This is a genomic window from Halopseudomonas sabulinigri (assembly GCF_900105255.1).
GTDB classification, from domain to species: domain Bacteria; phylum Pseudomonadota; class Gammaproteobacteria; order Pseudomonadales; family Pseudomonadaceae; genus Halopseudomonas; species Halopseudomonas sabulinigri.
In genome coordinates, this window is record NZ_LT629763.1 from 1,150,211 (window position 1) to 1,265,553 (window position 115,343).

The following is a 115,343-nucleotide window of genomic DNA, read 5'->3' on the forward strand; positions in this document are numbered from 1 at the left end:
ATTACCTGGACCACCAGAGCCTGGGCATGCTGGTGCGCGTCAGCCGCTGACCTTGGATTGCCGCCGCGCTGTCAGGATGACGACGGCGCTGCCGCAATCAACTCGCTCAATACCTGCTTGACCTGCTGCATACCCTGCGCAATGACCGCCTCTATGCTGGCCATGGTAATCACCTCGGATGACTTGCCAGCGGCGGGATTCACCACCAGCGCCAGGCAAGCATAGGGCAACGCCAGTTCGCGAGCGAGCGCCGCCTCGGGCATCCCGGTCATGCCCACCAGATCCGCGCCATCACGCTCCAGCCGCACAATCTCCGCCGCCGACTCAAGCCGCGGCCCCTGCGTCGCCGCATAGACACCGCCCTGCAGATAGCTGAGGTCGCGTGCCTGCAACAACGCCCCCAGCCGCGCAGAGAGCTGCGCATCATAGGGCCAGGAGAAGTCGACATGCACCACGTGCTCCAGATCATCCTCAAAAAAACTGGAGGCACGCCCCCAGGTGTAATCGATGATCTGGTCGGGCACACAGAAGCTGCCCGTGGTCAGCCGCGGATGAATCCCGCCCACCGCATTGACTGCCACAATCTGCTGTACACCCGCCGCTTGCAGTGCCCAGAGGTTGGCGCGGTAATTGACCCGGTGCGGTGGAATACGGTGCGGCTTGCCATGGCGCGCCAGAAAAACCACTTCCTCGCTTCCCATGCGCCCGTGCACCAGCGGCGCAGACGGCCTGCCGAAAGGTGTTTCGGGCCAGTCCTCGCCAAGTAGCTCAATGCCATCCAGCTCGGTCAGGCCCGTGCCGCCAATAATCCCCCAGGTGCTCATGCGTTGCTGCCCTCTGGTGCGTGCCTCGGCTCTTTGGATGATTCAGGTCCGCCCTGGCGCTCACTTGGCTGCGCCTCAGCACGCAAGGCCAACGGATCAGGCAGATGCAGGGTAGAAGTCGGGAAGGCCACCTGCGCTTCGTGCTCTTCAATAATTGCCAGAATCTTCAGCAGCACATCTTCTTTGACGCGGTGATATTCCGCCCATACCGGCGTGGTAAAGCAGTAAATGAAGAAGTCTACCGAGGATGGCGCGCAACGGTCGAAGAACACCATCTGGGTTTGATCCTGCGCGATATCTTCATGCTCCTTGAGCATCTCGCGGACCTTGTGCACGATCGGCTCCATATGGCCGATATCCGCGTAGCGGATGCCGATGTGCTCATAAATACGCCGATGCGTCATGCGCGACGGGTTCTGCACCACGATGTTGTTGAAAATCGCGTTGGGGACATAAATCGGCCGCTTGTCAAAGGTGCGAATCCGCGACAGACGCCAGCCGATGTGCTCGACGGTGCCCTCGATATCGCGATCGGGCGAGCGCACCCAGTCACCGACAGCAAAGGGCCGGTCGAGGTAAATCATCAACCCACCGAAGAAATTGGCCAACAGATCCTTGGCCGCAAAGCCAACCGCGATGCCGCCGATGCCACCAAACGCCAGCACACCGGACACGCTATAGCCAAGGGTCTGCAGAATAACCAAGGCAGCGGTGATGATGACCGAAGCACGCAGCAATTTGCCAATCGCGCTGACCGTGGTCTGATCTACCGGTTTTTCGCGATAACGCGGATCAACCAGGCGTTTTTCAATCTGTTTCATCAGCCGCAGAATGAACCAGCACAGTAGAACAATAAGCAGAATGCGCTGAATCTGGTCCAGTACATCTGCCAGACCCTCATCCATCTGGTTGGCGGTAATCCGCGCCGCCCACATCAATCCCATCGACCAGATCAGCACCCACGCCGGGCGCCGAGCCGCGTAAACCAGGGCGTCGTCCCACATGTTATGGGTGCGCTCGGCACGGCGCTCAAGGTGATCAAGAACGCGCTTGACGACGTAAGCCGCCACCAGCGCGGACAGTACCACCGCGAACACCTGATACACCCAGGCTTCTCCGATCAGCGGTATTTGTTCCAGATTCAGCTCTGCAGTCAGATCATTAATGGTGTCAATCAAACCAGGTCCAGCTCCCTGAGAAGTGAGTAATGCGTGCGCCATTCGGGGCGCGCCTTGTAGTCCGCCGCCACCGTGCTGCGCGCCAGCATGCGCGACAGCCCTGCAGGCGGCTGCAGTTGCCGCGTCTGTGCGTGTATCAACCCCTGCTCTGCTGTTGCTCTGTCATTGCAAATCAACAGCATGTCGCAGCCGGCATTCACCGCGGCATCGATGCGCTCGGCAATGCCACCCACCACATGAGCGCCCGCCATGCTCAAATCATCGCTGAAAATGACGCCGGTAAACTGCAGCTCCTCACGTAGTACCTGCTGCAACCAGTACCGTGAGAAACCGGCAGGCATGGCATCCACCTGCGAATACACCACATGGGCTGGCATGATGCCCCCCAACTGCCCGGCCAACAGCGCAAAGGGCTTCATATCCACCGCCCGAATCTGCTCCTCGCTGCGCTCATCGATCGGCAGCGCAAAGTGCGAATCGGCCTCGGCCCAACCATGCCCCGGGAAGTGCTTACCCGTCGCCGCCATGCCCGCCTGGGTCAATCCATCGATGTAAGCGCTGGCAAGAAAGCTCACACATTCGGGGTCACTACCCAGTGAACGGTTACCGATGACCCCGCTGCGCCCGTGATCCAGATCCAGCACCGGCGCAAAGCTGATGTCCACGCCGCAAGCTAGCATTTCCGTCGCCATCAGCCAGCCGGCGGCGCGCGCGGCAGCGCCAGCCTGCTCGCCGCCCTTACGGGCGATATCTGCCAGCGCCGGTAAACGCTGCACGCCACGGCGCAACCGCTGCACTCGCCCGCCCTCCTGGTCTATTGCGATCAACATATCGGGGCGTACTGCCCGGATAGAGCGCACCAGCTGGCGCACCTGCTCAGGCGATTCAGTGTTACGCGCGAACAGGATCATGCCACCGACTTCCGGCTGACGCAGCAAATCGCGGTCTTGTGGCTCAAGCCAGAGGCCTGGCAGATCCAGCATCAATGAAGCGTGTTTCAAACAAAGGTCTCCTGACTTGGAAAGCGACGCCCAGGCTTAGTTAATCGGCGTCAATCTGAACAGTGCAACCGACCGGCGTCCGCTCGAACAGTTCCAGCATGTCGGTGTTGCGCAAGCGAATACAGCCATGCGACAGCGGCACCCCCATGGGCTGGTCATCGCCCGTGCCATGCAAATAGATATAGCGGCGCTGGGAGTCGACCTGACCACCGCGATTGACGCCGGGCTGGTTGCCGCATAACCAGAGTATGCGGGTCAGTATCCAGTCCCGCTGCGGGTTCGCCGCAGCCAGAGCGGGCGTCCACACCTCGCCCGTCGGACGACGACCGCGATATACCGCGTTAAGCGGCTCACCGTCGCCAATGCGCGCGCGCACACGATGCGCGCCACGTGGCGTGCAACCCGAGCCGTTCTGTTCGCCTGGGCCATTGAGGGCTGAAGAAATGGGATAGCGGCACACAGCCGCGCCACCACTGAAACCGGTGAGCTGCTGATTGCCTATCGAGATGTGAATATGGTCCAGCGGCATGACTGTCTCCGTTATCTGCGCACACGATAACGGATCAGCTGCATACAGGTAAGGGTAAAACGCTAAACCGCCGCGCTTTCCGGCTGCGTCACTCTGGCGGGCAAGTTGTCTGCGCGCATACCGGCCGCCAGAAAAGGCACCATCAGACGCAGCACTTCATCCACTGCACGATGCTCGGCAAACTCGGCCTCCGCGATAGCGCGCAGCGCTTTCATACTCGACATGGTGAAGGCTGCGCTGCCCAGCATGAAATGCACGCGCCAGAACAGCTCCTGCGGCGGAATGGTCGGCACAGCCCCGTAAACCAGCGCCATATAGCGCTGAAATACCTTGCCGTACACTTCGGCCAAATATTTGCGCAAGTGGCCCTGGCTTTGACTGAAGGCCAAGCCCAGCAAACGCATGAAGGTAGACAAATCATTGCCGCTACGTGGCTTGACCGCCAGTGCCTGGTCAACCAGCATCTCCAGCAACTGCTCAAGACCAAGCTGGCGCAGGTCTCCACGCTGCTCGTGCTGATCCAGCTCACGCTCCAGGCTACTGACGAACGGATCAAGAAAGCGTACGAAGACAGCTTGGATCAGCGCCTTTTTGGAGCCGAAGTGGTAATTGACCGCCGCCAGATTGACCCCAGCCTTGCTGGTAATCAGACGCAGGGACGTTTCAGCAAACCCCTTCTCGGCAAAGAGTTGTTCTGCTGCATCCAATATGCGTTTAACGGTATCAGACTGCGCCATGTGGACTCCCAGGCTACAAACAATTGTTTCAAACATACGTTTAAAACAGACAAACTGTCAACCCTGTATGGAGCACCGAAACTGTCTCATTAATCGACGCAGACGCCAAGCCTGAAATGCGCTTGAGAAAAACAGGGGTTGCCGAGCAAGAACAACTGTATATAATCACAGCTACTGGATAAACAAACAGGCGCACTTCCATGCAGAAGCTTACCGCAAGACAACAGCAGGTATTGGCCTTCATCAAGGAGTACATGGACGGCAACGGCTACCCGCCGACGCGCGTCGACATCGCCAAGACCTTGGGCTTCAAATCGCCCAACGCTGCCGAGGATCACCTGCGCGCCCTTGCCCGCAAGGGCGCTATCGAAATGATTCCAGGCGCTTCCCGCGGCATCCGTCTGCCCGAGGCCGAGCAGGAAACCAGCGACGACCAGCTTCCGGTTATTGGCCGCGTTGCCGCTGGTGCGCCCGTTTTGGCACTGGAGAACATCGAAGACCATTGCCGCATTGACCCCGGCTTCTTTCACCCGCGCGCCGACTATCTACTGCGTGTGCAAGGTGAAAGCATGAAGGATATCGGCATCATGGATGGCGACTTGCTCGCAGTTCACCGTACCAGCGAAGCGCGCAACGGCCAGATTGTCGTCGCCCGGATTGGCGATGAAGTCACCGTTAAGCGCTTTCAGAAGCAGGGGCGCAAGGTTTCCCTGATTGCGGAAAACCCCGAATTCAAGCCGATTGAAGTCAATCTGGCAGAACAGGAACTTACCATTGAAGGTTTGAGCGTCGGTGTAATCCGCCGCTGAGGAGCTGAGAATGCAGTACGCCCGCCCTGACCAACAGACACTGACCCAGGCCGACCTGTTTCACAATGCGCTGATGGCAACGCGCATGGAACACAGCCGGTTTTCTCGCGCCATACCACAGCAGCCGGCAACCGCGCCGGCCGATGAGCCGGAGTACGGTTACAGCGAAATAAGCCTGCAGGGCGCGGCGCGCCAATGCTTGCAATGGCTGGCACCGGTGCTGCGCGACCTCAGCAATAGCGCTGCACCGCGCTGGCTCACTTTGATAGACCCGCCGGCCAGTCTCAGCAACCAGTGGCTACGCAGCGCCGATCTGGACCCCTCACGGATCATGATCGTTCGCTCCAAGCCCGGCATGGATGCCACCAAACTCTGTTGTGACCTGCTCAAACTGGGCTGCAGCCATACCGTCGTCAGCTGGCTATCACCTGACAGCAGCACTGCGCCGCGCCTTGAGCGTGCAGCTCAGAGCGGTCAGTGCCGCAGCCTCAACATCCGCCTGCAGGCTGCCTGAACGGCAGCCACAAAAAAGCCGCAGAATCAGCTGCGGCTCATACTCTAATCTGGCTCACCTTGCCGGCCCGATGCCTAGTGAAGAACGCGATCCTCTGGAACGTGATCGTCCTCGTCTTCATCCATCATCTGCCCGGCCATCTGCATGCCGGCACTAATCATGGCCTTAGCCACTTCGATGTAATTGCCCTGCAGGTAGTCCTTTGCATCCACCGAAAACTCGATCACCAGCAACGGCTCGCCCTCCTCATCGGAGCGACGCAAGGCCACCTTGCCGTTATCCAGCTCTACGATTTCAAGAAAGGGTGAAGGCATCTGATCTAATCTCCTGTGGTGCAGGCGCGCAGTTTACCACACCCGCCTCGGCACCGCAGCCCTGCTACCACTCGACCATGCCTTCACGGTAACTGCGTACTCGCTCGGACAGGGCAGCCCAGGCTTCCTGAGCCTCAGCCAGCCCCCACTCACCTCCCTTGACCGCACTACTGGCAATCAGGCTGTTTGCCGAGGCTTCGGGTAAGGGTGGCGCTTGCAGCTGCTGCCAGGCTGCCAGCAGTCGCGCCAACCAGGTTTCGCGGTTGTCCGCCAGCTCGGTCAGCTCCGCCAACTCGGGGCCCGGAAAACGTGCCACCACCGAGGGCAACAAAGCCGCCTCAACCTGACGCAGCTCTACCAATGGCCAGCGGTAGCGGTCTGCCACCTCGTGCACCACAGCGAGTACGCCGCGATACAGGTGGAATAGCGCGTGCTCGCGGTGGTACTGCACCAGGCTGAGCGCATCCAGGGCATCAGAAGCCTCGGCTTCTGCCCAGGCATCCAGCGCCCTGCGCGTAAAGAACAGGGCCTGATTGGTACGGGTATAGACTTCGTTAGCCATCGAGGCTTACCTCAACGCTTGGCTTTCTTGCGGCCGTCATCCACCGACCACTTCTTGCCGTCATGAAAAGCGCGCCATCCGCTGGGCTTGCCGTCAATTTCGCTCTGTACGTACTGTTCCTTGGTTTTGCGACTGTAACGCACAACCGTGGGATTGCCATCCGGATCTTCAACCGGCGCGTCCATGAGGAAATGGTATTTGGGGTCGATTTCGCTCTTATGCGGCAGCAACTCCTTCACCAACGGCGCACGCGTCTCCCGGTTCTTCGGGAACTGGCTGGCAGCCAGAAACAGCCCGGAAGCGCCATCACGCAGAATGTAGACATCGTCCACCTTCTCGCACTTCAGCTCCGGCATTTTGACCGGGTCCATCTTCGGCGGAGCGGCTTCGCCGCTCTTGAGCAGCTTACGGGTATTTTTGCATTCGCTGTTGGTACAGCCGAAGTACTTGCCGAAACGACCGGTTTTCAGCTGCATTTCGCTGCCGCACTTATCGCATTCCAGCACCGGGCCGTCATAGCCCTTGATCTTGAACTGACCGGTTTCGATCTCAAAGCCGTTGCAGTCCGGGTTGTTGCCACATACATGCAACTTACGCGTCTCGTCGACCAGATAGCTGTCCATCGCCGTGCTGCAAATCGGGCAACGGTGCTTGGCGCGCAGCACTCGAGACTCACCTTCATCGTCATCGGCAGCCACTTCGTTGCCGGGCACCAGGTTGATGGTTTCCTTACAACGCTCTTTCGGCGGTAACGCATAGCCAGAACAGCCGAGGAAAACACCGGTCGAGGCAGTGCGGATCATCATCGGGCGACCGCACGCCTTGCAGGCGATATCGGTTGGTGTGGGCTGATTAGCGCGCATGCTGCGCTCATCATCCGATGAGGAAGCTGCCTTCAGCTTGGTACTGAAATCAGCGTAAAAGTCATCCAGCACCTGTTTCCAGATGACCTCGCCCTGGGCGACGTCATCAAGCGATTCTTCCATACGTGCAGTGAAGCCGTAGTCCATCAGATTGGGGAAGCTTTCACCCAAACGCTCGGTCACGATGTCACCCATCTTCTCGGCGTAGAAACGGCGGTTATTCAGCGTTACATAACCGCGATCCTGAATGGTCGAGATGATGGATGCGTAGGTAGACGGGCGGCCAATGCCGCGTTTCTCCAGCTCCTTCACCAGACTCGCCTCGGCATAACGTGCCGGTGGTTTGGTGAAGTGCTGCTTGGGCTCCAGCTGCTGCAATGCCAACAGGTCCTCTACATTGATATCGGGCAGCACCTCGTCCTCGCCCCCCTTGCCCTGCGGCGGCAGCACCTTGGTGTAACCGTCAAACTTGAGGATGCGGCCCTTGGCGCGCAGCTCGAAGTCACCAGCAGCAACCTGAATGCTGGTAGACAGGTATTTGGCCGGTGTCATCTGACACGCCACAAACTGACGCCAGATCAGCTCGTAGAGACGCTCGGCATCGCGCTCCATGCCTTTCAGGTCAGCCTGCTTGAGCTTGACGTCAGAAGGCCGGATAGCTTCGTGCGCTTCCTGTGCGCCTTCCTTGCTGCTATAGGAATTGGGCTTCTCGGGCAGGTAATCCTTGCCGAAGGTTTTCTCGATATAACCACGCGCCATGCTGACGGCATCGGCCGATAGATTGGTCGAGTCGGTACGCATGTAGGTGATGTAACCTGCTTCGTACAAGCGTTGGGCCATCATCATGGTCTTTTTCACGCTGAAACTCAGGCGCGTGCTGGCAGCCTGCTGCAGCGTGGAGGTAATAAAAGGTGCGTTAGGGCGCGAGCTCGTCGGCTTGTCTTCGCGCTTGAGAACGCGATACTCGGCTTTTTCCAGCAAGGCCAGCGCAGCATCAGCTTGCGCCTTGTCCGTTGGCCTGAATGCCTCTCCGGCCTGTTTTACCACCTCAAAACGTACAGCCTCAGCTTTGGGCGTGTGCAGTTGCGCGTGAATCTCCCAGAACTCTTCTGGAATAAAGGCGCGAATCTCGCGCTCGCGGTCCACGATCAGCTTTACTGCGACCGACTGCACGCGACCGGCAGACAGGCCACGGGCAATTTTCTGCCACAGCAGTGGCGATACCATGTAACCAACTACGCGATCCAGAAAACGGCGCGCCTGCTGCGCGTTAACCCGGTTCAGATCCAATTCGCCCGGTTTGGAGAAGGCGTCCTGAATGGCTTTCTTGGTGATTTCGTTAAAGACTACACGCTTATAACGGCTATCGTCGCCGCCAATACTTTCCCGCAGGTGCCAGGCAATCGCCTCCCCCTCGCGGTCCAAATCCGTTGCGAGATAGACGGTGTCGGCGTCCTTGGCCAGGCGGCGCAGTTCGTCGACCACCTTTTCCTTGCCGGGCAAAATCTCGTAGTGCGCTGCCCAGCCGTTGTCCGGGTCCACGCCCATACGCTTGACCAGTTGCGCGCGCGCCTTGGCCTGCTTTTCCTGCTCGCTGGCTGGTGCCGCCTTGCGACCACCTTTGGGTTTGCTCTCGGTCTTGGCGCTGCCGCTGGTGGGCAGATCGCGAATATGACCGATACTCGACTTCACGATGAAATCGTGACCAAGATACTTGTTGATCGTCTTGGCCTTGGCCGGTGATTCCACAATGACCAGTGCTTTTCCCATAGGTAATCGTTTTCCTGACTCAAGCTGGTTGAATGGCCTACAAATTTTTGCAGCGCTGCCGTAACGGGTACCGCCGGCCGCCGGAGTGGCCAGAGCCTACACGTCTTCGCTGATAAAGGTAAAGCGCGGATATCTTTTGCCGTCAACCTCTACACATTCTTCGAACATGGCCTGCGGCCGTACCCAAAGATCGAAATTGCCGTAGAGCGTGCGATAAACCACCAGCGTCTCTTCAGTCTCTGAATGGGTCGCCAGGCCAATCACCTCGTAGTCCTTTCCTTTATAGTGCCGATAACGTCCGGGACGCATTACTAACCCTCCTCTATTGATGGCAGCCCTTGCCAAGCATCTGTCACACATAAAAAAGCCGAGGCCCAAGGCCTCGGCTTTAGTCACATCAGGACCGAGTTAAACGCGCTCAAACACGGTAGTGATGCCCTGGCCCAGACCAATACACATGGTCGAGATGCCGATGGTGCCCTGATTTTGCTTCATCACGTTCAGCAGCGTGCCGGAGATACGCGCACCGGAACAGCCGAACGGGTGACCCAGAGCGATAGCGCCGCCGTGCAGGTTCACCTTTTGCTCCATCTGATCAAGCAGTTTCAGGTCCTTCAGAACTGGCAGTGCCTGGGCGGCGAAGGCTTCGTTCAGCTCGACAAAGTCAACGTCGTCCATGCTCAGGCCAGCACGCTTCAGCGCTTTCTTGGTCGCGGGAACCGGACCATAACCCATGATCGCCGGATCAACACCAGCCACCGCCATGGAACGGATTACCGCCAGCGGCTCCAGACCCAGGGCCTGTGCGCGCTCAGCGGACATCACGATCATGCAGGACGCGCCGTCAGTGATCTGCGAAGAAGTACCGGCAGTCACGGTACCGCCCTTGGGATTGAACGCCGGGCGCAGTGCGGCCAGGCTTTCCAGGGTGGTTTCCGGGCGAATGGTTTCGTCAGTGGTGAACAGCTTCAGGAAGCCGTTCTCGTCGTGACCTTCCATCGGAATGATCTCGTCCTTGAAGTTGCCTTCAACGGTCGCCTTGTGAGCCAGACGGTGAGAGCGCTCACCGAAGGCGTCTTGCTGCTCGCGGGTGATGCCATGCATCTTGCCCAGCATTTCAGCGGTCAGGCCCATCATGCCGGATGCCTTGGCAGCATACAGCGACATGGCCGGGTTCGGATCAACCCCGTGCATCATGCTGACGTGACCCATGTGCTCAACACCACCGACCACAAACACATCACCGTTACCGGTCATGATGGCTTGGGCGGCGGTGTGCAGCGCGCTCATGGAAGAACCGCACAGACGGCTGACCGTCTGCGCTGCGCTGGTGTGCGGGATCGGCGTCATCAGCGAAGCCATGCGGGCGATGTTCCAGCCCTGCTCCAGGGTCTGGTTTACACAGCCCCAGATCACATCTTCCACCTCTGCCGGATCGATCTTCGGGTTACGCGCCAGCACGCCGGTGATTAGGTTGGCTGACAGGGTTTCGGCACGTACGTTGCGGTACATACCACCCTTGGAGCGACCCATCGGGGTGCGGCCGAAGTCGACAATAACAACGTCTCTCGGATTCAGGCTCATAGATTTACTCTCGCTGTTAACCGAAGAATTTCTGGCCGGTCTTCGCCATTTCACGCAACTTTTCAGTCGGTGCATACATGGCGCCGAACTCGGCGTATTTGTCTGCCATGGCCACAAACTCGGCCACACCAATGGTATCGATATAGCGCAGTGCGCCACCGCGGAAGGGCGGGAAGCCAATACCGTAGATCAGGCCCATGTCTGCGTCGGCAGCCGACTCGACGATGCCGTCTTCCAGGCAGCGCACGGTTTCCAGACACAGCGGAACCATCATGATCTCGAGGATTTCCTCGTCGGTGAACTCGCGCTGCTCCAGTACCACGGGCTTGAGCAGTTCGTAGGTTTCGGGGTCGACTACCTTCTTCGGCTTACCCTTCTTGTCCATCTCGTACGCGTAGAAGCCCTTGCCGGTCTTCTGACCCAGACGGTTGGCTTCGTACATGACATCAACCGCGGTCTTGGTCTTGTCAGCCATACGGTCGGGATAACCCTCAGCCATCACATCACGACCGTGGTGACCGGTATCCATGCCAACGACATCCATCAGGTACGCCGGGCCCATCGGCCAGCCGAATTTCTCCATGACCTTGTCGACGCGCTGGAAGTCTGCACCCATATTGATCAGACGGGCAAAACCGCCGAAGTAAGGGAACAGAATGCGGTTGACCAGGAAGCCAGGGCAGTCGTTGACCACAACCGGCGTCTTGCCCATCTTCTTGGCGTAGGCCACGGTGGTAGCAATTGCCTTCTCGCTGGACTTCTCGCCGCGAATCACCTCAACCAGCGGCATCATGTGCACGGGGTTGAAGAAATGCATGCCGCAGAAGTTCTCGGGACGCTTGAGCGCCTGAGCCAGATAGGTAATGGAGATGGTCGAGGTATTGGAGGCGATGATCGCATCGTCACGCACCTGACCTTCAACCTCAGCCAGTACAGCGTGCTTGACCTTGGGGTTCTCAACCACTGCCTCAACCACCACGTCGACTTCCTTGAAATCACCGTAGGACATGGTTGGGCGAATGGCGTTGAGCGCCTTGGCCATTTGCTCAGGCTTCATGCGGCCTTTGGCCACGCGCTTGCCGAGCAGCTTGGACGCTTCGTCCAGACCCAGCTGGATGCCTTCCTCACGGATATCCTTCATCAGGATAGGCGTACCCTTCACAGCAGACTGGTAAGCAATACCGCCGCCCATGATACCGGCACCCAGAACAGCACCCAGTTTCACGTCGCCAGCTTGCTTGTCGTACTGTTTGGCCTTGTGCTTGAGCGCCTGATCGTTCAGGAACAGACCTACCAGGCTCGCCGCCACAGTGGTCTTGGCCAGCTTGGCAAAACCGGCAGCTTCAATTTCCAGCGCTTTCTCACGGCCATGGTTGGCCGCTTTCTGGATAGTCTTGATGGCTTCAACCGGCGCCGGATAGTTCGGGCCAGCCTGACCGGCAACAAAACCCTTGGAGGTTTCGAAGGCCATCATCTGCTCGATGGTGTTGAGCTTGATCTTTTCCAGCTTGGGCTGACGCTTGGCCTTGTAGTCCAGCTCGCCGGACAGCGCACGCTTGATAATATCCAGCGCGCCTTCTTTCAGTTTGTCGTCGGCAACAACGGCATCAACGGCACCCATTTTCAGCGCCTTGTCTGCACGCTGCTCGGTGCCGCCGCAAATCCATTCAATGGCGTTATCAACACCAATCAGGCGCGGCAGACGAACAGTACCGCCAAAGCCCGGATAGATACCCAGCTTCACTTCCGGCAGGCCGATCTTGGCGCTGGCAGCCATGACCCGGAAATCCGCCGCCAGACACATTTCCAGACCACCACCCAGCGCAATGCCATTGATTGCAGCAACGGTGGGTACATTCAAATCTTCAAAGGCATTGAAGATCTTGTTCGCCTCCAGATTGCCGGCTACCAGGTCTTCTTCCGGCAGCTTGAAGGTGTTGACGAACTCGGTGATGTCGGCGCCGACGATGAACACGTCCTTGCCACTGGTGACGATAACGCCCTTCACATCACTGTTGTTTTGAATGGCCTCGACTGCCGCTTGCAACTCGGACAGTGTGGCGCTGTTGAACTTGTTGACTGACTCGCCCTGCAGATCAAATCTGAGCTCGACAATGCCGTCTTCAAGACCTTGAACCGTGATGGCTTTACCTTCGTAAATCATCAACTGATCTCCACGCTATGAAAGCACATGAGAAACACCAGTCCCGCTCCCGGCAAATAAAGCCGGTGGAACACTGATGTCATGAACGATCCCGATACCTGGGAAACAATGAACTGAAAATTCATACAACCGTTTGATTCGGGTGCGCACACCTTCTGCCAAAAGCACGCAGTTGTCAATCGGGCCACTGGCAAGCGCTACGTATGCGCGCCTGAAAAACCGCAAAAAAATCAGAAATTATTTTTTTAAAACACAAGCTTACGGGGAATTCTTGAGACTAAAACTGCGGGCAATACAAAAGTGCCACTATAAGACTCAAACACCCACTTTAGCAGCTCGAAAGCGCGCAGCAAGGGCATGATGCGCGCCAGCGGCACCCCGCATCACCAGCGCGCTATACCCTGCCCAGCAACGGCGTTATGCTGAACGGCACACGGCAGCAAAACAGGCTGCACGCAGCACAGCAACACTGCTAGTATCCGCAAAAAAAGGAGAAATGCCGATGCTGTACTCACACGTGCTGGTGGCGGTGGACTTGATCGAAGAATGCCGCGCCGTTGCCGACCACGCCATGAAGCTGGCCAAGGCGCTGGATGCCAAGCTATCGCTGTTGCACGTCGTAGAACCGCTGGCGATGGCCTATGGTGGCGATGTCCCCATGGACCTTTCGATGCTGCAACAGCAGCAATTCGAGCAGGCCAAGGAGCGTATGCAACTCTTTGCGGCAGACTACGATCTCCCTGAGGATTGCCTGCAAATTGCCTTTGGGCATCCGCGTCAGGAAATCCACCGGGTCACCGAAGAACAGGGTTGCGATCTGATTGTCGTCGGCAGCCACGGTCGCCACGGCCTGGCCCTGTTACTCGGCTCCACGGCCAACGATGTCTTGCACGGCGCGCCGTGCGATGTGATCGCCGTGCGTCTGGGCAAAAAAAGCTGAGGCTTTCCTTGCCCGCGGCACACTTCAAGCCAAAAGCTTAGATCCTAAACCCGCATGCCCCGCTTGTAGCTTGTAGCCGAGGAGCGGGGCCGGCAGCTCAGCCGCCCGCCTGCTCCTCCAACTCCGCCCAGCGCTCCATCGCCGCGTCCAGCTCCTGCTGCTTGTGCTCTGCCTGTGCCAGCACCTTGGCCGTCATATCGTGGGACTGCTGATAGAAACCAGGATCGGCAATCTGTTGCTGCAGCGCTGCCAATTCGTTTTCGAGTTTTTCCAGCGTGGCTGGCAAGGCATCCAGCTCGCGTTGCAGCTTGTAGCTGAGTTTGGCCTTGGGCGCAGCAGTAGCGGCAGCCGCCGGTGCAGCAACTGGCGCTGCCGGCGTCTCGGGCTGCGCTGGAGTTTTACTGTCTTCACCCCATTCGGCCAGGCTTTCAATACGTCCGCCCTGGCGCAGCCAGTCGGCGTAACCGCCAACGTACTCACGCACCTTGCCGTTACCCTCGAATACCAGGCTGCTGGTTACCACGTTATCCAGAAAGGCCCGGTCGTGACTGACAATCAAGACGGTGCCGTCAAAGCCGGCCAGTACTTCTTCCAGCAACTCCAGAGTTTCCACGTCCAGGTCGTTGGTCGGCTCATCCAGCACCAGCATATTCGCCGGCTTGCTGAACAGACGCGCCAACAACAGCCGCGCGCGCTCGCCACCTGACAGCGCCTTGACCGGGGTACGCGCGCGCTCTGGCGAGAACAGGAAGTCGCCCAGATAACTGATCACGTGGCGGCGGTCGCCATTGATCTCGATGAAGTCACGCCCTTCGGAAATGTTGTCGATAACGGTTTTTTCCGGCTCCAATTGGTCGCGCAACTGATCAAAGTACGCAACCTCCAGCTTGGTGCCGCTGTGAATCTTGCCGCTGTCGGGCTGTAACTTGCCCAGCAGCAGTTTGAGCAGCGTACTTTTACCGCAGCCGTTGTTGCCTATCAGGCCGATGCGGTCCCCGCGGATAATATTCATCGACAGGTCCCGCACCAGCGGCGTACGCCCAGGCCAGGCAAAGTTGATGTGCTCCACTTCAATAACGCGCTTGCCTGAGGCATCGGCGGTTTCCAGCTGAAAGCTGGCCTTGCCCTGACGCTCGATACGCTGGGCGCGCTCGTCACGCATGGCCTTCAGAGCCCTTACACGACCTTCATTGCGGGTGCGTCGTGCCTTGATGCCCTGACGAATCCACACTTCTTCCTGCGCCAGCTTCTTGTCGAACAATGCATTGGCGGTGGCTTCAGCGGCCAGCTGCTGCTCCTTGTGCTCAAGAAAGCTGTGGTAGTCCCCTACCCAGTCGATCAACTGACCGCGATCCAGCTCCAGGATACGGGTGGCCAGGGCCTGTAAAAACTGGCGGTCGTGGGTAATAAAGAGGACGGCACCCCGGAAATCGAGCAACACCTGTTCCAGCCAGGCAATGGTATGAATATCCAGGTGGTTGGTCGGCTCATCCAGCAGCAGCACATCAGGCTCGGCCACCAGCGCTTGAGCCAGCAGCACCCGCCGTCGCCAACCGCCGGACAACTCAGACATCTGCTTGTCTTCCGGCAACCCAAGCCGCGTCAGTGTGGTTTGCACCAATTGGTCCAGCCGCCAGCCGTCTTTGGCTTCCAGGCGCTCCTGCACCTTCTCCAGTCGCGCCAACTCAGCGTCACCCATATCACCGGTGATCAGATGATGGTACTCAGCCAGCAGCTCGCCGACCCCAGCGAGACCTGCGGCGACAACGTCGTAGACAGTTTTGTCGTCCGCCTTGGGCAGCTCCTGCGGCAACTGACCGATTTTTAGCCCAGGGGCAAACCAGATTTCACCTTCGTCCGCCGGTTGGTCGCCATCGATCAGGCGAAACAGACTGGACTTGCCCGCGCCATTGCGCCCGATCAGACACACCCGCTCACCCCGGTCGAGCTGAAAGCTGACCTTCTCGAGTAGCGGATTGAGGCCGAAGGCCAGCGAGACATCGGTAAAAGAGAGAAGAGCCATAACGCACCTGTGATTGAATCAGACGCGCATTCTACCCGTAGCTAGGCCAGTCTGTAACAAATGCCCACGAATTCGCCCCGCTGCCCCTTTTTTGCCGTGGGGCAAAAAGCTAAGCTGTGAACACAGGTTCGTCGTCCGTAGCCTCTGTCTGCGAGCACCTGACATTCACCCGGCCCTCGGTTGCCTTCCCGGCAGGATTACTATGCACAGCAACATCCGTTTATACCCAGCCATTCTGCGTTACCTGCTGACAGCCAGCCTGTTGCTCGCCAGCTGCCTTGCCCAAGCCGGCAAGCTGGAAACCCAGCGTGTACTCTACGACCAGGCGATGGCAGCCATCGAAAAAGGCGACATGAGCCGCTATCGCCAGCTTGAGGGCGGGCTGCGCGATTACCCACTGTACGGTTACCTGGTGCAAGCAGATCTGAATCGCAACTTCAGCAGCGCCTCGGATGAGCAAATCAGTGTATTTCTGCGCACCTACGGCGACCTGCCTTTTGCCAACCGCCTGAAAGCGCGTTGGTTGGAACGGCTCGCCAAGCAGGCCAAATGGACTACCTTCGAGCAAAATTACACTGCCGCAAACAAGAGCGCGGCACTCGATTGCCAGGCTGCCATGTACCGCTGGCACAATGGTGATCGCGTGGGCGCCATGCAGCAGGCACAGGCACTCTGGACCGTTGGTCGATCACAACCGAACGCCTGCGACCCGCTATTTGAGCGCTGGCAACAAGCCGGCGGCCGCACCGAAGATGTAGTCTGGCAACGTATTCGCCTCGCCCTGCTCTATCGCCAGGATGGGCTGGCACGCTATCTGACCAAGCTGATGCCTGGCCAGCAAGCGCTGGCCGAGCGCTTCGTAGACACCGCTACCAAACCAACGCTGCTGCGCCAAAGCGCCAATTATCGGGTAAATGCCAACCAGCCAGCAGACAAGCTCACCGACATCGTCACCGTCTCGCTGCGCCGCCTGGGCCGTGACGACAGCCAGGCAGCACTGGAAATCTGGCCGCTTTACAAGGACCTGCCCTACACCGAGGACGATCGCCTGGCGATCACCCGCGACATTGGCGTACGCCGCGCGCGCAAAATTGACCCGGCCGCGCTCACCTTCATGGCCACCAACGACCCGTTGATGAAGGACGATGAAATCAGCGAGTGGCGCATCCGCCTGGCCCTGCGCACACGCAACTGGGACATAGCCCGCTCACTGACCCAGCAGATGCCCGCTTCAATGGCCAGCCAGAGCCGCTGGCGCTATTGGAAACTGCGCAGCGCGCAACTGGCTTCCAGCGACGCAGGCGAGCTGATCAATGAATACAAGGCTCTGGCCCAGGAGCGCGACTTTTATGGCTTTCTGGCGGCTGAGCGCAGTGGTCAGCCCTACGCCCTTAACCACGTCAGCGCACCGGTATCCGATCAGCAACTGGCCGACCTGAAAGCCCTGCCCAGCACCCAGCGCGCCTACGAGTTCCTCGGCCGCGGCGAAGTAGTCAACGCCCGCCGCGAGTGGTACCACGCCGGTGATAACTTCAGCCGTGAGCAGCTGATGGCCCAGGCCAAGTTGGCCCGTGAGATGGCTTGGTACTTCCCCGCGATTCGCGGCATCAGTATTGCCGAATATTGGGACGATCTGGATATTCGCTTTCCGATGGCGTACCAGGAGCCGATCATGCAGCAGGCGCGGGCACGTCAGATCAACTCCACCTGGGTCTACGCGATTACCCGCCAGGAAAGCGCCTTCATGGCCGACGCCCGCTCGCACGCCGGCGCCATGGGGCTGATGCAACTGATGCCTGCCACGGCGCGCGAGACCGCACGCCAATATGATATTCCCTACAGCAGCACCAACGACGCCCTGATACCCGAACGCAACATTGCCCTCGGCACGGCCTATCTGTCTCGCCTCAACGGCCAGTTCAGGGGTAACCGGGTGTTAGCCTCAGCCGCGTACAACGCCGGGCCCGGGCGCGTGCGTCAATGGACCAACGGTATGGGCAGCCTGCCGGCGGATGTCTGGGTAGAGGCCATCCCGTTCGATGAGACGCGCAAGTATGTGCAGAGTGTGCTGAGTTACGCGGTCATTTATGGGCAGAAGCTGGGCATCAAGCAGAGCGTGATGGAGCAGCACGAGCGTTATCTGGAGTTCTGAGTACTGGAGTCCTAGACCTAGGACTCCAGTAACTGCAAGCGGGCGCGCACGGTTTCCACCAGTTGATCTGGCTGGAATTTGGAGAGGAAGCCGTCGCAGCCCACTTTTTCGACCATCGCCTTGTTGAAGTTGCCCGACAGCGAGGTATGCAGCACTACGAAGAGGTCTTTCAAGCGGGGGTCTTTGCGAATTTCTGCGGTCAGCCGGTAACCGTCCATCTCGGGCATTTCAGCATCGGTAATCACCATCAACAAGCGCTGGTTCATATCTTCGCCCGTGTCTGCCCAGGCTTGCAGCATACGCAACGCCTTGAGGCCGTCGGTCGCCACGTGCATGGTTAGCTGCAGTTGCGCCAGAGTGTCGCGCAACTGGTTGATACCCGTCGGCGAGTCATCCACCAGTAACACTTCGCGGCCATGCGCCTTGCTCAGTAGCGGGTCTTCCAGCAGCTCTTCACTCACGCGGGTGTTGAACGGCACGATCTCGGCCAACACCTTCTCGACATCGATGATCTCCACCAGACGCATGTTCTCAAGGCGGGTGATAGCGGTGAGGTAATGCGCCCGCCCTGCCCCTTTGGGCGGCGGCTGCACGGTATCCCAGTTGAGATTCATGATGCGATCGACACTGCCGACCAAGAAGGCCTGCACGGAAAGATTGTATTCGGTAACGATAATGGTGCTGTCACGTTTGGCTTCAATTGGCTGCAAGCCAATAGCGCCAGAGAGGTCAATCACCGGAATGGTTTGACCGCGCAGGTGAATCACCCCGGCCACATGGGGATGTCGCTGCGGCATCTGCGTAAGCGCGGGCAGCGTCAGTACTTCGCGAATCTTGAAAACATTGAGCGCAAACAGCTGGGGACCGGAAAGTTGAAACAACAAGATCTCAAGTCGGTTCTCGCCAACCAGCCGAGTGCGCGAATTGACCGTATCCAGAACCCCTGCCATAACCTATGCCTCGCAACGAGCAGCAGATAGCAAGATGCCATCCGTTTTGCCCAGTATAGCCACAGTTAGCCGGGTCTGGACAGATGCCGCAAAGTCGCGACCCAATTAGTAGTAGGCGTTTTCCGTTACGCTGTGATCGGTAGAGTCTCGCACGCCGGTCAGCTCGGGGATTCGCGCTACCAGGGTCTTCTCGATACCTTCCTTGAGCGTCACATCGACCATACCGCAGCCCTGACAACCACCGCCAAATTGCAGAATGGCGATACCGCCCTCCACCACGTCAATCAGTTTTACATCGCCACCGTGACTGGCCAGGCCCGGGTTGATTTCGGTCTGCAGCAGGTAGTTGATCCGCTCGTTTAGCGGACTGTCTTCGTTGACCATCGGCACCTTGGCGTTCGGCGCCTTGATGGTCAATTGACCACCCATGCGGTCGGTGGCGTAGTCGACCAGCGCCTCTTCCAGAAACGGCTCGCTGACCGCGTCGACCCAGACATTGAACGCCTCCAACGCGATCATGCGATCTTCCGGCTTCTCTTCGCCCGGCTTGCAGTAGGCGATACAGGTCTCGGCGTAGGGCGTCCCTGGCTGGGTAATGAACACCCGAATACCCACGCCGTCCGTATCCTGTTTGGATAGCAGATCAGCCAGGTAGTCCTGCGCGGATGGGGTGAGAATAATGCCTGCCATGAAATGCCTCGTGCTCTATGACTTGAGCGCCTAGTGTAAGGGAAGCCCGGCCACGAATAAAGTCCCACCTTTTTACTTGGTTATTATTTAACCCCCATCAATGACCCAATCGGGCCGCCGGCTGGGCAATTCAGAGTTTGCGCTGCGCGTGCTATCATTGCCGGCTTTTCGGCGTGTAACCTTGGAGTACCCATGTCTGACCGCACCACTCGCTTGACCGCACTCAATGAGGCTCTGCAGCAACGCATTTTGATCCTCGACGGCGGCATGGGCACCATGATTCAGGCCTACAAGCTCGAGGAAGAGGACTTTCGTGGTGAGCGCTTTGCCGATTGGCCGAGCGATCTCAAGGGCAACAACGACCTGCTGGTATTGACCCGCCCCGACGCCATCGGCGCCATGGAAAAGGCCTATCTTGACGCCGGCGCCGACATTATCGAGACCAACACCTTCAACTCGACGCGGGTGTCGCAAGCCGACTACGGCATGCAGGAACTGTCTTACGAGCTGAATCTGGAAGGCGCCCGCCTGGCGCGCAAGGTCTGTGACGAAAAGACCCTGGAAACACCTGACCGCCCACGCTTTGTGGCCGGCGTACTGGGGCCAACCAGCCGCACCTGCTCGATCTCACCGGATGTAAACAACCCGGGGTTTCGCAACATCACTTTCGATCAACTGGTCGAGAACTACGTCGAGTCCACCCGCGGCCTGATCGAAGGCGGGGCTGATCTGATTCTGATCGAGACCATCTTCGATACCCTGAATGCCAAGGCAGCGATCTTCGCCGTGCAGCAGGTTTTCGAGGACATGGGCGTCGAATTGCCGATCATGATCTCCGGCACCATTACCGACGCTTCTGGCCGCACCCTGTCCGGCCAGACCACCGAAGCCTTCTGGAATTCGGTGCGCCACGCCAAGCCGATCTCTGTGGGCCTGAACTGCGCGCTTGGCGCCAAGGATCTGCGCCCCTACCTGGAAGAGTTGTCAAACAAGGCTGAGACCTACACCTCGGCGCACCCCAACGCTGGCCTGCCCAACGAATTTGGCGAATACGACGAAACGCCGGAAGAAATGGCCGTCGTGGTAGAAGAATTTGCCGCTGCGGGCTTCCTGAACATCGTTGGCGGCTGCTGCGGCACCACGCCTGCGCACATCAAGGCGATTGCCGAGGCAGTAGCCAAGCACCCACCGCGCGCTATCCCCGAGATTCCCAAGGCCTGCCGCCTGTCGGGTCTGGAGCCCTTCACCATTGACCGCAGCTCGCTGTTCGTCAACGTGGGTGAGCGCACCAATATCACCGGCTCCGCCCGCTTTGCCCGGCTGATTCGCGAAGACAATTACACCGAAGCACTGGAAGTTGCGCTGCAGCAGGTCGAGGCCGGCGCGCAGATCATCGACATCAACATGGACGAGGGCATGCTCGACTCCAAGGCGGCGATGGTCACCTTCCTCAACCTGATTGCTGGCGAGCCGGACATCTCGCGCGTGCCAATCATGATTGACTCCTCCAAGTGGGATGTCATTGAGGCCGGCCTGAAGTGCATTCAAGGCAAGGGCATCGTCAACTCGATTTCCATGAAGGAAGGCATCGAGCAGTTCAAACAACACGCCCGTCTATGCAAGCGCTATGGCGCCGCCGTCGTGGTCATGGCCTTTGATGAGCAGGGCCAGGCGGATACGGCCGCGCGCAAGCAGGAAATCTGCCAGCGCTCCTACGACATCCTGGTCAACGAGGTGGGCTTTCCACCGGAAGACATTATCTTCGACCCCAACATCTTTGCCATCGCCACCGGGATCGAAGAGCACAACAACTACGCGGTCGATTTTATCGACGCCTGCGCCTACATCCGCGATAACCTGCCCTATGCACTGACCTCCGGCGGTGTATCGAACGTATCCTTCTCGTTCCGTGGCAACAATCCGGTGCGTGAAGCCATCCACTCGGTATTCCTGTTCCACGCCATCAAGAACGGCCTGACCATGGGCATCGTCAACGCCGGCCAGCTGGAAATTTACGACGAAATTCCGGCCGAGCTGCGCGACTGCGTGGAGGATGTGGTACTCAACCGCACCGCAAACGGCACCGAAGCCCTGCTGGACATCGCCGACAAGTACAAGGGCGATGGCAGCGTCAAGGAAGCAGAAACCGAAGAATGGCGCAGCTGGGAGGTCAACGCCAGGCTGTCGCATTCGCTGGTTAAAGGCATCACCGCCTGGATTGTGGAAGACACTGAAGAAGCACGCCAGCAGGCCAGCCGCCCGATCGAAGTCATCGAGGGCCCATTGATGGCCGGGATGAACGTGGTGGGCGATCTGTTCGGTTCGGGCAAGATGTTCCTGCCGCAGGTAGTGAAGTCTGCCCGCGTGATGAAGCAGGCGGTGGCGCATCTGATCCCCTTTATCGAAGCCGAGAAGGGCGACACGCCCGAGGCCAAGGGCAAGATTCTGATGGCCACGGTCAAGGGCGACGTGCACGACATCGGCAAGAATATCGTCGGTGTCGTGCTCGGCTGTAACGGCTACGACATAGTCGACCTGGGTGTAATGGTGCCGGCCGACAAGATCCTGCAGACCGCCATCGACGAGAAGTGCGACATCATCGGCTTGTCTGGCCTGATCACGCCGTCACTGGACGAGATGGTGCATGTAGCCCGCGAGATGCAACGCCGCGACTTCCATCTGCCATTGATGATTGGCGGCGCGACCACTTCCAAGGCGCACACTGCGGTCAAGATCGACCCCAAATATCAGAATGACGCCGTCATCTATGTGACCGATGCCTCGCGCGCAGTAGGGGTAGCTACCACCCTGTTGTCCAAGGAGCTCAAGCCGGACTACGTACGCCAGGTCCGCGAAGACTACGCCGTGGTCCGCGAGCGCACTGCCAACCGCAGCGCACGCACCGAATATCTGAGCTACCAGCAGGCCATTGAAAACGGTCTGCAGCTGGATTGGCAGAACTATCAGCCCCCGGCGCCGCAGGTAAAAGGGGTGCAGGTACTCGACAATATCGACCTCAGCGTGCTGGCCGAATACATCGACTGGACTCCTTTCTTTATTTCCTGGGATCTGGCCGGCAAGTATCCGCGCATTCTGGATGATGAAGTGGTCGGCGAAGCCGCCCGCTCACTGTTCAGCGATGCCCAGGCAATGCTGAACAAGCTGATCGATGAAAAACTGATTACCGCCCGCGCGGTATTCGGCTTCTGGCCGGCCAATCAGGTCGACCATGACGACATCGAACTCTACGACGACGCCGGACGACCCATCGCCAAGCTGCATCATCTCCGCCAGCAGACGATCAAGCCCGACGGCAAGCCAAGCTTCTCGCTGGCTGACTTTGTCGCGCCAAGGGATAGCGGCAAGACCGACTATGTGGGTGGCTTCATCACCACCGCCGGTATTGGTGCCGAGGAGGTAGCCAAGGCCTATCAGGACAAGGGCGACGACTACAACTCCATCATGGTCAAAGCGCTGGCAGATCGTTTGGCCGAGGCTTGTGCCGAGTGGCTGCACGAGCAGGTCCGGCGCAGCCATTGGGGCTATGCACCGGATGAGGCGCTGGAAAACAACGATTTAATCCGTGAGAAGTACCAAGGTATTCGCCCTGCTCCGGGCTACCCGGCCTGCCCGGACCATACCGAGAAAGCCACGCTGTTCAGCCTACTGGACCCACAGGGCGCCTCGGGTGTCACCCTGACCGAGCATTACGCGATGTTCCCGGCAGCGGCGGTCAGCGGCTGGTACTTTGCGCATCCACAGAGCCAGTATTTTGCCGTGGGCAAGATCACCAAGGATCAGGTCGAGTCCTACACTGCCCGCAAGGGCGATACCCAGGAGTCCGTTGAGCGCTGGCTGGCGCCCAACCTAAGCTACGACAACTGATTCGGGTGGCGCTTCTACCCAATCGCGGGCGACTGCAACGCATTGCCACCCTCGGTTTACCCATCATGGTTGGCATGCTGAGCCAGAGTCTGCTCAACCTGATTGATGCCGCCATGGTCGGCAGCCTCGGCAGCCAGGCGCTCGCCGGCGTAGGCCTGGGCAGCTACGCCAATTTCATGGCCGTGGCGCTAGTGATGGGATTGGGCGCCGGAGTGCAGGCGATGGTGGCCCGCCGCCAGGGAGAAGGCAATACCGCGCAAGCGGCGGCTCCGCTGAATGAGGGGCTGCTGATTGCGATGCTGATCGCCCTGCCCCTCACCTTGCTGTGCTGGACGCAAGCCGACACCATTATCCACTTGCTAGCCGACGACCCGGCCGTGGTGAGCATCGGCGCCAGCTACTTCCAGTGGCGTATCCTCGCCATTGCCGCAGTAGGCTGCAATTTTGCCTTTCGCGGTTACTGGAACGGCATTCACCGTGCCGGCATGTACCTGCAAATACTGATTATCATGCACCTGGCCAATGTACTGATCAGCTATGGCTTGATATTCGGCCGCTTCGGATTACCAGAACTGGGGGCGGAAGGCTCAGGCCTGGGCACCGCGATTGCGATGCTACTGGGCTCTGCACTGTATTTCATTATTACCTGGCAGGCCGGACGCGAGCACGGCTTCCTGCGTGCCAGGCCACATTGGCAGGGCATTCGCGCCATGCTGCGGCTGGCAACGCCCAACTCGCTGCAACAGTTCTTTTTTGCCTCGGGCATTACCATGCTGTTCTGGATCATCGCGCAGATCGGCACGGATGAGCTGGCCATCGCACATGTACTGGTAAACCTCGCGCTATTTTTGATACTGCCCGGCGTAGGCCTGGGCATGGCCGCCACCACACTGGTCAGCCATAGCCTGGGCGCGGGCAAACCCGACGAAGCTTACCGCTGGGGCTGGGATGTAGCGCGGATCGCCGTGCTGTCATTATTTGTCATGGGAATACCCTTCTGGCTCGCGCCGCATCTGGTGCTGGGCGTTTTTACTCAGGATGCTCAACTGATTGCGCTTGGCGAATGGCCCTTGCGCATTACCGGTATCGGCATGGGCCTGGACGCCACGGCCCTGGTCTTGACCCAGGCCCTGCTCGGCGCTGGCGCCAGCCGCACGGTGATGGGCGTGAACCTCGGCAGCCAATGGCTGATTTTCCTGCCGTGCGCCTACCTGGTGGGGCCTGTGCTGGGGGGTGGCTTGCTGGCGGTCTGGCTGTTGCAGTCAATTTACCGCTGTCTGACGTCGGTCATCTTTGCCGTCATGTGGCGTCGTCGCAGCTGGATCAACATCAAGCTCTGAGCCTCGCAGCCCTGCATGGACTGAAAGCGCCCTGGCAACTACGCTGTAGCCAGTAGCAACAGCTCGGAGTAACACCTGATGAACAAGCCGATGCAGGATCCGCCACCTCAGCAGCCCATGCGCTTTCGGGACACCTTGATGAGCGTGCTGGCCGCCGCGCTGGGCGTGCAGAGCAACCGGGCGCGCGAGCGCGACTTCAGCCAAGGTAAGCCCAGCCACTTCATCCTGCTGGGCGTTGCCTTTACCGGGCTATTCGTGTTGATCGTGCTGGGCGTGGTGAAGCTGGTGCTGCACCTATCAGGCGTCAGCTAAAGCGCCCGCCAATCTACCGGACACTTACTGCCCACTCACCCAAAAAACTGCCGTGGAAACGGCCAGCAGGATGAGTACGACGGCGGCAAAAGCATCCAGCCGACTGTCCTGTTGCGGGTTGTTCTGCAGGTCATGGTCGTTCATGGGATGGATATCCTCTATTATTGTTCTGGCAGTCCAAAAGCAGGGACTTCACTCAGTTAAGACCATTACCGCAAGGGGCACAAGAAGTGCCTGATATGTGCAAAAACAATCTAAAGATATAGATAAACATTCCTTTTGTGCATATTCAAAAACTGCTATTGTCTGCCCCGCCCGAGCCTGAAGGGACATAACTAGTTAAGGAGCCAACAGCGCTCCAAGCACAGGTTTCTGTATGTATATCTACGACGAATATGATCAGCAGATCGTTGAGGACCGCGTCAAGCAGTTCCGCGATCAGACCCGCCGTTATCTCGCCGGCGAATTGAGCGAAAGCGAATTCCTGCCACTGCGCCTGCAGAACGGTCTTTACGTGCAGCGCTATGCGCCCATGTTGCGGGTTGCCATTCCCTATGGCCTGGTTTCCGCCAAGCAGATGCGCAAACTGGCTCTTATCGCCCGTCAGTATGACAAGGGCTATGCGCATTTCAGCACCCGCCAGAACGTACAGTTCAACTGGCCGGCACTGGAAAACGTGCCGGAGATTCTCGCGCACCTGGCAGAAGTGCAGATGCACGCCATTCAAACCAGCGGCAACTGCATTCGCAACACCACGACCGATCAATTTGCCGGCGTTGCCGCCGACGAACTGGTCGACCCACGCCCCTGGTGTGAAATCATTCGTCAGTGGTCGACTTTCCACCCCGAGTTTGCCTTCCTGCCGCGCAAGTTCAAGATCGCCGTGAACGGCGCAGAACAGGATCGTGCAGCCATCGGCGTGCACGACATTGGCCTGAACGTAATCCAGAACGAAGCCGGCGAGATCGGTTTCCGCGTACTGGTTGGCGGCGGCCTGGGCCGTACGCCTATCGTCGGCTCGCAGATCTGCGATTTCCTGCCCTGGCAGCACCTGTTGACCTATCTCGACGCCATCTTGCGTGTGTACAACCGCTACGGCCGTCGCGACAACAAGTACAAGGCGCGCATCAAGATTCTGGTCAAGGCACTGACGCCGGCGGTATTTGCCGAGAAGGTCAACGCCGAATGGGCGCACACCAAAGACGGTGACACTACCCTGACCGAGCAGGAAGTGGCGCGCGTCGCTGCCCACTTCACCGCGCCCGAGTACGAAAGCTTTGCTGGCGACGATGCCGATTACCTGGCCAAACGCGACAGCGAGAAAGGTTTCAACAACTGGGCCATGCGTAATCTGCAAGCGCACAAGGTTCCGGGCTACGCCGCGGTCACCCTGTCACTCAAGCCCACCGCGGTTGCCCCTGGCGACGCCACCGACAAACAGATGGAAGCTGCCGCAGATCTGGCCGAGCGCTACAGCTTTAGCGAGCTGCGGGTAACCCATCAGCAGAATCTGGTGCTGGCCGACGTTCGTCAGAGCGATCTTTATGCCCTCTGGCAGGAATGCAAGGAGCTCGGGTTCGCTACACCCAACGTAGGTCTATTGACCGACATCATCTGCTGCCCCGGTGGCGACTTCTGCGCCCTGGCCAACGCCAAATCGATCCCGATTGCCGAAGCCATTCAGCGCACCTTCGATGATCTTGACTATCTGCACGACATCGGTGACCTCGACTTGAACATCTCAGGCTGCATGAACGCCTGCGGTCACCACCACGTGGGTCACATCGGTGTACTGGGTGTCGACAAGAAGGGCCAGGAGTTCTATCAGGTTTCGCTGGGCGGTAACAGCGGCCGCGATGCTTCGATTGGCCAGATTCTCGGCCCTTCTTTTGCCGCGGAAGAAATGCCCACGGTAGTGAGCAAGGTCATCGACGTTTACGTCCAGAACCGTACCCCCGAAGAACTGTTCCTCGATACCTTCCAGCGTATCGGCATGGCACCTTTCAAGGAGCGCGTTTATGCAGCGGCTAATTAAGAACGGCGAGATCATCGACGAGACCTGGCACCTGCTGCCCAAGGATGCCACGCTCGACGGCCTCTCCAACAGTGACGACCTTATCGTGCCCCTGGGTCTGTGGCTGGACCACGCGCACGCCCTCAAGGCGCGCGACGGCGGCCTGGGTGTCTGGCTGGACAGCGATGAAGAAGTGGAAGCCATTGCCGACGACCTGTCGCATTTTCAGGTAGTCGCGCTCAACTTCCCGGTATTCAGCGATGGTCGCAACTACTCCAATGCGCGCCTGCTGCGTGACCGCTACAGCTATCAGGGTGAAGTGCGCGCCATTGGCGATGTACTGCGTGACCAGTTGTTCTTCATGCGTCGCTGCGGCTTTGATGCCTTCGCATTGCGCGCAGACCGTGATCCGGTCGAGGCACTGGAGAGCTTCAAGGACTTCTCTGACACCTATCAGAGTGCCAGCGATCAGCCGTTACCGCTGTTTCGCCGTCGCCAGGCCTGAACAGCCAGGCATTAAAAAACCCGCCTCGGCGGGTTTTTTAATGCCTGAATCAAATATCAGCCGAGATTGACCAGGGTTCGGCCTACCATCTTGCCACCCAGAATGCGTTCGATTTCGGCGGGCAGATCAGCCAATGTGATTTCCTGTACCAACTCGCCCAAATCCAGCTTCCACTGCACCGACAGACGGTCCCACATGGACGCCTTGACCACCAGCGGCTGCTCGACCGAATCAATGCCCATCAGGTTGACGTTGCGCAGAATGAAGGGGAATACACTGCCCTGGAACTGTCCGCCGGCGGTCAAACCGCAACAAGCAACACTGCCGCCATAGCGCAGGGACTTGACCACGTTGAACAGGATCTCGCCGCCCACGGTGTCTACCGCGCCAGCCCACTGCTCCTTCAGCATCGGTTTGTCCTTACCGGCCTCCAGCGCCGTTCGATCGACAATCTGCTTAGCGCCCAAGCGGGTCAGAAAGTCCGCCTGCAGCGCTTTGCCCGTTGCCGCCGCCACCTCGTACCCAAGGCTCGAAAGCAGGGCAACAGCGATGCTGCCTACGCCCCCCGTGGCGCCGGTCACCAGCACCGGCCCCTGCTCCGGCGTCAGTCCGGCCTGCTCCAGCTTGTCGACACAGAGTGCGGCGGTTAGCCCCGCCGTACCCAGCACCATACTCTCGCGCAGCGAAAGCCCCTCGGGACGCTTCAGCACCCAGGCTGCCGGCACGCGGATGTACTGCCCAAAGCCGCCTGCGGTGTTCATGCCCAAGTCGTAACCGGTCACAATCACCTCATCGCCGACACTCAGCTCGCCTACCGAACTGGCCTCGACCACGCCTGCCGCATCGATACCTGGCGTGTGCGGAAAATTGCGGGTTACGCCCTTGTTGCCAGAGGCCGAGAGCGCATCCTTGAAGTTGAGCGATGAGTACTGCACACGAATGAGCACATCACCTGCCGGTAAGTCATCAATATGGCGGTTGCTTACAGCGGCGGTGTAGTTACCCTCCTCTTCGCTGACAACCAAAGCCTTGAACTCGGACATAACGCACTCCTACCAGAATCGTTGATTGTTGAAACGTGAGGCCCAGGTGAGCAGCAGGCGATCTGCCGCGTTGGCCATACCACCGGCCAGACGATCCTGCAGGCGCTTGCGCTGCTCGTAGTTGAGCTCAAACACATCAGCCTGACGTACCCGCTCGCTCAGGTACTGATCGCTGGTTTTCACTTCGTCAGCCAGGTGTTTGTCGAGCGCCTCGCTGCCAAACCAGACTTCGCCGGTAGCCACAGCCTCAATATCCAGGGCGGGTCGATAACGCGATACAAACCGCTTGAACAGCTGATGGATATTTTCGAGGTCTTCCTGAAACTTCTCCCGCGCCTTGTCGCTGTTTTCGCCAAACACGGTCAGCGTGCGCTTGTACTCGCCGGCGGTGAGCATCTCAAAGTCGACATCATGCTTTTTCAGTAGCCGGTTGAAGTTGGGCAACTGCGCCACTACGCCAATCGAGCCAAGCATGGCGAAGGGCGCAACCAGGATACGGTCGGCGATGCAGGCCATCATGTAACCACCGCTGGCAGCCACCTTGTCGACGGCAATAGTCAACGGGATGCCCGCCTCACGGATACGCACCAACTGCGAGGCTGCCAACCCGTAGGCATGCACCATGCCTCCACCGCTCTCAAGCCGGACCAGAATCTCATCCTGCGGCCGGGCCAGATCCAGCACGGCGGTTACTTCATGGCGCAGGTTCTCCAGCGCACTGGCTTTGATGTCACCGTGAAAGTTAAGCACATACAGCCGCCCCTTGGCGTCGCTAGCGGCGTCCTTGGCTTTGGCTTTGGCCTCCTGCTTGCGCTGTTTTTCCTGCGCCTTGCGAGCGCTCTTGCTGAGTACAGCGTGGCTGAGGCGCTCACTCATACGGCTGAACCTGTCGTTCACGCGCACTACGCTCAGACTACCTTCACTGCGCCGGGTACGGTCCTTGCTGGCGGCGATCACCAGCACGATCAACAGCACCACAACCAGCACTGTTACTGCCTTGGCCAAAAAGAAGAAGTACTGATCAAACCATTCCACAGGCATCTCCACACGGGTGTCTTTACTTTGCGTTCGAGCCCTAGCATACAGGATGCCGTCGGGGGACGAACATCAGCGACAGCGCAAAATTCAAACGCTTGTATGATTTTATGTTGACAGCCTTGTCGCTCTCCCCCTAACCTCAGTGCAGATTCAAAACAAGGCAGAATAACGTGGGCAGTATCTACCTGATCAGACATGGCCAGGCGTCGCTTGGCGCCGCCAACTACGACGTACTGTCGCCACTGGGCGTGCAGCAATCACGTTTGTGCGGTGAGTTCTATCAGCAGCAGGGCCTGCGATTTGACCGCACATACGCCGGCGAAATGCAGCGCCAGATCGATACTGGCCGCCATGCCCTGGCGGCGATGCAGCAGGCCGATACGCCCATCGCCATTGACGCCGCCTTCAATGAATACCACTCAGATCAGGTCGTCAGCACCTACCTGCCCAAGGTGATCGAGCGCATCCCGGAAGCCGAGTATTTCATCCAGAACGCCGGCGAGCACCGCAAGGAATTTCAGCGCGTGTTCAGCAGTGCGATCACCCTGTGGATTACCGATGACAGCGGCAGCACCGATTGCCCACCCTGGTCGGCCTTTGTCGAGCAGGTCGCCGCCGGCCTGCGAAGGGTAATGGCCGAGAACGCCGGTAGCGGACAAAACATCGCCATCTTTACCTCGGGCGGCACCATCACTGCCGCCCTGCAACTGATCACGCAGATGCCGGCTACCAGCGCATTCGAGCTGAACTGGCAAATCGTGAATACCTCTGTAAGCCGTCTACAATACCGTAAGGACAAGTTGAGCCTGGCTGCTTTCAATAGCCAGGCGCACCTGGATGTCCACCAGCGGTCCGAATGGGTGAGCTACAGATAACCCGGTCGGCACACTTATCTACGATTAAGTACCGTCCACCCAAGCCAGTAAAGGAACGACAGATGACTAGCGTTGCAGAAATCACCAGCAAGATGGAAACCAAGTTCAACTCAGCCGCTGCCGCCGGTCTGGATCTGGTTTTCCAGTTCAATATCGAAGACGACGAGAACTTCAACGTAACAGTCAAGGACGGCACCTGCGCCGTGGCCCAGGGCAACGCTGAAGACCCCAACGTGACCCTGATCATGGACAAGGACACCCTGGTCGGCGTGATGACCGGCGAAACCGACGGCATGCAGGCATTCATGTCTGGCAAGCTGCGCGCCGAAGGCGACATGATGCTGGCGCTGAAGCTGGGCGAGCTGTTCCCGGCCTGATCCGCAGAGCACGCATAACCGGAGACATGTCTCCGGTTTTTTTTGTCTGCGCATAGCGTCATAGGCCACACCCATTTAGCTGCAACACGCAATCTGATTAAACGCCCACATCCTTGTTCCGGGCATGGTGGTGGATTAGATTAGCCGATTGCATCAGCACCTCTCCGGCTAGTACCGGGTAGGGCTGGACCCGCTCTGACGGCCCAGCAGGCCCACACACAACAAGGATCCCCCCATGCAGAAGACCCAGCTTTTTGATCTCGACGGCAAGGTAGCCCTGGTCACCGGCGCCAGCCGTGGTATCGGCGAAGCCATTGCCAAGCTGCTTGCCCAGCAAGGTGCCCATGTCATCGTTTCCAGCCGCAAGATCGATGGCTGCCAGGCGGTAGCCGATGCCATCACCGCGGCTGGCGGCAAAGCCAGTGCGATCGCCTGCCACATCGGCGAAATGGAGCAGATCGTCAACACGGTAGCGAGCATCCGCGAGCAGTTCGGCAAGCTCGATATCCTGGTCAACAATGCAGCCACCAACCCGTACTTCGGCAACGTGCTGGATACCGACCTGTCTGCCTTTCAGAAGACCGTCGACGTCAATATTCGCGGCTACTTCTTCATGTCAGTCGAAGCGGGCAAGCTGATGCGCGAAAATGGTGGTGGCGCCATCCTCAACGTCGCCTCCGTCAACGGCATGGTGCCGGGCGATATGCAAGGCATCTACTCCATTACCAAAGCCGCAGTGATCAACCAGACCAAGGTATTTGCCAAGGAGTGCGCTCAGTTCGGCATTCGCTGCAATGCGCTGCTGCCAGGCCTGACCGACACCAAGTTCGCCTCGGCCCTGACCACCAACGATGCCATTCTGAAAACCGCATTGCAGCGCATTCCGCTGCGCCGCGCGGCCGATCCGTCTGAAATGGCAGGTACTGTGCTGTATCTGGTCAGCGATGCGTCCAGCTACACCACCGGTACGGCGATCAACGTCGATGGCGGCATGCTGGCCTGATCAGCTGGTAGTGCAGGAAGTGACTGCTGCCGGCGCAAGGCCGGCAGCAGGTATCAGTTGAAGCGTTTTAGCGCAGCCTTGGCCGCATGGTTCAGCGGAACTGGCGTCAGCCCAGTCGGGCCCAGTTCAAGAGAAAAGCGCGCGCCATCCACGAGCGGAATGAAACGAATTTCAAAGGCATCAGCTTCCAGCAGTCGATGCGCCTCCACTTGGTCAACCCAAACCCACAGGTCACGCCATGCGGGTGTACTGTGCAGATTCGGCAACAGGGTGCTACTGATGGCAGTGCTGTCGCGCTCCTGCTCCAGCGCCAGATAACGCCCAAGCAGCCGATGCAGACGATACCCATCTTGTAGTCCCAGGGCACTGCCCAAGCCGTGCCAGCGCAGCACTTGCGCCTCAAGCTCCCACAGATCACCGGCTATCCGTACCTTGTTACTGCCCTGCGCGCCCTCGAGCACAGCTTCAAACTGCTGATTGCCGATCTTGCTAAAGCTCAGCGTACCGACAGTGGCCGCCTTCGGCTCGATCTCGGCAAAGTGTTGCAGATCCCAGGCAGCGAGCCCTACTGCGACCGAAAGCGCCAACAGCGCCAACAGCAAATTCCCCTTCAGCCAGCTGAGCAACCATTGCAGACGCCAGCCGAAGCGCAGCGCCAGCAGGGCCAGTAACGCCCCTACACAGCCCAGCAGTATTGCCAACCCTAGATATTGCATCGCCGCTCCCCAGCCAGATCAGGCGGGCACGGGAGGCGCCTCACGACCCTCCCGTTGCGCCAGATAACAGTCAATAAGCCAGCGTGAGATGGTACCGCGTGGCGGAATGCTCGGCAGCTCATCTACCGACCACCAATGTGCTTCCTCTATTTCACCCGGCTGCGGCACAATTTCGCCACCGGCGTACTCAGCATGAAAACCAAGCATCAAAGAATTGGGGAACGGCCAGTTCTGGCTACCCAGGTACCGCAAATTGGTGACCTCAAGATTGACCTCTTCCATCACCTCACGGTGCAGACAGTGCTCCACCGACTCGCCCGGCTCGATGAAGCCCGCCAGGGTGCTGAAGAAGCCTGGAGGAAAGTGCGGAGAACGCGCCAGCAGCACCTGGTCACCCCGGGTGATCAGGACAATGATGCAGGGGGCGATCTTGGGGTATTCGCGGCGCTCGCAGGCAAGGCACTCCATGGCACGCTCGTCGCGGCGCAGCTGCATGGCCTGCCCGCAGCTGCCACAAAACCGATGCGTCTGATACCAGGCGTTAAGTTGTTGGGAAAACCCCAGCAAGCGGAAAAGCGAATCATCGATCTGGCCGATCAGGCTGCGCAGTCCATGCCACGACAGCCCTGGCATACCCAGGGTGTCCTGCAGGTAAAGCAGTTCGCAGGGGCGACCATCTACCAGCCCCAAGGCCAGCCGGTGGCCGGTATCACCAAAGTAGATTGCCTGATCGCGGTCATGCAGCAAGCGCCCGTCATACATGGCGAACTGATTTTGATGGATAACCACGACCAGTGTTTCCGCAGAGCCGCTATCCTCAAGACTGACTGCCGGCTCAAACTGACGAAAAGACCTCATTACGACTTGGACTCCGATACCGCGTATCCCAACTCTGCCAGGCTTTCCTCGGCCAGCGTCAACACATCCCCCGTCGCAACGGCGGCGCGCTCGGCCGACTCCAGGTAAAACTCGATACTGGTCAGCGCATCCGCCAGCACTTCAAGCTGCTGATCCTGTGGGACCTGCTTGCGCTCAAGCATGGTCTCGCGGATGAAACTGGCGGCCATATGAATGATGTTCGCCGCGCGGCTCATGCCCAGGAACACCAGCCCACCGCGCACGGTTTCCAGCGACGGCGGTACGTTCAACAGGTGCATGGCGTCGTTACCGGACTCCATGTACGCGGTGATGGCACGCTTGGCCAGCGCCAGGCCGGCCTGCGACTCCTCGATCAGCACGATCCGCGCTTCCTTCAACTCCAGCGGCTCGCTGAAGCCATCGGGCCCGGTCTTGCTGCCCTCACCTTCCTCACCGTGGGCATCCAGGTGGTTCACCGCGGTTTCGGCGCGCAGTACCGCATCAGCCACATGCTCGAGCGTTTCCAGCGACTGCGGCGCGTCACTGCTCCAACCGGCAACCTGCCCACAAACGGCTTGGATCGCCTTGGACTCGGCTTTCAGGTCCAGCATGCTGAGTGTTTTCCACAGGCGCTCAAGGCCGCTAGACAGCGTCTCCAGCGACTGCTCGGCGTCACCCGCGTTGCGCGCCAGCAGGTCGAGCAAATCCTTGATGGCGGTGATCTCTTCGCGCAGCGCTTCAGCCACGGAGTGCATCACATCAACCCCTGGACCGCGCAGACGGCCGAAGGCGTTTTGAATTTCCAGTTCAGTGAAGCCAGGGTCCGGCAACTGATACGCGTTGCGCACGTCCTCGCAGCGCGCGCAATTGCCATCGGCCAGCGCCACCAGATACAGCAGCTCGTGCAACAACAGCGCATTGACGCTGCCGCCAACGCCCTGAGCGCCGCGTTTGATTTCGCGATCAAGCATGGAAAACAGCCGCTTGCGTGGCGCAGTCAGCGCCAGTGGCGTCTGTTCAATGGCTTCCAGCGCCGCGCCAGCCACCCAGCACAGGGTAGCGATCTGCGAATCCAGGCAGCTCTCGAAGCGCTGCAACGCACGCTGCATCAGCGGTGTCGCCGCCGCCAGACCATCTTCCCGGATCAGGCCCAGCAGACCCAGCTGGTACATCTGCCGCAAGCGATTAAACACCTTGACGTCGATCGGCTCGTGACTACCCGCACGGAAGTTTGCAGGCAGACCAGCGACCGGCAACGGGTAGAAATGACTTTGCGGCAGCGCGGGCGCACCCGGACGGTGAGCACGCAGTTGATTGATCGTCGGCAGCAACAACTCCGGCCGTTCGCGGCCGCTTTGGCGCGCCTGATCAAGATAGCGCTCAAGCAAAAACAGGGCGTCGCACAGCGCCGACAGCGGCTCGTTGCGCTCATCACCATCGTGCGTGGGAATATCGGTCGCCAGTGCAACCATTTCATCCAGCAGCTCGGCGGCGCCCTTGAGCTCGATCAGCGCCAGCGTGCCACGCAGCTGCTGCAGACCTTCGATCGACTGCTGCAACAGGTGGCCGTTTTGTCGATCATCAAGAAACTGCTGCAGCAGATCCTCGACTTCGCCCATGCTGGTGAAGAGCTCATCCCTGACAAGATCTAGTGACGTGGTACCGGTTAACATAGCATTCAGTCTCCCACCATCCCTGCGTACGTCCGAAGCTGCTTAATCGGCAAACTCGGGGGTTTGCTTGCTCATATGCGCGGCCATCGCAATCTTCATGTCTTCGGATTGCAGCATCGCTGCATTCCAGGTCGCGATGTAGTTGAGTCCATCCTCAACGCTGTGGTCACGGCTGAAGCGAATCATTTCCTTGGTGCCACGAATGGCAACCGGTGACTTGGCTGCAATGCTCTGGGCAATCTCCATGACGCCGGCAAGCAGGGCGTCATGGTCTTTGTAGGTACGATTGGCCAGGCCGATGCGAGCCGCCTCGGCACCGTATACCGGGCGACCGGTATAGGCCATCTCCCGCATCATGCCATCGCCGATAACCCGCGGCAATCGTTGCAAAGTACCCACATCGGCCGCCATACCCATGTCGATTTCCTTGATGGAAAAGTGGGCATCCTCGGTACAGTAACGCATGTCGCAGGCGGTGATCAGGTCGATCGCACCGCCGATGCAATAGCCGTGCACCGCAGCAATTACCGGTTTGCGGCACTGATCTATGACGTTGAAGGAGTGCTGCAGGTGCAGCACGTGACGGCGAATGTGTTCTGCCTTGCGGGCGATGTCCATATTGAGCTGACCTGCAGCCTCGCCCAGCATGGTCAGATCGATACCGGCGGAAAAGTGTTTCCCCTCGCCGGAAATGATCGCGCAACGAATACTGTCGGTCTGATCGACCCAACCGAATACGTCTATCATTTCAGCCCAGAAGTCGCGGTTCATCGCGTTGATCTTTTCCGGGCGATTGATACGGATATGGGCCACTTTGCCGATCTGCTCGACCAGCAACGTCTTGAATTCAGGCATACTCGACCTTCTTCTTATGTCAGCAAAATCATCAGGCTGTCGGCAACTGTGCCGTACGACCGACCTTGTCATTTGCATGACTATATCAAGCTAAAAGCAGAACACCATAACCAATCACTGAAGAATATGATCCAAGGTACTGAAAATGCGCATAGGTTGTACCTTGGACTACTTTATTCCTGAGGGCATTCCGGTACTATCGCCAAGCCCGAAAGACGAGCCAGACGGCTACCAGGGAAGGCAACAACAGCAGACGCAGGACCGCGTGCCTGTATATTTTCATTATCAAAGACAGGAACTTCATCATGTCTGACGCCATGCTACCCGCACTGGGGCATAACTTCCTTGGCCAGGCGCCCGGTTGGTACAAGCGCACCATTGTCGCCTTTCTGTTACTCAATCCGTTGCTGCTCTGGCTGTTCGGTCCATACGTCACCGGCTGGATTCTGGTGCTTGAGTTCATCTTCACGCTGGCGATGGCGCTAAAGTGCTACCCGTTGCTACCCGGCGGCCTGCTGGCACTGGAAGCCCTGCTGATCGGCATGACCTCGCCGGATGCGCTGTATAAGGAGGTGCTGGGTAACTTCCCGGTCATCCTGCTGTTGATGTTCATGGTCGCAGGCATCTATTTCATGAAGGATCTGTTGCTGCTGACCTTCACCAAGCTGATTCTCGGCGTACGCTCCAAGTCACTGCTCGGCTTGCTCTTCAGCCTGGTTGCCGCCGTGCTTTCTGCCTTCCTTGACGCTCTGACCGTGACCGCGGTGATCATCAGCGTGGCCGTGGGGTTTTACGGCGTTTATCACAAGGTTGCCTCCACCGGCGGCGGCACCGACATTCAGGACGGCACCCCGGTTGAGGACCCCTTGCACCGCGAGCACCTGGAAGAGTTTCGCGCGTTTCTGCGCAGCCTGCTGATGCATGGCGCCGTCGGCACGGCGCTGGGCGGGGTGTGTACCCTGGTGGGCGAACCACAGAACCTGCTGATAGCCGGCGTGGCCGGCTGGGACTTTATCGAGTTCTTCCTGCTGATGGCGCCCGTCAGCATGCCCGTATTGGCCGCCGGCCTGCTGACCTGCCTGGTACTCGAGAAAACCGGCTGGTTTGGCTACGGTGCACGCCTGCCACGCCCCGTGCGCCATGTGTTGGAGGAATTTGCCGCCGTCGAGCAGGCCAAGCGCAAGGCGCCGCAGAAAGCGGCCCTGCTGGTGCAGGCCCTGGCGGCGTTGCTGCTGGTGCTGGGCCTGGCCTTTCACCTGGCCGAAGTAGGCTTTATCGGCCTGATGGTGATCATTCTGATCACCTCGTTCAATGGCATCATCGACGAGCATCAGATCGGCAAATCCTTCCAGGAGGCCTTGCCCTTTACCTCGCTGCTGGTGGTGTTTTTTGCCATTGTCGCGGTCATCCACGAGCAGCACCTGTTCAGCCCGATCATCCACGCGGTGCTGGCACTGCCAGCGGAAAGCCAGCCGAGCATGTTCTTCCTCGCCAACGGTATTCTGTCGATGATCAGCGACAACGTGTTCGTCGCCACCGTGTACATTTCCGAGGTCAAGGAAAGCCTCGACAGCGGCGCCATCAGCCGCGAGCAGTTCGACCGCTTGGCCATCGCCATCAACACCGGCACCAACCTGCCCAGCGTGGCCACGCCCAATGGTCAAGCGGCCTTCCTGTTCCTGCTGACCTCCGCCGTTGCCCCTCTGGTGCGGCTCTCCTATGGCCGCATGGTGGTTATGGCCCTGCCCTACACCCTGGTGCTCGGCGGCGTTGGTCTGTTGGCCGTGACCCTCTGGATATAACGCGCCAGGCATAAAAAAGGCCGGTGAAGTGCGCTTCACCGGCCTTTTTCTTGCTCAGGCGCCACCTACTCTGCGGCAGGCGCTCCCTTCCACAGTGCGAACCCCGCAGCCTTTTCGATCGCGGCCAAGCGCTCCTCATGGCCGGCCAGTTCTTCTTCGCTAGCGCGCAACACTTGCAAACCGGCACGCATGGCCGGATCAAGACGACGGATACTGCTCGCCGAATCACTGCCGTCATCGTTGCCCTTACCGTTGGCAGCCAGCGACAAAGCCGTCTGCCCACCGGTCATCAGCAGATAAACGTCAGCCAGAATCTCCGCATCGAGCAAGGCGCCGTGCAGATCACGCTGCGAGTTATCGACGCCATAGCGCTTGCACAGGGCGTCCAGGCTGTTGCGCTGACCCGGGTGCTTCTCGCGGGCCATCAGCAGGGTATCGAGCACGCTGCAGTGCTCGGCCACCACGCCATGGCCCTTGCCCAGCCGGTCCAGCTCGCTGTCGATAAAGCCGACGTCGAACGCCGCGTTGTGAATAACCAGGCGCGCACCGGTGATGAAGTTCATGAAGTCATCGGCGATGTCGGCGAACAGCGGCTTGTCGGCAAGAAACTCGCTGGATATGCCGTGCACCGCTTGGGCGCCTTCGTCGATATCGCGTTGCGGATTGATATAAACGTGGTAATGACGGCCGGTCAGGCGGCGATCGATGACCTCGACACAGCCGATTTCAATGATCCGGTGGCCTTCCTTGTGTTCAATACCTGTGGTTTCGGTATCCAGCACCACTTCACGCATGCATCATCCCCTCTTCTTCTCGCTGAGCACGTGCTGCACGCCCAGATTGGCCAGCTCATCGGCGATCTCGTTTTCACGGTGCCCGGTATGACCGCGCACCCAGCGCCACTCGACCTGATGCTGGCACACCAATTCATCCAGCTGCTGCCAGAGATCGGCGTTCTTGACCGGTTGCTTGCTGGCGGTTTTCCAGCCGCGCTTCTTCCAGTTCGGCATCCATTCACAGATGCCCTTCATCACATATTGCGAGTCGGTAGTCAGCACCACACTGGCTGGCCGTTTTAGCGCCTCCAGCCCGCGAATGGCCGCTAGCAGCTCCATACGGTTGTTGGTGGTGTTGAGTTCGCCGCCATACAGGCTCTTTTCATTCTCGCCCAGACGCAGCAGCGCGCCCCAGCCACCAGGGCCCGGATTTCCCTTGCAGGCGCCGTCGGTAAAAATCTCTATGGGTTGGGTCATTGCCTATCTCGTTTATGCGTACGCCGCGTGCCCGCTGCCAGCGGTGGCAAGGTCAACGTCGGAAAGGACATGCCACGCTGGCGTTGCGGCAGCGCGCCAAACATCTGCCGGCGTGCCAGCAGACAATAAAATCCGCCACCGGGCAGCAGTCGCTGCTGCCCCAGGCTTTCGATAAAGGTGAGGCGCTGCAACCAGGCGGGCGAGTTGAGCGGCGGACGATAGCACCCATCCAGCCGTTTCTCCACTGCAAAGCCGAGCAATTCCAGCCAGTCGATCAAACGTCCGGGACGCACGAAACCTGCCTGCCCCAACCAGCTCTGGCCAAAGTAATGCGGCATACCCCAGGCACTCAGCGGATTGAAACCAAAGATCAACAGATGCCCGCCTGCCCGCACCGCCTGGCTGGCCTCGCGTAACAGCGTTTGCGGTGACAAGCTGAAGTCCAGCCCATGATGCAGCACTACCGCATCCAACGATTGCGCGGCGAAGGGCCAGCGCGCCTCCTCGACCGCCAGGGCGCCAGCACGGCACTCCATGTCCAGATGCCAGTGATGCCGCATGACTTTTTCATCGGGGTCCAGCATTTCCGGCGCCAGCCCGTACTGCACCAGATGCTGGCCGAAGCACTGCGGCAGCGCCAGACGCTGGGCGTTGCGCTCGGCATCCAGCAGCATCTGCCCGGCCGCAGAATCCAGCCAGCCACGCGCCTCGTGCAGCAGACGCAGCAGGTCGGCCTGACTAATGGAGCGGGAGGGTTGCTGGCGAGCCATGGATTCTCCACAAAGGGGTTGGCGCAGACGCTGAGTTGGTTAAGATGACTCTACAGATTAAGGAATAGACCCGTCATGTCCACATTTATTGCGCTACCGGCATTCAACGACAACTACATCTGGCTGCTGCTGGCAGAGGACGGTGAACGCGTTGCGGTGGTCGACCCAGGCGATGCCAAACCGGTTATCAATTGGCTGGGCAAACATCCCGAATACCGGTTGAGCGATATCCTCATCACTCACCATCACCCTGACCACGTGGGTGGCGTGGCTGCGCTCAAGGCCGGCACCGGTTGCCGCGTCTGGGGGCCGGCCGCCGAGACCATTCCGGCGCGCGACCGAGCGCTCAATGACGGCGATGCGGTCAAGCTGTTTGGCCTCACCCTGCAGGTGATCGCGGTACCCGGCCACACCCTGGGGCACATTGCCTATTACTGCGAAAACGCGGGCGACCCTTGGCTTCTCAGTGGCGACACCCTGTTTGCCGGCGGCTGCGGTCGTCTGTTTGAAGGTACCCCCGAACAGATGCATGCCTCGCTCAGCAAACTGGCAGCACTGCCCGCCGAGACGCGCGTTTACTGCGCCCACGAATACACCCAGGCCAACCTGCAGTTCGCCCACGCCGTCGAGCCGGAGAATAACGACATCAAGGTGCGCCTCGAAGTCGTGCAGGAATTGCGCGCCGCCGGGCGTATGACACTGCCCAGCGACCTGGCCCTGGAACGGCGCACCAACCCCTTTCTCAGAGCCGATTGCGACGCCGTCGCCCACGCCGCCAGTGTCCAGACAGGCAAGGCGCTGAGCCCCGGCGTAGAGACCTTCGCGGCGGTTCGCGCATGGAAGGACAGTTTCTGAACCACACGCGTCTTGACCCCACCAGGGTGACTCCATAAAATCACCCTCATTTTGTGGGGGCGTACATGCGTTATTCGGTAGTTGCCATCTTGCCCAGATCACTGGTGCTGGGCACCCTGGCAGGGGTACTCGCACTGACCGGCTGTCAGACCACTGAGCAGTCAGATTACCGCGCCCTGGGCCAGACCCCGGAGCGACAATGGCAGCAAAAGTTGCCAGTGCAACAACCGATCCGCCCAGTCAACTCCGTTCTTAGCGTCGAGCCCCAAACACCTGCCACCCTCTGGGGTAGAATCCGCGATGGATTCATGCTTGATCCTGCATTGATCGACAACCCCCGCATTGACCAGCAACGCCTTTCCTTCGCCAGCCAGACCCGCTACTTCGAACTCGCCACCCCCCGCGCGCAGCGCTACATCTACTACGTGGTACAGCAACTTGAAGAGCGCGGCATGCCGCAGGAACTTGCCCTGCTGCCGTTCATCGAAAGCGCCTACAACCCCCAGGCGCTATCCAGCGCCAAGGCCGCCGGCCTGTGGCAGTTTATTCCCTCCACGGGGCGCAACTTTTCACTGCGCCAGGACTGGTGGTACGACGGTCGGCGGGATGTGACCGCCTCGACCCAGGCGGCGCTTGACTACCTGAACCTGCTGCACGACTACTTCGACGGCGACTGGCTGTTGGCCCTCGCGGCTTACAACTGCGGCGAAGGCTGTGTTGGCCGCGCGGTAAAGCGTAACGAGTCGCTTGGCCTGCCCACCGACTACTGGAACCTGCAGCTACCGCGCGAGACCATGAACTATGTGCCCAAGCTGTTGGCACTGGCGCAGATTATCGACAGCCCAACCAGCTACGGCACGCACCTGCCGGAACTGGCCAACGAACCCTACTTTGCCGAAGTCACCGTGGATCAGCAGATCGATTTGTACAAGGTCGCTGAACTGGCAGACATACCTACCGAAGAACTGCTCAGCCTCAACCCGGCATTCAACCAGCGCGTCACCGCCCCCCAGGGCGAGTACCAATTGCTGATTCCGATCGAGCAGGCAGACCAGTTCGCCCAGGCGCTGGCTGAGCTACCGGATGACCAGCGCGTCAACTACCAGCGCTACCAGGTCCGCCGCGGTGACACCCTGTCACAGATTGCGCGCCGCTATCAGCTCTCGGTCGGTGTTATCCGTGACACTAACGATATCAACGGCAACCTGCTGCGCGTTGGCCAGACACTGATGCTGCCGCAGTTTGGTGATCAACCAATCACCCTGCCAACGCCGGCACAGACTTTGGCCACCAATACAGCCCTGAGCTATCGCATCAAGCCGGGTGACAGCCTGTGGAGCATCGCTCGCGCACACGGCACCACGGTCAATCACATCAAGCGCTACAACGAACTGAGCGGCAACGCCCTGAACGTGGGCTCGACCCTGATGCTGCCCGGCAACAGCGCGCCAGATAACCGCATGACCTACACCGTACGCTCCGGCGACTCGTTGTCGACCATTGCTGCGCGCTTCAATGTGCAGGTATCCAAGATACGCAGCTGGAACAAACTGGAGCGTTATCTGCAGCCAGGACAGCAGCTGACCCTGTTCGTACCCTGATTGCGACTCAGGCCCTTCCGTCCATTCGGCGGGAATGATAGCGTTGGCAGCAATTGACGACGTACGGTGACTTCACCGTACGTTCGCCCGCTGGCCTATTCCGCGCAGGTGTTCATGACGCTGCAGTTTCGCCCCACCACCCTAGTTGCATTGCTGCTCTGCTGGCTACTCTCGCTGCCCGCCGCGGCCGCTGTTCACACCCAGCACGGCTACGCGCTCTATGGTCTGCCCAAGTACCCTGAGAACTTCAAGCACCTGGATTACGTCAATCCGGACGCGCCCAAGGGCGGCACCCTGCGGGTCATGGGCTCCGGCACCTTCGATACCCTCAACCCCTATACCCTCAAGGGCACCAGCCCGATCAATACCGGCGACTTTGCACAGTTCGGCATCAGCGAGCTGAACGAGCCATTGATGGCCGGCAGCGGCATCTACGACCCCTCAGGAGACGAACCCTACTCGGCCTACGGGCTGATCGCGGAAACCCTGGAGTTCGCCGACAATCGTAGCTGGGTCGTCTTCAATCTGCGCCCGGAGGCGCGTTTCCACGACGGCACCCCGATTACCGCGGAGGACGTCGCCTTCAGCTATCGCCTGCTCAAGGAAAAGGGACACCCCAACTACCGCTCGATGCTGCAAGACATCGAGCGCATCGACATTCTGGGTGAACGCCGCATCCGCTTCATCTTTTCCAGACCCAACAACAGCCTGCTGATTCTGCGATTGGGCGAGATGCCGGTACTGCCGGAGCACTACTGGGCCAACCGCGAATTCACTGAAACCACTTTCCAGCCTGGCCTCAACAGCGGCCCGTATCGCATCACCAAGGTCGATCCCGGACGCAGCCTGGTGTACGAACGGGTGAAGGACTACTGGGGTGCCGACCTGCCGATCAACAAGGGCAAGTACAACCTCGATCGCATGGAGGTTGAGTTCTACCGGGACAACAGCGTCGCCTTTGAAGCCTTCAAGGCTGGCGAATTCGATATCTACATCGACCACAAAGCCAGTAACTGGGCCAATGCCTACGACTTTCCGGCGGTGAACAGCGGCGAGGTGCTCAAGCGCGCGATCTCGCATGAAATCCCCAGCTCTACCCAGGCGTTGTTCTTCAACACCCGCCGCCGCCCGTTCGATAACCTGCAACTGCGCAAGGCGTTGGGCATGCTGTTCGATTTCGAGTGGTCCAACCGAGTGCTCTTTTATGGAGCATACGAGCGTTCTCTGAGCTTCTATCCCAACAGCCCCTTCAGTGCCACTGGCGTGCCCGGTGGCCAGGAATTCCTCTACCTTTCGCCGCACCGCGCGGAGCTACCGCCGGAACTCTTTCTGCAGCCCTTCAGTCTACCTGTCACCGATGGCCGGGGCATTCCGCGTGAAACCCTGCGCGAAGCGGTAGAGCTGTTTGAGCAGGCTGGTTGGCAGCTGCGTGGCGGCCGCCTGGAGAACGCCGACGGCAAGCCGCTGAGCTTTGAAGTATTACTGGTGAACTCCAGCCTGGAACGTATCCTGCAACCCTATCGAGCCAACCTGGCGCGGCTGGGCATCGACATGCAGATTCGCACCGTTGACCGCGCCCAGTACAAGGCGCGACTGGACCAGTTCGACTACGACATGATTCTGGCCACGCTGCCGCAAGGCCTGTCGCCGGGTCTGGAGCAGTTTGGGTATTTCCATTCCAGTCAGCGCAACGTCAAGGGTAGCCGCAACTACGCAGGAATAGACAATCCGGTCGTGGACGACCTGATCAACAAATTGAGCGGCGCGACCAATCGCAGCCAGCAGGTGGCAGCGACGCGCGCCCTGGACAGGGTACTGCTGTGGAATCACTATACAATTCCGAACTGGTATATAAACTACCACCGCATCGCCTACCGCAATTGGCTGCAGACGCCCGATATCCCGCCGTATTCGCTGCTGATCCGCAGCTGGTGGAAGGGACCTGCAACACACTAGAACAACAAGGTCGCTGAATGCATCTCTCGCTGAAATCCGCCTGTCTGGCGCTGCTCACCTGCTACACCGCTGCGGCCATGGCCGACCCGACAGAATCGCACCACGCCCTGACCCTGTACGACGAAGCGCCTAAATACGCAGCCGACTTTCAGCACTTCGACTACGTCAATCCCGATGCCCCCAAGGGCGGCACCCTGCGCCTGGCCGGCTTCGGCGGCTTTGACTCGCTCAACCCCTACATCAGCCGTGGCACCGCGGCAGAAAATCTCGGGCTGATCTACGACACCCTGACCTTTCACGCGCTGGATGAGCCCTTTACCGAATACGGGCTGATCGCGCAAAGCATGCAGAAAGCCGAAGACGGCACCTGGGTACGCTTTCATCTACGCCCGGAAGCGCGCTTCCATGATGGCGAGCAGATCACCGCGGATGACGTGGTGTTCACTTTCAATACTCTGGTCAGCGATGGTGCGCCCTTCTACCGCGCCTATTACGGCGACGTCAAAGAAGTAGTGGCGGAAGATCCGCAGACAGTCATATTTCGCTTTCATCATGGCAACAATCGGGAGTTGCCGCTGGTGCTAGGACAGCTACCGGTACTGCCGCAACACTACTGGGAAGGCCGCGACTTCACCAAGGGCTCACTGGAGATTCCGCTGGGCAGCGGCCCCTACCGGATAGATCAGGTGCGACCCGGCCGCAGCATCACCTTCAAGCGCGACCCCGACTACTGGGCCGCCGATTTGCCGGTACAGCGCGGGTTCAACAATTTCGACCGCGTAGTGACCGATTACTACCGCGACGGCAGCGTCACCCTGGAGGCCTTCAAGGCCGGACAGTTCGATTTCAACCAGGAAATGGCCGCCAAGAATTGGGCCATTGGTTACGAAAGCCCCGCACTGAGCGCCGGCCGAATCATCAAGGAAGAAATCCCCAACAACAACACCCAAGGCATGCAGGGCTTTGTGTTCAACCTGCGCAAGCCCTACTTCGCGGATGAGCGTGTCCGTCAGGCCATCAGCCTGCTGTTCGATTTCGAGTGGGCCAACACCAAGCTGTTTCACAATGCCTACACGCGCACTGCCAGTTACTTTGACAACTCCGAGTTGGCCGCCACCGGCGAGCCCGACGCCGCCGAACTGGAGCTGCTGATCCCGCTACGCGAACAACTGCCCAAAGCCACCTTCGGCCCTGCCTATGTCCCGCCCAAGACAGACGGCAGCGGTAGCGTGCGCGAGCAGATGCGCGAGGCCTACGCTCTGCTGCAGGAAGCCGGCTGGAAGATCGTCGATGACCAGCTGGTCAACGCCGAGGGTGAGGCCCTGACCTTTGAGTTTCTGCTGGTGCAGGCCGAATTTGAACGCGTGCTGCTGCCCTTCAAGCGCAATCTGGCCTCGCTGGGCATCAACATGACCCTGCGTCGGGTGGATGTGTCCCAGTACATCAACCGCCTGCGTTCGCGCGATTTCGACATGATCGTCAGCGGCTTTGGGCAATCCAACTCACCGGGTAACGAGCAACGCGAGTACTGGCACTCCTCCAGCGCCGACAATCCCGGCAGCCGTAACCTGATGGGTCTGAAGGACCCGGCTATCGACACCCTGGTCGAGGGGCTGATCGAAGCCGACACCCGTGACTCGCTGATTACCCACACCCGCGCGCTGGACCGGGCACTGCGCGCCAAACACCTGGTGGTACCCAACTGGTACACCAGCGTCTACCGGGTGGCCTACTGGGACAAGTTTGCCCACCCCGCCGTATCGCCCAAGTACGACATTGGCCTGTTCACCTGGTGGGTCGATCCAGCCAAGGCCAACGACCCGGCACCCAGCGACGCAATTCCGGCTGTTACCACCCCCGTCAGTGAGGACGAATAAGCATGCTGGCCTATATTGTTCGCCGCCTGCTGCTGATCATCCCCACCCTGTTCGGCATCCTGTTGATCAACTTTCTGATCATTCAGGCGGCACCCGGCGGCCCGGTCGAGCAGATGATCGCCAACCTCGAAGGCTTCGAAGGCAGCGCTACCAGCCGTGTTTCCGGCGGCGGTGGCGAGGTAGCGAGCGGCGGCAACTATCGCGGCGCGCAGGGTCTGGACCCAGACATCATCAAGGAAATCGAAAAAATGTACGGCTTTGACAAGCCGGCGCATGAGCGTTTCTGGTTGATGATCAAGGGCTATCTGCAGTTTGACTTCGGCGACAGTTTCTTCCGCGACGCCAAGGTCACCGACCTGATTCTGGAGAAAATGCCGGTTTCTATCTCGCTGGGGTTATGGACAACGCTGATTACCTACCTGATATCCATCCCGCTGGGCATTCGCAAGGCGATCAAACATGGCTCGGCATTCGATATCTGGACCAGCTCGCTGATCATCGTAGGCTACGCGATTCCCGGCTTCCTGCTGGCGATTCTGCTGATTGTGGTGTTTGCCGGCGGCAGCTATCTCGACTGGTTCCCGCTGCGCGGCCTGACCTCCAACAACTTCGATCAGATGAGTACCTGGGAGCAGATCGGCGATTACTTCTGGCATCTTGTACTGCCGATTTTCGCCATGGTAGTGGGCAGTTTCGCCACCCTCACCATGCTGACCAAGAACTGCTTTCTGGATGAAATCGGCAAGCAGTACGTGACCACCGCGCGCGCCAAGGGGCTGTCGGAAAGTCGCGTGCTGTACGGGCACGTCTTTCGCAACGCCATGCTGCTGATCATCGCCGGCTTCCCTTCCGCGCTGATCAGTATCTTCTTCACCGGCTCATTGCTGATCGAGGTGATCTTCTCGCTCGATGGCCTCGGCTTGCTGGGTTTTGAAGCCGCCATCAATCGCGACTATCCAGTGATGTTCGGCACCCTGTTCATCTTTACCCTGCTGGGCCTGGTGGTGAAGCTGATTGGCGACATCACCTACACCTTGGTGGACCCGCGCATCGACTTTGACAGCAGGGAGGGTTGAGTATGAGTCTGATCAATCTTTCCCCGCTCAACCAGCGCCGCTTCGCGCGCTTTCGCGCCAACAAGCGTGGCTGGTGGTCGCTGCACATCTTTATGCTGCTGTTTGTACTCAGCCTGTGCGCTGAGCTGATCGCCAACGACAAACCGCTTGCGGTGGGCTATCAGGGTGAGCTGTTCTTTCCGGTGTTCGAGCGCTACCCGGAGACGGCTTTCGGTGGCGACTTTCCCATCGAGGCAGACTATCGCAGCCCTTACATCCAGCAACTGATCGAAGAGGAAGGCGACGGCTGGATGCTCTGGCCACCCATTCCCTACCACTACGGCACCATCAACTACGATCTGGATGTGCCCGCGCCGGCGCCTCCTTCCGCCGACAACTGGCTGGGCACCGACGATCAGGCACGCGATGTGATGTCACGGGTGATCTATGGCTTCCGTATTTCCGTACTCTTTGCCCTCACGCTGACTATCTTCAGCTCGATTATCGGCGTCATCGCCGGCGCCATTCAGGGCTTTTACGGCGGCCGCATCGACTTGATCGGGCAACGTTTCATCGAGGTCTGGTCCGGCCTGCCGGTACTCTATCTGCTGATCATCCTGGCCAGCTTCGTGCAGCCCAATTTCTGGTGGCTGCTGGGCATCATGCTGCTGTTCTCCTGGATGTCGCTGGTGGATGTGGTGCGCGCCGAGTTCCTGCGTGGCCGCAACCTGGAGTACGTGCGCGCCGCCCGCGCCCTGGGCGCCAGTAACGGCGTGATCATGTTTCGCCACATTCTGCCCAACGCCATGGTGGCCACGCTGACCTTTTTCCCGTTCATTCTGACCGGCGGCGTGATCACCCTGACATCGCTGGATTTTCTCGGCTTTGGTCTGCCACCGGGCTCGCCCTCGCTGGGCGAGCTGATCGCTCAGGGCAAGGCCAACCTGCAGGCCCCTTGGCTGGGGCTCACCGCCTTCGTTGTGCTGTCTCTCATGCTGAGTCTGCTGGTGTTCATCGGCGAGGCCCTGCGTGACGCCTTCGATCCAAGGAAATGAGATGACCGACACCCCATTGATCAGCATCCGCAATCTGAGCGTCGCCTTTAATCAGGGCAGTGAGCAGGTCACCGCCGTACACGACGTCAGCTTCGACATTCGCCCTGGCCAGACCCTGGCGCTAGTCGGTGAAAGCGGCTCGGGCAAATCGGTTACTGCACACTCGATCCTGCGGCTGCTGCCCTACCCTGCAGCCAGCCACCCGAGCGGCGAGATCTATTACGCTGGCGATGATTTGCTGCAAGCCGGTGAAAAGACGCTGCGCAAGGTGCGCGGCAATCGCATTTCGATGATCTTTCAGGAGCCCATGAGCTCACTGAACCCACTGCACAGCGTCGAGCGGCAGATCAACGAAGTGCTGGCCCTGCACAAGGGCCTGAACAAAAAGGACGCCCGCGCCCGCACCCTCGAGCTGCTGACCCTGGTTGGCATACCCGAACCGGAGAAACGCCTCGCCTCCTACCCCCACGAGCTGTCCGGCGGGCAACGCCAGCGCGTAATGATCGCCATGGCGCTGGCCAACGAACCCGAGCTGCTGATTGCCGACGAACCGACCACCGCGCTGGACGTCACCGTACAGCTGAAAATCCTCGACCTGCTCAAGGAGCTGCAGCAAAAGCTGGGTATGGCGTTGCTGCTGATCAGTCACGACCTCAACCTGGTACGCAAAATTGCCCACCGGGTATGTGTCATGTATCAGGGTCGCGTCGTCGAAGAGAATGATTGCGCCACCCTGTTCAACCATCCGCGTCACGAGTACACCCAGCATTTGCTGGCGGCAGACCCCAGCGGCGAGCCGGTTCCGGTTCAGCCGGATGCGAAGGAAATACTCCGCGCCGAGCAGGTGCGAGTCTGGTTCCCAATCAAGAAAGGTGTATTGAAGCGAACTGTCGATCACGTCAAGGCGGTGACCGACATCAGTTTCAGCCTCGCCGAAGGCCAGACCTTGGGCATCGTTGGTGAGAGTGGTTCAGGCAAAACCACGCTGGGCATGGCCCTGCTGCGATTGCTCGATAGCCAGGGCGTGATTGAATGCAATGGCAAACGCTTGGACAATCTCAGTCAGAACGACGTAAGGCCGCTGCGGCGCGAGTTTCAGGTGGTCTTTCAGGACCCCTTTGGCAGCCTCAGCCCGCGTATGTCGATTGGCCAGATCATCAGCGAAGGGCTGGAGATTCACCGCATCGGCACCGCCGCCGAGCGCGAGCAGATGGTGATTCAGGCACTGCAGGAGGTCGGGCTCAACCCCGACACCCGGCACCGTTATCCGCACGAGTTTTCCGGCGGGCAACGCCAGCGGGTCTCGATCGCGCGGGCGTTGGTGTTGAAGCCAAAGTTGATTCTGCTGGATGAGCCAACCTCGGCGCTGGATCGCACCGTGCAGGGCCAGGTGGTGGAGCTGCTACGCGATCTGCAGCAGAAGTACAATTTGAGTTATTTGTTTATCAGCCATGATCTGGCGGTGGTAAAGGTCCTCAGTCACCAACTGATGGTCATTCGCCAGGGGCAGGTAGTCGAACAGGGGCCGGCAGGCGACATTTTTGCTTCACCGCAGCATGACTATACTCGTCAGTTGCTGGATGCGGCTTTTGCCATACCCAACATCCTTAACAAGGCCACGACGGCCCAGTAACGAAACAGGAAAGCACTATGGGATTTCTCAGCGGAAAGCGTGTACTCATCGTTGGCGTTGCCAGCAAACTCTCCATTGCCTCCGGCATCGCCGCCGCCATGCACCGCGAAGGCGCTGAACTGGCCTTCACTTACCAGAACGAAAAGCTCAAGGCGCGGGTCGAGGAATTTGCCGCCGGCTGGGGCTCAGGCCCTGAACTATGCTTCCCCTGTGACGTAGCCGACGACGCCGAGATCGAGCAGGTTTTCGTTGAGTTGGGCAAGAAGTGGGATGGTCTGGACTGCATCGTGCACTCGGTCGGCTTTGCGCCAGGCGACCAGCTCGATGGCAACTTCGCCGAAGTTACCACCCGTGAAGGCTTCCGCATTGCCCACGACATCAGCGCCTACAGTTTTGTCGCCCTGGCCAAGGCTGGTCGCGAGATGATGAAGGGCCGCAACGGCAGCCTGCTGACGCTGTCGTACCTGGGCGCCGAGCGCACCATGCCGAACTACAACGTTATGGGCATGGCCAAGGCCAGCCTGGAAGCCGGTGTTCGCTATCTGGCCACCAGCCTGGGCCCGGAAGGCACCCGCGTCAATGCGATTTCTGCTGGCCCGATTCGCACCCTGGCGGCCTCTGGCATCAAGAGCTTCCGCAAGATGCTGGCCCACAATGCCGCGCAAACGCCGCTGCGCCGCAATGTCACCATTGATGAGGTCGGTAACGTTGGCGCCTTCCTCTGCTCGGATCTGGCGTCCGGCATGTCTGGCGAAATCACCTACGTTGACGGTGGTTTCAACATCACCGCCATGGGTGGGCTGGAAGACTGAGGCTGTCACAGGCGTAAAAAAACCGGGCATCGCCCGGTTTTTTTACGCCTGCATCTCAGTCCTCCGAGATAGCACCGATCTTGTGGATCGACAGGTCAGCGCCCTGAAACTCATCTTCCTCGCTCAGGCGAATGCCCACGCTTGCCTTGATCACGCCATACACCAGCAAGCCGCCCACTAGCGCGACCACAACACCAGCCAAGCTACCTATCAACTGGGAGACAAAACTCACACCGCCCAGCCCACCGAACGCCTGCAGACCAAAAATACCCGCGGCCAGGCCACCCCAAGCGCCGCACAGGCCGTGCAAAGGCCAAACGCCCAGCACGTCGTCAATCTTGAAGCGGTTCTGCGTGAGGATAAAGGTCCAGACAAACAGGCCGCCTGCCACTACCCCGGTGGCCAGCGCGCCCAGCGGATGCATCAGATCAGAGCCGGCGCAGACCGCTACCAGCCCCGCCAGCGGGCCGTTGTGAATAAAGCCAGGGTCTGCCCGACCTACCACCAGCGCCGCCAGCGTGCCGCCGACCATCGCCATCAACGAGTTGACCGCGACCAGGCCGCTGATGCCCTCCAGCGTTTGCGCCGACATCACATTGAAGCCGAACCAGCCAATCGACAGTATCCAAGCGCCCAGCGCCAGAAAGGGAATATTCGATGGCGGCATCGCCACCACGTGACCATCACGATAACGCCCACGGCGGGCGCCGAGCAGCAGGACCGCACCCAGCGCCAGCCAGCCGCCAACTGCGTGAACCACGACAGAGCCGGCAAAATCGTGGAAAGGCGCGCCGAAACTGGCCTCCAGCCAGCCCTGAAAACCGTAATTGCCGTTCCAGACGATTCCTTCAAAGAAGGGATACACCAGACCAACAATCAGGAGCGAGGCACACAACTGAGGCGCGAACTTGGCCCGCTCTGCGATACCACCGGAAATGATCGCCGGAATCGCTGCGGCAAAGGTCATCAGGAAGAAGAACTTGACCAGCGCATAGCCGTTATTTTCCGACAGGGTTGCGGCATCGGTGAAAAAGTTGGCGCCGTAGGCGATCCAGTAACCGACGAAAAAGTACGCCAGGCAAGAAATCGCAAAATCGCTGATGATCTTGGATAGCGCGTTCACCTGATTCTTCTGACGCACAGTACCAACTTCGAGGAAGGCGAAGCCCGCGTGCATAGCCAGCACCATGATGGCGCCCATGAGAATAAACAGGGTATTGGCACCGTGGACAAGCGTCTCCACGGCGCTGCTTAGGTTTTCCATTCAGACAGCCTCGCTAAAAATCACTCAAAAACGCACTGTATTCGTGCATGAATAAATAGCCTGTTCCATGCTGGTGCCATACGAGAGCTGAAATAAAACCGCCTCAACTCGTACACAATCCCGCCAGGCCTTATTTTATTTTTTACTATCAACTACTTATTGCTATAAGTTGGGTGTTGCTTCAGCAAAAAAGCACTTTATTAGGGCGCAAAATTGAAGAAGCATCCCTCAATTAGTGCAAATGACGTACCAAATGCCGCTATTAATGCACCGGTATTGCACTTATGCACCGCGGGTACCTGTGCTGCGCCGCAGGCACCGCTGGCCAAGCGCGCTGCGCAGCCTTGGCTATAATCTTGCATACACCTAGCGGCCCAAATTCGACCCGGAGAATAATGTGTTTAATGGTCAGCCCCTGCCGTATTTCCAACCCCTGATCGATACCGCGACAGGACGTATTGCCGGCTATGAAGCCTTGGCACGCCTGCGCGACGACGATGGCAACGTGACCAGCGCGGGGCCGCTGTTTACCGACCCAGAGGTCGACCCCGCCGATCTGCGCGAGCTGGATCGCTGTATTCGCCGTATGGCGCTGGAGCGGTTCCGCGACACGCCCGACGGCTTCATCAGTCTGAATATCTCGCCGTCCTGGGTCAGCCAGTTGAAGCCCGGAGAACCACTGCCGAGCCTTCAGTTGCTTGAGGAGATCGGCCTGCCTGCCGATCAGGTCGTCTTCGAGATCACCGAGCTGCAGGGCAGCATCGAGCAACTGCGTGATGTCGTGCAGCGTTACCGGCAAGCCGGCATTCGCATCGCCATCGACGACTTTGGTGCCGGCTACTCGATGCTGGACCGCGTGCTCGCACTGGAGCCCGACATTCTCAAGCTGGATATTCAACTGTTCCGCAAGGCTGCCAGCGGCAACGGCAACAGTGGTGACTTTGTCAGGGCACTGGCCCTGATGGCGGAAAAAAGCGGTTGCTGGATCATTGCCGAAGGCGTAGAGACAGAGCAGGAACTGCACTTTGCGCTGGAGTGCGGCGCGCGCTATGTGCAGGGCTACCTGTTTGGCCGGCCAGATGAGAACTTCCTGCCTGCCGAGGCGGTGCAGCAGCAGTTCTCCGAACTGCGCGATCACTACGTCTACGAGAAGCTTGCCGAGCGGGAAAAACTGGCCAACCTGCGCAAATCGCTGGCCGGTCTGTTTGCCGACCTGCGCGTCTGGCTGAGCAAGGGCGCTCAGCCCGCACACCTGCCATCGCCGAAGGATTACCCCTGGTTGCTGCGCTGCTTTCTATGCGACGCACATGGCACGCAGATTTCGCCCAACTACGAGTGGAAGGGGGATACCTGGCAAACCGACCCACGCTACCTGGATCACAACTGGTCGTGGCGCCCCTACTTCTACCAGATTCTGGCCGAGGCCGGCGAAGACAGCCGGGTGATACTGTCCAACCGTTACCGCGACGCCACCACCAATCAGTATTGCCTGACCTCTGGCCTGTTCATTGACGACAGCCGCCACTTGCTGCTGGTCGACATCGATACCTCATTCCTGTGAGGCTAATGCTGCTGCGCGCCGACCTCAAGCCGGGCGCGCAGCGGCAGCCGCACCTCGACCAGCAAACCACCAAGTTCAGCCTCTGACAGCGTCAGCTTGCCGGCATAGGCCTGCACCAGATCCAGTACGATACCCAGCCCCAGACCATGCCCGGGCACTTGCTGGTCAAGCCGCGTGCCACGCTCCAGCACTCCCGCGCGCGCCTCGGGGGCGATCCCCGGCCCATCATCGGCAACCTGCAGCAACAGCCCCTCGGCATCCAGCCTCCAGCGAACCTCCACGCGCGCCTGCGAAAACTTACAGGCATTGTCTAGCAGATTGCCCAACAGCTCCTGCATATCCTCACGGTCATAGGGCCAGCTCGCATCCGGCTGTGGCCGCAGCTGAATGTCGCGCTGCGGATACAGCGACTGCAGCGTTGCGATCAACGGCGGTAAGTCGGTACCTGAGTGAAAGCGCTCAACGCGCTGTTGCTCCGGGGCCAGACGCGCTCTTTGCAGGGTTCGCTCCAGTTGCTGATGCATGAGATCGAGCTGTTCTTGGAGCGCCAGCAGTTGCGCCGGCGGTAGCTCTGAACTGAGGTTGTCCAGACGGCTTTCCAGTACCGCGAGCGGGGTTTTCAGTGCATGGCCAAGGTCGCCGGCACTGCTGCGACTGCGCTCCAGCACGCGTTCTATCTGACGCCCCAGGTGATTTATTTCGGTCACCAGGGGCTGCAATTCCAGCGGCACCGATTCGCTCAATTGCAGACGCTCACCGCTACGCCACTCGGCCAGCTCCCTGCGCGTGCGCCGCAGCGGTCGCAGCGCGTGGAGCAACACCCCTTGCTGCAGCATCAACGCAATACCAATGACCGCCCCACCGAGGCCCCATAACCACCAACGGGCTTGCTTGAACGCCAACAGCAGCGGCTGATAATCCAGCGCCACCGTAATGATCAACTGCTCGCCATGGCTGCGGTACTGCTGCGACCAGACCAGCAATTGCTGGCCCTTGGGGCCCGGTACCAGTTCGGTCGTGGGCTTGTCGGTGATGGCGGTGGCACTGAGACGCGTGTCCCACAGCGACCGAGAACGCCAGCGCTCGCGCCCCTCAACAATGAAATAGCGCCCAGAGTAAGGCCGGCGGTAGTCAGGATTGACCTTGCCGAGATCTAGGTAGAGCCCGTTGCTGCCGGGGGTCATGGCGGCCAGCAGGCTGTCGGTCTCGCCTTGCAGCAGGGTCATCAGATAACTGCGCTGGGCACGATCGTAGAGCCACACACTGCCTTGCCCGATCAGCAGCACGCTGCACAGCATGATCAGTAGCAGGCTCACGCCCAAGCGGCGGCCGATCGAAATCAACTCTCGTGACCTACCAGAATATAACCCTGGCCGCGCCGCGTGGTGATCGCACTGCGCCCCAGCTTGCTGCGCAAATGGTTGATCTGCACCTCGATCACATTGGAGTCACGCTCATCTTCGTAATCATAAAGGTGTTCAGCCAGGCGCGTCTTCGACAGCACCTGACCCTGGTTGAGCATCATGTAGCGCAGCAACTTGAACTCGGTCGCCGATAGTGCCGTCGACGCCAGAGCACTGCCGCTGACATGCTGGGTGCTTTCATCCAGCATCAGCCCACAGGCCTTCAGCACGGCACTAGGTTCGCGGCCATGGGCGCGGCGCAGCAGCGCCTGAATACGCAACAGCAACTCTTCGTTATGAAAGGGTTTGGTCAGATAGTCATCGGCACCAGCCTGCAAGCCGGCCACGCGCTCGGTCCAGCGGCTACGCGCGGTCAGCATCAGTACCGGCATGTGCAAACCACCCTCGCGCCAATGCTGTACTACCTGCAAGCCGTCCATGCCGGGCAAACCAAGATCGACAATGGCCAGATCATAGGGCTCCTGCTCACCCAGAATCAGCGCATCCCGGCCATCGGTGCGCCAGTCCACCGCATAGCCGGCGCGTTTGAGCAGCGTGCTGAGCGAATCGGCCAGCGCAACGTTATCCTCGACCAGCAGTATCCGCATCAATCATCCTCTTCTACTTCCAGCAGCTCACCGGTGAGCGCATCATATTCCAGTTCCATGACCCTGCGTTGGCGGGTTATCACCTCGATTTCATAGATATAGAGCCCGTCGTCGAACTCCAGTTCAGCTTCCAGAAAGCGGCCGGGGTAACGCGCCAAGGCGTCATCAATAAATTGCTGCAGGGGCGCGATACGGCCCTGCTCCACCAGTTCGAGCACCTGATCCTGGCTGATATCGTCAGCCCGCACCCCGGCAACGCACGCAAAAAGGCCCAGCATCAAGATGCCGGGCCGCAGCAGAGGAGGATGATCAGTCATCCTGCTTGTGTTCAAGTACTTCGCCATTGCTGGCATCCAGATCAACATCCCACTCCTGACCCTGAGCGTCCTTGATCTCGACCTGATAGACATATCGGCCGTAGTGTTTGTCCAGGTCGGTATCGGTGATGGTGCCGGGCTGCACGCTCAACGCTTTCTGGTTAAGTTCTTCAAACTGCTTGATGGTACCCTGCTCGATCAGGCTGTTGGCCTCGTCCAGGCGCACATCGTCGTCCGCCATTACCGCAGCGCTGCTCAAGCCAAAAAACAGTGCACTGGTCAGTAGAATTGCGTTTTTCATGGTGATTACCTCTGTCGTTTTAGGGTGTGAATGCAGAGTATAGTGATTAGCTGAAGCCAAACTTAAAACGACCCACTTACCTTACTTGCTGTCGAAAGGAACCGCCGATACATGACTGCAATCCACGTTGCCGCCCCAGCATTGACGCTACGTGCAGGCCACAGGGCCATCGAACATATTCGCCAGAACGGGCTGCAACCGGCGGATGTACACATGATTCCCGGCGCCGCTGGCGGCCCCAAGGCACTAGGTATTCAAGGGCTGGATCTGGCGCTGTTTGGCGAGTGGCTGCCACGGGCGCCACAGATGCGCAGCCTGATTGGCGCGTCCATCGGTAGTTGGCGCTTTGCCAGTGCCTGCATGCCAGACCCGGTGCACACACTGCAGCAGCTTGGCGAACTCTACACCAGCATGCGCTTTCCCAAGGGCGTGAGCATCCAACGCATCAGCGCGGCCTGTGGCGACATGCTCGACGAACTACTTGGTGGCCAGTTTGAAAGCATTCTCAGCAATCCGCATTACCACCTGAACATTGTAGTGGTTAAGAGCCTTGGGCTATTACAGCATGATTCGCGCACTCGCCTGGGGCTCGGGTTGAGCGGCGTGATTGGCGCCAACTTGCTGGGCCGACGCCACCTCGGGCGGTTTTTCGAGCGGGTCATCCTGCATGACCCGCGTCAGCGCCCGGCACTGGACGATCTGCAGGACTTCAAGAGCAGCCACGTCGACCTGACTCCTGGCAACCTGCGCGCAGCGCTACTGGCATCCGGCTCGATTCCCATGGTGATGGAAGCCGTACGCGAAATTCCCGGTACCAGCGCCGGTGTGTACCGCGACGGCGGCCTGCTTGATTACCACCTCGACCTGCCGTACCAGGCTCCCGGCGTGGTGCTCTACCCCCACTTTCTGGATCGCGTAGTGCCAGGTTGGTTCGACAAGACCCTGCCCTGGCGCAAAGCCAATCCACAGCAGCTGCGCGACGTGTTGCTGGTAGCCCCCTCGCGCGAGTACCTCGACACCCTGCCCTACCGCAAACTACCCGACCGCAAGGACTTCAACCGCTTCGTTTACGATAACGACGGTCGTGAAAAGTACTGGCGCAAGGCAATGAGCGAAAGCCAGCGACTGGGGGACGCGTTCTTGCGCTTGGTCGACTCCGACGATCTGATTCGCCACGTGCAGCCGCTATGATTGAGCCACCGGCCTACTCGCGCTGTCCGCTGTGCCAGGCCACTGCCCCCTGGTTCTACAGCGATGAGAAGCGCCCCTACTATGAGTGCTGCGAATGCCAGATGGTGCATGTACCCACCACCTGGCACCTCAGTGCGGCGCAAGAGCGAGCCGAGTATGACCGGCATGAGAACGACCCGCAGGATGAGGGCTACCGCCGCTTCCTGTCGCGCCTGGCAACGCCCTTGCTGCAACAGTTGCCGGTCGCCAGCCGTGGCCTCGACTTTGGCTGCGGCCCCGGCCCGGCGCTGGCCGCCATGTTGCGCGAGGCAGGCCACGAGGTGGAATTGCACGACATCTACTACCATCCCAACCCGGCGGCGTTGAATCAGCGGTGGGATTTCATCACCGCCACCGAAGTAGTCGAGCATCTTGCGCAACCCCTGTTGGTGCTGGACCAGCTGTGGGCGTGCCTGCAGCCCGACGGCTGGCTGGGGCTGATGACCAAGCGCGTGCGCGGCCAGGATGCCTTCAAGAGTTGGCATTACAAAAGTGACCCAACGCATATCTGTTACTTCAGTGAGCGCAGTTTTGCCTGGCTGGCGACGCGCTGGAATGCCGAGCTGCAGCTGATTGGCGCGGACGTAGTGCTGCTGCGCAAGGCGCAGAAATAGCGGTGATCACACTGGGCGCTGTCTTGGCGCCCAGCGTTTACAGTACCGGCCTAGCCCTTGGCGCTGCGCAGCTGATCCACACTCCAGGCGCCGCCGCCAGCGAAGAACAAATACAGGAATACGAAGGAAAACAGCGCCGCCAACTCGCCGCCATTGGCCAGCGGCCATAGCGCCTGCGGTGCGTGAGCGATGAAATAGGCAAAGGCCATCAAACCCGACAGCAGAAAGGCCACAGGCCGGGTGAACAGGCCGATCAGGACCAGAAAGCCGCCAACCAGTTCCAGCGAGCCGGCGACGCCAGACATCGAAAACAAGTCAAACTCGCCGCGTGCGGCAACCGGAAATCCAAAGATTTTCTGCATGCCATGCTGCATAAACAAAAAAGCCGTCACGATGCGCAGCACGCTGAGCACCCGCGGCTGCCAGGCAGCCAAAATTGCATTTATATCCATCCCCTTCCTCCTTTGGCATAACGCCACTCCGGTAACCGGAGAAGCAATCCTGCGGTTGCCACATAGGCCGTGTTTCCAGCACGCTCAGCCTCAGCGTAATGAGTTTACCCCCACGCGTCACTCGACTTTACTGCAGACCTCTGCATCGCGCACGCAACGCGCATCACCACTTCGGGTTCAATCACGCGCCGTAACTCTACCGATGACACCCAAGCGCTTGATCTGTTGATTGGAGGGCCGCCGCAGGTCACGGTAACTGGCTGGCAGACAGGCCGCGCACAGTTCCCATTGCGTCTCGATCGCCTTGATTACCTGGTTTACCGTTACCAGTGCAAAGGGGGCATAGGCATTGACTTCGCCTGCCGCAATGCTGGCAACCCGTTCACTCAGCCATTCATCGTTGAATCCGGCCCACTCTCCGGCCACAACGCGCAGGTTGTCACACAGGGCCGGGAATACCTCAAGCCAAAGCACCTGCAGCACTGTTTCGGGCGGCAAGCCGGACTCAATGATTCGGCGCGCGACAAAGCGATGCGTATCCGCGCTGATGTCGGTATCAAGAAAGAGTTCAGAGAAGGCAGCCCAGAGCGCCACGCGAGCGGCGTCGGGCGGGGGCAAAGCCTGTTTGCCGGGCAAGGGGAGTAAACGGATTAATTACTGCTAAGCACGCGCCGCGCGCCCTTGTAGGTGCGCTGCCAGTAGCTGGCACCCAGCTCATCCACGCGCACGGCGCCACCGGTACTGGGCGCGTGCAGAAAACGCCCTTCGCCGATGTAAATGCCTGCGTGATTGACCCGCCCGCCATTCATGGCGAACAGCAATAGATCGCCTGGTACCAGGGCGCTCTCGCTGGGTTTTGCCGTACGCATGGAAGTCAAACCGGCGGTAGTGCGCGGCAGGCTGACGCCGGCGGCCTCACGGTAAACGTACTGAATCAGCCCGCTGCAATCGAAGCCGGTATCGGGCGAGGTGCCGCCATAGCGGTAGGGAGTGCCGATCAGACTGAAGGCCTGAAAAACAATGTCGTTACCCAGAATGTCGGCCGAGTTGGACTGCGTGATATGCGGTAACGGGGTGCGCACATTCGGCGTAGTCGCGGATACCGGCGCTTTGGGCGCGCTGCTGCAACCTGTCAGCAAAGCCACAAAGAGAAATATCAGTAGAACGCCTGACCGCATCCGCTTACCTATGCAACAGTGAATTTGATTAAAAAATGTACGACATACCGCGTTGTGTCAAGATTTTACTTTAACTAAGTGCGCCAAGTCTCAGTGATTGACCGTAAAAGCCAACATGGCAGATAACTGGCAAAGTGGCCTGCCGCTTTCTTCCAGCCACTGATTGAAGGCTGCCTGCGCCGCGTTCTGGTCACGCTGACTGGTCGGCGCCTTGTCGATAATGCCCTGCGCCTTCAACGCGGCAACCACATCCTCAGTGGCGACCCAAGTGTCCTTGCCGACCATGCGTAAAAAACGCGGCACTGATTGCCCGCCCAATTGGCTACCCCGCTTCGCCAGCATCCGCCAGAGGCCGACAATGTCATCCGCCGGCCAGTCTGCGATAAGTTGGCCCATGCTGCCGTACTCGGCGCGCACATCCAGTACCAACTGCGCGTTGCGCGGTACGCTGCGTAGCTTGCCCAGATGCCGAACGATGCGTTTGTCGCCCATCAGCCGCTCAAGGTGCTCGGCGCTCATCAGCACCACTTTTTCCGGATCGAAGCCGAAGAAAACCTCCTCAAAAGCGGGCCACTTGGCGTCCACCAGGCTGTGCTTCAAACCAGCGCGAAACACCCGCAAGGCCAGGGTCGAGAGATAGCGATCATCGCTGATCTGGCGCAGCGCTGCAGGCGACCTGGGTACCGGCAAATGCGCCTCAAGCTCCGCACGCGAGCCAAACCGATTGAGACAGTAGCTTTCCAGCCAGCGGTAATCCTGCACAGTCAATGCGCTCCGCCCCAAGGGCTCATCACAGGTTCATCACGTTGAGATAACGAGGCGCGACCGACTCGTCGATGCTCAGGCTGGCAAAGTCGAACAGCTTGGTATCCGCCAGTTGCGAAGGCTGTACATGCTGCAGCGAGCGGAATACGTTGTCGAGGCGACCCGGTGTCGCACGCTCCCAACCCTGCAGCATCTCCTTGACCACCTTGCGTTGCAGGTTCTCCTGCGAGCCGCAGAGGTTGCACGGGATAATCGGGAAGCCCTGTAGCTCGGCGTAGGCCGCAATGTCGCTCTCGTTGCAGTAGGCCAACGGGCGAATCACCACGTTGCGGCCGTCATCGGAACGCAGCTTCGGCGGCATAGCCTTGAGGTTGCCGCCGTAGAACATATTGAGGAAGAAGGTCTCGATGATGTCGTCGCGGTGATGCCCGAGCGCCATCTTGGTCGCACCAATTTCGTCTGCAAAGGTATAGAGATTGCCGCGACGCAGACGTGAACACAGTGAACAGGTGGTTTTACCCTCCGGCACCTTCTCCTTGACGATGGAGTAGGTATCGCGTTCCAGAATGTGGTACGCCACGCCGAGCTTATCAAGATAGGCAGGCAGCACCTCTTCCGGGAACCCCGGTTGCTTCTGATCCATATTCACGGCCACCAACTCAAACTTGATGGGCGCTACTCTCTGCAAGTGCAGCAGGACGTCAAGCAGGGTGTAACTGTCTTTGCCACCGGACAGGCAGACCATCACCTTGTCGCCGTCTTCGATCATGTTGTAGTCGGTCACCGCTTCGGCAGTGAGGCGGCGCAGACGCTTCTGCAGTTTGTTCTGGTTGACGCTGAGATGGCTCATGAAGGGGCACACCGGAAAAGTAAAACGCGCATTTTACTGGAAACCGCTGTACATAAAAACAACAGCCCCTGTCGAACGACTCGACAGGGGCTGTTGGGCAGCACAAGAAAGGTTTATCGCAGGTAGACTGGGCCGACGCCGAAGCCCCAGAAAATCACCGAGGTTGCCATCATCGCCACCAGCACCACCAGGCCTACTGCCAGAATGGAGCTGGAGAAAAGAAAGCCCTCGTCACTGGGAATATCCATGAAAATCGGAATCCCTTGATAGAGCAGATACACGGTGTAGGCGACCGCCGCGGTGCCCACCAGCATGCCGAGCCAGAGGCTGGGATAGAGTGCCGCCAGACCGGCAATGAACAGCGGCGTGGCAGTGTAGGCAGCAAACACCACACAATCGTTGAAGCTGGGCGTCGAGTCGTAGGTGCGGGCCATCCAGTGAATGAAGGCGCCCATCACGGCAACGCCAGCAAGCATGGCAAGGTAGGACAATACCGTCATCGAGAGCGCACTGGTCTGCGTCAGCTTGACCGCTTCCTGCGTGCCGATATACCAACCAACCTGAGTGGTGCCAATGTAGGCAGAGACTACCGGGATAGCGGCAAGAACCAGCACGTGAGTCAAATACATATGACCGATGCTTTCGTCCTCACCCTTGATTTCTTTCCATTCCTCGTCGGGATGGGTGAACAACCCCAATACATGGTGGATCATGGTCTGACCTCCTAATTATTATTCAGCGCTCAAGGCACAGCCATAGCGCCACGGGCGCCGGAATTTCAGCACCCTGCATTGACTATAGCGAAAAATCGAAAAGGCAAAACAGCTTTGCTTAGAGAGATTGGCAACTTCAATTTTTGCCGTAATAGCGTTCAAGAATTAGCATCGCCTGATTGATCTCCTGCACCCGCGCGGTACTGCCACCGCGGTCGGGATGATGCACACGCACCAGCGCGCGGTAACGCTGCTTGATCGCCCTCGCGTCGGTGGGCTGCTCAAGTTGCAGGGCCGCCAGCGCCTGCGCCAGCTCATCCGGCGCCACCAGCGCCCTGCCCTGTCGGCGCCAGAAGCCATCCAGCAGCCGCTGTACATCGTCGACGTGGATATCGCGCCATTGTTGCCAATCAAGATAGTAGGCGCGCAACGGGTCGACCTGCTGCAGCCCCGGCAAAGACTCATCCCTCGGCAGCAAACGGATAGATAGCGCATGAATCTGCAGGCTCAAGCTGTCCGCTGCCAGCTGGTCAGCCAATCGATAAAGTTGATGGAACAACAGAAAGTGCAGCTGAAACAGCCGCAAGGGATCCTGCAGGGCGCCGGGCTCGGCAAACAAGGAGTCGGGGAAGCAGTCGGCCAGCTGACGAATCAACTGGTATTCGCTCAGGCCCTGCGGCGCGGCGCGCAGTTGGCTCAGCAAGGCGGCATCAAAACCGTCGGGTAACAACTGCTCAGGTTGAAGATCATCCATCGCCGCAGTGTAACAGCCGGTGGCACGGCAAACGAGCCAAGCCCGCCACGTCATCAAAGCGCCATTAAAGGTTAAAAGCGCTGTCATGAAATCTGCGTATCAATGTCACCTTCGCTCAACTCTGGAAAGGGAAACAAGATGAACAAGTGGATCATTGCCGCCACCAGCGCAGCCATGATGGCGGCGGTAGTCGGTTGTAAAAGCAGCAGCAGTGACGACGACACGGCGGAAACACCGGAGGTTGTCACACCGGAATCCATCTCGCTCAGCTACCTGGGCCGCTATAGCTCGGGTGTGTTCGGTCAGAGCGCAGCCGAGATCCCGGCCTACGACGCACAGAACCAGCACATCTTTATCGTCAACGCGCAGAAAGGCGCGGTAGACGTCCTGGACGCCAGCGATATCGCCAACCCCACGTTAGTGCAAACCTTGACCGTAGAGAGCATCGCCGAAGGTGCCGTGGTCAACAGCATTGCCTTCAAGACCGGCTATCTGGCGGTGGCGGTAGAGGCCGCAACCAAGACCGATCCGGGCTACGTCGCGCTGTTTGACGCCACCACCCTGGAGCTGCTGGGCTCAAGACAGGTTGGCGCGCTGCCCGACATGCTCACTTTCACCCCGGACGGCAAGTACCTGCTGGTCGCCAACGAAGGCGAGCCGAGCAACGACTACAGCGTCGACCCTGAGGGCTCCATCAGTATCCTCAGCGTCAACGGTGACGAGCTGGTCGAAGTCAAAACCGCTGATTTCAGCGCCTTCAACAGCCAGAAAGCTGCCCTGCAGGACGCTGGCGTACGCATCTTCGGCCCCGGAGCCAGCGTAGCCCAGGACCTGGAACCCGAATACATCGCCGTCTCAGCCGATAGCGCCACCGCATGGGTGTCGCTACAAGAGAACAACGCTCTGGCCAAGGTCGATATCGCCAGCGCTACCGTCACCGAGATTCTGCCACTGGGCTACAAGGATCATGGCCAGGAAGAGAACGCATTGGATCTCAGTGATTCGGATGATGCGATCAATATCAAGGCATGGCCGGGCGTGCTGGGCATGTATCAGCCCGACGCCATTTACGCCTACGAAGTAGATGGCAGCACTTACCTGATCACCGCCAACGAAGGTGACTCGCGCGCCTGGGGTGAAGACGATCAAGCCTACTGGGACGGCGATGCCAGTAAGGGGTTTGTTGAAGAGTTCCGCATGAAGAGCCTGACCGACAGCCGCGGATTCAACCGCCGCGTAGGTGATGATCTGGCGCCGCAACTGCACGCCATGGCAGAAGGCGCACTGATCAACCCGAGCGTATTCGGCTATTGCGGCGCGACCATGACTGACCGCGGCGACTGCGGTGAAGATGAGCAGCTGGGTCGCCTCACCGTGGCCTGGACCGACGGCTACCGCAAGGATGCCGACGGCAATCCGGTCATGTTTGATGCCACCGGCATTGAAAACCCGGCCGGTGACCGCCTCATGTACGACAACCTGTACGCCTACGGTGCGCGCTCATTCTCGATTCGCGATGAGGATGGCAATCTGGTGTGGGATTCCGCCGATCAGTTTGAGCAGCACTTCGCCAGTGCCGACTGCATGCTGGGCAGCAACCGCGACATCCCCTGCGTCGATTACTTCAACGCCACCCACGATGAAGGCGATACCTTCGACAACCGCAGCGACAACAAGGGCCCCGAACCTGAAGGCATCACTGTCGGCCATCTGGGCAACAAGACCTTCGCCTTTATCGGTCTGGAACGCATTGGCGGCGTGATGGCGTACGACATCACCGACCCGACTGCGCCCTTCTTCGTGGATTATCTGAACACTCGCGAGGATTGGACTAGCGAAGATCCCGAGTCAGTGCTGGCCGATGCCGGTGATCTGGGCCCGGAAGGCCTGGTATTCATCAGTGCGCAAGACTCGCCCAACGGCGAAGCCCTGCTGGTGATCGGTAACGAAGTGAGCGGTACTACTGCGGTCTATCAGATCAACCAGGCAGTAGAGTAAACCCTTGCAGCGGCTGACGCCTGGCGTCAGCCGCTGTATTTCACTCAGGCCACCTCCTCGGCCAAATGCTCCAGCGCCATCGCCCGCGCGTGCTTCACGCCCTCCAGAAACTCATCACCCCAACGCTTGATGTCGTTGTGCTGCACCACACCAAACAGCTCCTTGAGCCGCGCCTCGCGTTCGGCCTTGCCCAACGTCAACCCAATATAAAGCGTGTCGCGCAAGTCGTGCGGATCATGCGGGTTGGTCAGCAGCGCGCCATGCAACTCCGCCGCCGCACCGGCAAATTCTGACAATACCAGCACCCCATTACCGCCGCACAGTCCCTGGGTAGCCACGTATTCCTTGGCGACCAGGTTCAGGCCGTCGCGCAGCGGGGTAATCCACATGACATCGGCCATCAGGTAGTAGGCGATCAGCTCATTGAATGGCACCGCGCGATAGAAGAACTGCACCGGCGTCCAGCCAACCCGCGAGAACTGGCCGTTGATGCGCCCGACAGCCTGCTCTATCTGGCTCAGCAGCTCGGCATACACGGTCATTTCCCGTGCGGCCGGCACACATATGGTGATCAGCGTAACCTTGCCGATTAGCTCGGGATGCGCCTCCAGCAAGGCTTCAAACGCCAACAGCTTGGCGTGGGTGCCCTTGGTGTAGTCCAGACGCTCAACCGATAGCACCACGCGCACGCCCTTGAGTTGCTGACGCAGCTCGACAATCTGCTGCTGGCAGTCGTCGGTCTCGATCACATTCTTGACCCGCCCCACATCCAGCCCAACCGGATGCGCGCCCAGTCCGATCGGCCTGCCGTGCACCGAAATCCTGGTGGTCATGCGGTCAAGCCCCACGGCGCAGCCATAGGTCAGATAACGCGGTGCACAGCCCTTCTCCTCCAACACCTCAATCGGCGCGACGCCACGCACTACGTCAACAAAGTTCTCTGCCTGACGCGGAATATGAAAGCCGACGTAATCGCACTGCAACAGGCTCCCGATGATCTCGCGGCGCCAGGGCAATACGTTGAAAACATCCGCCGAGGGGAAGTAGGTATGGTGGAAAAAGGCAATATTCAGATCCGGACGCAAGGGGCGCAAGAACGCTGGCACCATCCACAGGTTGTAATCATGCAGCCAGACTACCGCGCCTTCCGCCGCCTCCGCCGCAGTGCGCTCGGCAAATAGGCGATTCACCTTGAGAAATACCGCCCAGTCTTCTTCCCGGAAAATCGCCCGCTCCCAGAAGGTGTGCAGAGTCGGCCAGAAGGCCTCCTTGGAAAAGCGCTTGTAGAACACATCAACGTCGTTCTTGCTCAGGGCCACGCGTGCAGCGACCAGATTGGGGTAGTTCTCGGCGTCCACCTTGGTGTGCACTTCAAAGGCTTCGCGCTGACGCGGATCGTGAATCGACCACGCCACCCAGGAGCCTGGCTGATCGCCGCCAAAAAAGCTCAACAGCGTGGGCAGAATGCCGTTGGGCGACGACGGTGGCCGACGAATTACCTTGCCGTCCTCAATCACCTCTTCGTACGGCAAGCGGTGGTAAACCATCACCAGATCGGCCTTGCCCTTGATCTGCAGGTCACGCAGCTCCGAGTCCACGCCCAGCGGGCCGAGAAAGCCGAAGTGCGAGATCGCCTCCAGAATGCCGCCGCAGCCGCTCAGGCGTGCATGCAGAACCTTGGCGCGGTCGCCGGTCGCCTCGATCAGCGCCGGTTCCGACTCACCCACGCATACGCCCTTGAAGCCTTGCTCGTACATCGACAGGTCATTCAGCGTATCGCCGGCCACCAGCACCTCTTCCATCGAGGCGCCCATATGCTCAACCAGACGCCGCAGAGTGGAACCCTTGTTAACGCCGCGCGGCAGGCAATCGAGATACATGCCGGCGGAAAACAGCAGATCACATCCCAGCCCTTCCATCGCCGCACGAACCTTGTCGGTCACCGCCCCCGGTTCGCAGAAATAGGAGCAACGACGCTGCTGGGGTACGTCCTGACGCTCCAGACCGGGGAACACCGACAGCCGCTGGGCCACCACCTGCTCGCCCGGCCAGTCGGCTTCAATCTCGCTCTGCACCGGATAGACCGGCTGCAGGGTTTCACCATCCACTACGGTCGCGCCCACGTCACAGATAATGTAATCCGGCCGGGGGATCGCCGGATCAGACAGCAAGGGCACCACCACCTCGAGCCCGCGTCCGGTCACAAAGACCAGGGTGATGCCCGGGTGGGCGTTGATCAGCTGATACAGCCGTTGCCGGTTATCAGGATCGCCGCCCAGAAAAGTACCGTCCAGATCGGTTGCCAACATCATAGTTTTGCTCTCCCTGTGACTACTGAATTCGGTTCTGCGGCGCACACCTTCGCGTGCGCCGCAGGGGTTGGTTCATGGCCGCGCTGGCGGCGCCTGTTCGTCTGTCTGTGGGCCAGGATCAGCCGGCGCGTGCGCCTCTGGCGGGGTATCGGCCGCAGCGTCGCCGGTGACCGGCGATGGCTCGACGTCCTCGTGGGTGGCGTCCTCCAGCATCATCTCCAGCACGGCGTTCGAGGTACGCACCATGGGTATGTAGTGCGCCGCTTCATCAACAATCCGGTCGCGGCCCTGACGCAGTTGCCACAGGGCATAGAATGCGCACAGCGCAAACATCAGAGTAAAGAACAGCGGTAAGGCCACCGGCGCGGTCAGGCTCATCAGTACACCGGCCAGCGCCGGGCCTATCGCCGCGCCCAGCCCGTGCAGCATCAGCAGCGCTGCATTACCGGACAAAATATCTTCCTGGTGTAAATGATCTATAAGGTGCGCCACGACCGCAGGGTAGACGGCAAAGGAGCCCGCACCAAACACCGCAGCAGCGACCAGCAACCACTGGCCGAAGGGGCCCAGCAAGGCCATCAGTACGCCGCCAACGGCGGCCAGCCCACAAATCAGCACCAGCGCCTTGCGTCTGTCGATCTGGTCAGACAGTCGGCCCATCGGCCACTGCGACAATGCACCCGCAACGATCACCAGTGACACGAACCCGGCGATCTGTACGGTATCCATGCCCATACGCCCGGCATACACGGCGCCCAAGCCCCAAAAGCCGCCCATGCCCAGACCGGACAGCACGGCACCAGCGCAGGCGACCGGCGCTGCCTGCCACAAGCGTTTGAGCGACAACGCCGGGGTATCGCTGATAGTCGGCTGCGCCAGCCGAGTAGCCGAAACCGGCATCACCGCTACCACAATAAGGATGGCCGAGATGGCGAATAGCGTGAACGCCATGGGGCTGTCCCAGCGCAGTAACTGTTGCGCCAGCGCCAGCGAGCCGAGGTTCACCGCCATGTAACAGGCGAAGATCTGGCCACGCCGTTCGGGCGGCGCAGTGGTGTTCAGCCAGCTTTCGATAACAGTGTAGATGCCCACAAGCGCGACGCCGGTGATCATCCGCAGCAACAGCCACATGCCCGGTTCAACCCAGAGCACGTGAATAAGCACGCAGGCTGCTTCGGCAGCCGCCAGAAAGGTAAAGGCACGGACGTGGCCCATACGCCGAATCAAGCGCGGGCACAGCCAGGTTCCGAGAATGAAGCCGGCAAAATACGCCGATCCGAGCAGACCCAAGGTCTGATCTGCAAAGCCTTCGGCGCTGCCGCGCAGTGCCAGCAGGGTATTCAGCAGGCCGGTACCCAGCAGCAGCAGCGCGATACCGGTGAGCAATGCCCCGATGGGCACCAGTAGTCTAATCATGGAGCTGAAATCTCCCCTTGGTGGGCGTGGTCGATTTCAGACAGAGCGGGTGTCAATGTGTGCGTTTATGCATCTGTAATTTATATTCAGCTGTAAACACCCTACCGCAGCAGCGCGTCGCTGACCAGCCTGTATTTTCTTCAGCACCAGTTCAACACCCTGCGCTGAAGACTTATATTACGAACAACTAAAGCGCTACACTGCCGCGACATACCCTTTACACAACGAACCGGTTTACGCCATGTCCAGCCTGAAAGATCTTGCCCGCAAAGTCTGCGCTCCGCTGCTCAACCCGCTGGAAAACAGCGATGCCCCTTATCACTACACGCCCAAGAGTCGCGGCATTCTGGTGGTGATGAGCGTGCTGTTTCTGAGCCTGGCCATTGGTCTCGCGGTATTCCTACCCGCAGGCATCGAGCGTACCTTTCTGATTCCGGTCAGCGTGTTCGGCTTGATCGGCCTGTTTGGCCTGTTGGTTGCCTGGCTGGGTTCGGAACGTGCCATCGCCCGCCTGTGGAACAGCAAGCAGGGCTGAGTATTCAGAGGGGAGCCGGCATGAGCAGCAAAATACTCTTGATTGTCGCGCACGCACCTTCGGACAACACCCGCGCCCTGCGCGACGCCGTCATACGCGGCGCCTCCCACGCCGACATCGAAGCGGTCGAGGTACGCTGCAAACCGCCTTTGGAAGCAGGTCCGGAAGACGTGCTGGCCGCAGACGCCATCATCCTTGGCACTACCGAGAACCTGGGCTACATGAGCGGCGCGCTGAAGGACTTCTTTGATCGCAGCTACTACCCGGTGCTGGAGCTGAAACAGGGCCTACCCTGCGCGCTTTACATCCGCGCCGGCATGGATGGCACCGGCACTCGCCGAGCGGTGGAATCCATCGTCACCGGCCTGCGCTGGAATTGGGTGCAGCCACCGTTGACGCTCAGGGGTGACTGGCAGGCGGACTTTGTAGCGCAAGCCGAGGAGTTGGGCCTCTACATGGCCGCCGGGCTCGATAACAGCGTGTTCTGAGCGCTCACCCTTTCAGGCGACCGCGCGAGGCTTCTGGCACGCACCTTACAGCGTTATACTGCGCACATGGACCGCATACTCGCCCGCCTTGAAGGCTGCTATCAGCTCGCCGAGCAGCACTTCGATCGTCATTTCCCCCGCCCGGATATCGAACTGGATCTGCGCGGGCAGCGTGCTGGCGTTGCCTATCTGAACCAGAACCTGCTGCGCTTCAATGGCCAGATGTACCGTGACAACACCGATGACTTCCTACGGCAAACCGTGCCCCATGAAGCCGCGCACCTGATTGCCCATCAGGTATTTGGCCCCCGGATTCGCCCCCACGGCCCGCAATGGCAAGCCATCATGACCGAACTGTTCCGACTGCCGGCCAATCGCTGCCACAACTACGCGGTCTCCAAACGTAGCGGCACCCGCTACCTTTATCGCTGCGCCTGCCCCGACCACATGCCCTTTACGCCGCAACGCCACGCCTGGGTCAGAAAGGGGCGCCAGTATCAGTGTCGCCGCTGCGGCGATCTGCTGCACTTCACTGGCCGGCAGCTGGCGGCGACGGCCTAACTGGCCACCAAGGCGGGCGCCTCGCCAGCCCGGCGCAGCATCTCTATGTAGGGTCTTAACGAGTAACCCAGCTGCGGCTCCATGCAGTCTGCCCACTGCCGCATGTCTTCAAGGTCCAGGCTCAGCTCACCGGATTGCGGAATGAACAGAATGATATTGCCCTCCTCAACCTCGACCTGCAGGTAATGCGGGCCAAACAGACGTCGCAAGCGACTGGCGGCGTAGGGCTGGCCGCTTTGGCCGAGCTGCCACTGGTTCACCACCAACAGGCCGCCCGGACGCAGCGCCGCCTGGCAGGCAACGAAAAAATCCGCTTGCAGCTGCAGACGGGCAATCCCCCCTTCCATATAAAGGTCGAGAAACAGCAAGTCGCAGCTGTTTACCTGAGTCGCAATGTAGGACTCGGCGCTGTCGACCACCACCTCGAGTCGCGCATCATCGCTCAGGCCGAACCAGCGTCGCGACAGCTCGACTACCTTGGCGCGCAACTCCACCGCCGTCAGCTGCTGCGGCTGCAGGTGCTGCAGCACGGCGTTGACCAGCGTACCGCCACCCAGCCCCATGGCAAGCGCGCGCGATGCCCTGCTTTGCCAGTAACAGGCGAGCAGCATGGCGCGAGTATAGTCATATTCGAGCCACGCCGGATCGCTCACCAGAGCGCAGCTCTGCTCGGTTTGCGCACCAAAATACAGATAGCGCAGCTCACCCTGCTGCGTCACGCGCAGGCTGCCGAAGTCGTCCTCACAGCGCTCGAGCTCCTGTTCGGCGGCACTACCCTGTTGCAGCAAATACTGATAGAGCTGACTTATCCAGCCCATAGGCTGTTTACCCTCCGTCACACGCGCTACCATCTGGCGGCACATGTACATAGATACCCAATTCAAGTAGAAGGCCCATGACCGCACTCTGGACACCCGACAGCTGGCGCAGCAAACCCATACTGCAACAACCCACCTATCCCGACCAACAGGCGCTGCTGGCGGTGGAAGACAGTCTCGCCAGTTATCCGCCGCTGGTATTTGCCGGCGAAGCGCGCGAACTGCGCCGCCAGTTTGCCGAGGTGACTGCCGGCCGCGCGTTCTTGTTGCAGGGTGGCGATTGTGCCGAAAGCTTCGCCGAGTTTTCGGCGCCCAAAATTCGCGACACCTTCAAGGTCATGCTGCAAATGGCCGTGGTCATGACCTTTGCCGCCGGCTGCCCGGTGGTCAAGGTTGGCCGCATGGCGGGCCAGTTTGCCAAGCCGCGCTCGGCCGACGACGAAACCCAGGGCGGCGTGACTTTACCCGCTTACCGCGGCGACATCATCAACAATATAGCCTTCGAGGCCGCTGGCCGCGCTCCTGACCCGCAACGGCTGCTTAGCGCCTACCATCAGGCCACCGCTACGCTCAACCTGTTGCGCGCCTTTGCTCAGGGCGGCTTTGCCAGCCTAGACCAAGTGCACCAGTGGAATCTCGACTTTATTGCCAACTCCGCCATGGCCGACCGTTTCCAGCAACTGGCTGATCGTATCGATGAAAGTCTCGCCTTTATGCGCGCCTGCGGCTTCGACAACGAGCACAGCCCGCAGTTGCGCGAGACCGCCTTTTTCACCGCCCACGAAGCCCTGCTATTGAACTATGAACAGGCGTTCACCCGCCGCGACAGCCTGACCGGCGACTGGTACGACTGCTCGGCGCACATGCTGTGGATTGGTGATCGCACCCGCCAGCTGGACGGCGCGCATGTCGAGTTCATGCGCGGCATTGGCAACCCCATTGGTATCAAGGCCGGACCGACTACCGACCCGGACGACCTGCTGCGGTTGATTGATCGGCTGAATCCGGAGAACAGCAGCGACCGCCTGAACGTCATCGTGCGCATGGGAGCCGACAAGGTAGAGCAGCACATGCCGGCGTTGGTGCGTGCGGTGGAGCGCGAAGGCAAACAGGTACTGTGGAGTTCCGACCCGATGCACGGCAACACCATGAAGGCATCCAGCGGCTACAAGACCCGTGACTTCGCCCGCATTCTCAGCGAGGTGGAGCAGTTCTTTGCCGTGCATCAGGCAGAGGGCAGCTGGGCTGGCGGTATTCATATCGAGATGACCGGACAGAACGTCACCGAGTGCATCGGCGGCGCCACCCCGGTCACCGAAGACGGTTTGTCCGATCGCTATCACACCCATTGCGACCCGCGCCTGAATGCTGACCAGTCGCTGGAGCTGGCCTTTTTGATCGCCGAAACCTTGAAAAAAGTGCGCCGTTAAATCCCACGGCGGGTACTGCAGATACGTTGAAAAATCCGCCCGACAAGCTGCCGGGCGGCGTATCATCCTGCTAGCACTACTCACCTGTTTAGGGTCGCCAGCGCTCACTACGCCGGGCGGCCAACCCTGCCCTGGATTGCCTCATGCACGAACAAAGCAGCTTTCTTCTTCTGGCCGTAGTCTTTTTGCTGGCCGCCGTGGCGGCGGTACCGCTGGCCAAGCGCTTGCGCCTGGGCGCGGTCATCGGCTACCTGCTGGCCGGCGTAGTGATTGGCCCCTCGACGCTCAACCTGATCGCGCACCCCGAGGATATCCGTCATATCTCCGAACTGGGCGTGGTGCTGTTGCTGTTCATCATCGGCCTCGAACTCTCGCCGCGGCGGCTGTGGTTGATGCGCAAGGCGGTCTTTGGCGTCGGCGTAGCGCAGGTACTGGTGTGTGCGAGCCTGATTGGCACCCTGGCCTACATTGGGCTGGATCAGCCGGTGAACACCGCCCTGGTCCTGGGCTTGGGGCTGGCGTTGTCCTCCACCGCCTTTGGCCTGCAGATACTGGCCGAGCGCAAGGAACTGAACAGCGCGCATGGCCGCATGGCCTTCGCCATCCTGCTATTTCAGGACATCGCCGCCATTCCGCTGATAGCGTTGATTCCCCTGCTTGGCGGCGCCAGCAGCGATGTTGGCGGCGAGAGCAATCTGGAGCAGTTGATCAAGATTACCGGAAGCATCGCGATCATCGTGATCGGTGGTCGTTACCTGTTGCGGCCGGTATTCCGGATTGTCGCCAGAACCGGCTTGCAGGAGGTTTCCACCGCGACCGCGCTGCTGGTTGTAATAGGTACTGCCTGGCTGATGCAGAGCGTCGGTGTGTCCATGGCGCTGGGTGCCTTTCTCGCCGGCCTGTTGCTGGCAGATTCGGAGTACCGCCACGAGCTGGAGTCGCAGATAGAGCCGTTCAAGGGACTGTTGTTGGGGCTGTTTTTCATCAGCGTGGGCATGACCGCCGATCTCGGCTTGTTGCTCAACAGCCCCGGTGCAGTCCTGCTGCTGACCGCCATGATCATTGGCTGCAAACTGCCGCTGATTTATCTGGTCGGCCGCACCGCTGGCGGTCTCGACAAGCTCAGCGCCCTGCGCCTGGGGGTGGTGTTGGCGGCCGGTGGCGAGTTTGCCTTTGTGGTCTTTCAGATGGCGCGCGACCAACAACTCTTCGACCAGCGCATGCACAGCATGCTGGTACTGGCGATTACCCTGTCAATGGCGGTGACGCCATTGATCATTCTGCTGCTCTCGAAACTGATCAAGCCCAAGGCCGCTGCGGTCGAAGTACCCGAGGAGCTGAAACAGATTGACGCCGAGGCGCCGCGGGTAGTCATCTCCGGCATGGGCCGCATGGGCCAGGTGATCGCGCGCGTGCTGCGCGCCCAGCGCGTGCCCTACATTGCGCTGGAGACCTCGGTGGACAGTATCGAGCTGTCGCGCAGCCTGAGCCGCGACATGCCGATCTTTTATGGGGACTCCCTGCGTCCGGAAATCCTGCGAGCCGCACAGGTGGATCAGGCGGAGTTTTTCATCATCACCACCGACGACCCCGACACCAACCTGAAAACCGCCGAACTGGTGCGTCGCCTCTATCCGCACGTGACCATCATCGCCCGCGCGCGCAACCGCCAGCATGTACATCGGCTGATCGACCTCGGTGCGTTCGCCGTGCGCGAAACCTTTCACTCCAGCCTGGAGATGAGCAAGCAGGTACTGACCGGCCTTGGCCTCAGCGAAGCCCAGGCAGACTCGCGCCTGACCCGTTTCCGTGAACACGACGAACAGGTACTGGCCGCGCAACACAAGGTGTATGACGATGCCGCCGCCGTCATGCAGACGGCACGCGAGGCCCGTGCCGATCTGGAGCGGCTGTTCGATTCGGACCAGATCGAGGCACGCAGTATTGATGAGGCGCTGCAACGCCCGCCAGAGTGAGCCGCCGGGCACCCGTGGCGGGATTGGCCTGCTACAATGCCCGCTCACTGACTTCAGGAATCACAGCATGGCCGATATCGGACGTTTCAACCGACTGCAGGTCCTCAAACACACCGGTTTCGGCCTGTATCTCAACGGCGGTAACGACGGCGATATCCTGCTGCCCAAGCGCTACATCCCCAAGGACAAACCCAGTGAAGTCGGCGACTGGCTGGATGTGTTCATCTACTTCGACAGCGAAGACAAGATCATCGCCACCACCGAGCAGCCCAAGGCGCAGGTAGGCGACTTTGTCAGCTTGAAAGTCATCGCCAAAAACAACGTCGGCGTGTTTCTCGACTGGGGGCTACCCAAGGATGTGCTGCTGCCCTTCTCGGAGCAGAAGCGCCCGCTGGAAGTGGGTGACTACGCCGTGGTGCATCTGTACCTCGACAAGCACACCAGCCGGGTAATCGCCACCAGCCGGCTGGATCGCTATCTCGACAAGACGCCAGCGCGCTACAAGGCCGGCGACCCGGTTGATCTGCTGATCGTGGAGCGTACCGACCTGGGCCACAAGGCCATCATCAACGGCCTGCACTGGGGGCTGGTGCACAAGAACGAAGCCTTCAAATTCCTGCGCGGCGGTCAGCGCGAGCAGGGCTACATCCGCGAAATGCGCGCCGACGGCAAGATCAGCCTCAGCCTGCAACCGGTGGGGACTGCGGCTGCCGATCAGCTACAGGACCAGATATTGCAAAAGCTGCTGGATAACAACGGTCAACTGGCGCTCAGTGACAAGAGCACCCCCGAGGCCATCAGCCGCGCCTTTGGCGTCAGCAAGGGCAACTTCAAAAAAGCCATTGGCGGCCTGCTGAAACAGGGCAAGATCAGCATTCACAGCGACCATATCGAGCTGCTTTAAGCTGCCAGAAGGCTTCAGGCCGCCCGATAAAACGCCCGGTACTGGCCGGGCGTCAGCGCCGTCCGCACTTTGAAATGGCGCTGAAAATGCGCCTGATCGGCAAACCCAAGATCCAGCGCCAAGCCATTCAGGCTGCACTCTGCGCGGCGCAATTCTGCTCGTGCCCGCTTGATCCGCGCATCCAGCTGGAAGGCATGCGGCGCCTGGCCAAATTCACGCTTGAAGCTGCGTATCAGTTGATAGCGGTTCAGCCCGGCCACCTGCGCCAGCGTGTCCAGCTGCAGGTTGGTATCCAACTGATCCATGATCATGTCGCGCGCCTGCTGCACACCCGGATGCTGAGGCGGTGCGACCGGCGAACCGGCGGAGAACAACGATTGCAGTAGCTCGATAAGCTGAATCTCTGCCGCAAGCGCAGTGCCGGCATCCAGCAGACTGGCAAACAGCTGATCAAATCGCCTGGCAGCGCCCGCCTGCACATGGGTCGCGCCGGGGAAGCAGTGATAGTCCTGACTGCCGCCAAGCACCTCACGCTGGAGCTCACCCAGCCAGTTGGCATTCAGAAACAGCATGCGGTAAGACCACAGCCCCGCCGCCGGATTGCAGGAGTGCACCTCGCCGGGGTTGACCGTGAACATACTGCCGACACCGATGCGTTGCGACCGGCCGCGGTTGCGATACAGCGTGTGGCCCTGATCAATCACGCCGAAGGAAAATTCGTCGTGGGTATGCTGCTGATAGCAAGCGCTGGAACGGTCGGCCTGCCGTAGCTCGACAAGGGGCAAGGCTGGGCTGCGTTGCAGGACTTGGGATGGGTTCTCGCGCATACCTACCTCGTGATCAATACAGCAGAATCATTGCCACGCTGCCCACCAGCAGCAGCGCCATACACCGATTGAACCAGCGCATGGCCGCAAGCCCAGGTAATTGCCGCCCCAGCAGATGGCCCGCGAGGGCCCAGCTGCCGACACCGAGCAGACACATCAGCAGCGACAGCATACAGAACAGCAACAACGCCTGCTCGCCGGCAGTACTGCCGCTGACGAACAGGCCTATGCCGGCGGTGGAAAACAACCAGGCCTTGGGGTTGAGCCACTGGGCCAGGGCGCCGGCCCAGAAACCCGGCACCTGAGCCGCTGCACTGCTGCCCGGTAGTTCGCCCCGCGCAGTAACCAACCGCCAGGCGAGGTACAACAGGTAAACCGCCCCCAACCCGCTCAGTATTCGCAGCAACTGGGGATGATCCTGCAGACTGCCGAGCAGCCCCACCCCCACCACAAACACCATCAGGGTATAACCCAGCGAGGCGCCCAGCACGTAGCGCGCAGCCCGCCACACGCCCGCCTGCGCGCCGGCGGCGACCGCCACCACGCAGACCGGGCCAGGCGCAATAGAACCCACCAACGAAAACGCCAACATCGAACCTATCAGGGTCAACATGCACTCACTCCACCATCGGCGCACTTGGGCGCCCATGGTCGGCATGCTCGCTTGTATGCCATGAGGTGTATTGAACGAAATTGCAGCTGTGTTTTGGGAGCGGCGGCGCCTAGGGCCGGGAAGATGGCGGCGGGCCTCGAGCAGCAGCGCCGGTCGCAGCGCCGCTAGCCCGGTTGGAGGCCGGCCCTCCCGGCGACGCAGCACGCCAAAACGAGAAGACCGGGTGCGCTTTCAGGTCCGGACAGGCGCCGGGTACGCCCGTCCGGTTGCGCTGCGTCAGTCCGCCGGCCGGCCCTGATCCGGTTGACTGTAATCGCAAACACCCTGAGGGAAGATGGCATTCAGCTCGGCCAACTCATCCGCGGACGGCACCCAGCTGCCATAGGTACCGTCGCTCACGGCGGTGCTGACTGGCTTGAGCGCACACTTGAAGACGCTGCCCTCAATGGGGCCACCGGCGACCATGCGCGAGGTGGTGTAAGTCGGGAAGGCGTCTGTACAGGCGCCGGCGGGTTGATCATCAAGGATGCCGTTCCACACGTTGTCACCCTCCGCAATCAGGCTACCGTCGGTGTTGAAGCAACTGTCCACCGCGCCGTCGGGACGATTATCGCCAATACTGAGCTCCGGGTTCTCGCGGATATTGGCCAGCCACTCATCCAGCACGTCCAGCGCCTGCCAGGTCTGGTCAAAGTTTTTCTGCGCGCGCGGGCGCGCCGGATTGCTGGTATCGGTCGGACGGGTATCGGTAAACCAGATCACCTGATTGTCGGCGTTGCCCATCTTGTTCAGCACCCGCTGACGGACCGAGAAGGACTGATGGCTGTTGTGCATATCCAGCACTTCTTCCAGATAATGCCGCCAGTCGATCACCGGAATATTCAGCTGGCCATCAAACACCATGCCTTGTTCATAGGCTGCGTTGATCGCCAGCAGATCACCCTCGGTGCGCGGCGCCGGAGCCGTACCGTCCGGGCTGAGATTCATGTTGCGACGGCTCCAGGGATCAAAGTTGTCCGGCGTATTGGGCGGCAGGAAGGGCGCGCCCTCCTGCACCATTTCGCTGGGCTGCTTCCAGCCGCCAATCAGCCGATTCAGCTTGAGGAACTCGCTGGTGGTGATGTCGCCACGGCGCAGCGAGCGCAACCCGTACTGCACGCCCACGTTGTCGAACAGGGTACGTGGCTGGCCGTCGTCATCGACGCCGTAGACGTTGCGCAGGTCATCAAAATGCGTCCACTGCACCGTATTCATGATGCCCGGCGGAAACATTTTTTCCTGATTGGTTACCTGCCCGTAATGCGGGTTCATGGTCAGTGGCGTCAGCCCGCGCCACGCGGGAATGCACTCGCTCATGCCCGGCGCGCTGGCGTAACCCAGGGCGATCTTGGTGTCGTACAGCGGGTCGGCGTAGGCATCAGTCGCATTCATGCCCACCAGCAAGCTGCGATTGGCGGTGGTTTGCCACCGGGCGTTGCTGCGATCCGTGGCATCCATGTAATGCTCCAGCAACTCGCAATCGCCGACATGAATGGTCTGGGTGACCATGTCCGGGTAAGAGTACTGCGGCACGCCGGCGTCGATCAGGCCAGGGTGATTCTGCGAGTACACGTATTGCTGGATGGCGCCACCCGAACCACCAATGGCGACCGTATAGTCCGGCACGCCAAAACGCTTGATAAAGTGCTCCTTGACCATCAGCGCCGTTTCACCTCCCACCTGCAGGTTGTAGTGGGTGTTGGCGCGCGTACCGGTGGAGTAGATCACCGCATAGCCCTTGCCCAGCACTTCAGGCGTAAGAGCCGCGCTGCTCAGCTTGCCTTGCGTGTGGCCAATAGCGACCCCGCCCTCAAAGTGATAAAGCAGGCGCCCGTTCCAGTTAGCCGTGCTGGCAGCATCGGCTGCATCACCACGGGTGGCCAGGGTCGCAAAACTGTAGATGAAGCGGTTGAGCGTGCCGACCTCGCGGCGCACGACAAAATCCACTTCGCGGCCATCGGTGAGCGTGGTAGTCGCCATATCGGCGGGACGCGAACCGTCACCGGGCAACGCGGCGTAGCTGTTGACCGTGGTGCGATAGAGGAAGTCCACCCGCGGCTCGATCGTACAGTCGCGGCTGTAGCCCACCACCGTCTCGCCCTCCAGTACCGGATAACCCTGCTCCTGGCTATCGACCAGCGGCTGTATGCCCAGCTCGGTATCCACGCTACAAACAAACGGGTATTGCTGCGGGCCGGAGAAGACCGGGCCGGTTTCGGGGTAACTGGTGAGCGTCATGCTGTAGAGCTCGCCGTATTGGCTGTGGTGCAACTCCAGCTGGTTCTCACCGAGTTCCAGCCCTTCGATCAGGACTTCCAGCCGACCGTTGCGCTGCAGCATCCGCGTCGGTTCGATCTCCCTGTCATTCAGCCAGAGTTCGAGGTCATCCAGCTCGTCGTTGATCAGCTCGATATCGCCTTCAATGGTCAGCAGCACAGCGCTGCCGGTAACCTGATCGGCGGCGCTGGAAAGCACACCGAGCTGCAAATCAGGCCGTGTCGTGCTATCTGAATCCGAGCCCCCGCTATCGCTGAGGCAACCGCTGAGTGCCAGGGTCAATAAACTGATGGTAAAGGCAGGTGCAAACCTTCTTGGCATATCCATTACAGATCCCTCTTGTTTAATGGGCTTCTTATTGTGGTAACCCGTTCTGATTACTGCGCCGCCCCATCCTAGGCAGCGGCCGGCAGGCAAAACAGGCACAGATGGCGGTTTTCTACTGACACAGACCCTCAGCCGCTTTGGCTAAGGCCGGCGAGCTCACCCAGGCAACGCAGCTTGGCCTCGGTTTCTGCCGTCACCGGGCTGCCTGCGTTAAGCCGGAGAAAGTCGGAATGATTTACCCCGGCCGAGAAAACACTACCGGGAAACACATGAATGCCATGCGCCAGCGCTCGCTCAAACAGCATTCGCGCATCCTGTTTATCGGGCAACCGCACCCACAACACGCAGCCGCCCTGCGGCTCGTGCACCTGGGTACCAGCCGGAAAGCTCTGCCGGACAATCTCGATCATCGTCTGCACCTGGGCCTGCAGCCGGGCGCGCAGCTGTTGCAGGTGCTGGGCGTAGCCGCCGCTTTCCATCAGCCGGCCCACCAGCAGCTGCGGGGCGGCGGCGGTAGTGATACTGCTGATCTGTTTCAGCTCGCGCAGCCGCCCGTGAAACCGCCCCGCCGCCACCCAGCCCAGCCGCAAACCGGGCATCAGCGACTTGGAGAACGAGCTGCAGTAGATCACCATGCCTTCGCTATCAAAAGCCTTGGCCGGCAGGCTATCGCCGCTGTAAACCGTATCGCCCCAAATATCGTTCTCGATCAGCGGTACCTGGTAACGGCTGGCCAGTTCAACCAACTTGCGCTTGCGCTCCAGCGACAGACTGAAGCCCAGCGGGTTCTGTGCATTGCAGGACACCAGGCACGCCTTGACCTGGCCACGCTTGAACGCCTGTTCAAGGGAGTAAAGGCAGAGCCCATCGCGGTAATGGGTGGGAATTTCCAGCGCGCGCCGTTGCAGCACCTCCAGCGCCAGCAGCGAGCCGTAGTAAGTCGGTGTCTCAACCGCCACAACGTCACCGCGCCGGGTCACTGTGCGCAACGCCAGCTCAATGGCTTCCATGCAGCCATTGGTGACCAGGATGTCATGCTCGGCCAGTGGCACCTCGTGGGTAAGGCTGCGGTGCGATAGCTGGCGGGCAAAACTGGCGACCCCGTTGGGGTGTGAATAGTCCCACACCGCTTGCGGCTGTCGGCGCGTCAACTCGCGGTACAGGCGCATGATACGCGGCACCGGCATCAACTCTGCCGCGGGCAAAGCGATCCCCAGATGCAAGATCCCGGCCCGGGTGTGCGGCTCCATGTAGCGCAGAATGTCTTCGCTCAGCGAGACATCCACCGGCAGCAGCGGAAAGTGCGCCACGCTCTGACCGCTGCCAACGCTCGGCAAGGCAGCACAGACGAACGCACCCGAGCGCTCACGTATGTCCACGTATCCGTCCAGTTCAAGCTTGCGCAAGGACTGAATCACCGTGTTGATGCTCACGCCAAACAGCTTGCTCAATGCCCGCACCGACGGCAGCCGCTCACCCGGCTGATAGTTGCCACTACGAATGTGGGCCGTGAGTTGCTCACTGATGTTTTCGTAAAGAAACAGATCCTGCGCCATCGCATCCTGCCTCGACGCTTCGGGAGCGTCCTGCGTTCTTGTTTTTCTGGTCACTCTGGAGTCTAACCGCAGTTCGGAGCGCGCGCTAAATTGGTGCATCGCAAATTGGCTTCGGCACAGCAACCATCACCCGATCACCGCTCCAGAACCACGGCTGGTGCACACCAACTCGCCTGTTTGGGTGCTTGTAACAATTTTTCACAAATTTAGTATTGGCGAGCCAATATGCAGTTATGTCTCGCCACAGCCGCCAGCGGCGACCCGAATGCACTCAGCGAGGCCTCGGCACCCCATAACAAACACAAGGAAATTGCTATGTTCGCACTCAATAAAATCTTCAAGAACGGTCTTGCCGTTGTCGCTCTCACCACCCTGTTTGCCGGGGCAGCCCAGGCCACCAACCCCGGCTCCAGCAGCCCGGATACCATGATTCTCGGTGACTCCATATTCGCCCTGTCCGGCGACATCCACGAGTACCTGGAAGCCGACCTGGACGAGAATATCGATACCTACGCCCGTTCCGGCTGCCAACTGAGCGGCGGCAACATCCTCTGCTCGCGCACCTACTCGGTGGAGCGCCAGTACGCCCGCGCCAGCAAAAGCGGCATCAAGACCGTGATCTTCAACGGTGGCGGCAACGATATTCAGCTGAACAGCTGCCGTCCGTCCTTGAGCCGCTGCATGCCGCTGCTGAATGAACTGGAAGACAAGATCGCCGCCCTGGTTGCCGACATGCGCGATGACGGCATCGAGGAAATCATCTTCCTCGGTTACTACAACGCCGTTGGTGGTGCCGAAGAGCTGCGCGAGATCAACAACTACAGCATGAACTACAAGGCCGCCGCCTATCCCGGTATGAACGTCAAGTTCGTTGACGTACGCGCCGCCTTTGCCGGTAACGAGGCTCGCTACATCACCAGTGACGGCATTCACCCCACCGCCGCCGGTTCCCGCGTGCTGGCTGACCTGCTGCTGCAGGCGCTGGATCAGTAACGCCCGCAATCGCTCGGGGCCACGGCATATGACGCCGTGGCCTTGTGCATTCCCCGGTTACCAAACTCCCCTTGAGAGCCACACTCACGGCGCTCATAATGCACGGCCTGCCCCTCTAGCCACAGGCCCTCGCATGTTTCGCTGGTTTGAAAATCGCCTGAACCCCTTCCCCGCCGAAGAACCTACCGAGCCGCCGCGTTCGCTGCTGGCGTTTTGTCTGCACTACACCAAGGGGGCTTGGCCCTACCTGATTCTGGCCTCGATTCTGATGGCCGGCATTGCCATCACCGAGGTCTGGCTGTTCGGTTTTCTCGGCAGCATCGTTGACTGGCTAAGCGAGCAGAACCGCGAGACCTTCCTGCAGACGGAAGGCTGGAAACTGGCCGGCATGGCCTTTGTGGTGCTTATTGCCTTGCCGCTCCTGATCTTCAGCAATTCGCTGCTGACGCACCAGACCCTGATGGGCAATTACCCCATGCGCATTCGCTGGATGGTGCACCGCTACCTGCTCAAGCAGTCGATGGCCTTCTATCAGGACGAGTTCGCCGGGCGCATTGCCACCAAGCTGATGCAAACCGCGCTGGCAGTACGCGAGTGCGTGATCAAGCTGATCGACGTGCTCAACTACATCATCGTCTACTTTATCGGCACCCTGCTGCTGGTTGGCTTGGCCGATTGGCGCCTGACCTTGCCAATGCTCGGCTGGCTAGCCGGTTACGTATTGCTGATGCGTTACTTCATTCCGGTGCTCGGCAAGGTAGCCAAGGTACAGGCCGATGCGCGCTCAATGATGACCGGGCGCATTGTCGACAGCTACACCAATATCCAGACGGTCAAACTCTTCTCCCACGCCAAACGCGAGTCGAGCTACGCCCGTGAAGGCATGGATGAGTTCATGGTCACCGTGCATCAGCAGATGCGTCTGGTTACCCAGCTGTACAGCCTGCTGTATCTGCTCAATGCGCTATTGCTGCTGGGCGTGACCGGACTGGCAATCTGGCTCTGGTTACAGGGCGCGGTGAGCGTCGGCGCGGTCGCCGTGGCGGCCGGACTGGTGCTGCGGCTGTGGGGCATGTCGCAGTGGATCATGTGGGAGCTCTCTGCGCTGTTTGAAAACATTGGCACCGTGCAAGATGGCATCAACTCCATCTCGCGTCCGCAGCTGGTCAACGATGTGCCAGATGCCAAACCCCTGCAGGTCAGCCAGGGCGATATTCGTTTTGAGCAGGTGCATTTTCATTACGGCAAGGGCCACGGCGTGATGGGCAACCTGAACCTGCACATCAAACCCGGTGAAAAAATTGGTCTGGTCGGCCGCTCCGGCGCAGGCAAGTCGACCCTGGTCAACCTGTTGCTGCGTTTCTACGACGTGGAGTCCGGCAAGGTGGTAATCGACGGGCAGAACATCGCCGAGGTCCAGCAGGACAGCCTGCGCGCGCATATCGGCATGGTGACGCAGGATACTTCGCTGCTGCATCGCTCGGTGCGCGACAACATTCTCTATGGCCGTCCCGATGCCGACGAGCAACTGATGCTCAACGCCGCGCGCAACGCCGAAGCGGACCAGTTCATCGCCGAGCTGGAAGACGCCAAGGGCCGCCGCGGCTTTGACGCGCATGTGGGTGAGCGTGGGGTGAAACTGTCTGGCGGTCAGCGCCAGCGCATCGCCATTGCCCGCGTGATGCTCAAGGACGCGCCCATCCTGATTCTCGACGAAGCTACCTCGGCGCTGGACTCGGAAGTCGAAGCCGCCATTCAGGAGAACCTGAACAAGCTGATGCAGGGCAAGACCGTGATAGCCATCGCTCATCGTCTCTCGACCATCGCCGAGATGGACCGGCTGATCGTGATGGATCAGGGCAACATCATTGAAGACGGCAGCCACGCTGAACTGGTCGCACGCGGCGGCCTGTACGCCAAGCTGTGGGCACGGCAGTCGGGTGGTTTTCTGGGCGAGGAGCTGGAAGAGGACGTGACAGAACAGCTCTGACTTGCCAGCGCCAGACACAACAAAGCCCGCATTCGCGGGCTTTGTTGTTTGCCATGACTGAACTGCTCAGGCGTAGCCAATATGGTCGGATGAAATACGGATCTTCCCAGTGGCTCTGAAGCGCGGCGAGGATTAACGTCAGATATAGCACGCAGTATTGCTACCAAGGCTCGCGCTTCCAGCCTCATTTGAAAAGCCTCCACACCAACCACGTGCTGGACCATCCCCCCTACGCACGGCACGTCCCAGCCTCAATTGGAAGCCTGCCTATCTTGGTGGCTTAGAACCCACGCAAACCGATTACAAAAAAAGATCGAACCTTTGCATTTCGCCATTGGTCGATTTTCTAGGACGGTTTCAATCGTCTCGATAAGCCTAAGCCCAACTTTGTAGCTAAGCACCTCACATCTTGAGGTTGGAGGGCTGTGCTTTACCGAAAGAGAAAAGCGAATTAGGAGAACCGCATGGGACAGGCGCTAAACACATCTCTAACAGAAATCGCACACTCTGAGAGAATTGAAACACCCAAAATTTCCTTCAGAAACCATCAAAAAGTGCTGTTTGTCACTTCCGAACTGAACGACCTCATCAAGGTCGGCGGGTTGGGCGATGTAGCTGCGGCGCTACCTCGAGCGCTCAATGCCTACCACGACATGCGGGTGTTGATCCCAGGTTACAAGCAGGTTCTAGAGAGCGGCTATCCTATTCGTGTGGTCGCCCGGCTTGAAGGACATGCAGCCCTCCCCCGTTGTCATCTTGGCCGAATAGATCTGCCTGATGGCTTGATCGTCTATGTCGTTTTGAACGAAGCACTCTATAACCGTAGCGGCACACCCTACGGTGATATTGAAGGTCGAGATTGGCCTGATAACCATATACGTTTTGCCAGGTTTGCATTAGCAGCAGCGCAGTTAGCTGCGGGAGAAGCCAAGCTAGCTTGGGAGCCTGAGCTAGTCCATGCCAATGACTGGCCAAGTGGCTTGGCACCCGCTTATATGAAATGGATGGGGCTCGATAAAACATCAGTTTTCACTATCCATAATCTCGCCTATCAAGGTCTTTGCGATCCACGTTGCCTTAGCGAGTTCGGGTTGCCTAGCGAGTTTGGCAGCGCACAGGGCATGGAGTACTACGGCAAACTGTCTTTGCTCAAAGCGGGTATCAATTACGCCGACCATATAACTACCGTCAGCCAAACTTACGCCCACGAAATAACTACGCCCGAATTCGGTTGTGGCTTGGAAGGATTGCTCGCTTTTAAAGCTCGGCAGGGTCTGCTAACCGGCATTGCCAATGGTATCGACGAAGACTTCAATCCAACTAACGACGCGCATCTACTGGGGCATTTTGATAGCCATCGCTGGGAGGGTCGCGCTGAAAATACCAGGTATGTTGAACAGTATTTCGCCCTGCAGCAGGATGAGAGCCCACTGTTTTCGGTCGTGTCGCGTCTAGTACATCAGAAAGGTATTGATCTAACTATTGAAGTGACAGATCACTTGGTTAAACAGGGCGGTCGCCTGGCTGTGCTCGGTCGTGGTGAGCGTCACCTGGAAGAGCGCATGAAGGAACTGGAGGCGCGATATCCAGGCCGTGTGGGGGTGCACATCGACTTTACCGAGACGCTGGCTCGTCGCATGTTTGCCGGTAGCGACTTCCTGCTAATGCCGTCAGTCTATGAGCCTTGCGGTCTGAGTCAGATGTACGCTCAGTGCTTTGGCTCATTACCAGTTGCCCGTAGAACCGGGGGTCTGGCTGACACTATTGTAGATGGTGTGACCGGAATACTATTCGACAAGCTTGATCCTCAAGAGTATATGCACGCTCTTGATCGCTCTTTTGCTATTCATCGTAATCCGCCACTGATGCGGGCCATGCGCTGCAAAGCCATGGCAACGCCCAACTACTGGCAACAAGCTGTACGCCCTTACGCAAGCCTCTATGGCTCCTTGGTCGATCAGCAAACCCATTTGAGCAAAGCACATACCTTGTCGATGGTGCAGGCATGTTTGGGCTGAGATCTAGTCACGGAGCGCTACTACTCGACCCTTGCCATACTCGGTTTCGCTTATGGGCTCCCGACGCCAATCGGGTGGAAGTCCGAATAGTGGACGGCGGACTATATCCACTGCAGCGCCAGGATGAAGGCTGGTTCGAAGCCACCGTGGCAGTGGGCGCGGGTGTCGAGTATTGCTATCGGATCGATGGTCGACTGGAAGTGCCGGACCCCGCCTCTCGGCAGCAACGCAAAGGGCCCCAAAGCCCAAGTGTGGTGGTAGACCCTGACAGGTACCTGTGGGATACCGCTCACTGGCAGGGCAGACCCTGGGCGGAAACGGTCATATATGAGCTTCACGTGGGCGCCCTGGGCGGCTTTAAACAGGTCGAGTCCTGGCTGCCCCACCTGCGTGAGCTAGGCGTCACGGCCATTGAACTCATGCCGTTGAATGAAGTGCCTGGCGGACGCAACTGGGGTTACGACGGTGTGCTGCCCTATGCGCCCCAGTCGAGCTACGGCACGCCTGACGAACTCAGGCACCTTATAGATCGCGCACACGCGCTGGGGCAGATGGTGTTTATCGATGTGGTCTACAACCATTTCGGTCCCGATGGTAACTATCTCGGAGAGTACGCTAGCGATTTCTTCCGCACCGATATCCCGACCCCCTGGGGTGCCGCTATCGACTTTCGCAAACGGCCGGTGCGCGACTTTTTTGTCGAAAACGCATTAATGTGGGTGCACGAATTTCGCGTTGACGGTTTGCGGCTCGATGCAGTGCACGCCATCAACGACATCAGTCTGCTTGAGGAACTGTCCGAGCGAGTGCAAGACAGTTTACCCGAGGGCCGTCAGGTTCACCTGGTGCTCGAGAACGAAGGTAACGACGCGCCGTTGCTCGAACAACGTTACCGCGCGCAGTGGAATGACGATGGTCATAATGTACTGCACCACCTACTGACAGGGGAAAGCGATAGCTACTACGCCGACTTCGCCAAAGACAGCACCGATAAGCTTGCGCAGTGTCTCCAAGAAGGCTTCGTCTATCAGGGTCAACGCAATCGGCACGGCAGGGAGCGTGGCAAGCCAAGCGGTCATCTAGACGCCACGTGTTTTGTGCTCTTCCTACAGAATCACGACCAGATCGGCAATCGGGCGTTGGGTGAGCGTCTGATCAACCTCACCTCTGAAGCTCAGCTGAAAGCAGCAATTGCCTTGCTGTTACTAAGCCCCATGGTGCCCCTGCTGTTCATGGGTGAAGAATGGGGCTGTACCCAACCATTCCTGTTTTTTACCGATCATCATGGCGAGCTGGCTGCTGCAGTTCGAGAGGGGCGACGCAGCGAGTTCTCCGAGTTCGCCGCCTTCAACGACGAACAGCAACGCGAGAAGATCCCCGACCCGAACGCCGCTTCTACATTCACCCACTCCCGGCCCAACCTAGCCGAGGTGAACGAGCCAACACATCGAGCATGGCTTGAGTACTACCGGCACTTGCTATCGTTGCGGCACGGCCATTTGACACCTCGGCTGCAGGGAGCGCGCTCTCTCGGAGTAGAGGTTTTGGGCCCTAAGGCCGTCTCAGCACGCTGGAGCCTAGCGGACGGCGCGGTGTGGCGAATCGACCTGAATCTTTCGACACAGGCTTGCGAACTGCTGCCACTGCAATCCACTGCAGAAGTGATCTTTGCCGTCGGTATCGCGCTTGACGACTCTCGAAACCATCGGCTGCCCGGGTGCAGCGCTCTCATCAGCATGGAAAAGAAGCTATGAACACATCTAATCTGGCCCGGCTGGCCAGCATTGTGGGCCTTAGCGTGGATTGGACGGATGCGCACGGTCATCTGCAGACGGTGAGCGATCAAGCACTGCGCAAACTTCTTGCCGCCTTGGGCTACCCGGCTGAGAGCGAAACCGACATCAATGCCAGCCTAGAACGGGCGACAGAAGAAAGAGATCAGGCGCTGACAGGCCCGCTTATTATTACCGTAGCGGGGGATCCCTGCCCTCTCGGTGACCGTTTCCACCGTTTTTCGCGGTGCCAGATTACTACCGAACAAGGCGAGTGCATCGACACGAAACTCGATTATAGAGCCTGCCTGGTAGAGCCCTTGCCCATCGGCTATCACCAACTGCAGATAGCGGACCACCATCTCACGCTCGCGGTGACGCCGCCCCACTGCCAGAGTGTCGACAGTCTCGCTGGAGAGCCCCACTCACGGCTGTGGGGTCTGAGCGCGCAGCTGTATTCGCTGCGCCGCGAGAACGATGGTGGAGTGGGCGATACGCTGGCGCTGCAGCATCTGGCTTCCCGCGCCGCAGTTTACGGGGCCGACGCATTGGCAATCAGTCCGGTACACGCGATGTTCACCGGCCTGGCAGAGCAATACAGCCCCTACTCCCCCTCCAATCGATCATTGTTCAATGCATTGCACAGCGCCCCTGAACAAGTGCTCGGCAGGGCGGCTGTCGAGCAAGCTACCCGAGATTGCAACCTGGAAGAGCAGATGGCGCTACTAGAGTCGCGCCCTTTGGTCGACTGGGCGGGCGTCAGCGAGGCGCGACTACGATTGCTGCGGCGCTTGTACGACAACCTGGTAGCGGAGCAGTCAGAACTACTGGTTAATTTCCACAGTTTCTGTGCCGAGGGTGGCAGTGCGTTACACCAGCACGCCTGCTTCGAGGCGCTACACGCTCATCTACATGACGAGCAGGGAACCCAAGACTGGCGGCAATGGCCGGCAGCCTACCGTGATCCTGCCAGTGAGACCGTGCGCAGATTTGCCCGCGAGCACGAAGACGAAATCGGCTTTCACCTGTTCTGCCAATGGCTGATGGCCCGTTGCCTGGAGCAAACCCAGAATGCCAGCCGGGCTGCAGGTATGCGCATTGGTCTGATCACGGATCTGGCCGTAGGAGCCGACCCCAGAGGCAGCATGGCATGGTCGCGTCAGGGAGAGCTGCTGCGCTCCGTTACCGTGGGCGCGCCGCCAGACATTCTCAATACGCAAGGGCAGAATTGGGGCGTAGCCGCCTTTTCTCCCCAAGGGCTTCAGAGGCACGGCTACACCGCATTCATTGAAATGCTGCAAGCCAATCTTGCCCATGCTGGCGGCGTGCGTATCGATCATGTAATGGGGCTGCAGCGCCTTTGGGTCATACCGGAGGGTGCTTCGCCTGCTGAGGGTGCCTATCTAAATTATCCCTTTGCCGATCTGATGCGCTTACTGGCACTAGAATCCTGGCGCAATCAGGCTCTGATCATTGGTGAGGATCTTGGAACTGTGTCAGGGGGCCTGCGTGAGGCCTTGGCGAAAAACAATTTACTCGGCATGCGCGTACTGCTGTTTGAACAAACCGAAGGCGGTGACTTCATTCTGCCAAACCAATGGCCGACCAACGCTCTGGCCACCACCACCACTCACGACCTGCCCACCATTAATGGCTGGTTTCAGGGTAACGATATCAGTTGGCGGCATCGCCTCGGCCAGCGTAGCGACTCCGAAGCCCGCACGGATATGCAACATCGCAACTGCGAGCGCAACGCACTGAGCAAGGCGCTTAAGATCGCCGGGCACTGCACGGCAGATATCACCTCCCCCGAAAACCAGCTGGAAGCCTGTATCGGTTTCATAGGCTGCAGTCCCGCTCCGTTGGTGATGCTACCGCTCGAAGATGCCATGGGCATAGGAGAGCAACCCAACTTGCCCGGACCACCGGGAGGGCACCCCAACTGGCGCAGACGCTGGAGTGAATCTGCCGAGCACATGCTTGACATACCGACAGTACAGCGTCGTTTGCGACGGTTGGCATTGTCACGCCAGGCAAGCCGCACCAAGGCAAGCGCCGGCGTGGACCTACGCCCTGCCCCCGCTGCCCAGGAATGAGCGCCGCACATGAATGAACTAAATGCCACAATCAGGCTGCAATGCCATTCCGGATTTACTCTGGACGATGCCGCAGCGCAGGTAAACTATTTTGCTCGCCTAGGTATTACCCACCTGTACCTGTCCCCTATTCTGCAAGCGAGGGCCGGCTCGACACACGGCTACGATGTAGTGGACCCAACCTGCGTAAGCCGGGAACTGGGTGGCGAAGCGGCGTTGCAGCGCTTGGTATCGGCCCTGCGAGCCAAACAGATGGGTCTTATTGTCGACATCGTACCCAACCACATGCACGTTGCCGACAGCGCCAACCTGTGGTGGCAGGATGTGCTGGAATGGGGCCCCGCCAGCAGGTGGGCTAACTACTTCGACATCGATTGGCAAAGCCCCAGTAACGAGCTGCGCGGCAAGGTTCTGATACCCGTGCTGGATGGCGATCTCGAGCAGGTAATCCGGCAGCAGCAACTGCAACTGCACTTCAGCCCAGAGAAAGGCCGATTTCATGTGAAGTATTTCGACCATCACCTGCCGCTGTGCCCAGTCAGTTATGCCCAAATTCTGCAGGGGTGCGAAGAGCCACAGCTCGTAGGTTTAGGTGAAGCCTTTGTTGCCTTGGAAGGCCAGCAGGATGCGTACATAGAAGCTTCGAGGCTTAGTCACGCGCTGGCTACAAGCTGCCAGCAGCCTTTCGTGCTAAAGACGATAAGAGACCGAGTTGCTACCTACAATGCCGACACTGGCGCAGCGCGCGACAGCACTCAACGTCTGCTGGCTGACCAGCACTATTGGTTGAACGACTGGCGATCTGCGCAGAAGCTCATCAACTGGCGGCGCTTTTTTGATATCAATCAACTTGGTGCTCTCCGTGTGGAGGACGGTGAGGTATTTGAAGCAACCCACGCCAAAATCTTCGAACTGATAGAGCGTGGGCTGATTGATGGCGTACGAGTCGATCATATCGACGGCCTGGCCGATCCAGCACATTACTGTCGGCGGTTGCGTCGGCGGCTAGACCGGCTGCAGCAGAACCGTCCCGCAGATCTGCCCTGGCACAATCTTCCTATTTATGTGGAGAAAATCCTCGCTTCAGACGAAACCCTGCCAAAGGCGTGGCCGGTGGAAGGCACCACCGGCTACGAGTTTATGAATGAGGTCTCGTTGTTGCTGCACGATCCTGATGGTGCTCATACCCTTCGTCAATTATGGAAGGACTGTACCGGGCGCTCGGGCGACTTTTTGCATGAGGTGCATCAGGCACGCGCTTTTCTTCTCGATACCGCCCTGCAGGCCGACTTCGACAAGGTGGCACGGTCGCTGTCGAAGCTGGCAAACAACGTCCATGCGCGGCAGCAATACAAGCTGGATGATATTCGGCGCGTACTGCGCGAGATCCTGCTGCAATTTCCCGTCTATCGCCTGTACGCCGGTAGTTGCGGGCGTTCGCCCGAAGATGAGGAAGTTATGCGGCAGGTGGTAGAAGCTGCAAGGGAAGCGTTGGCTGAAGCTGACTGGCCGCTGCTGGAACAAATGGACCATTGGCTAGGCGGCCAGCCGCTCTACAATAATCCCCCCGGCCCGCTACGAAAGCTGCATCGCGAAGTGCTTACGCGCTTTCACCAGCTCACCGCACCGCTGGCGGCAAAAGCGGTAGAAGATACCGCGTTTTACCGCCACGCCGTATCGCTGTCGCGCAACGATGTGGGGTTTGATCCTGAACATCTTGCTATGCCAGTGACGCAGTTTCATGAACACTGTCAGCGCCGCGCGCAACAACACCCACTGTCCATGCTTACCACCGCTACGCACGACAATAAGCGCGGTGAAGATCTGCGGGCACGCCTGGCCGTAATCAGTGGCAGCGCAGACTGGTACGCCAGCAACATCAAAAGCTGGATGCAGCAGGCGGCGCCTTTGCGGCGCAAATGCGGAGACCAGGAAGCGCCCGCGCCGCACGATGAGGTCGCGCTTTATCAGATGTTGCTTGGCGGCTGGCCACTGCATGGTAGCGAGATGAATGAGTTTCTTCCTCGCCTGCAGCAATGGCAGCAAAAGGCGTTGCGCGAAGCCAAGCTGCAAAGCAGTTGGTGGCGCCCCAACGAGGAATACGAGCGCGCGTGCGCCGACTTTGTCGCCAGGCTACTTGATAACCCCGAACATCAAGCGCTGCGGCAATCAATCGAAAGCGCAGCCTTGGCGCTCGCGCCCGCCGGCGCGCTGAACAGTCTGGCTCAGACCCTCTTGCGCCTGACCACCCCAGGCATTCCCGACCTCTATCAGGGCTGTGAACTCTGGGACTTCAGTTTCGTTGATCCAGACAACCGCCGGCCGGTCGACTTCACCCTCAGGGCTACTGCCTTGGGCGGCGTTGATGATCCAAAAGCACTGCTAGAAAACTGGCGCGACGGCAAGATCAAACAGTGGTTGATTGCTACCGTACTGCAACATCGCCTGGGCCGTAGCAAGCTCTACCGCGAAGGTAGATATCTCCCGCTTGCGGTGCACGGCGAGCAAGCCGAACACCTGATTGCCTTTGCTCGGGCGCGGGAGAGCGAATACGACGTGGTCGTGGCACCGCGTCTACCACTACCCCTGCTTGATGGCGCGCATCTCCCACTAATACCCGCCGGTTCGTGGGGCGATACCTGGATTGAACTGCCCCCGTGCCTGCCCGAGAACGCCCTATTGCAAAGCCTGTTCTGTAATACCGACTTTGCCGCCCGAGGACGAAAGCTACCGGCGCAGGTTCTGCTTGAGAGGTTCCCGGTACAGGTGCTTTGTCTCAATGGCGCACCTGCGCAGTACTACAACGAGCAATCTTCCCTAGAAAAACCACCGAAGGAGGTAGTGCAATGAGCGACTATGAAAAACGCGTACGCGAACTCGCCTATCAGATCTGGGAAAGCGAGGGTAAGCCTGAGGGACAACGCGAGCGCCATTGGCAAATGGCCTGCGAGCTTATGGAAACCTCTCAGGACGGTGAGCTATCCCCTGCGGCGCCCAAGCCGACCGCGCAAAATCGGGCTCGCAAGGTCAATCCTGCGCCCAAGGCCGACGAAACCCAGCTGGAAAAGCCGGCGCTATTGGGCAAGCCCAAGGCTGCCAGGAAACCGGCGAACAAGGCGCCTGCGAGTGAAACGCAAACCGCGGTCTCTCCCAAGAGCAAGCCTACAGCCAAGCCGCCGACAAAAACGGCTAGGAAAACCGGTAAATCGGCCACGCCCAAAACTGCCGCAGCGCAGAAGGACAAGCCATGAGCTCAAAGACCAAGGGAGCCGCTGAGCAATTTGCTAAACGCAACTCCCGTGTCACCGAAGGCCGCCGTTTCCCACTCGGCGCCACCTGGGACGGTTTGGGCGTCAACTTCGCCCTGTTCTCTGCGCATGCCACACGCGTAGAGCTTTGTCTGTTCGACAGCACCGGCGAGGTGGAGCTTGAGCGTATCGCCCTACCCGAGCACACCAATGAGATCTGGCATGGCTACCTACCCGATGCGCATCCTGGGCTGGTGTACGGGTACCGGGTTTATGGTCCTTATGAGCCCGAGGCGGGTCACCGATTCAACCCCAACAAGCTGTTGATTGATCCCTATGCCAAGCAGCTGGTCGGCCGGCTTCGCTGGTCACCGGCATTGTTCGGCTACACCATAGGCTCGCCGGATGCCGACCTGAGCTTTGACGAACGTGACAGCGCTCCTTTTGTGCCCAAGGCCAAGGTCATAGATCCTGCGTTCACCTGGCCGGAGCACCACCGGCCGAAGACACCATGGAGTGACACGGTAATTTACGAGGCACACCTACGCGGTATAAGCATGCGCCATCCACAGGTGCCCGACGAGTTGCGCGGTACCTGCGCAGGCTTGGTAAGCCCGGCCCTGCTACAGCATATTCGCACGCTGGGGGTATCCAGCATCGAGCTCTTGCCTACCCACGCTTTTGTCGACGACCAACACCTGCTGGAGCGGGATCTGAGTAATTACTGGGGCTACAACAGCATCGGCTTCTTTGCACCGCACCCGGCCTACCTCGCCAGCGGAAAAGTCAATGAATTCAAGGAAATGGTAGCGCGATTACACAACGCCAATCTGGAAGTCATCCTCGATGTGGTCTACAACCACACGGCCGAAGGCAACGAACTTGGACCCACTCTTTCCATGCGCGGCATCGATAACACCAGCTACTACCGCCTCATGCCCGATGAGCCGCGCTACTACATCAACGATTCCGGCACCGGTAATACCCTGGACATGGCGCACCCTTGCGTGCTGCAGATGGTTACTGACTCCTTGCGTTACTGGGCAACGGAAATGCAGGTCGATGGGTTCCGGTTCGACCTCGCCACCATCCTCGGACGCTCCACCGACGGTTTCGATGAGCGGCACGCGTTCCTGGTTTCATGCCGGCAGGACCCGGTCCTGAGCCATCTCAAACTCATTGCCGAGCCGTGGGACTGCGGCCCTGGTGGTTACCAGGTAGGCGGCTTCCCCCCCGGCTGGTCGGAATGGAATGATCGTTTCCGCGATAACATGCGCGCTTATTGGCGCGGCGATGAAGGACAGCTACCCGAGCTTGCCAGACGCCTCACCGCCTCTGGCGACCTGTTCGATCAACGCGGCCGCCGGCCCTATGCCTCGATCAACTTCATCACCTCGCATGACGGTTATACCCTGCGTGACCTGGTCAGCTATGAAGAGAAGCACAATGAGGCCAATGGTGAAGACAACAACGATGGCCACGATCACAACCTGAGTTGCAATTACGGCGCTGAGGGCGGAACCGACGATCAGTCGATCCGCGAAACCCGTCTGCAGCAGATGCGCAACCTGCTGAGCAGCCTGTTGCTCTCACAAGGAACGCCCATGCTGCTGGCTGGCGACGAGTTTGGTCGCACCCAGGGCGGCAATAACAATGCCTATTGTCAGAATAACGAAATTGGCTGGATCGACTGGCAGCTTTCCGACGAAGGCGCTGGCCTGCTTTCTTTCACCCGGCGGCTGTTGAGTTTGCGCCGCGCCTACCCCATTTTGCGCCGGGGTCGCTTTCTGGTGGGTGAATACAACGAGGAGCTGGATGTACTCGACGTGGCCTGGTTAAGGCCCGATGGAGAACCCATGCAACCGGAAAATTGGGATGATCCTAATGCTCGCACCCTGGGTGTGCTCTTTGACGGCCGTGCGCAACCCACCGGCTTACCTCGCAGTGGCGAGGACGCCACCGTGCTGCTGCTATTCAATGCTCATCACGATGTCGTGGAATTTCATCTGCCCGAAGTCGCCGGTGGGCAGGAGTGGATCTGTCTGCTCGACACCGCTCGCCCGGAACTGACCCACGGCGAAAGCCATACGCCCACCACTACTTATCCTCTGCCAGGGCGCAGCCTGATGTTGTTTGAGCTATTGCGCGTTTAGAAACCACCCAGAGCCGAGCGATACGGGATACATCGCTCGGCTTGAAACCTTCGCTGCGCGCCTATCACTGCGGCGTTTAGTCAGACTTTCATCTTGCATGGATTTGGCGTGACTTAGCGGGTGACGCTGCAATTACCAACTGCAAGCGTAGCCTCTCCCATAGGCGCGCATCTAAAAAGTAGAACTTGCGTCCCATTGTGCGGGTCACAAGATCAACCAGTGACCAAATGCACCAACCCGAACCTGGCAAGAATAGGTGGTTGACGATGATCGACAGCCGCGCCAGGGCACAGGAGCAAGCATGGCGCGAGAGCACAAGCCGGTGAGCGATAAAGCAGAAGGCGCGCAGCAGAATGCACCGGAGAAAGTGAATTCATTGCACATCCTTACCGTGAATACCCACAAAGGTTTCAACTGGCTGAACCGGAAATACATTCTGCCGGAATTGCGGGATGCAGTGCGCACTTTGTCAACCGACATAGTTTTTTTGCAGGAAGTGTTGGGAGTGCATGAAGGCCATGCCGCGCGCCTGCTTGATTGGGCTAGCGCGCCTCAGTATGAGTTTCTCGCCGACAGCATGTGGGCCGACTACGCCTATGGCCGCAATGCGGTCTACCCCGAGGGCCATCATGGCAACGCGTTGTTGTCCAAATTTCCCATCCTTCGCCACGAGAACCTGGACGTATCAGTGAGCGGTCATGAAGAGCGCGGCCTATTGCACTCAGTGTTGGACGTTCCAGGCCAACCTGAAGTCCATGCCATTTGTGTACATCTGGGTCTGCAGGAAAGTCATCGTAGCGCACAGTTGAAATTGCTTTGCGAATTGCTCGACCGGCTGCCTCCCGAGGAGCCGGTGATAGTGGCTGGCGATTTTAATGACTGGCGCCGCCGCGCCGATGCTCAACTCGCTGGGAGCGGTTTGCGCGAGGTCTTCGTGCAAACCCATGGCGAGCCAGCCCGTACGTTTCCAGCGCGCTGGCCGGTGTTGTGCCTCGACCGGGTGTACGTACGCAATGCCTCAGGCATAAACGCGCAGGCACATCGGCGCCGACCTTGGTCACATCTTTCAGATCACATTCCATTGTCTGTAGAGGTATTGCTATGAAGCCGGTTTGGCGCGAAGGAAATGACGTAGAGCTGCTGATTAACGGAGAAGCCTTTTACCCGGCGGTGTTCGAGGCCATTCGTCAGGCCAGGCAGGAGGTGCTGCTGGAGACCTTCATCATCTTTGACGATGATGTAGGCCAGGAGCTCAAGAGCGCCCTTATCGAGGCTGCAAATAACGGTGCCCACGTCGAAGTGATGGTCGACGGTTACGGCACCGCCGAGATCGGCGACGATTACCTTGCGGAGCTGGCCAGCGCTGGCGTTACCGTTCATATGTTCGATCCGCGCCCACGAATCCTTGGCTATCGCACCAATCTTTTCCGACGACTGCATCGCAAGATTGTGGTGATCGATGGCACTGAAGCCTTTGTCGGTGGCATCAATTTCAGCTGCGATCATCTGGCCGCCTTCGGCCCCAAGACCAAGCAGGATTATGCGGTCCGCGTACGCGGTCCAATCGTCGCCGACATACATGAGACCAGCTCTAAGCTATTTGAGCAGGCGCCCGGCAACGAGGCGCGCTTGAAGGTTGCGCCACCTCATCAGCAAAGGCGTAGCGGTACGGCCAGCATTCAGCTGGCCGTGCGTGACAATGACCACCACAAGAGTGATATCGAGAAGGAGTATTTAAAGGCCATCCGTTCCGCCAGCCGACGCATCGTCATAGCCAATGCCTACTTTTATCCCGGTTATCGGTTACTACGAGAGTTGCGCCGCGCCGCTCGGCGAGGGGTAAAGGTGACACTGATTTTGCAGGGCGAACCAGACATGCCCTGGGTGCGAGCAGCAGGTCAGTTACTGTATGGTTATTTGATCAAGGATGGCATTGTTATTCACGAATACTGCCGACGCCCGTTGCACGGCAAGGTCGCCTTGGTGGACAGCGAATGGTCTACCGTAGGCTCCAGCAACCTCGACCCTCTGAGCCTTTCACTCAACCTTGAAGCCAATCTGAACATTCGTGATGCTGCGTTCAATCAGCAGCTATACAAACACCTCGAAGAACTAGCGGCTGCGCAGTGCCAGGAAATTACGCATGAGAAAGCTCAGCGTGGCTACTGGTGGCGCGCCCCGCTATCTTACCTGGGTTATCATTTCACCCGACACTTTCCTTCACTAGTAGGCTTTCTGCCGGCACACACGCCGCGTCTGAAACCGGCTCTGCCGTTGGAAGCCGAGCGCGAGGGCGACCTCACCACGCTCGAGCTTGAACAGGAGAAAGCCCAATGACCGAAGAGGCAGAGCAACAACGCCATGCCAAAGCCTGGAAATTGGCTCGTCGGTTGCTGACACTGGCTTTCTTCATCCTGATTCCAACCCTGCTATACATACAAATGAAAGATATGGACTGGGGTGAACTGCTGCGTGCATTGCGCGGCTTCCCCCCCACTACTATAGGCCTGTGTGTATTGGTGGCGTTGGCAAGCTATCTTGTCTATGCCAGTTATGATTTGCTGGGGCGTCTTTATACCCGGCACGGCATACCGGTAGTGAAAGTTCTGACTATTACCTTCGTTTGTTACGTGTTCACGCTCAACCTGAGCGCGCTAGTTGGCGGCATTGCGTTGCGCTACCGACTGTATTCACGGGAAGGTCTTTCTGCTGCGACTACCACGCGCATTCTGAGCTTGAGCTTAGTCACCAATTGGGGCGGGTACCTGCTCTTGGCGGGCTCAATCTTTGCATTTGGCCTGCTGCATCTGCCCGAGAGCTGGAAGATTGGCGATACCGGCTTGCAGATCGTGGGGGTGGTCATGCTGCTCTTGGGTGTGGCCTACCTTGCAGCCTGCGCGTTTTCCAAGCGACGCAGCTGGACTCTACGCGGGCATGAGATCGAGTTGCCCCCCATACGACTGGCGCTGATGCAGATGGTGTTAGGAGCATTGAATTGGTCGCTCATGGGCCTGCTTATCTACCTGCTGCTGCCCGAAGAAGCCTTTTACCCAACGGTACTAGGCATACTGCTGATCAGCAGCGTGGCGGGTGTTATCACGCATATTCCAGGCGGGCTGGGTGTACTGGAGACCGTCTTTATTACGCTGTTGCAGCATGAATTTGCCAAGAGCGAAATACTGGCTGCGCTGATTGGTTATCGAGCCATCTATTTTCTCATGCCCCTGGCCGTGGCGGCTGTGATCTATCTGGTTTTGGAGCGCCGGGCCGGCAGGTCCGGCGACTCCAAGGCAAGCTCGTCAGGCGTCCCGCCCCGGGCGGAGCACCAGGGTTCCTAAAGGTGGCAGGCTCAGGACGAGAGACTGAGCCTTGCCATGTGCTGCAGTAGGCTCACTCTGCAATTCGCCGCTGCTGCCCGCACCCGAGCCACAAAAGTTTTCGGCGTCACTGTTGAGCAGCACCTCCCACGCTCCCTCTCGAGGCACGCCGATGCGATAATCCTCGCGCGGTAGCGGCGTGCAATTGTGCACCACCAGCAGCGCAGGGCTCTTTTGCCCGCCATGACGCAACCAGGCAAAGACGCTGTTATCGCTGTCGTCACCTATTAACCATTCAAACCCATCAGGATAACTGTCGCGCTCATGCAGCGCCGGCTCTTCGCGGTACAGGCGGTTCAACTCGCAAACCAAGTCGCGTATGGCGCGGTGATCGGCATACTGCAGCAAGTACCAGTCCAGGGCCTGGTCATGATCCCACTCGCGCCATTGACCAAACTCACAGCCCATGAACAGCAGCTTCTTGCCGGGATGGGTCCACATGAAGCTGAGGTACAGGCGTAGATTGGCAAATTGCTGCCAACGATCGCCCGGCATCTTGGCGAGCAGGGCCCGCTTGCCGTGGACTACTTCATCATGCGAGATGGGCAGAATGAAGTGCTCTGAAAACGCGTAGTCGAGACCGAAGGTGACCTGGTTGTGGTGATAGCGGCGATTCACCGGGTCTTCGCTGACATAATTCAGCGAGTCGTGCATCCAGCCCATGTTCCACTTAAAGGTAAAGCCCAACCCCCCCTCTTCCGCCGGCTGGCTGACGCCCGGCCAGGCGGTAGATTCCTCGGCGATCATCAGTGCGCCCGGCACTTTCTCCCGGACCACCGAATTGAGGTGACGTAGAAAGTCGATTGCTTCCAGATTTTCCCGTCCGCCATGACGATTGGGAATCCATTCGCCTTCCTTGCGCGAGTAGTCACGGTAGAGCATCGACGCCACGGCATCCACGCGTAGACCATCAATATGATAGGTCTGCAGCCAGTGCAGCGCCGAGGACAACATGAAGCCATGCACCTCGTGGCGGCCCAGGTTGTAGATGCAGGTATTCCAATCCTGATGGTAGCCCTCGAACGGATGAGCGTATTCGTACAGCGCGGTGCCATCGAATAGCGCCAACCCGTGCTCATCATTAGGGAAGTGCGCTGGCACCCAATCCAGTATCACGCCTATGCCAGCCTGGTGGCAGGCATCAACAAAGGCGGCAAAATCCGCGGGGCTGCCCAAGCGCGCAGTGGGTGCGAACTGCGATAACGGCTGGTAACCCCAGGATCCGCCGAACGGATGCTCCATGATCGGCATCAGTTCAATGTGGCTGAAACCCAGTTCCTTCACATAGGGAATCAGCTCCTGGGCCAACTCGCGCCAATTGAGCACGGCCTTGCTGTCACCATCCGGCCGGCGCCATGAGGTCGCATGCAGCTCGTAAATGGATAGCGGGGTGCCTTCGGCCTGAATATTGGTTCGCCAGGCCAGCCAGGCATCATCTTGCCACTCCAATTCGAGCGGCTCGGATACAACCGATGCATTGGCTGGAGGCAGCTCCGTGCGCAAAGCGTAAGGATCGGCCTTTAACGGCAGTATGCCGTGCTCGCCGAGAATCTCGTATTTATAGATTTCGCCCGCCGCCAGCCCGGGTATGAACAGTTCCCACACACCCGAGGGCGAATGCCGCCGCATGGGGTGCCGGCGTCCATCCCAGCTATTAAAGTTGCCCACCACCGATACGCGGCGGGCGTTCGGCGCCCAGACCACAAAGCGAACGCCAGCCACCTCCTCGTCTGCGTCACTGGCAGCCGCTTCGCGGCCGCGCCACAGCTGCGCGCCAAACACCTTGCCCAGCTCGCGATGGCGCCCCTCACTGAACAGGTGCAGATCCAGCTCGCCCAGTTGGGGACCAAAAGCATAGGGGTCTGCAGTTTCCTGCGTAGCTTCGGGCCAATGTATACGGAGCCGATAAACAGCCAGGTTGTCACAGCGAAGGCTGAATAGACCCGGTACCAGCTCGGTCATCTCACCCATTGCTACGCCGCTCTGCGCGTCTATGACTTCCACCGACCTGGCGCCAGGCAAGAGGCAGCGCACCACCAAGGCTCCCTGTTCCTGGTGCGGACCCAGTACCGCAAAGGGTGAATCACTTTCAGCATTCAGCAATGCCGATATCTGCTCTAACGGTAGCTGGTCGTGTCGGGTTAAAAACTGGTTCACAGATTATCTCCTGGGAGCTCAGGCGCGTTGCCGGTCGCGAGCGATACATCCGCGAGTTCCAACAGTCCGCGTAGCGGCAGCTCCACCCATTCCGGGCGGTAGGTAAGTTCGTAGCGAATCTCGTAGATTGCCTTTTCAAGCAAATAGAGCTGCAGGGTGCTCCGCCCCCCCGCTTCAACCTGCCATTCATGCGCCAACGCGCTGGCTGTCTGGTTGTAGGCCGCGGTAAAGGCTTCGACTGATTGGCTCAAGTACTGGGCGGTGAGGGCCTGGCTGGCGCGGGCTACTGCCTCGGGCTGTTCTTCGGCAGACAGACTGCGTGCGGCCATGGCGGCAGCGTAAGAGAACGACCGCAAAATCCCTGCTACATCCTTGAAGGGGCTGTGCCGAGCACGGCGCTCCTCCAGCGAGCGGCTGGGCTCGCCCTCAAAGTCGACAAACACGGCGTCACCCTGGGCCACCAGCACCTGTCCCAGATGCAGATCGCCATGCACGCGCGTCTGCAAACCGCCTACGCTCTGTTGCGCCAGGTTGATGATCTGCTCATGGATGGCATCTTCGTTAAGCAGCGCCTGCTCTGCCAGCTGCACCGCCATAGTAGGAATTTTATCCGTGTGCTCGCTCAGCTGGGCGCAGGCCTGACGCAGCTCAGCGGCAATGCGTGCACCTTGCTGCTGCGCCAGCTTAGTGCTGATGTGGCTGACGGCGAAGTCGGCATTGTCGCCAGGATCGGCCAGTAACAGATGCATTTGCCCCAGGCGACGCCCCAGCACCTCGGCAAAGTCTGCCAACTCGGCGAGCGCCGTGTACTGATTTTCCAGTTCGGACACTCCGCCAGCTACCTCATCACGGATGGCACGCTCCAGGGTATCTAGCGTCCACTGCCAGGCATCGCCCTGAGCATTGATGAATCCTTGCAGAATCATCAGCGTGGTCGGGGTGCCGTCCGCGGCTTCACGGCGTACCTCGCCCAAGAAAGGTGCAACCTGGGTGAACTCGCGCTCACTGAGATAGGCGCACATTTCCGCCTCTGGATGCACGCCGGGTTGGAGACGACGCAATACTTTCAACATCATGCTGTCGCCCAGTCGAATGGAGGTATTGCTCTGCTCGGCCGCACTGGGCTCGACGCTGCCGCCATCGTCTTCGGTGGGCCACTCCAGCAAACGGGCCGCCGGTAGAAAGTGCAGTATTTCGCCACCTTCTTCGCATATCTCAGCCGCCCGCAGCCGCTGCAGCACACGCTGACTGAAACCTGGCCAGGTGGTGGCGTCGGTCAGCAGACCCACTTCCCGGCCCTTGCGCAGTCGTGCCATGGCCAGCGCCATCTGCAATGTGGCCAGGCGGCTGCCATCGGCCTCGCCCTCGCGTTCGGGCAAAAAGGCCAATGGCAGTTGATAGCAATCAGTTCCTTCGCCTGCGCTAGGCAGCGTGATCTCAAGCAGTGCCAGCAGCTCCTTATCACCCTCGCCGGCCAGCGTCGTGATGTGCCGCACCTCTACCTGCTCAGGTTCGCCTTCGCCAGCGAACCAGCGACGCCGTGCCAGATAAGCTGGCAGCAACTCGCGACCCAGGGTTTCACTGGGTGCAGGCCGCGCCAGTTCTGCCAGATGCTGCTTGATTACTAGGGTGCGCAGCTCCGGCATTGGTTCCGGCGAGGGGGTGTGCCAGCTGGGCATCTTGCTGCTGTCTGCCAGCACAAACCAGAAGAAACCGTAGGGCGGCAGGGTCAGCATATAGTTCGACGTTCCTATAGGCGCAAAAGAGCTCCCTCCGAGCATTTCAACCGGCACTCGCCCCCCAAATTCGGCTAGGTCCAGCTCGACGGCCTGCGCTGCACGCGACAGGTTTGCCACACAGAGAATGGCTTCTTCCTGACTATCAGCCTCGGTACATTCGCGCAAATAGGCTAGAACCCGTCGGTTGCTCGGCGCTAGCATGCGCAAGGTGCCGCGACCAAATGCCTTTTGCTGGGTGCGCACGGTCAACATACGACGCGTCCAATTGAGCAATGAATGCGGGTCACGCGTCTGGGCTTCCACGTTGATGGTCTGGAAGCCATACAAAGGGTCCATTATCGGCGGCAACACCAGCTGCGCCGGATCAGCCGCAGAAAAGCCGCCATTGCGATCCACTGACCATTGCATGGGGGTGCGAACACCATCGCGATCGCCCAGGAAGATGTTATCCCCCATACCCAGTTCATCGCCGTAGTACAGCGTTGGGGTGCCGGGCATGGATAACAGCAGGCTGTTGAGCAATTCGATACGCCGGCGGTCGCGCTCCATCAAAGGTGCCAGCCTGCGGCGTATGCCAAGATTGATACGGGCGCGGCGGTCTGCGGCGTAATAATTCCACAGGTAATCACGCTCACGGTCACTGACCATTTCAAGCGTCAGTTCGTCGTGATTGCGCAGAAATATCGCCCATTGACAGCCGGCGGGGATGTCGGGGGTCTGGCGCAGAATATCGGTAATCGGAAAGCGATCTTCCTGAGCAATGGCCATGTACATACGCGGCATAAGCGGAAAGTGAAATGCCATATGGCACTCGTCGCCTTCACCGAAATAAAGCTGAGTATCTTCTGGCCATTGGTTGGCCTCGGCCAGCAGCATTCGGTCAGGGTAATGCCGGTCAAGCTCGGCACGAATAGCCTTGAGGACATCATGCGTTTCCGGCAGATTTTCGTTATTGGTACCCTCGCGTTCCACCAGATACGGAATTGCGTCCAGACGCAGCCCGTCCACGCCCATGTCCAGCCAATATCGCATCACGCCGAGTACAGCCTTTAGCACCTGTGGATTGTCAAAATTGAGGTCGGGCTGGTGAGAGTAGAAACGGTGCCAGAAGTACTGCTTGGCTACCGGATCCCACGTCCAGTTGGATTTTTCGGTATCTAGAAAAATGATGCGTGTGCCCTGGTATTTGTCATCCGTATCGGACCACACATAGAAATTACGCGCCTTGGAACCCTTGGGCGCGTTACGCGCCCGCACGAACCAAGGATGCTGGTCCGAGGTGTGGTTGATTACCAGCTCAGTAATTACCCGCAACCCGCGCTGGTGGGCGGCGTTGATGAAACGCCGCACATCGGCCAAGGTACCGTAGTCAGGATGCACGCCACGATACGCGGCAATATCGTAGCCGTCATCGCGCCGAGGTGACGGGTAAAATGGCAACAGCCAGATGGTATTGACGCCTAGGTCAGCGATGTAGTCCAGCTTCTTGATCAAACCGGGAAAATCGCCCACACCGTCATTGTTGGAGTCGAAGAACGATTTAACGTGAACCTGATAAATCACCGCGTCCTTGTACCAGGCCGGGTCTCGCAGAAAGCTCTGCTGGCTATCACTCATGCCGCTCTCCCTCAACTCTACTTACACGCCAGATGCCGAATGGCTGGTGCCAAGGCTCTATGCGCATCCATTGGGTTTTGCCGTGCCATTGCCAGGTGTGGCCGGTCATGAGGTCTTCACCCTGAATACTGGCATCGTCCGCAAGACCGAATTCCCAGAGCGGCACTTCAAAGTGCGCCTCCTGAGCGTTGTGCGGATCGAGACTGATCGCCACCAACACGAAGTTAGACATATCCGCCGTGCGTTTGGCGAAGTACACGATATTGTCGTTCCAGCACAGAAAAGTTTGCAGACCAAGGTGCGTCTGCAGCGCCGGATTCTCCCGGCGAATGCGATTAAGCTGGGCAATCTCTGCATTGATGTTGCCACTTTGCTGGTAATCACGCGGCCTCAGTTGGTATTTCTCCGAATCCAGATATTCTTCCTTCCCCGGTACCGGCGCGGCCTCACATAATTCAAAGCCAGAGTACATGCCCCATAGACCCGACCCCATGGTCGCTAGCGCGGCGCGAATGAGAAAGCCGGCGCGCCCGGAATCGTGTAGAAAGCGTGGATTGATGTCCGGGGTGTTGACGAAAAAATTGGGCCGATAACAATCCCGCCAAGGCGGCTGAGTCAGCTCCATGAAATAGGACTCGATCTCTTCCTTGGTATTGCGCCAGGTAAAATAGGTATAGCTCTGACTGAAACCGACCTTGCCCAAGCGCGCCATCATTGCAGGCCGGGTAAAGGCTTCTGATAGAAAGATGACTTCCGGATGCTGATGCCGCACATCACCGATCAGCCACTCCCAGAAAGGCAGTGGCTTGGTGTGGGGATTATCTACACGAAACAGGGTGACGCCTTGCTCTACCCAGAACAACACAACATCGCGTAGCGCCAACCACAAATCAGGGATGGCGTCGTCGTTATAAAAAGCCACATTAACGATGTCTTCGTACTTTTTCGGCGGGTTCTCAGCGTGGCGAATACTGCCGTCAGGACGCCACTCGAACCAGCCGGGGTGCTCAGAAAGCCATGGATGATCGGGCGAGCATTGAATCGCGAAATCCAGTGCTACCTCCAAACCCTGCACCTTGGCTGCGCTGACCAGGTGACGAAAATCATCCAAGCTGCCCAGTTGTGGATGCACGGCATGGTGCCCCCCCTCCGGTCCGCCAATGGCGTAAGGACTGCCTGGGTCGTCTGCATTGGCTTGCAAGCTGTTGTTCCGGCCCTTTCGTTGGCTCCTCCCGATGGGGTGGATGGGCGGAAAGTAGAGCACATCAAACCCCAGCGAACGAATACGCGGCAATTGTTCAATCACGTCCTGAAAGGTGCCGTGCCGCTGCGCAGAGCCACTGGCAGAACGTGGAAACAGTTCATACCAGCTAGCAAATTCAGCCAGTGAGCGTTCCACGTCCAAAGGGTACATTGGAGTTCTCATCAAGTGCCGGTGCTGCCCTAGTTCCCGCATGCGCTGCTGGATCTCGCGCGACAGCAGAAGTGCGAGCTTTTCCTCGTCCAGATTGGACTGCCGCAATTGCTGCAGTGCATCCTGCAAAGTTTCATCGGCTGCGCCCATGGCCTGCTCTAGGGTACGTTGCAGCAGGAGTTCGCCCTCACGCAGCTCCAGCACCAGGGATTTTCCAGCGGTCAGCTTCTTCTGTACCTCATCACAATAGGTGGCATAATCATCGCGCCACGCCTCTATCGCGAACTCCATGCGTCCGGGGTGCTCAGGAACCAGCTCCGCCCGCCAGCGATCATTCTCCAAAGGCTGCATAGGCGCACTCTGCCAGAGGCCGCCGCTGCTTCCCCGCCACAGCAGATTGGCGTCCAGCTTTTCATGGCCGTCGGTGAAAATAGTGGCGCAAACCACACACGGCTGCCCCACCACCGCCTTGGCCGCAAAACGGCCACCTTCCACTACAGGCTCGACCGCTTCTATGGCCACACGCGTCAGCGAGACCGCCTCTTCTATCGCTGGGGGATAGTTTAATTGCTCAGCAGACATGTGCTGGTCCTGTGTGAAGTGCGGGCATGGTCGCCAGCGGCTCAGCCATTGACCACGGTGCCGCCATTAACGTGAAGAATCTGCCCGGAAACGTAGCTGGAATCGTTGCAGGCCAGGTAGACGTAGCTCGGTGCCAGCTCAGCCGGCTGCCCTGGCCGGCCCATGGGAGTGTTGCCGCCGAATTCCGACACCGTCTCGGCGGAGAAGGTGGATGGAATCAGGGGTGTCCAGATCGGCCCTGGCGCTACGCCGTTAACGCGTATACCGCGCTCGGCCAGATTGATCGCCAGCGAACGCGTGAATGAGGTGATGGCGCCCTTGGTAGCCGAATAATCGAGCAGCACGGGATTACCCTTATAAGCGGTTACAGAGGTGGTGTTGATGATGGAAGCGCCTTCTTTCAGATGCGGTAACGCGGCCTTGGTCATCTGGAACATGCCGAAGATATTGGTACGAAAAGTTTTCTCCCATTGCTCCTGGGGAATGTCTTCCAGGCGTTTCTGAGGGTGTTGCTCACCAGCGTTATTCACAAGAATATCCAGGGCGTCCCACTCTTCGAGCACTGTCGTTATTACCTCATGACAAAAGCTTTCTTCTGCGACGTCACCCGCCATGCTCATGGCGACGCCGCCATGTTTGCGGATTTCATTTAAGGTGAACTCTGCATCCTCATGATTCTGCAGGTAGATCACCGCCACCTTGGCGCCTTCCAGGGCGTAGTAGAGGGCTACGGAGCGGCCTATGCCGCTGTCCGCCCCAGTCACCAAGGCCACCTTCCCGGCCAGCTTGCTAGCTGGGCGATAATCTTCACGATAGAACTCCGGGGGCGGATCCATTTTCTTTTCGGAGGAGGGTTCCTGATCCTGATGTTGGGCTGGTGGCGTCTGGTCATGCATGACGGTCTCCTGCAATCGTGAACAGTGGATAAAAAAGCGAGCCGTTGAATGGCACGTAAAGGATTGACCGGGGAGTCGGATGGCGAGTTCAAGCAGTTTTTGTGCTGTGGCTGCCCTGCTGCTTATTGTTTACTCAAATAAGAATAAGAAAAGATTTTGTAATTCTTATTTGCTTTATAAGCCAGTGACTACAAAACACTCGCTTGCAGGTAAAACGCCGCATTTAAGAATAAATGATTATATAAATTATATTTTTAAGACTATTTTGCCCAAAAAAAGGAAGTTTACTTAGGGCGTAGCACAGTTTTTAACTTTTGCTTGGCGTTTTCACGCTTTCTACCAGAGGAATTTTGTTTCTAACCGTGATGTCACTCTAGGGTGATTAATCCCCGGCATGGAGACCATAGGATGCAACGCGACCTCACCCCATTTTACGAAGCATTTCCCGACTACCACATCAGTTGTGAACCGCGTCCTGACGGGAACCAGTTACTGGTCATATGCGACAAGAACTCAAACCCTGTCTATCGACGAGTACTGCTGGCCAATATGTCAGACGCGCAATTAATCAGCCGGATCAAGTTGGACCTATTCGTCGAAGGCCATGACAGCCAGCGTGACTTGGAAACACTTTTGACAGAGGTCAAACAACAGTCGTACACGGGTGGGGAACTGCATCGGACCAAATGGGATCGACTATGGGAGGAACGCAAGCTGACGATCACCGGCCGCCCACCTCGAAAGGGATGAGCCCATGGCGCCTATCGCTGTCAGTAGCTTAGGTACCAACAGAGGCTGCGCCCGGGTAACGATCTGATTAGATTGCAGTTGGATTACTCGAGCCGCATGGCGATAACGACGCAGAACTGATTTTCAGAGCACACGGGTAGATTATGGAAATTTGGCAAGCAATCTGGGTTCAGGCTGAAATGCGTTTAGTAATTCGGGCTGTGGTGGTTTTGCTGGTATCCGGTGTGGCCGCACGCCTGGTGGCCGGGTTGCTGGTAAAGGCGACCAGCCGGGTTAGCTTTGTGCGCCAACTGACCGAGCAACTGCAAAAGCCCATAAGCTGGATAGTGCCTTTGGTGGCACTTCAAATGGTGCTTCGCGCCGCTGCCGATGACCTACCGCTGCTAGGCCCCGCGCGGCACCTGACCGCGTTGCTGATTATCGCCCTGATGACATGGGCAGCCACTCGCGTCGTCCGCGCGGTCGAAAAATTTCTCTTGTTACGGCACCCGGTAGATGTAGCCGACAACCTGCGTGCGCGTCGAATCCAGACCCAGACGCGGGTGCTGGTCCGCACAATGAACTTGTTTCTGGTGTTTTTCGGCGTCGCGGCTATGCTCACCACCTTCCCGGGGGCTAAACAGATCGGTACTGGGCTGATGGCTTCGGCCGGCGTCGCCGGTTTAGCTATCGGCTTTGCCGCCAAACCGGTGCTGGGCAACCTGATTGCCGGCATCCAAATTGCAATGACTCAGCCCATTCGGCTGGATGATGTGGTCGTCGTGGAAGGTGAATGGGGGCGTATTGAAGAGATCACCGGCACTTATGTGGTGGTGCGCATCTGGGATGAGCGACGCCTGATAGTGCCATTGCAGTATTTCATTGAGCAGCCTTTTCAGAACTGGACCCGACAAACCAGCTCGATACTGGGCTCGGTGTTTCTGTGGACGGATTATTCGCTGCCGCTGGAGCCATTGAAACAGGAATTGGCTCGATTGTGCGAAGCCGTACCGGAGATGTGGGATGGCCGCGTTCAGGTGCTACAGGTGACCGATGCCACCGACAAGGTCATACAGCTGCGCGCTCTGGCCAGTTCGCGCAATTCATCGCTCAACTGGGATCTGCGTTGTTATCTGCGTGAGCAATTGATTGCCTACATCAATCGTGAGCATCCCGAGTGCCTGCCGCGCACACGTGCCACTATCAGCAACGCCACCACACACGTGAGCGGCGAACAAATCTGACGCCGCCTGGTCGCTCTCTCACCGAGTAGATCCGTTTGCCCGCCATTCGCGCCCTGCCCGCTTCAGGGCGCGTCTTCGTTCAATCTCTCCCACATGCTCTTGGTGACTCTCTGACGGTTGTGGTAATCCGCCCAGGGGTCGGCCTCCAACTGCTGCAGGCGCTCTGAGAGATTACCAATATGCCACTGCGCGGCACTGCGCAGGTGATCCAACTCGCTCCGCGCTATGGGAACCGACACCGCTAGTCCAGGGCGCGCGCGCACCGAGTAGGCCGCCACTGTGCTGGACCCGCGCTGGTTACGCAGATAATCGACGAAGATCTTGCCAACCCTGTTTCTGGGCCCCATTTTGTCGACAAAGCGTTCGGGCAGTTGCTCGGCCATAAAGCGCGAAATGGCTTTGGTAAAGTTCTTGGCCGCCTCCCAGTCCAGATGCCTGGCCACCGGGATGATGATATGAATACCTTTGCCGCCGCTGGTTTTCAGCCAGGCTTCCAAGCCCAGTTCATCCAGCACTGATAGCGTCAACCGAGTCGCTTCCAGCATGCTCGACCAGGGCAGTTTGGGGTCGGGGTCCAGATCCAGGACCAGATGGTCCGGGCGCTCTATCCGGTCATGGGTAGCGCCCCAGGTGTGCAACTCGATGGCGCCCATCTGAACGGTGCCCACCAGCGCCTCGATGGAGTTGATCTCCATCAAGGGGGCGTGGTCTGGATCCAGTGCTTGGTCCAGTTCGGTCAGGTGTGGTATCTGCAGCTGACTGGCGTGGCGTTGAAAGAACTGCTCACCTTCTACACCTTCCGGCGCCCGCAACAGGGACACCGGCCTGCCCTTCAGATGAGGCAATACCCATTCGCCGATCGACGCATAGAACGCTGCCAGCTCGCCCTTGCGGTGGCCGCTGCGCGTATCTATCACCCGGTCTGCGTGGGATATACGCACCCCGGCTACATGGTCCGGCGCTGCCATGTCAGGTTCGACCTTGGTGCTCTTTTGCGCACCCGCAGAGACGGCTTGTGGCGTCTGCAGCAGCGCGGCAGCAGTTGGCTGCTCCTGAAGAATGTCTTTCGCCGGTTTGTCACTGCGAAGACCCATAAACGCCGCCTGGCGCACCCGCTGCTGTTGCGTCCACTCGGCGAACTCGACCTCGCAGATCAGCTCCGGCTTGATCCAGTTGACCGCCCCAGCCTGGGGAACGCCCTGGGTGTTAACCAAAGGCGTGGTTTTACGCACAAGTTTTTTCATGCGCTTGTGCAGCGCATCCAGCATATCGTTATCAAAACCGGTGCCAACCCGGCCGGCATAGCGCAGCTCACCGCTGCCCAGCGCGGTGTGTACGCCCAGCAACAACGCACCAAACCCGATACGACTACCCTTTGGGTCGGTATAGCCCACTATCACAAACTCTTGTCGCAAGCGGCATTTGAGCTTGATCCAGTCAGCGCTACGCTTGGAAACGTAAGTACTCCCGCGCCGCTTGCCAATCAGCCCTTCCAGCGCCATACGGCAGGCGCTGGCGTACAGGTCATCGTGATGGGCTGCAAACTCGCTGGAGTAACGCAACAGGTCGTTCTCGTTCTGATCGAGTACCGAGCGGAGCGCCTCGCGCCTCGCCTCTAGCGGTTCATCGCGCAGATCGGTGCCATTGAGAAAAGGCGCATCAAACAGATAGAAGACGATGGACTGGTCACGCTCCTGGTCGAAGGCATTTTGCAGGGCCTGAAAATCCGGTAGCCCGTTATCGTTGAGCACCACCACTTCCCCGTCCAGCCAGGAATCCTTGAGCTGCAAATCGGCTATGGCCGCGGCCTGGGTGCCAAGGCGGTCAGTCCAGTCGTTGCCGTTGCGGGTGAACAGGCGTACCTCTGCGCCCTGTACTCGAGCGAGTAGGCGATAGCCATCAAACTTGATCTCGTACTGCCAATCGCCACTGGGCGGTGCGTCGGCCAGGGTAGCGAGCTGCGGCTTGAGCATCGCTGGCATATCAGGCCTGGCGCGACTGCGCTTTTTTGCTGTCGACTTTCTCGCCGCTTTAACGCTGGCTTCTGGCTTTTCCGCTTTCGCCTTGCCAGCTTTGCTGGCGGCTCCGGCCTTGCTCTTGCCAGCGGCTTTTTTCTTGCCCGCCTGCTGATCCAGCGGCAGTAGCTCGCCGGTAATTACGCTTTCCGGGCGTTCATTCAATACATCAAATTCGGCGTGCTCGCGCGCAGCGTCATCCGCTTCCTTGATCAGCAGCCACTGCTCCTTGCTGCCGCCCATGCGGGTGCGCACCAGATTCCAGCGGCCAGCGAGCTTGTCTCCCTGCAGGACGAACTTCAGCTTACCCTTGCGATAAGCCTCCTGCGGATCGCCCACCGGTTGCCAAGTGCCGTGGTCCCAGACGATCACATCCCCGCCGCCGTACTGCCCCTTGGGAATACTGCCTTCAAAGCCGGCGTAGCTCAGTGGATGATCTTCCACATGGACCGCCAGGCGCTTCTCACTGGGGTCGAGGCTGGGCCCCTTAGGCACAGCCCAGCTCTTGAGGGCACCGTCCAGTTCCAGCCGGAAATCATAGTGCAGGTGGCTGGCCTCGTGTTTTTGCACCACGAACTGCAAAGCGTTGTGCTTGCCTGATCGCTTTCTGACCCGGGTCTGCCGAGGTTCTTTGGTGATCTTGAAATCGCGTTTGCTGTTGTATTCGCTATGGGAGCTTGCCATGAAGGTCTCTCCGTCAGCAGTCAAGGCTTGGCCACAAGGAAGCTGTGTTCCGCCCGTTATTTATGGCTGGTTTTGCGTCTGCCTCCATCGTCACCGGCATCGTCGCTCTTGCTGTTGGAGCGGCTCTTGCTGCGACTGGTCTTGGCTTTGCTGGAGCCGCCCTTGAGGCTCTGCTTGAGCAACTCGGTAAGATCGACTACATCTGCGCTGCGACGACCTTGGTCTGAGTCGGTGGTAGACACCTTTTTCAGCTTGCCTGACTTGGCCTTTTTCTCGACCAGCGCCATGATTTCGTCGACAAAAGTGTCCTGATATTCATCGGGCGACCAATCCGCTTCCATGTCTGACACCAGGCGTTTGGCCATGTCCAGCTCCTTCTTGTTCAACTTGGGCTCGCGCACGGTCTCGTTCAGGTCCAGACGCTCAAGGCTGCGCACCTCCGACGGCCAGCGCAGCAGCACCACCACCAGGGCGTCCTCCAGCGGCATCAAGGCCGCCAGGCGCGCACGCGAGCGAATCACAACATTGGCCAGCGCAACACGGTCGGTCTGTATGAGGGTTTCTCGCAGCAAGGCGTAAACCTTCTGTCCGCGCTTTTCTGGATTCAGAAAGTAAGGCTTTTGAATGTTCAGCAAGGGTATCTGCGCGCGCTCGACAAAAGCGAAAATATCCAGCGTCTGAGTTGCCTCTGGATGCGCTGCGCTGATTTCATCATCACTGAGCACCACATAGCGACCTTTCTCGTATTGCACGCCTTTCACCACGTGTTTGGATTCGATCTCCTTGCCGGTACGCTTGTTGATCCTCTTGTAGCCCACCGGGTCCATGCTGCGCTCATCGAGCCAGTCGAAATCTACGCCGCCAGAACGCGTGGCGGACACCAGCGCGACCGGGATATGTACCAGTCCAAAACTGATGGCGCCCTTCCAGATTGCACGTGCCATGGTTCATCTCCGGTTAAGTCTCATATCAGCTGTGACCCTAGGGTATTTGCCTAGGTTCAGACTAAAGCCCGCGTGGACCGTGGCCGACAGGCCCGCGCCACAGTGAAAAATGCTTGAACTTCGCATTGATGGGACCCCTCTACCGTATTGCACGGCTCGCGCCGCGCGCACACACCAACGAGGAGAAGGCGATGAACACCCAGATCAAGCTTTTGAGTGCCGCATTATTTTCCGTCGCATTACTGAGCGGCCTCCCAGCGGTAGCTGACGACATGGTCGACCGCGAAGATGACCGCACGTCCAACAGTGCAATTCCCGGCGTTAAGGACACAGGTGGAAACAGGGCTACGGGACATGATGCCCAAGGTATGGACAATCATGGCGATGACGATATCGGCACCGACCGCAACAACGCCCTGGATCAAAACAACACGATCGATCGCGACCGCGAGAATGGCGACGGCGCTACCGGGCCCGCGGGTCGTCCCGGCGGTAGCGGTGGTGCAGGAGCTGACTCAGCTCCCTAAAAAAGCGGCGGCCCCCTTGCCGCGCTTTGACGCCGATGCGTCAGCTGAATTTTGCTTTGAGGCGACGGCGGCAAGAGATTTCAAGTAAGAGATTTCAAGTAGTTGCTGCCCTGCTCCGCGTCGCCAAGCAAACGGCCCTGCGGGACAATTGTTTAACACGTAGCCTGCAGCGAACCCGGCGGGTAAGCGGCGTGTGCTGAGTACAGGACTCCCGGTCCTTTGGCCGGTTTCTCCTGCTATGGACTCTCTGCCGTTTTGTGGCGCTTGCTGTCCTACTGACTTCTATCTTCCTTCTACCGTTCTGACTACTGCGCAAGCTGGCCCGCAATCGTCTGTAATGCGAGAGGCCTCGTGCTGGCTCAAGTGCCCCGCAAACGATCCACCCCGCAATTTCCTCTGAACTCCTACCGGCCAATGCCCGTCATAAAGAAGTACACCCCGGCCCCTGCCGTCCAATCAAGCTCTTGTCGTTACACATAACCAGAAGCAGAGGTTGCACACCTCTGGGTGAGGAACAGATGACTACCATGCCGCTGCAGCCCCGATTTAACGCTGATCAGGACCCTGCCCATTTATCGACCCAAGGCGCCATGAAGACCCTGTATCAAGCGCTTATGCAACCCTACTCGCACTTGAAATCAGAGACGCTGCAACAGGCCGGGTGCTTTCTGGACGAGCAGTTGCAGGAATGTTCTGCTCATGAATGCGAGATGCCCGAGGATCCCGCCCACCTGATGGACTGGGTACGCGACGGCGCCGTGCGCACCACCGAGGCCTACGCGCTGTATCTAGCTGATCGACGCGAAGGCCAACCTCGCCGCTACTTCGCCAATCGGGCCCATGCGCTGTACTTCCTGCGTCATGTTGCGCCGACCAAGATGGTAGACGGCGCCTGGCTATACCGGGTGCTACGGCAGTGGAAAATTCCCGCTCTGCGCCCCTTGGTGCGCACCTATCTTGAAGAGTTGGGCGACGGCGTGCCCGCACAAAACCACGTAGTGCTGTATCAGCTGTTGCTCAGTAACAACGACTGCGATGAACTGAGCGAGATCGAAGACTGTTATTACCATCAGGGCGCTGTGCAGTTGGCGCTCGGCCATTTAGCCGAAGACTACCTGCCCGAAGTACTGGGTTATAACCTGGGGTACGAGCAGCTGCCGCTGCACCTGTTGATAACCAGCTATGAGCTCGCCGAGCTGGGTATCGACCCCTATTACTTTCAGCTGCATGTCACTATCGACAATAGCGGTACTGGCCACGCCCAGAAAGCGGTACAGGCCGTGCTCGCCAACCTGCCGGTAGTTGGTGATCAGACAGAGTTCTACCGCCGGGTCTCGCGCGGCTATCAGCTTAACGACCTAGGCGTCAGTTCTACCCACGTCATCGCGGAGTTCAACCTGGAGGAGCAGCTGGTGCAGATGCTCGAGCGCAAGGCCAATGTCGCCGGCATGGTGCATTCTGACTACTGCAAGATTGAGGGCCGCACAGTAAATGAGTGGCTTAGCGAGCCCGGCCAGATCCCGAATTTCTTGGCCGCGCTGCAAACGCGCGGCTGGATACGCCGTGATGAAGACCCCGAAAACAGTCGCTTCTGGCGCCTGGTACAGGGATCAGGCGCGCCCATGTTTGGCGTATTCAGCGGCTACGAGCTACAGCTGCTGCACGACTGGATTGCCGGCAATCAGACCCAAAAGGCAACGCGCCGTCGACGTCATATTGGTACGGCCGCTAACGACAACCCTCAGGATCATGAAACCGCGGCACTGGCTGCGGAGCTCAAAACGCTGCCTGAACCCCAGCGCCAGGCGCGCCTGATTGAGCTCATGTCCCCGGCCACCCACTTCACTCCAGCCGGGCTTTACGCTACGCGCGAGTTTCAGGCGTATCTGCAATGACCTCAGCATGTCGCCAGCCTGTTGCCCTTTCAGCTTCCGAACAAGCGCTCGTGAGCTTGGCGCAATATCTGAAGGAGCAAAATTACCGCTTCGTGACTTGTACCCCAGCTACCCACGCGCGCGTAAACGCCCGTCCGGAGAATGCTGAAGCTCGGGAACTAGCCGGCGTGTTCGGGTGGAGTCGCCCTTTTTCACAGGGTCTTCTGGGGCCCATACTGCTGCAGAACATGCGCGCTGCCGACGTGCTAGTTACCGAGCAGGATCAGTACCGCAGCCGCGTTCGCTGCTCCAGCATGGGCAGCCAGCTGTTATTACACTCCGCGTATCCCACCAACGAGCCCGACGCCGTCTTCTTCGGCCCGGACAGCTATCGGTTTGTAAGCGCCATTGAAGATTTTC

At 59.2% G+C, this 115,343-nt stretch carries 96 protein-coding genes (2 of these 96 running past the window's edge); 48 read left to right on the forward strand and 48 right to left on the reverse strand.

Going from position 1 to position 115,343, the window contains the following annotated elements; all coding sequences use genetic code 11:
- Positions 1-50: the final stretch of a CsiV family protein gene (locus BLU26_RS05155; RefSeq protein WP_092284485.1), read on the forward strand. 517 nt of this gene lie to the left of the window's left edge; 50 of the gene's 567 nt are visible here — the last part of the coding sequence; its start codon lies off the left edge, out of view; its stop codon occupies positions 48-50.
- A 21-nt stretch (positions 51-71) separates the two neighbouring features.
- Here the strand turns inward: BLU26_RS05155 and BLU26_RS05160 are convergent, their stop codons facing one another.
- The 5 genes from BLU26_RS05160 to BLU26_RS05180 all read right to left on the reverse strand — a co-directional run bounded on the left by BLU26_RS05160 (position 72) and on the right by BLU26_RS05180 (position 4,269).
- Positions 72-824, reverse strand: coding sequence for an S-methyl-5'-thioinosine phosphorylase (locus tag BLU26_RS05160; protein ID WP_092284487.1), 753 nt, complete (start codon positions 822-824; stop codon positions 72-74).
- Entirely contained in the window at positions 821-2,002 is a 1,182-nt protein-coding gene (locus BLU26_RS05165) for a mechanosensitive ion channel family protein (RefSeq protein WP_197674534.1), read from the reverse strand. The genes BLU26_RS05160 and BLU26_RS05165 overlap by 4 nt, the downstream gene beginning before the upstream one ends.
- A complete protein-coding gene (nagZ, locus tag BLU26_RS05170) occupies positions 1,999-2,985 on the reverse strand; it encodes a beta-N-acetylhexosaminidase (protein ID WP_092284491.1) in 987 nt (328 codons plus the stop codon). The genes BLU26_RS05165 and nagZ overlap by 4 nt, the downstream gene beginning before the upstream one ends.
- Before the next feature lie 58 nt (positions 2,986-3,043).
- A complete protein-coding gene (locus BLU26_RS05175; RefSeq protein WP_092284493.1) occupies positions 3,044-3,532 on the reverse strand; it encodes a L,D-transpeptidase in 489 nt (162 codons plus the stop codon).
- A 62-nt stretch (positions 3,533-3,594) separates the two neighbouring features.
- Positions 3,595-4,269 carry a TetR/AcrR family transcriptional regulator gene (locus tag BLU26_RS05180; RefSeq protein WP_092284495.1) on the reverse strand — a complete coding sequence of 225 codons (675 nt, stop codon included), beginning with the start codon at positions 4,267-4,269 and terminating at the stop codon, positions 3,595-3,597.
- Positions 4,270-4,469: 200 nt separating this feature from the next.
- Between BLU26_RS05180 and lexA the strand changes: the two genes are divergently transcribed.
- Both lexA and sulA read left to right on the forward strand, forming a co-directional pair.
- A complete protein-coding gene (gene lexA, locus BLU26_RS05185; RefSeq protein WP_092284497.1) occupies positions 4,470-5,078 on the forward strand; it encodes a transcriptional repressor LexA in 609 nt (202 codons plus the stop codon).
- 10 nt (positions 5,079-5,088) lie between these two features.
- Positions 5,089-5,592 (forward strand): SOS-induced cell division inhibitor SulA, encoded by a 504-nt coding sequence (gene sulA / locus BLU26_RS05190; protein ID WP_092284499.1) that lies wholly within the window; start codon positions 5,089-5,091, stop codon positions 5,590-5,592.
- Positions 5,593-5,666: 74 nt separating this feature from the next.
- On the opposite strand, the gene BLU26_RS05195 is transcribed toward sulA, so the two are convergent.
- From BLU26_RS05195 to fadB, 6 genes are all read right to left on the reverse strand, one after another.
- Positions 5,667-5,906: a hypothetical protein gene (locus tag BLU26_RS05195; protein WP_092284501.1), complete on the reverse strand. Its 240-nt coding sequence runs from the start codon at positions 5,904-5,906 to the stop codon at positions 5,667-5,669.
- A 64-nt stretch (positions 5,907-5,970) separates the two neighbouring features.
- Positions 5,971-6,468 carry a DUF6586 family protein gene (locus tag BLU26_RS05200; RefSeq protein ID WP_092284503.1) on the reverse strand — a complete coding sequence of 166 codons (498 nt, stop codon included), beginning with the start codon at positions 6,466-6,468 and terminating at the stop codon, positions 5,971-5,973.
- 11 nt (positions 6,469-6,479) lie between these two features.
- Complete coding sequence (gene topA, locus BLU26_RS05205) at positions 6,480-9,101, reverse strand: type I DNA topoisomerase (protein ID WP_092284505.1); 2,622 nt, start codon at positions 9,099-9,101, stop codon at positions 6,480-6,482.
- A 96-nt stretch (positions 9,102-9,197) separates the two neighbouring features.
- Positions 9,198-9,410: a DUF1653 domain-containing protein gene (locus tag BLU26_RS05210; protein WP_197674535.1), complete on the reverse strand. Its 213-nt coding sequence runs from the start codon at positions 9,408-9,410 to the stop codon at positions 9,198-9,200.
- Positions 9,411-9,509: 99 nt separating this feature from the next.
- Positions 9,510-10,685: an acetyl-CoA C-acyltransferase FadA gene (gene fadA, locus BLU26_RS05215; protein ID WP_092284507.1), complete on the reverse strand. Its 1,176-nt coding sequence runs from the start codon at positions 10,683-10,685 to the stop codon at positions 9,510-9,512.
- Positions 10,686-10,701: 16 nt separating this feature from the next.
- Positions 10,702-12,849, reverse strand: coding sequence for a fatty acid oxidation complex subunit alpha FadB (gene fadB / locus BLU26_RS05220; RefSeq protein WP_092284509.1), 2,148 nt, complete (start codon positions 12,847-12,849; stop codon positions 10,702-10,704).
- A 502-nt stretch (positions 12,850-13,351) separates the two neighbouring features.
- Between fadB and BLU26_RS05225 the strand changes: the two genes are divergently transcribed.
- Positions 13,352-13,789 (forward strand): universal stress protein, encoded by a 438-nt coding sequence (locus BLU26_RS05225; RefSeq protein ID WP_092284511.1) that lies wholly within the window; start codon positions 13,352-13,354, stop codon positions 13,787-13,789.
- Between the two features lie 97 nt (positions 13,790-13,886).
- Here BLU26_RS05225 and uup read toward each other — a convergent pair whose 3' ends face one another.
- A complete protein-coding gene (gene uup / locus BLU26_RS05230) occupies positions 13,887-15,812 on the reverse strand; it encodes an ATP-binding cassette ATPase Uup (protein ID WP_092284513.1) in 1,926 nt (641 codons plus the stop codon).
- Between the two features lie 202 nt (positions 15,813-16,014).
- Between uup and BLU26_RS05235 the strand changes: the two genes are divergently transcribed.
- Positions 16,015-17,964: a transglycosylase SLT domain-containing protein gene (locus tag BLU26_RS05235; protein WP_092284515.1), complete on the forward strand. Its 1,950-nt coding sequence runs from the start codon at positions 16,015-16,017 to the stop codon at positions 17,962-17,964.
- Positions 17,965-17,981: 17 nt separating this feature from the next.
- Here BLU26_RS05235 and BLU26_RS05240 read toward each other — a convergent pair whose 3' ends face one another.
- Positions 17,982-18,914, reverse strand: coding sequence for a chemotaxis protein CheV (locus BLU26_RS05240; protein ID WP_092284517.1), 933 nt, complete (start codon positions 18,912-18,914; stop codon positions 17,982-17,984).
- A gap of 105 nt (positions 18,915-19,019) precedes the next feature.
- Positions 19,020-19,604, reverse strand: coding sequence for a Fe-S biogenesis protein NfuA (gene nfuA / locus BLU26_RS05245; RefSeq protein ID WP_092284519.1), 585 nt, complete (start codon positions 19,602-19,604; stop codon positions 19,020-19,022).
- 192 nt (positions 19,605-19,796) lie between these two features.
- Here nfuA and metH point away from each other — a divergent pair, with 192 nt between their 5' ends.
- From metH to BLU26_RS05270, 5 genes are all read left to right on the forward strand, one after another.
- Complete coding sequence (metH, locus tag BLU26_RS05250; protein ID WP_092284521.1) at positions 19,797-23,489, forward strand: methionine synthase; 3,693 nt, start codon at positions 19,797-19,799, stop codon at positions 23,487-23,489.
- 5 nt (positions 23,490-23,494) lie between these two features.
- On the forward strand, positions 23,495-24,829 hold the full coding sequence (locus tag BLU26_RS05255; RefSeq protein ID WP_231702006.1) for an MATE family efflux transporter: 1,335 nt from the start codon (positions 23,495-23,497) through the stop codon (positions 24,827-24,829).
- Positions 24,830-24,907: 78 nt separating this feature from the next.
- Positions 24,908-25,141, forward strand: coding sequence for a DUF2970 domain-containing protein (locus BLU26_RS05260; protein ID WP_092284525.1), 234 nt, complete (start codon positions 24,908-24,910; stop codon positions 25,139-25,141).
- 376 nt (positions 25,142-25,517) lie between these two features.
- A complete protein-coding gene (locus tag BLU26_RS05265; RefSeq protein ID WP_092284527.1) occupies positions 25,518-27,176 on the forward strand; it encodes a nitrite/sulfite reductase in 1,659 nt (552 codons plus the stop codon).
- On the forward strand, positions 27,160-27,660 hold the full coding sequence (locus BLU26_RS05270) for a DUF934 domain-containing protein (RefSeq protein WP_092284529.1): 501 nt from the start codon (positions 27,160-27,162) through the stop codon (positions 27,658-27,660). Before BLU26_RS05265 ends, BLU26_RS05270 begins: the two co-directional genes overlap by 17 nt.
- 56 nt (positions 27,661-27,716) lie before the next feature.
- Here the strand turns inward: BLU26_RS05270 and BLU26_RS05275 are convergent, their stop codons facing one another.
- Both BLU26_RS05275 and sohB read right to left on the reverse strand, forming a co-directional pair.
- Positions 27,717-28,703, reverse strand: a complete 987-nt coding sequence (locus BLU26_RS05275) for a YhdH/YhfP family quinone oxidoreductase (RefSeq protein WP_092284531.1) — start codon at positions 28,701-28,703, stop codon at positions 27,717-27,719.
- Positions 28,704-28,712: 9 nt separating this feature from the next.
- Entirely contained in the window at positions 28,713-29,738 is a 1,026-nt protein-coding gene (gene sohB, locus BLU26_RS05280) for a protease SohB (RefSeq protein ID WP_157719305.1), read from the reverse strand.
- Between the two features lie 173 nt (positions 29,739-29,911).
- On the opposite strand from sohB, the gene BLU26_RS05285 reads away from it, so the two are divergent.
- The 3 genes from BLU26_RS05285 to BLU26_RS05295 all read left to right on the forward strand — a co-directional run bounded on the left by BLU26_RS05285 (position 29,912) and on the right by BLU26_RS05295 (position 31,996).
- Positions 29,912-30,616: a histidine phosphatase family protein gene (locus tag BLU26_RS05285; protein WP_092284535.1), complete on the forward strand. Its 705-nt coding sequence runs from the start codon at positions 29,912-29,914 to the stop codon at positions 30,614-30,616.
- A 62-nt stretch (positions 30,617-30,678) separates the two neighbouring features.
- Positions 30,679-30,993, forward strand: coding sequence for an SCP2 sterol-binding domain-containing protein (locus tag BLU26_RS05290; RefSeq protein WP_092284537.1), 315 nt, complete (start codon positions 30,679-30,681; stop codon positions 30,991-30,993).
- A 235-nt stretch (positions 30,994-31,228) separates the two neighbouring features.
- A complete protein-coding gene (locus tag BLU26_RS05295; RefSeq protein ID WP_092284539.1) occupies positions 31,229-31,996 on the forward strand; it encodes an SDR family oxidoreductase in 768 nt (255 codons plus the stop codon).
- A 53-nt stretch (positions 31,997-32,049) separates the two neighbouring features.
- On the opposite strand, the gene BLU26_RS05300 is transcribed toward BLU26_RS05295, so the two are convergent.
- From BLU26_RS05300 to BLU26_RS05315, 4 genes are all read right to left on the reverse strand, one after another.
- Positions 32,050-32,712: a hypothetical protein gene (locus BLU26_RS05300; protein WP_092284541.1), complete on the reverse strand. Its 663-nt coding sequence runs from the start codon at positions 32,710-32,712 to the stop codon at positions 32,050-32,052.
- Positions 32,713-32,730: 18 nt separating this feature from the next.
- Positions 32,731-33,570: an NAD(+) diphosphatase gene (gene nudC, locus BLU26_RS05305; RefSeq protein WP_092284543.1), complete on the reverse strand. Its 840-nt coding sequence runs from the start codon at positions 33,568-33,570 to the stop codon at positions 32,731-32,733.
- The gene (locus BLU26_RS05310) at positions 33,570-35,189 is read right to left on the reverse strand and encodes a hypothetical protein (RefSeq protein ID WP_092284545.1); all 1,620 of its coding nucleotides are present in this window, start codon (positions 35,187-35,189) and stop codon (positions 33,570-33,572) included. The genes nudC and BLU26_RS05310 overlap by 1 nt, the downstream gene beginning before the upstream one ends.
- Positions 35,190-35,285: 96 nt before the next feature.
- Positions 35,286-36,098 carry a crotonase/enoyl-CoA hydratase family protein gene (locus tag BLU26_RS05315; protein WP_092284547.1) on the reverse strand — a complete coding sequence of 271 codons (813 nt, stop codon included), beginning with the start codon at positions 36,096-36,098 and terminating at the stop codon, positions 35,286-35,288.
- Between the two features lie 305 nt (positions 36,099-36,403).
- Here BLU26_RS05315 and nhaB point away from each other — a divergent pair, with 305 nt between their 5' ends.
- Complete coding sequence (nhaB, locus tag BLU26_RS05320; protein ID WP_092284549.1) at positions 36,404-37,900, forward strand: sodium/proton antiporter NhaB; 1,497 nt, start codon at positions 36,404-36,406, stop codon at positions 37,898-37,900.
- 65 nt (positions 37,901-37,965) lie between these two features.
- Here nhaB and dnaQ read toward each other — a convergent pair whose 3' ends face one another.
- From dnaQ to BLU26_RS05335, 3 genes are read right to left on the reverse strand one after another with little or no spacing between them, the layout of a single operon-like run.
- Positions 37,966-38,694 carry a DNA polymerase III subunit epsilon gene (dnaQ, locus tag BLU26_RS05325; protein WP_092284551.1) on the reverse strand — a complete coding sequence of 243 codons (729 nt, stop codon included), beginning with the start codon at positions 38,692-38,694 and terminating at the stop codon, positions 37,966-37,968.
- Positions 38,695-38,697: 3 nt separating this feature from the next.
- Complete coding sequence (rnhA, locus tag BLU26_RS05330; RefSeq protein WP_092284553.1) at positions 38,698-39,153, reverse strand: ribonuclease HI; 456 nt, start codon at positions 39,151-39,153, stop codon at positions 38,698-38,700.
- Positions 39,150-39,923 carry a class I SAM-dependent methyltransferase gene (locus BLU26_RS05335; protein ID WP_092284555.1) on the reverse strand — a complete coding sequence of 258 codons (774 nt, stop codon included), beginning with the start codon at positions 39,921-39,923 and terminating at the stop codon, positions 39,150-39,152. The genes rnhA and BLU26_RS05335 overlap by 4 nt, the downstream gene beginning before the upstream one ends.
- Positions 39,924-39,998: 75 nt before the next feature.
- On the opposite strand from BLU26_RS05335, the gene gloB reads away from it, so the two are divergent.
- From gloB to fabI, 8 genes are all read left to right on the forward strand, one after another.
- Positions 39,999-40,778 carry a hydroxyacylglutathione hydrolase gene (gene gloB, locus BLU26_RS05340; protein ID WP_092284557.1) on the forward strand — a complete coding sequence of 260 codons (780 nt, stop codon included), beginning with the start codon at positions 39,999-40,001 and terminating at the stop codon, positions 40,776-40,778.
- Between the two features lie 65 nt (positions 40,779-40,843).
- Positions 40,844-42,379 carry a lytic transglycosylase gene (locus tag BLU26_RS05345; protein WP_231702007.1) on the forward strand — a complete coding sequence of 512 codons (1,536 nt, stop codon included), beginning with the start codon at positions 40,844-40,846 and terminating at the stop codon, positions 42,377-42,379.
- 114 nt (positions 42,380-42,493) lie between these two features.
- Positions 42,494-44,335 (forward strand): extracellular solute-binding protein, encoded by a 1,842-nt coding sequence (locus BLU26_RS05350; RefSeq protein WP_092288372.1) that lies wholly within the window; start codon positions 42,494-42,496, stop codon positions 44,333-44,335.
- A 17-nt stretch (positions 44,336-44,352) separates the two neighbouring features.
- Positions 44,353-46,212 carry an extracellular solute-binding protein gene (locus tag BLU26_RS05355; protein WP_092284559.1) on the forward strand — a complete coding sequence of 620 codons (1,860 nt, stop codon included), beginning with the start codon at positions 44,353-44,355 and terminating at the stop codon, positions 46,210-46,212.
- A gap of 2 nt (positions 46,213-46,214) precedes the next feature.
- Positions 46,215-47,288 (forward strand): microcin C ABC transporter permease YejB, encoded by a 1,074-nt coding sequence (locus BLU26_RS05360; protein ID WP_092284561.1) that lies wholly within the window; start codon positions 46,215-46,217, stop codon positions 47,286-47,288.
- 11 nt (positions 47,289-47,299) lie between these two features.
- Complete coding sequence (locus BLU26_RS05365) at positions 47,300-48,322, forward strand: ABC transporter permease (RefSeq protein ID WP_092288373.1); 1,023 nt, start codon at positions 47,300-47,302, stop codon at positions 48,320-48,322.
- Between the two features lies 1 nt (position 48,323).
- Positions 48,324-49,955 (forward strand): ABC transporter ATP-binding protein, encoded by a 1,632-nt coding sequence (locus BLU26_RS05370; RefSeq protein WP_092284563.1) that lies wholly within the window; start codon positions 48,324-48,326, stop codon positions 49,953-49,955.
- Positions 49,956-49,972: 17 nt separating this feature from the next.
- The gene (gene fabI, locus BLU26_RS05375) at positions 49,973-50,767 is read left to right on the forward strand and encodes an enoyl-ACP reductase FabI (protein WP_092284565.1); all 795 of its coding nucleotides are present in this window, start codon (positions 49,973-49,975) and stop codon (positions 50,765-50,767) included.
- Positions 50,768-50,822: 55 nt separating this feature from the next.
- On the opposite strand, the gene BLU26_RS05380 is transcribed toward fabI, so the two are convergent.
- Positions 50,823-52,031: an ammonium transporter gene (locus BLU26_RS05380; RefSeq protein ID WP_092284567.1), complete on the reverse strand. Its 1,209-nt coding sequence runs from the start codon at positions 52,029-52,031 to the stop codon at positions 50,823-50,825.
- A gap of 397 nt (positions 52,032-52,428) precedes the next feature.
- On the opposite strand from BLU26_RS05380, the gene BLU26_RS05385 reads away from it, so the two are divergent.
- On the forward strand, positions 52,429-53,592 hold the full coding sequence (locus BLU26_RS05385; RefSeq protein WP_092284569.1) for an EAL domain-containing protein: 1,164 nt from the start codon (positions 52,429-52,431) through the stop codon (positions 53,590-53,592).
- 2 nt (positions 53,593-53,594) lie between these two features.
- Here BLU26_RS05385 and BLU26_RS05390 read toward each other — a convergent pair whose 3' ends face one another.
- From BLU26_RS05390 to BLU26_RS05405, 4 genes are read right to left on the reverse strand one after another with little or no spacing between them, the layout of a single operon-like run.
- A complete protein-coding gene (locus BLU26_RS05390; RefSeq protein ID WP_092284571.1) occupies positions 53,595-54,935 on the reverse strand; it encodes a sensor histidine kinase in 1,341 nt (446 codons plus the stop codon).
- The gene (locus BLU26_RS05395; protein WP_092284573.1) at positions 54,932-55,603 is read right to left on the reverse strand and encodes a response regulator transcription factor; all 672 of its coding nucleotides are present in this window, start codon (positions 55,601-55,603) and stop codon (positions 54,932-54,934) included. Before BLU26_RS05395 ends, BLU26_RS05390 begins: the two co-directional genes overlap by 4 nt.
- A complete protein-coding gene (locus BLU26_RS05400; RefSeq protein WP_092288374.1) occupies positions 55,603-55,881 on the reverse strand; it encodes a PepSY domain-containing protein in 279 nt (92 codons plus the stop codon). Before BLU26_RS05400 ends, BLU26_RS05395 begins: the two co-directional genes overlap by 1 nt.
- 31 nt (positions 55,882-55,912) lie before the next feature.
- Positions 55,913-56,221 carry a PepSY domain-containing protein gene (locus BLU26_RS05405; protein ID WP_092284575.1) on the reverse strand — a complete coding sequence of 103 codons (309 nt, stop codon included), beginning with the start codon at positions 56,219-56,221 and terminating at the stop codon, positions 55,913-55,915.
- Positions 56,222-56,332: 111 nt separating this feature from the next.
- Between BLU26_RS05405 and BLU26_RS05410 the strand changes: the two genes are divergently transcribed.
- Both BLU26_RS05410 and BLU26_RS05415 read left to right on the forward strand, forming a co-directional pair.
- Positions 56,333-57,412 (forward strand): hypothetical protein, encoded by a 1,080-nt coding sequence (locus tag BLU26_RS05410; RefSeq protein ID WP_092284577.1) that lies wholly within the window; start codon positions 56,333-56,335, stop codon positions 57,410-57,412.
- Positions 57,409-58,065 carry a class I SAM-dependent methyltransferase gene (locus tag BLU26_RS05415; protein ID WP_092284579.1) on the forward strand — a complete coding sequence of 219 codons (657 nt, stop codon included), beginning with the start codon at positions 57,409-57,411 and terminating at the stop codon, positions 58,063-58,065. Before BLU26_RS05410 ends, BLU26_RS05415 begins: the two co-directional genes overlap by 4 nt.
- 50 nt (positions 58,066-58,115) lie before the next feature.
- Here the strand turns inward: BLU26_RS05415 and BLU26_RS05420 are convergent, their stop codons facing one another.
- From BLU26_RS05420 to BLU26_RS05450, 7 genes are all read right to left on the reverse strand, one after another.
- The gene (locus tag BLU26_RS05420; protein ID WP_092284581.1) at positions 58,116-58,517 is read right to left on the reverse strand and encodes a DoxX family protein; all 402 of its coding nucleotides are present in this window, start codon (positions 58,515-58,517) and stop codon (positions 58,116-58,118) included.
- A gap of 177 nt (positions 58,518-58,694) precedes the next feature.
- Positions 58,695-59,135, reverse strand: coding sequence for a DUF7079 family protein (locus tag BLU26_RS05425; protein WP_157719306.1), 441 nt, complete (start codon positions 59,133-59,135; stop codon positions 58,695-58,697).
- A 32-nt stretch (positions 59,136-59,167) separates the two neighbouring features.
- Entirely contained in the window at positions 59,168-59,695 is a 528-nt protein-coding gene (locus tag BLU26_RS05430) for a C40 family peptidase (protein ID WP_092284585.1), read from the reverse strand.
- Between the two features lie 90 nt (positions 59,696-59,785).
- A complete protein-coding gene (locus BLU26_RS05435; RefSeq protein WP_092284587.1) occupies positions 59,786-60,457 on the reverse strand; it encodes a DNA-3-methyladenine glycosylase I in 672 nt (223 codons plus the stop codon).
- A 28-nt stretch (positions 60,458-60,485) separates the two neighbouring features.
- Entirely contained in the window at positions 60,486-61,310 is an 825-nt protein-coding gene (gene ttcA / locus BLU26_RS05440) for a tRNA 2-thiocytidine(32) synthetase TtcA (protein ID WP_092284589.1), read from the reverse strand.
- Positions 61,311-61,423: 113 nt separating this feature from the next.
- Entirely contained in the window at positions 61,424-62,023 is a 600-nt protein-coding gene (locus BLU26_RS05445) for a Yip1 family protein (RefSeq protein ID WP_092284591.1), read from the reverse strand.
- Between the two features lie 136 nt (positions 62,024-62,159).
- Complete coding sequence (locus tag BLU26_RS05450; protein WP_092284592.1) at positions 62,160-62,777, reverse strand: DNA-J related domain-containing protein; 618 nt, start codon at positions 62,775-62,777, stop codon at positions 62,160-62,162.
- A 138-nt stretch (positions 62,778-62,915) separates the two neighbouring features.
- Here BLU26_RS05450 and BLU26_RS05455 point away from each other — a divergent pair, with 138 nt between their 5' ends.
- Positions 62,916-64,775, forward strand: a complete 1,860-nt coding sequence (locus BLU26_RS05455; RefSeq protein WP_092284593.1) for a choice-of-anchor I family protein — start codon at positions 62,916-62,918, stop codon at positions 64,773-64,775.
- Between the two features lie 44 nt (positions 64,776-64,819).
- Here the strand turns inward: BLU26_RS05455 and ggpS are convergent, their stop codons facing one another.
- Together ggpS and BLU26_RS05465 are read right to left on the reverse strand one after the other, a co-directional pair.
- Positions 64,820-67,087 (reverse strand): glucosylglycerol-phosphate synthase, encoded by a 2,268-nt coding sequence (ggpS, locus tag BLU26_RS05460; RefSeq protein ID WP_092284594.1) that lies wholly within the window; start codon positions 67,085-67,087, stop codon positions 64,820-64,822.
- 72 nt (positions 67,088-67,159) lie between these two features.
- On the reverse strand, positions 67,160-68,503 hold the full coding sequence (locus BLU26_RS05465) for an MFS transporter (protein WP_092284595.1): 1,344 nt from the start codon (positions 68,501-68,503) through the stop codon (positions 67,160-67,162).
- Positions 68,504-68,744: 241 nt separating this feature from the next.
- Here BLU26_RS05465 and BLU26_RS05470 point away from each other — a divergent pair, with 241 nt between their 5' ends.
- From BLU26_RS05470 to BLU26_RS05480, 3 genes are all read left to right on the forward strand, one after another.
- Positions 68,745-69,038, forward strand: coding sequence for a hypothetical protein (locus BLU26_RS05470; RefSeq protein WP_092284596.1), 294 nt, complete (start codon positions 68,745-68,747; stop codon positions 69,036-69,038).
- A gap of 20 nt (positions 69,039-69,058) precedes the next feature.
- Positions 69,059-69,526: a flavodoxin family protein gene (locus BLU26_RS05475; protein ID WP_092284597.1), complete on the forward strand. Its 468-nt coding sequence runs from the start codon at positions 69,059-69,061 to the stop codon at positions 69,524-69,526.
- Between the two features lie 66 nt (positions 69,527-69,592).
- Positions 69,593-70,087, forward strand: a complete 495-nt coding sequence (locus tag BLU26_RS05480; RefSeq protein WP_092284598.1) for a SprT family zinc-dependent metalloprotease — start codon at positions 69,593-69,595, stop codon at positions 70,085-70,087.
- On the opposite strand, the gene BLU26_RS05485 is transcribed toward BLU26_RS05480, so the two are convergent.
- A complete protein-coding gene (locus BLU26_RS05485; RefSeq protein WP_092284599.1) occupies positions 70,084-70,905 on the reverse strand; it encodes a spermine/spermidine synthase domain-containing protein in 822 nt (273 codons plus the stop codon). The genes BLU26_RS05480 and BLU26_RS05485 overlap by 4 nt on opposite strands.
- A 77-nt stretch (positions 70,906-70,982) precedes the next feature.
- Here BLU26_RS05485 and BLU26_RS05490 point away from each other — a divergent pair, with 77 nt between their 5' ends.
- The 3 genes from BLU26_RS05490 to BLU26_RS05500 all read left to right on the forward strand — a co-directional run bounded on the left by BLU26_RS05490 (position 70,983) and on the right by BLU26_RS05500 (position 75,215).
- Positions 70,983-72,335 carry a class II 3-deoxy-7-phosphoheptulonate synthase gene (locus BLU26_RS05490; RefSeq protein ID WP_092284600.1) on the forward strand — a complete coding sequence of 451 codons (1,353 nt, stop codon included), beginning with the start codon at positions 70,983-70,985 and terminating at the stop codon, positions 72,333-72,335.
- Positions 72,336-72,478: 143 nt separating this feature from the next.
- Positions 72,479-74,311 carry a monovalent cation:proton antiporter-2 (CPA2) family protein gene (locus tag BLU26_RS05495; RefSeq protein ID WP_092284601.1) on the forward strand — a complete coding sequence of 611 codons (1,833 nt, stop codon included), beginning with the start codon at positions 72,479-72,481 and terminating at the stop codon, positions 74,309-74,311.
- A gap of 67 nt (positions 74,312-74,378) precedes the next feature.
- Complete coding sequence (locus tag BLU26_RS05500; RefSeq protein ID WP_092284602.1) at positions 74,379-75,215, forward strand: CvfB family protein; 837 nt, start codon at positions 74,379-74,381, stop codon at positions 75,213-75,215.
- A 14-nt stretch (positions 75,216-75,229) separates the two neighbouring features.
- Here BLU26_RS05500 and BLU26_RS05505 read toward each other — a convergent pair whose 3' ends face one another.
- From BLU26_RS05505 to BLU26_RS05520, 4 genes are all read right to left on the reverse strand, one after another.
- A complete protein-coding gene (locus BLU26_RS05505; protein WP_092284604.1) occupies positions 75,230-76,042 on the reverse strand; it encodes an AraC family transcriptional regulator in 813 nt (270 codons plus the stop codon).
- A 13-nt stretch (positions 76,043-76,055) separates the two neighbouring features.
- Positions 76,056-76,655 (reverse strand): LysE family translocator, encoded by a 600-nt coding sequence (locus BLU26_RS05510; RefSeq protein ID WP_231702008.1) that lies wholly within the window; start codon positions 76,653-76,655, stop codon positions 76,056-76,058.
- Between the two features lie 276 nt (positions 76,656-76,931).
- Complete coding sequence (locus BLU26_RS05515) at positions 76,932-79,298, reverse strand: DUF6351 family protein (protein ID WP_197674536.1); 2,367 nt, start codon at positions 79,296-79,298, stop codon at positions 76,932-76,934.
- 128 nt (positions 79,299-79,426) lie between these two features.
- Positions 79,427-80,854, reverse strand: a complete 1,428-nt coding sequence (locus BLU26_RS05520) for an aminotransferase-like domain-containing protein (protein ID WP_092284606.1) — start codon at positions 80,852-80,854, stop codon at positions 79,427-79,429.
- Positions 80,855-81,169: 315 nt separating this feature from the next.
- On the opposite strand from BLU26_RS05520, the gene BLU26_RS05525 reads away from it, so the two are divergent.
- From BLU26_RS05525 to BLU26_RS05575, 11 genes are all read left to right on the forward strand, one after another.
- Positions 81,170-81,847, forward strand: a complete 678-nt coding sequence (locus tag BLU26_RS05525; RefSeq protein ID WP_157719307.1) for an SGNH/GDSL hydrolase family protein — start codon at positions 81,170-81,172, stop codon at positions 81,845-81,847.
- Positions 81,848-81,980: 133 nt separating this feature from the next.
- Entirely contained in the window at positions 81,981-83,837 is a 1,857-nt protein-coding gene (locus BLU26_RS05530; protein ID WP_092284610.1) for an ABC transporter ATP-binding protein, read from the forward strand.
- A gap of 464 nt (positions 83,838-84,301) precedes the next feature.
- Positions 84,302-85,855, forward strand: coding sequence for a glycogen synthase GlgA (gene glgA / locus BLU26_RS05535; protein WP_092284612.1), 1,554 nt, complete (start codon positions 84,302-84,304; stop codon positions 85,853-85,855).
- Positions 85,843-87,609, forward strand: coding sequence for a malto-oligosyltrehalose trehalohydrolase (gene treZ, locus BLU26_RS05540; protein ID WP_092284614.1), 1,767 nt, complete (start codon positions 85,843-85,845; stop codon positions 87,607-87,609). Before glgA ends, treZ begins: the two co-directional genes overlap by 13 nt.
- Positions 87,606-89,723 (forward strand): 4-alpha-glucanotransferase, encoded by a 2,118-nt coding sequence (malQ, locus tag BLU26_RS05545; protein WP_092284616.1) that lies wholly within the window; start codon positions 87,606-87,608, stop codon positions 89,721-89,723. The genes treZ and malQ overlap by 4 nt, the downstream gene beginning before the upstream one ends.
- A gap of 9 nt (positions 89,724-89,732) precedes the next feature.
- The gene (treY, locus tag BLU26_RS05550; RefSeq protein WP_092284618.1) at positions 89,733-92,573 is read left to right on the forward strand and encodes a malto-oligosyltrehalose synthase; all 2,841 of its coding nucleotides are present in this window, start codon (positions 89,733-89,735) and stop codon (positions 92,571-92,573) included.
- Positions 92,570-92,974 carry a DUF2934 domain-containing protein gene (locus BLU26_RS05555; RefSeq protein WP_092284620.1) on the forward strand — a complete coding sequence of 135 codons (405 nt, stop codon included), beginning with the start codon at positions 92,570-92,572 and terminating at the stop codon, positions 92,972-92,974. The genes treY and BLU26_RS05555 overlap by 4 nt, the downstream gene beginning before the upstream one ends.
- A complete protein-coding gene (gene glgX / locus BLU26_RS05560; protein WP_092284622.1) occupies positions 92,971-95,124 on the forward strand; it encodes a glycogen debranching protein GlgX in 2,154 nt (717 codons plus the stop codon). The genes BLU26_RS05555 and glgX overlap by 4 nt, the downstream gene beginning before the upstream one ends.
- A gap of 301 nt (positions 95,125-95,425) precedes the next feature.
- A complete protein-coding gene (locus BLU26_RS05565; RefSeq protein ID WP_092284624.1) occupies positions 95,426-96,229 on the forward strand; it encodes an endonuclease/exonuclease/phosphatase family protein in 804 nt (267 codons plus the stop codon).
- Positions 96,226-97,461: a cardiolipin synthase ClsB gene (gene clsB / locus BLU26_RS05570; protein ID WP_092284626.1), complete on the forward strand. Its 1,236-nt coding sequence runs from the start codon at positions 96,226-96,228 to the stop codon at positions 97,459-97,461. The genes BLU26_RS05565 and clsB overlap by 4 nt, the downstream gene beginning before the upstream one ends.
- Entirely contained in the window at positions 97,458-98,462 is a 1,005-nt protein-coding gene (locus BLU26_RS05575) for a lysylphosphatidylglycerol synthase domain-containing protein (protein ID WP_092284628.1), read from the forward strand. Before clsB ends, BLU26_RS05575 begins: the two co-directional genes overlap by 4 nt.
- Here the strand turns inward: BLU26_RS05575 and glgB are convergent.
- Genes glgB through BLU26_RS05595 form a run of 4 tightly spaced genes read right to left on the reverse strand, consistent with a single transcriptional unit; the run spans position 98,424 to position 106,906 of the window.
- Positions 98,424-100,658, reverse strand: a complete 2,235-nt coding sequence (glgB, locus tag BLU26_RS05580; protein WP_407920339.1) for a 1,4-alpha-glucan branching protein GlgB — start codon at positions 100,656-100,658, stop codon at positions 98,424-98,426. The genes BLU26_RS05575 and glgB overlap by 39 nt on opposite strands.
- Entirely contained in the window at positions 100,655-104,014 is a 3,360-nt protein-coding gene (gene treS, locus BLU26_RS05585; RefSeq protein WP_092284630.1) for a maltose alpha-D-glucosyltransferase, read from the reverse strand. Before treS ends, glgB begins: the two co-directional genes overlap by 4 nt.
- Entirely contained in the window at positions 104,007-106,010 is a 2,004-nt protein-coding gene (locus BLU26_RS05590; protein WP_092284632.1) for an alpha-1,4-glucan--maltose-1-phosphate maltosyltransferase, read from the reverse strand. The genes treS and BLU26_RS05590 overlap by 8 nt, the downstream gene beginning before the upstream one ends.
- A gap of 41 nt (positions 106,011-106,051) precedes the next feature.
- Positions 106,052-106,906, reverse strand: coding sequence for an SDR family oxidoreductase (locus BLU26_RS05595; RefSeq protein WP_092284634.1), 855 nt, complete (start codon positions 106,904-106,906; stop codon positions 106,052-106,054).
- A 408-nt stretch (positions 106,907-107,314) separates the two neighbouring features.
- Between BLU26_RS05595 and BLU26_RS05600 the strand changes: the two genes are divergently transcribed.
- Entirely contained in the window at positions 107,315-107,656 is a 342-nt protein-coding gene (locus BLU26_RS05600; protein ID WP_092284636.1) for a DUF3509 domain-containing protein, read from the forward strand.
- Between the two features lie 179 nt (positions 107,657-107,835).
- Positions 107,836-108,879: a mechanosensitive ion channel family protein gene (locus BLU26_RS05605; RefSeq protein WP_092288378.1), complete on the forward strand. Its 1,044-nt coding sequence runs from the start codon at positions 107,836-107,838 to the stop codon at positions 108,877-108,879.
- 62 nt (positions 108,880-108,941) lie between these two features.
- Here BLU26_RS05605 and ligD read toward each other — a convergent pair whose 3' ends face one another.
- Together ligD and ku are read right to left on the reverse strand one after the other, a co-directional pair.
- A complete protein-coding gene (ligD, locus tag BLU26_RS05610; RefSeq protein ID WP_092284638.1) occupies positions 108,942-111,578 on the reverse strand; it encodes a DNA ligase D in 2,637 nt (878 codons plus the stop codon).
- Positions 111,579-111,634: 56 nt separating this feature from the next.
- Positions 111,635-112,522 (reverse strand): non-homologous end joining protein Ku, encoded by an 888-nt coding sequence (ku, locus tag BLU26_RS05615; protein ID WP_092284640.1) that lies wholly within the window; start codon positions 112,520-112,522, stop codon positions 111,635-111,637.
- 191 nt (positions 112,523-112,713) lie between these two features.
- On the opposite strand from ku, the gene BLU26_RS05620 reads away from it, so the two are divergent.
- From BLU26_RS05620 to BLU26_RS05630, 3 genes are all read left to right on the forward strand, one after another.
- Positions 112,714-113,049 (forward strand): hypothetical protein, encoded by a 336-nt coding sequence (locus tag BLU26_RS05620; RefSeq protein ID WP_092284642.1) that lies wholly within the window; start codon positions 112,714-112,716, stop codon positions 113,047-113,049.
- A gap of 527 nt (positions 113,050-113,576) precedes the next feature.
- Positions 113,577-114,944, forward strand: a complete 1,368-nt coding sequence (locus BLU26_RS05625; protein ID WP_407920345.1) for an iron-containing redox enzyme family protein — start codon at positions 113,577-113,579, stop codon at positions 114,942-114,944.
- On the forward strand, positions 114,941-115,343 hold the 5' portion of the coding sequence (locus BLU26_RS05630; protein WP_092284644.1) for a methyltransferase. Its footprint extends 578 nt past the window's final position; the window shows 403 of its 981 coding nt (coding positions 1-403); the start codon lies at positions 114,941-114,943; the stop codon falls past the right edge of the window. The genes BLU26_RS05625 and BLU26_RS05630 overlap by 4 nt, the downstream gene beginning before the upstream one ends.

Coding starts and splice junctions, on each gene's coding strand:
- malQ (WP_092284616.1), top strand. CDS start 87,606: ATGAACACATCTAATCTGGCCCGGCTGGCCAGCATTGTGGGCCTTAGC.
- BLU26_RS05590 (WP_092284632.1), bottom strand. CDS start 106,010: ATGTCTGCTGAGCAATTAAACTATCCCCCAGCGATAGAAGAGGCGGTC.
- BLU26_RS05200 (WP_092284503.1), bottom strand. CDS start 6,468: ATGGCTAACGAAGTCTATACCCGTACCAATCAGGCCCTGTTCTTTACG.
- BLU26_RS05290 (WP_092284537.1), top strand. CDS start 30,679: ATGACTAGCGTTGCAGAAATCACCAGCAAGATGGAAACCAAGTTCAAC.
- topA (WP_092284505.1), bottom strand. CDS start 9,101: ATGGGAAAAGCACTGGTCATTGTGGAATCACCGGCCAAGGCCAAGACG.
- treS (WP_092284630.1), bottom strand. CDS start 104,014: ATGAGTGATAGCCAGCAGAGCTTTCTGCGAGACCCGGCCTGGTACAAG.
- lexA (WP_092284497.1), top strand. CDS start 4,470: ATGCAGAAGCTTACCGCAAGACAACAGCAGGTATTGGCCTTCATCAAG.
- treY (WP_092284618.1), top strand. CDS start 89,733: ATGAATGAACTAAATGCCACAATCAGGCTGCAATGCCATTCCGGATTT.
- BLU26_RS05335 (WP_092284555.1), bottom strand. CDS start 39,923: ATGGCTCGCCAGCAACCCTCCCGCTCCATTAGTCAGGCCGACCTGCTG.
- sulA (WP_092284499.1), top strand. CDS start 5,089: ATGCAGTACGCCCGCCCTGACCAACAGACACTGACCCAGGCCGACCTG.
- BLU26_RS05430 (WP_092284585.1), bottom strand. CDS start 59,695: ATGCGGTCAGGCGTTCTACTGATATTTCTCTTTGTGGCTTTGCTGACA.
- ttcA (WP_092284589.1), bottom strand. CDS start 61,310: ATGAGCCATCTCAGCGTCAACCAGAACAAACTGCAGAAGCGTCTGCGC.
- BLU26_RS05600 (WP_092284636.1), top strand. CDS start 107,315: ATGCAACGCGACCTCACCCCATTTTACGAAGCATTTCCCGACTACCAC.
- BLU26_RS05350 (WP_092288372.1), top strand. CDS start 42,494: ATGACGCTGCAGTTTCGCCCCACCACCCTAGTTGCATTGCTGCTCTGC.
- BLU26_RS05445 (WP_092284591.1), bottom strand. CDS start 62,023: ATGATCCACCATGTATTGGGGTTGTTCACCCATCCCGACGAGGAATGG.
- BLU26_RS05565 (WP_092284624.1), top strand. CDS start 95,426: ATGGCGCGAGAGCACAAGCCGGTGAGCGATAAAGCAGAAGGCGCGCAG.
- BLU26_RS05225 (WP_092284511.1), top strand. CDS start 13,352: ATGCTGTACTCACACGTGCTGGTGGCGGTGGACTTGATCGAAGAATGC.
- metH (WP_092284521.1), top strand. CDS start 19,797: ATGTCTGACCGCACCACTCGCTTGACCGCACTCAATGAGGCTCTGCAG.
- nudC (WP_092284543.1), bottom strand. CDS start 33,570: ATGAGGTCTTTTCGTCAGTTTGAGCCGGCAGTCAGTCTTGAGGATAGC.
- BLU26_RS05575 (WP_092284628.1), top strand. CDS start 97,458: ATGACCGAAGAGGCAGAGCAACAACGCCATGCCAAAGCCTGGAAATTG.
- BLU26_RS05475 (WP_092284597.1), top strand. CDS start 69,059: ATGAGCAGCAAAATACTCTTGATTGTCGCGCACGCACCTTCGGACAAC.
- BLU26_RS05295 (WP_092284539.1), top strand. CDS start 31,229: ATGCAGAAGACCCAGCTTTTTGATCTCGACGGCAAGGTAGCCCTGGTC.
- clsB (WP_092284626.1), top strand. CDS start 96,226: ATGAAGCCGGTTTGGCGCGAAGGAAATGACGTAGAGCTGCTGATTAAC.
- BLU26_RS05515 (WP_197674536.1), bottom strand. CDS start 79,298: ATGGATATGCCAAGAAGGTTTGCACCTGCCTTTACCATCAGTTTATTG.
- BLU26_RS05555 (WP_092284620.1), top strand. CDS start 92,570: ATGAGCGACTATGAAAAACGCGTACGCGAACTCGCCTATCAGATCTGG.
- fadB (WP_092284509.1), bottom strand. CDS start 12,849: ATGATTTACGAAGGTAAAGCCATCACGGTTCAAGGTCTTGAAGACGGC.
- BLU26_RS05265 (WP_092284527.1), top strand. CDS start 25,518: ATGTATATCTACGACGAATATGATCAGCAGATCGTTGAGGACCGCGTC.
- gloB (WP_092284557.1), top strand. CDS start 39,999: ATGTCCACATTTATTGCGCTACCGGCATTCAACGACAACTACATCTGG.
- BLU26_RS05345 (WP_231702007.1), top strand. CDS start 40,844: ATGCGTTATTCGGTAGTTGCCATCTTGCCCAGATCACTGGTGCTGGGC.
- BLU26_RS05415 (WP_092284579.1), top strand. CDS start 57,409: ATGATTGAGCCACCGGCCTACTCGCGCTGTCCGCTGTGCCAGGCCACT.
- BLU26_RS05530 (WP_092284610.1), top strand. CDS start 81,981: ATGTTTCGCTGGTTTGAAAATCGCCTGAACCCCTTCCCCGCCGAAGAA.
- BLU26_RS05605 (WP_092288378.1), top strand. CDS start 107,836: ATGCGTTTAGTAATTCGGGCTGTGGTGGTTTTGCTGGTATCCGGTGTG.
- nhaB (WP_092284549.1), top strand. CDS start 36,404: ATGTCTGACGCCATGCTACCCGCACTGGGGCATAACTTCCTTGGCCAG.
- BLU26_RS05620 (WP_092284642.1), top strand. CDS start 112,714: ATGAACACCCAGATCAAGCTTTTGAGTGCCGCATTATTTTCCGTCGCA.
- BLU26_RS05480 (WP_092284598.1), top strand. CDS start 69,593: ATGGACCGCATACTCGCCCGCCTTGAAGGCTGCTATCAGCTCGCCGAG.
- ku (WP_092284640.1), bottom strand. CDS start 112,522: ATGGCACGTGCAATCTGGAAGGGCGCCATCAGTTTTGGACTGGTACAT.
- glgX (WP_092284622.1), top strand. CDS start 92,971: ATGAGCTCAAAGACCAAGGGAGCCGCTGAGCAATTTGCTAAACGCAAC.
- BLU26_RS05465 (WP_092284595.1), bottom strand. CDS start 68,503: ATGATTAGACTACTGGTGCCCATCGGGGCATTGCTCACCGGTATCGCG.
- BLU26_RS05525 (WP_157719307.1), top strand. CDS start 81,170: ATGTTCGCACTCAATAAAATCTTCAAGAACGGTCTTGCCGTTGTCGCT.
- nfuA (WP_092284519.1), bottom strand. CDS start 19,604: ATGGCAGGCATTATTCTCACCCCATCCGCGCAGGACTACCTGGCTGAT.
- BLU26_RS05175 (WP_092284493.1), bottom strand. CDS start 3,532: ATGCCGCTGGACCATATTCACATCTCGATAGGCAATCAGCAGCTCACC.
- BLU26_RS05485 (WP_092284599.1), bottom strand. CDS start 70,905: ATGGGCTGGATAAGTCAGCTCTATCAGTATTTGCTGCAACAGGGTAGT.
- BLU26_RS05380 (WP_092284567.1), bottom strand. CDS start 52,031: ATGGAAAACCTAAGCAGCGCCGTGGAGACGCTTGTCCACGGTGCCAAT.
- BLU26_RS05270 (WP_092284529.1), top strand. CDS start 27,160: ATGCAGCGGCTAATTAAGAACGGCGAGATCATCGACGAGACCTGGCAC.
- BLU26_RS05370 (WP_092284563.1), top strand. CDS start 48,324: ATGACCGACACCCCATTGATCAGCATCCGCAATCTGAGCGTCGCCTTT.
- BLU26_RS05450 (WP_092284592.1), bottom strand. CDS start 62,777: ATGGATGATCTTCAACCTGAGCAGTTGTTACCCGACGGTTTTGATGCC.
- BLU26_RS05490 (WP_092284600.1), top strand. CDS start 70,983: ATGACCGCACTCTGGACACCCGACAGCTGGCGCAGCAAACCCATACTG.
- BLU26_RS05235 (WP_092284515.1), top strand. CDS start 16,015: ATGCACAGCAACATCCGTTTATACCCAGCCATTCTGCGTTACCTGCTG.
- glgA (WP_092284612.1), top strand. CDS start 84,302: ATGGGACAGGCGCTAAACACATCTCTAACAGAAATCGCACACTCTGAG.
- rnhA (WP_092284553.1), bottom strand. CDS start 39,153: ATGACCCAACCCATAGAGATTTTTACCGACGGCGCCTGCAAGGGAAAT.
- BLU26_RS05195 (WP_092284501.1), bottom strand. CDS start 5,906: ATGCCTTCACCCTTTCTTGAAATCGTAGAGCTGGATAACGGCAAGGTG.
- uup (WP_092284513.1), bottom strand. CDS start 15,812: ATGGCTCTTCTCTCTTTTACCGATGTCTCGCTGGCCTTCGGCCTCAAT.
- treZ (WP_092284614.1), top strand. CDS start 85,843: ATGTTTGGGCTGAGATCTAGTCACGGAGCGCTACTACTCGACCCTTGC.
- BLU26_RS05355 (WP_092284559.1), top strand. CDS start 44,353: ATGCATCTCTCGCTGAAATCCGCCTGTCTGGCGCTGCTCACCTGCTAC.
- BLU26_RS05500 (WP_092284602.1), top strand. CDS start 74,379: ATGGCCGATATCGGACGTTTCAACCGACTGCAGGTCCTCAAACACACC.
- BLU26_RS05360 (WP_092284561.1), top strand. CDS start 46,215: ATGCTGGCCTATATTGTTCGCCGCCTGCTGCTGATCATCCCCACCCTG.
- BLU26_RS05505 (WP_092284604.1), bottom strand. CDS start 76,042: ATGCGCGAGAACCCATCCCAAGTCCTGCAACGCAGCCCAGCCTTGCCC.
- BLU26_RS05625 (WP_407920345.1), top strand. CDS start 113,577: ATGCCGCTGCAGCCCCGATTTAACGCTGATCAGGACCCTGCCCATTTA.
- BLU26_RS05520 (WP_092284606.1), bottom strand. CDS start 80,854: ATGGCGCAGGATCTGTTTCTTTACGAAAACATCAGTGAGCAACTCACG.
- BLU26_RS05160 (WP_092284487.1), bottom strand. CDS start 824: ATGAGCACCTGGGGGATTATTGGCGGCACGGGCCTGACCGAGCTGGAT.
- BLU26_RS05395 (WP_092284573.1), bottom strand. CDS start 55,603: ATGCGGATACTGCTGGTCGAGGATAACGTTGCGCTGGCCGATTCGCTC.
- fabI (WP_092284565.1), top strand. CDS start 49,973: ATGGGATTTCTCAGCGGAAAGCGTGTACTCATCGTTGGCGTTGCCAGC.
- BLU26_RS05260 (WP_092284525.1), top strand. CDS start 24,908: ATGAACAAGCCGATGCAGGATCCGCCACCTCAGCAGCCCATGCGCTTT.
- BLU26_RS05310 (WP_092284545.1), bottom strand. CDS start 35,189: ATGGGCGAAGTCGAGGATCTGCTGCAGCAGTTTCTTGATGATCGACAA.
- BLU26_RS05470 (WP_092284596.1), top strand. CDS start 68,745: ATGTCCAGCCTGAAAGATCTTGCCCGCAAAGTCTGCGCTCCGCTGCTC.
- BLU26_RS05410 (WP_092284577.1), top strand. CDS start 56,333: ATGACTGCAATCCACGTTGCCGCCCCAGCATTGACGCTACGTGCAGGC.
- BLU26_RS05210 (WP_197674535.1), bottom strand. CDS start 9,410: ATGCGTCCCGGACGTTATCGGCACTATAAAGGAAAGGACTACGAGGTG.
- ligD (WP_092284638.1), bottom strand. CDS start 111,578: ATGGCAAGCTCCCATAGCGAATACAACAGCAAACGCGATTTCAAGATC.
- BLU26_RS05300 (WP_092284541.1), bottom strand. CDS start 32,712: ATGCAATATCTAGGGTTGGCAATACTGCTGGGCTGTGTAGGGGCGTTA.
- BLU26_RS05405 (WP_092284575.1), bottom strand. CDS start 56,221: ATGAAAAACGCAATTCTACTGACCAGTGCACTGTTTTTTGGCTTGAGC.
- ggpS (WP_092284594.1), bottom strand. CDS start 67,087: ATGATGTTGGCAACCGATCTGGACGGTACTTTTCTGGGCGGCGATCCT.
- BLU26_RS05455 (WP_092284593.1), top strand. CDS start 62,916: ATGAACAAGTGGATCATTGCCGCCACCAGCGCAGCCATGATGGCGGCG.
- BLU26_RS05315 (WP_092284547.1), bottom strand. CDS start 36,098: ATGCCTGAATTCAAGACGTTGCTGGTCGAGCAGATCGGCAAAGTGGCC.
- BLU26_RS05180 (WP_092284495.1), bottom strand. CDS start 4,269: ATGGCGCAGTCTGATACCGTTAAACGCATATTGGATGCAGCAGAACAA.
- BLU26_RS05275 (WP_092284531.1), bottom strand. CDS start 28,703: ATGTCCGAGTTCAAGGCTTTGGTTGTCAGCGAAGAGGAGGGTAACTAC.
- dnaQ (WP_092284551.1), bottom strand. CDS start 38,694: ATGCGTGAAGTGGTGCTGGATACCGAAACCACAGGTATTGAACACAAG.
- BLU26_RS05420 (WP_092284581.1), bottom strand. CDS start 58,517: ATGGATATAAATGCAATTTTGGCTGCCTGGCAGCCGCGGGTGCTCAGC.
- BLU26_RS05495 (WP_092284601.1), top strand. CDS start 72,479: ATGCACGAACAAAGCAGCTTTCTTCTTCTGGCCGTAGTCTTTTTGCTG.
- fadA (WP_092284507.1), bottom strand. CDS start 10,685: ATGAGCCTGAATCCGAGAGACGTTGTTATTGTCGACTTCGGCCGCACC.
- BLU26_RS05510 (WP_231702008.1), bottom strand. CDS start 76,655: ATGTTGACCCTGATAGGTTCGATGTTGGCGTTTTCGTTGGTGGGTTCT.
- nagZ (WP_092284491.1), bottom strand. CDS start 2,985: ATGCTGGATCTGCCAGGCCTCTGGCTTGAGCCACAAGACCGCGATTTG.
- BLU26_RS05240 (WP_092284517.1), bottom strand. CDS start 18,914: ATGGCAGGGGTTCTGGATACGGTCAATTCGCGCACTCGGCTGGTTGGC.
- BLU26_RS05595 (WP_092284634.1), bottom strand. CDS start 106,906: ATGCATGACCAGACGCCACCAGCCCAACATCAGGATCAGGAACCCTCC.
- BLU26_RS05400 (WP_092288374.1), bottom strand. CDS start 55,881: ATGCTGGGCCTTTTTGCGTGCGTTGCCGGGGTGCGGGCTGACGATATC.